Annotated in this window: 76 protein-coding genes and 12 pseudogenes (1 of these 88 only partly in view); 36 read left to right on the top strand and 52 right to left on the bottom strand. The window is 68.9% G+C overall.

All coding sequences use genetic code 11. The features are described from left to right. The first annotated feature begins 668 nt into the window (after nucleotides 1-668). Both OG819_RS50520 and OG819_RS50515 read left to right on the top strand, forming a co-directional pair. Complete coding sequence (locus OG819_RS50520) at nucleotides 669-3,080, top strand: penicillin acylase family protein (RefSeq protein ID WP_266656497.1); 2,412 nt, start codon at nucleotides 669-671, stop codon at nucleotides 3,078-3,080. A 505-nt stretch (nucleotides 3,081-3,585) separates the two neighbouring features. Beyond that, nucleotides 3,586-5,196 carry a protein kinase gene (locus OG819_RS50515; protein WP_266656495.1) on the top strand — a complete coding sequence of 537 codons (1,611 nt, stop codon included), beginning with the start codon at nucleotides 3,586-3,588 and terminating at the stop codon, nucleotides 5,194-5,196. Between the two features lie 45 nt (nucleotides 5,197-5,241). On the opposite strand, the gene OG819_RS50510 is transcribed toward OG819_RS50515, so the two are convergent. Further along, nucleotides 5,242-5,754 (bottom strand): hypothetical protein, encoded by a 513-nt coding sequence (locus OG819_RS50510; RefSeq protein ID WP_266656493.1) that lies wholly within the window; start codon nucleotides 5,752-5,754, stop codon nucleotides 5,242-5,244. 1,565 nt (nucleotides 5,755-7,319) lie between these two features. Between OG819_RS50510 and OG819_RS50505 the strand changes: the two are divergent. Both OG819_RS50505 and OG819_RS58900 read left to right on the top strand, forming a co-directional pair. Next, nucleotides 7,320-7,532, top strand: a pseudogene (locus OG819_RS50505) (carboxypeptidase-like regulatory domain-containing protein); the annotation flags it as partial. Between the two features lie 31 nt (nucleotides 7,533-7,563). Beyond that, nucleotides 7,564-8,096, top strand: a pseudogene (locus OG819_RS58900) (YceI family protein). Nucleotides 8,097-8,223: 127 nt separating this feature from the next. Here the strand turns inward: OG819_RS58900 and chvE are convergent. The 14 genes and pseudogenes from chvE to OG819_RS50425 form a co-directional block, all read right to left on the bottom strand. Beyond that, nucleotides 8,224-9,315: a multiple monosaccharide ABC transporter substrate-binding protein gene (chvE, locus tag OG819_RS50490; RefSeq protein WP_266656489.1), complete on the bottom strand. Its 1,092-nt coding sequence runs from the start codon at nucleotides 9,313-9,315 to the stop codon at nucleotides 8,224-8,226. A gap of 512 nt (nucleotides 9,316-9,827) precedes the next feature. Further along, nucleotides 9,828-11,294 carry a right-handed parallel beta-helix repeat-containing protein gene (locus tag OG819_RS50485; RefSeq protein WP_266656488.1) on the bottom strand — a complete coding sequence of 489 codons (1,467 nt, stop codon included), beginning with the start codon at nucleotides 11,292-11,294 and terminating at the stop codon, nucleotides 9,828-9,830. A gap of 757 nt (nucleotides 11,295-12,051) precedes the next feature. Next, a complete protein-coding gene (locus tag OG819_RS50480) occupies nucleotides 12,052-12,450 on the bottom strand; it encodes a YciI family protein (RefSeq protein ID WP_266656487.1) in 399 nt (132 codons plus the stop codon). A 555-nt stretch (nucleotides 12,451-13,005) separates the two neighbouring features. Next, the gene (locus OG819_RS50475; protein ID WP_266656485.1) at nucleotides 13,006-13,140 is read right to left on the bottom strand and encodes a hypothetical protein; all 135 of its coding nucleotides are present in this window, start codon (nucleotides 13,138-13,140) and stop codon (nucleotides 13,006-13,008) included. Between the two features lie 11 nt (nucleotides 13,141-13,151). Beyond that, nucleotides 13,152-13,298 (bottom strand): annotated as a pseudogene (locus OG819_RS50470) (transposase); the annotation flags it as partial. Between the two features lie 244 nt (nucleotides 13,299-13,542). After that, nucleotides 13,543-13,956: pseudogene (locus OG819_RS50465) on the bottom strand (transposase); the annotation flags it as partial. A gap of 38 nt (nucleotides 13,957-13,994) precedes the next feature. Continuing rightward, nucleotides 13,995-14,810: an IS3 family transposase gene (locus OG819_RS50460; RefSeq protein WP_266656557.1), complete on the bottom strand. Its 816-nt coding sequence runs from the start codon at nucleotides 14,808-14,810 to the stop codon at nucleotides 13,995-13,997. Nucleotides 14,811-14,894: 84 nt separating this feature from the next. Further along, a complete protein-coding gene (locus tag OG819_RS50455; RefSeq protein ID WP_266656483.1) occupies nucleotides 14,895-15,200 on the bottom strand; it encodes a transposase in 306 nt (101 codons plus the stop codon). 286 nt (nucleotides 15,201-15,486) lie between these two features. Continuing rightward, nucleotides 15,487-16,710, bottom strand: coding sequence for a cytochrome P450 (locus OG819_RS50450; protein WP_266656481.1), 1,224 nt, complete (start codon nucleotides 16,708-16,710; stop codon nucleotides 15,487-15,489). Nucleotides 16,711-16,719: 9 nt separating this feature from the next. Continuing rightward, nucleotides 16,720-17,937, bottom strand: a complete 1,218-nt coding sequence (locus OG819_RS50445; protein WP_266656479.1) for a cytochrome P450 — start codon at nucleotides 17,935-17,937, stop codon at nucleotides 16,720-16,722. Next, nucleotides 17,934-18,482: an ATP/GTP-binding protein gene (locus OG819_RS50440; protein ID WP_266656555.1), complete on the bottom strand. Its 549-nt coding sequence runs from the start codon at nucleotides 18,480-18,482 to the stop codon at nucleotides 17,934-17,936. The genes OG819_RS50445 and OG819_RS50440 overlap by 4 nt, the downstream gene beginning before the upstream one ends. 49 nt (nucleotides 18,483-18,531) lie before the next feature. After that, on the bottom strand, nucleotides 18,532-18,885 hold the full coding sequence (locus OG819_RS50435) for a DUF742 domain-containing protein (protein ID WP_266656477.1): 354 nt from the start codon (nucleotides 18,883-18,885) through the stop codon (nucleotides 18,532-18,534). Further along, nucleotides 18,882-19,304: a roadblock/LC7 domain-containing protein gene (locus tag OG819_RS50430; RefSeq protein WP_266656475.1), complete on the bottom strand. Its 423-nt coding sequence runs from the start codon at nucleotides 19,302-19,304 to the stop codon at nucleotides 18,882-18,884. The genes OG819_RS50435 and OG819_RS50430 overlap by 4 nt, the downstream gene beginning before the upstream one ends. A gap of 2 nt (nucleotides 19,305-19,306) precedes the next feature. Further along, a complete protein-coding gene (locus OG819_RS50425) occupies nucleotides 19,307-20,671 on the bottom strand; it encodes an ATP-binding protein (protein ID WP_266656473.1) in 1,365 nt (454 codons plus the stop codon). A 1,011-nt stretch (nucleotides 20,672-21,682) separates the two neighbouring features. Between OG819_RS50425 and OG819_RS50420 the strand changes: the two genes are divergently transcribed. Together OG819_RS50420 and OG819_RS50415 are read left to right on the top strand one after the other, a co-directional pair. Further along, the gene (locus OG819_RS50420; RefSeq protein WP_266656471.1) at nucleotides 21,683-22,087 is read left to right on the top strand and encodes a VOC family protein; all 405 of its coding nucleotides are present in this window, start codon (nucleotides 21,683-21,685) and stop codon (nucleotides 22,085-22,087) included. Between the two features lie 166 nt (nucleotides 22,088-22,253). Continuing rightward, a complete protein-coding gene (locus OG819_RS50415) occupies nucleotides 22,254-22,424 on the top strand; it encodes a hypothetical protein (protein WP_266656469.1) in 171 nt (56 codons plus the stop codon). Nucleotides 22,425-22,515: 91 nt separating this feature from the next. Here the strand turns inward: OG819_RS50415 and OG819_RS50410 are convergent, their stop codons facing one another. From OG819_RS50410 to OG819_RS50400, 3 genes are all read right to left on the bottom strand, one after another. Beyond that, the gene (locus tag OG819_RS50410; RefSeq protein ID WP_266656467.1) at nucleotides 22,516-22,812 is read right to left on the bottom strand and encodes a LysR substrate-binding domain-containing protein; all 297 of its coding nucleotides are present in this window, start codon (nucleotides 22,810-22,812) and stop codon (nucleotides 22,516-22,518) included. 18 nt (nucleotides 22,813-22,830) lie between these two features. Further along, nucleotides 22,831-24,426 carry an ISL3 family transposase gene (locus OG819_RS50405; RefSeq protein ID WP_266656465.1) on the bottom strand — a complete coding sequence of 532 codons (1,596 nt, stop codon included), beginning with the start codon at nucleotides 24,424-24,426 and terminating at the stop codon, nucleotides 22,831-22,833. A 72-nt stretch (nucleotides 24,427-24,498) separates the two neighbouring features. Then, nucleotides 24,499-25,527: an IS110 family transposase gene (locus tag OG819_RS50400; protein ID WP_266656463.1), complete on the bottom strand. Its 1,029-nt coding sequence runs from the start codon at nucleotides 25,525-25,527 to the stop codon at nucleotides 24,499-24,501. A 518-nt stretch (nucleotides 25,528-26,045) separates the two neighbouring features. Here OG819_RS50400 and OG819_RS50395 point away from each other — a divergent pair. From OG819_RS50395 to OG819_RS50375, 5 genes are all read left to right on the top strand, one after another. Further along, entirely contained in the window at nucleotides 26,046-26,342 is a 297-nt protein-coding gene (locus tag OG819_RS50395) for a hypothetical protein (RefSeq protein ID WP_266656461.1), read from the top strand. Beyond that, entirely contained in the window at nucleotides 26,339-26,725 is a 387-nt protein-coding gene (locus OG819_RS50390; protein WP_266656459.1) for a fic family toxin-antitoxin system, toxin component, read from the top strand. The genes OG819_RS50395 and OG819_RS50390 overlap by 4 nt, the downstream gene beginning before the upstream one ends. A gap of 308 nt (nucleotides 26,726-27,033) precedes the next feature. Next, nucleotides 27,034-27,453 (top strand): hypothetical protein, encoded by a 420-nt coding sequence (locus OG819_RS50385; RefSeq protein WP_266656457.1) that lies wholly within the window; start codon nucleotides 27,034-27,036, stop codon nucleotides 27,451-27,453. Then, a complete protein-coding gene (locus OG819_RS50380; protein ID WP_266656455.1) occupies nucleotides 27,450-27,728 on the top strand; it encodes a hypothetical protein in 279 nt (92 codons plus the stop codon). Before OG819_RS50385 ends, OG819_RS50380 begins: the two co-directional genes overlap by 4 nt. 158 nt (nucleotides 27,729-27,886) lie before the next feature. Then, nucleotides 27,887-28,408 carry a transposase gene (locus OG819_RS50375; RefSeq protein WP_266656453.1) on the top strand — a complete coding sequence of 174 codons (522 nt, stop codon included), beginning with the start codon at nucleotides 27,887-27,889 and terminating at the stop codon, nucleotides 28,406-28,408. A 410-nt stretch (nucleotides 28,409-28,818) separates the two neighbouring features. Here the strand turns inward: OG819_RS50375 and OG819_RS50370 are convergent. After that, nucleotides 28,819-29,082 (bottom strand): annotated as a pseudogene (locus tag OG819_RS50370) (transposase family protein); the annotation flags it as partial. A 557-nt stretch (nucleotides 29,083-29,639) separates the two neighbouring features. Between OG819_RS50370 and OG819_RS50365 the strand changes: the two are divergent. Next, nucleotides 29,640-29,957, top strand: a complete 318-nt coding sequence (locus OG819_RS50365; protein ID WP_266656452.1) for a hypothetical protein — start codon at nucleotides 29,640-29,642, stop codon at nucleotides 29,955-29,957. On the opposite strand, the gene OG819_RS50360 is transcribed toward OG819_RS50365, so the two are convergent. Both OG819_RS50360 and OG819_RS50355 read right to left on the bottom strand, forming a co-directional pair. Next, nucleotides 29,944-30,591, bottom strand: coding sequence for a hypothetical protein (locus tag OG819_RS50360; protein ID WP_266656450.1), 648 nt, complete (start codon nucleotides 30,589-30,591; stop codon nucleotides 29,944-29,946). The genes OG819_RS50365 and OG819_RS50360 overlap by 14 nt on opposite strands. Nucleotides 30,592-30,729: 138 nt before the next feature. Continuing rightward, entirely contained in the window at nucleotides 30,730-31,062 is a 333-nt protein-coding gene (locus OG819_RS50355; RefSeq protein WP_266656448.1) for a hypothetical protein, read from the bottom strand. Nucleotides 31,063-33,100: 2,038 nt separating this feature from the next. Here OG819_RS50355 and OG819_RS50350 point away from each other — a divergent pair. Continuing rightward, nucleotides 33,101-35,086: a lonely Cys domain-containing protein gene (locus tag OG819_RS50350; protein WP_266656446.1), complete on the top strand. Its 1,986-nt coding sequence runs from the start codon at nucleotides 33,101-33,103 to the stop codon at nucleotides 35,084-35,086. 92 nt (nucleotides 35,087-35,178) lie between these two features. On the opposite strand, the gene OG819_RS59360 is transcribed toward OG819_RS50350, so the two are convergent. Both OG819_RS59360 and OG819_RS50340 read right to left on the bottom strand, forming a co-directional pair. After that, nucleotides 35,179-36,195, bottom strand: a complete 1,017-nt coding sequence (locus OG819_RS59360) for an IS630 family transposase (protein ID WP_266656444.1) — start codon at nucleotides 36,193-36,195, stop codon at nucleotides 35,179-35,181. A 691-nt stretch (nucleotides 36,196-36,886) separates the two neighbouring features. Then, complete coding sequence (locus tag OG819_RS50340; protein ID WP_266656442.1) at nucleotides 36,887-37,723, bottom strand: MHYT domain-containing protein; 837 nt, start codon at nucleotides 37,721-37,723, stop codon at nucleotides 36,887-36,889. A gap of 790 nt (nucleotides 37,724-38,513) precedes the next feature. Here OG819_RS50340 and OG819_RS58885 point away from each other — a divergent pair. Together OG819_RS58885 and OG819_RS50330 are read left to right on the top strand one after the other, a co-directional pair. Further along, nucleotides 38,514-38,720 (top strand): ATP-binding protein, encoded by a 207-nt coding sequence (locus tag OG819_RS58885; protein ID WP_323139457.1) that lies wholly within the window; start codon nucleotides 38,514-38,516, stop codon nucleotides 38,718-38,720. A 313-nt stretch (nucleotides 38,721-39,033) separates the two neighbouring features. Next, the gene (locus tag OG819_RS50330) at nucleotides 39,034-39,948 is read left to right on the top strand and encodes a YceI family protein (protein ID WP_266656440.1); all 915 of its coding nucleotides are present in this window, start codon (nucleotides 39,034-39,036) and stop codon (nucleotides 39,946-39,948) included. Between the two features lie 58 nt (nucleotides 39,949-40,006). On the opposite strand, the gene OG819_RS50325 is transcribed toward OG819_RS50330, so the two are convergent. From OG819_RS50325 to OG819_RS50315, 3 genes and pseudogenes are all read right to left on the bottom strand, one after another. Continuing rightward, nucleotides 40,007-40,339 carry a SpoIIE family protein phosphatase gene (locus tag OG819_RS50325; RefSeq protein WP_266656438.1) on the bottom strand — a complete coding sequence of 111 codons (333 nt, stop codon included), beginning with the start codon at nucleotides 40,337-40,339 and terminating at the stop codon, nucleotides 40,007-40,009. A 279-nt stretch (nucleotides 40,340-40,618) separates the two neighbouring features. Next, entirely contained in the window at nucleotides 40,619-40,771 is a 153-nt protein-coding gene (locus OG819_RS50320; RefSeq protein ID WP_266656436.1) for a hypothetical protein, read from the bottom strand. A 130-nt stretch (nucleotides 40,772-40,901) separates the two neighbouring features. Further along, nucleotides 40,902-40,997 (bottom strand): annotated as a pseudogene (locus tag OG819_RS50315) (hypothetical protein); the annotation flags it as partial. A gap of 20 nt (nucleotides 40,998-41,017) precedes the next feature. Between OG819_RS50315 and OG819_RS50310 the strand changes: the two are divergent. From OG819_RS50310 to OG819_RS50295, 4 genes and pseudogenes are all read left to right on the top strand, one after another. Next, nucleotides 41,018-41,462: pseudogene (locus tag OG819_RS50310) on the top strand (transposase); the annotation flags it as partial. A 299-nt stretch (nucleotides 41,463-41,761) separates the two neighbouring features. Then, nucleotides 41,762-42,226, top strand: a complete 465-nt coding sequence (locus OG819_RS50305) for a hypothetical protein (RefSeq protein ID WP_266656434.1) — start codon at nucleotides 41,762-41,764, stop codon at nucleotides 42,224-42,226. Between the two features lie 534 nt (nucleotides 42,227-42,760). Beyond that, complete coding sequence (locus OG819_RS50300; protein ID WP_266656432.1) at nucleotides 42,761-44,305, top strand: FMN-binding glutamate synthase family protein; 1,545 nt, start codon at nucleotides 42,761-42,763, stop codon at nucleotides 44,303-44,305. A gap of 131 nt (nucleotides 44,306-44,436) precedes the next feature. Continuing rightward, on the top strand, nucleotides 44,437-45,219 hold the full coding sequence (locus tag OG819_RS50295; protein ID WP_266656430.1) for an alpha/beta fold hydrolase: 783 nt from the start codon (nucleotides 44,437-44,439) through the stop codon (nucleotides 45,217-45,219). A 421-nt stretch (nucleotides 45,220-45,640) separates the two neighbouring features. Here the strand turns inward: OG819_RS50295 and OG819_RS50290 are convergent, their stop codons facing one another. Both OG819_RS50290 and OG819_RS50285 read right to left on the bottom strand, forming a co-directional pair. Further along, nucleotides 45,641-46,501: a 3-hydroxybutyryl-CoA dehydrogenase gene (locus OG819_RS50290; RefSeq protein ID WP_266656428.1), complete on the bottom strand. Its 861-nt coding sequence runs from the start codon at nucleotides 46,499-46,501 to the stop codon at nucleotides 45,641-45,643. A 247-nt stretch (nucleotides 46,502-46,748) separates the two neighbouring features. Further along, nucleotides 46,749-47,714: pseudogene (locus tag OG819_RS50285) on the bottom strand (ISAs1 family transposase); the annotation flags it as partial. Nucleotides 47,715-47,756: 42 nt separating this feature from the next. Between OG819_RS50285 and OG819_RS50280 the strand changes: the two are divergent. The 6 genes and pseudogenes from OG819_RS50280 to OG819_RS50255 all read left to right on the top strand — a co-directional run bounded on the left by OG819_RS50280 (nucleotide 47,757) and on the right by OG819_RS50255 (nucleotide 53,698). Next, complete coding sequence (locus tag OG819_RS50280; protein WP_323139461.1) at nucleotides 47,757-48,230, top strand: nuclear transport factor 2 family protein; 474 nt, start codon at nucleotides 47,757-47,759, stop codon at nucleotides 48,228-48,230. 45 nt (nucleotides 48,231-48,275) lie between these two features. After that, nucleotides 48,276-48,593: pseudogene (locus OG819_RS59355) on the top strand (hypothetical protein); the annotation flags it as partial. Nucleotides 48,594-48,640: 47 nt separating this feature from the next. Next, nucleotides 48,641-48,730, top strand: a pseudogene (locus OG819_RS59350) (hypothetical protein); the annotation flags it as partial. A 354-nt stretch (nucleotides 48,731-49,084) separates the two neighbouring features. Next, nucleotides 49,085-50,372 (top strand): annotated as a pseudogene (locus tag OG819_RS59345) (BNR repeat-containing protein); the annotation flags it as partial. A 414-nt stretch (nucleotides 50,373-50,786) separates the two neighbouring features. Continuing rightward, entirely contained in the window at nucleotides 50,787-52,085 is a 1,299-nt protein-coding gene (locus OG819_RS50260) for an ISAs1 family transposase (protein WP_266650140.1), read from the top strand. Nucleotides 52,086-53,308: 1,223 nt separating this feature from the next. Beyond that, entirely contained in the window at nucleotides 53,309-53,698 is a 390-nt protein-coding gene (locus OG819_RS50255) for a hypothetical protein (RefSeq protein WP_266656422.1), read from the top strand. Between the two features lie 396 nt (nucleotides 53,699-54,094). Here the strand turns inward: OG819_RS50255 and OG819_RS50250 are convergent, their stop codons facing one another. The 3 genes from OG819_RS50250 to OG819_RS50240 form a co-directional block, all read right to left on the bottom strand. Further along, entirely contained in the window at nucleotides 54,095-54,223 is a 129-nt protein-coding gene (locus OG819_RS50250) for a hypothetical protein (RefSeq protein WP_266656420.1), read from the bottom strand. Nucleotides 54,224-54,426: 203 nt separating this feature from the next. Then, nucleotides 54,427-54,960: a hypothetical protein gene (locus tag OG819_RS50245; RefSeq protein WP_266656418.1), complete on the bottom strand. Its 534-nt coding sequence runs from the start codon at nucleotides 54,958-54,960 to the stop codon at nucleotides 54,427-54,429. Then, nucleotides 54,957-55,226: a hypothetical protein gene (locus tag OG819_RS50240; protein ID WP_266656416.1), complete on the bottom strand. Its 270-nt coding sequence runs from the start codon at nucleotides 55,224-55,226 to the stop codon at nucleotides 54,957-54,959. The genes OG819_RS50245 and OG819_RS50240 overlap by 4 nt, the downstream gene beginning before the upstream one ends. A gap of 467 nt (nucleotides 55,227-55,693) precedes the next feature. Between OG819_RS50240 and OG819_RS50235 the strand changes: the two genes are divergently transcribed. After that, nucleotides 55,694-56,755, top strand: coding sequence for an esterase-like activity of phytase family protein (locus tag OG819_RS50235; RefSeq protein ID WP_266656414.1), 1,062 nt, complete (start codon nucleotides 55,694-55,696; stop codon nucleotides 56,753-56,755). A gap of 115 nt (nucleotides 56,756-56,870) precedes the next feature. On the opposite strand, the gene OG819_RS50230 is transcribed toward OG819_RS50235, so the two are convergent. Then, entirely contained in the window at nucleotides 56,871-57,059 is a 189-nt protein-coding gene (locus tag OG819_RS50230) for a hypothetical protein (protein WP_266656412.1), read from the bottom strand. A 194-nt stretch (nucleotides 57,060-57,253) separates the two neighbouring features. Beyond that, nucleotides 57,254-58,468 carry an IS110 family transposase gene (locus tag OG819_RS50225; RefSeq protein ID WP_266656410.1) on the bottom strand — a complete coding sequence of 405 codons (1,215 nt, stop codon included), beginning with the start codon at nucleotides 58,466-58,468 and terminating at the stop codon, nucleotides 57,254-57,256. Between the two features lie 266 nt (nucleotides 58,469-58,734). Here OG819_RS50225 and OG819_RS50220 point away from each other — a divergent pair, with 266 nt between their 5' ends. Next, complete coding sequence (locus OG819_RS50220) at nucleotides 58,735-60,381, top strand: transposase (protein ID WP_266656408.1); 1,647 nt, start codon at nucleotides 58,735-58,737, stop codon at nucleotides 60,379-60,381. On the opposite strand, the gene OG819_RS50215 is transcribed toward OG819_RS50220, so the two are convergent. The 3 genes from OG819_RS50215 to OG819_RS50205 all read right to left on the bottom strand — a co-directional run bounded on the left by OG819_RS50215 (nucleotide 60,364) and on the right by OG819_RS50205 (nucleotide 62,039). After that, complete coding sequence (locus OG819_RS50215) at nucleotides 60,364-60,948, bottom strand: hypothetical protein (RefSeq protein ID WP_266656406.1); 585 nt, start codon at nucleotides 60,946-60,948, stop codon at nucleotides 60,364-60,366. The two genes, OG819_RS50220 and OG819_RS50215, sit on opposite strands and share 18 nt — an antisense overlap. Continuing rightward, entirely contained in the window at nucleotides 60,888-61,541 is a 654-nt protein-coding gene (locus OG819_RS50210) for a transposase (protein ID WP_266656404.1), read from the bottom strand. Before OG819_RS50210 ends, OG819_RS50215 begins: the two co-directional genes overlap by 61 nt. 147 nt (nucleotides 61,542-61,688) lie before the next feature. Then, complete coding sequence (locus OG819_RS50205) at nucleotides 61,689-62,039, bottom strand: SsgA family sporulation/cell division regulator (protein ID WP_266656402.1); 351 nt, start codon at nucleotides 62,037-62,039, stop codon at nucleotides 61,689-61,691. Nucleotides 62,040-63,027: 988 nt separating this feature from the next. Here OG819_RS50205 and OG819_RS50200 point away from each other — a divergent pair. Further along, nucleotides 63,028-63,624 carry a hypothetical protein gene (locus OG819_RS50200; protein WP_266656400.1) on the top strand — a complete coding sequence of 199 codons (597 nt, stop codon included), beginning with the start codon at nucleotides 63,028-63,030 and terminating at the stop codon, nucleotides 63,622-63,624. Between the two features lie 93 nt (nucleotides 63,625-63,717). Here the strand turns inward: OG819_RS50200 and OG819_RS50195 are convergent, their stop codons facing one another. The 5 genes from OG819_RS50195 to OG819_RS50175 all read right to left on the bottom strand — a co-directional run bounded on the left by OG819_RS50195 (nucleotide 63,718) and on the right by OG819_RS50175 (nucleotide 67,755). Then, nucleotides 63,718-64,071 carry an esterase-like activity of phytase family protein gene (locus OG819_RS50195; RefSeq protein WP_266656398.1) on the bottom strand — a complete coding sequence of 118 codons (354 nt, stop codon included), beginning with the start codon at nucleotides 64,069-64,071 and terminating at the stop codon, nucleotides 63,718-63,720. A 78-nt stretch (nucleotides 64,072-64,149) separates the two neighbouring features. Next, nucleotides 64,150-64,701, bottom strand: a complete 552-nt coding sequence (locus OG819_RS50190; RefSeq protein WP_266656397.1) for a DDE-type integrase/transposase/recombinase — start codon at nucleotides 64,699-64,701, stop codon at nucleotides 64,150-64,152. Between the two features lie 15 nt (nucleotides 64,702-64,716). Continuing rightward, nucleotides 64,717-66,504, bottom strand: a complete 1,788-nt coding sequence (locus tag OG819_RS50185; protein ID WP_266651352.1) for a reverse transcriptase/maturase family protein — start codon at nucleotides 66,502-66,504, stop codon at nucleotides 64,717-64,719. A gap of 466 nt (nucleotides 66,505-66,970) precedes the next feature. Next, entirely contained in the window at nucleotides 66,971-67,459 is a 489-nt protein-coding gene (locus OG819_RS50180; protein ID WP_266656396.1) for an IS3 family transposase, read from the bottom strand. Beyond that, nucleotides 67,456-67,755 (bottom strand): transposase, encoded by a 300-nt coding sequence (locus tag OG819_RS50175; protein WP_101406629.1) that lies wholly within the window; start codon nucleotides 67,753-67,755, stop codon nucleotides 67,456-67,458. The genes OG819_RS50180 and OG819_RS50175 overlap by 4 nt, the downstream gene beginning before the upstream one ends. 88 nt (nucleotides 67,756-67,843) lie before the next feature. Here OG819_RS50175 and OG819_RS50170 point away from each other — a divergent pair, with 88 nt between their 5' ends. Then, nucleotides 67,844-68,413 (top strand): hypothetical protein, encoded by a 570-nt coding sequence (locus OG819_RS50170; RefSeq protein ID WP_266656392.1) that lies wholly within the window; start codon nucleotides 67,844-67,846, stop codon nucleotides 68,411-68,413. A 28-nt stretch (nucleotides 68,414-68,441) separates the two neighbouring features. Here the strand turns inward: OG819_RS50170 and OG819_RS50165 are convergent, their stop codons facing one another. The 4 genes from OG819_RS50165 to OG819_RS50150 form a co-directional block, all read right to left on the bottom strand. After that, the gene (locus OG819_RS50165; RefSeq protein WP_266656390.1) at nucleotides 68,442-81,902 is read right to left on the bottom strand and encodes a lonely Cys domain-containing protein; all 13,461 of its coding nucleotides are present in this window, start codon (nucleotides 81,900-81,902) and stop codon (nucleotides 68,442-68,444) included. Nucleotides 81,903-82,719: 817 nt separating this feature from the next. Continuing rightward, entirely contained in the window at nucleotides 82,720-84,789 is a 2,070-nt protein-coding gene (locus OG819_RS50160) for a hypothetical protein (protein ID WP_266656388.1), read from the bottom strand. Nucleotides 84,790-84,886: 97 nt separating this feature from the next. Beyond that, nucleotides 84,887-85,213 (bottom strand): hypothetical protein, encoded by a 327-nt coding sequence (locus OG819_RS50155; protein ID WP_266656386.1) that lies wholly within the window; start codon nucleotides 85,211-85,213, stop codon nucleotides 84,887-84,889. A gap of 648 nt (nucleotides 85,214-85,861) precedes the next feature. Further along, nucleotides 85,862-87,073 carry a hypothetical protein gene (locus tag OG819_RS50150; protein WP_266656384.1) on the bottom strand — a complete coding sequence of 404 codons (1,212 nt, stop codon included), beginning with the start codon at nucleotides 87,071-87,073 and terminating at the stop codon, nucleotides 85,862-85,864. A gap of 395 nt (nucleotides 87,074-87,468) precedes the next feature. Between OG819_RS50150 and OG819_RS50145 the strand changes: the two genes are divergently transcribed. Then, complete coding sequence (locus tag OG819_RS50145; protein ID WP_323139456.1) at nucleotides 87,469-88,602, top strand: IS630 family transposase; 1,134 nt, start codon at nucleotides 87,469-87,471, stop codon at nucleotides 88,600-88,602. Between the two features lie 743 nt (nucleotides 88,603-89,345). Here the strand turns inward: OG819_RS50145 and OG819_RS50140 are convergent. Beyond that, the gene (locus OG819_RS50140) at nucleotides 89,346-89,759 is read right to left on the bottom strand and encodes a hypothetical protein (RefSeq protein ID WP_266656380.1); all 414 of its coding nucleotides are present in this window, start codon (nucleotides 89,757-89,759) and stop codon (nucleotides 89,346-89,348) included. Between the two features lie 920 nt (nucleotides 89,760-90,679). Continuing rightward, nucleotides 90,680-90,904 carry a hypothetical protein gene (locus tag OG819_RS50135; RefSeq protein WP_266656378.1) on the bottom strand — a complete coding sequence of 75 codons (225 nt, stop codon included), beginning with the start codon at nucleotides 90,902-90,904 and terminating at the stop codon, nucleotides 90,680-90,682. Nucleotides 90,905-91,723: 819 nt separating this feature from the next. Here OG819_RS50135 and OG819_RS50130 point away from each other — a divergent pair. After that, entirely contained in the window at nucleotides 91,724-92,140 is a 417-nt protein-coding gene (locus tag OG819_RS50130; RefSeq protein WP_266656376.1) for a hypothetical protein, read from the top strand. Here OG819_RS50130 and OG819_RS50125 read toward each other — a convergent pair. From OG819_RS50125 to OG819_RS50115, 3 genes are all read right to left on the bottom strand, one after another. Continuing rightward, a complete protein-coding gene (locus OG819_RS50125) occupies nucleotides 92,058-92,789 on the bottom strand; it encodes an IS5 family transposase (protein WP_266656374.1) in 732 nt (243 codons plus the stop codon). The genes OG819_RS50130 and OG819_RS50125 overlap by 83 nt on opposite strands. Then, nucleotides 92,750-93,886, bottom strand: a complete 1,137-nt coding sequence (locus OG819_RS50120; protein ID WP_266656372.1) for an IS1380 family transposase — start codon at nucleotides 93,884-93,886, stop codon at nucleotides 92,750-92,752. Before OG819_RS50120 ends, OG819_RS50125 begins: the two co-directional genes overlap by 40 nt. Nucleotides 93,887-94,011: 125 nt before the next feature. Continuing rightward, nucleotides 94,012-94,731 (bottom strand): hypothetical protein, encoded by a 720-nt coding sequence (locus OG819_RS50115; protein WP_266656370.1) that lies wholly within the window; start codon nucleotides 94,729-94,731, stop codon nucleotides 94,012-94,014. A gap of 2,388 nt (nucleotides 94,732-97,119) precedes the next feature. Between OG819_RS50115 and OG819_RS50110 the strand changes: the two genes are divergently transcribed. The 3 genes from OG819_RS50110 (at nucleotide 97,120) to OG819_RS50100 (ending at nucleotide 98,809) form a co-directional block, all read left to right on the top strand. Continuing rightward, nucleotides 97,120-97,422 (top strand): hypothetical protein, encoded by a 303-nt coding sequence (locus tag OG819_RS50110; protein WP_266656565.1) that lies wholly within the window; start codon nucleotides 97,120-97,122, stop codon nucleotides 97,420-97,422. A gap of 337 nt (nucleotides 97,423-97,759) precedes the next feature. Further along, a complete protein-coding gene (locus tag OG819_RS50105) occupies nucleotides 97,760-98,122 on the top strand; it encodes a hypothetical protein (protein ID WP_266656368.1) in 363 nt (120 codons plus the stop codon). A gap of 39 nt (nucleotides 98,123-98,161) precedes the next feature. Further along, nucleotides 98,162-98,809 carry a hypothetical protein gene (locus OG819_RS50100; RefSeq protein WP_266656366.1) on the top strand — a complete coding sequence of 216 codons (648 nt, stop codon included), beginning with the start codon at nucleotides 98,162-98,164 and terminating at the stop codon, nucleotides 98,807-98,809. On the opposite strand, the gene OG819_RS50095 is transcribed toward OG819_RS50100, so the two are convergent. Then, nucleotides 98,796-98,993: a hypothetical protein gene (locus OG819_RS50095; protein WP_266656364.1), complete on the bottom strand. Its 198-nt coding sequence runs from the start codon at nucleotides 98,991-98,993 to the stop codon at nucleotides 98,796-98,798. The genes OG819_RS50100 and OG819_RS50095 overlap by 14 nt on opposite strands. Further along, nucleotides 98,980-99,123 (bottom strand): hypothetical protein, encoded by a 144-nt coding sequence (locus OG819_RS50090; RefSeq protein WP_266656362.1) that lies wholly within the window; start codon nucleotides 99,121-99,123, stop codon nucleotides 98,980-98,982. The genes OG819_RS50095 and OG819_RS50090 overlap by 14 nt, the downstream gene beginning before the upstream one ends. 536 nt (nucleotides 99,124-99,659) lie before the next feature. On the opposite strand from OG819_RS50090, the gene OG819_RS50085 reads away from it, so the two are divergent. Together OG819_RS50085 and OG819_RS50080 are read left to right on the top strand one after the other, a co-directional pair. Then, nucleotides 99,660-100,091: a (2Fe-2S) ferredoxin domain-containing protein gene (locus tag OG819_RS50085; protein ID WP_266656360.1), complete on the top strand. Its 432-nt coding sequence runs from the start codon at nucleotides 99,660-99,662 to the stop codon at nucleotides 100,089-100,091. A gap of 112 nt (nucleotides 100,092-100,203) precedes the next feature. Continuing rightward, nucleotides 100,204-100,782: pseudogene (locus tag OG819_RS50080) on the top strand (NAD-binding protein); its annotated part runs 483 nt beyond the window's last position; the annotation flags it as partial.

The following is a 100,782-nucleotide window of genomic DNA, read 5'->3' as shown; positions in this document are numbered from 1 at the left end:
AGCCGTAGCCGGTCCGGCTCCCCGGGTGCTGCGCGGACGGTACTTCCGCGCACGGTCCGTACCTGCCCAGCAGTACGACGGCTCCCGCCACCACACCGGCGGACCAACTCTCATAGGGCCCGACCGGCCCCAATTCGAGGACCGGATGAACACTTGACAGCCTCATCCCCGGCGCCGGTGAACGGAGGTCGAGAACGGGAGCCGGACGCGAGGGCGCGCGGGACGACTCCCCGGACTGCCGCGTGCGATGCCGGTGACGAGGGTCGGGGCGAGGGCATCCGGGTCGGTCACGCGGGTCTCGTCGGCTGGTGTCGTCCAGCGGTCGGTATGCGCGTTTCAGGTGGCTGACTCAAGGTTCACCCCGCGCGTCGTTCCAGGTGAGCGTGCCTGCGTCGGTCCGGCGCGAGGCAAGCGGCTGTTCCCGGCCCCCGGCATCCGGAGTGCCGCATGCGGAATTCCGTCAGGTCAGCAGGCGCCCCCAGTCCCGCAGCCGCCGACCGCATCACCACCGACAGGGGCCCAGGTGGGTCGGGGGGTTCGTCGGTCCGGGACCGGCGGAGTGGGGCCGCCTCGGCCCGGGCCGGGAAAGCCGAGTCGGGGGCCACGGAGCTGCGGATGACCGTTGCTACGCTCAACTATCCCCGTTCACCATGATGTTGTGAGGCTCGATGCGTATCCGTATCAGACAGCTTGCCGTCGCGGCTGTCACCCTGCTCACCGGTGCGGCCCTCTTACCCTCGGCAGCGGCCGCTGACCAGAACAGGCAGCGGCAGCCGTCCCAGGACGGTCTGTCCGCCGTCATCCGCTACACCGAGTACGGCATTCCGCACATCGTGGCGAAAGACTACGCGAACCTCGGATTCGGCGACGGCTGGGCGCAGGCGGCCGACCAGGTGTGCACCCTTGCCGACGGCTTCGTGACCGTACGCGGCGAGCGTTCCCGCTACTTCGGTCCCGACGCCGCGCCGGACGGCTCACTGTCGTCGGCCACCACGAACCTCTCCAACGACCTGTACTTCAAGGGCGTACGGGAGGCCGGCACGGTGGAGAAGCTGCTCGCCGAGCCCGCGCCTCAAGGACCGGGGCAGCAGGTCAAGGACCTGATGCGCGGCTGGGCGGCCGGCTACAACGCCTGGCTCCACCAGAATCCCGTCAAGGACCCGGCGTGCCGGGACGCCGCGTGGGTCCGCCCCATCACCGCTGTGGACGTGGCCACGCACGACTTCGCGCTGTCCGTCCTGGGCGGTCAGGGCCGGGGCCTGGACGGCATCACGGCCGCGCAGCCGCCGACATCCGCCACCGGCCCTTCGGCGCCCGACCCGCAACGGACCGCTCGGGCGGCGCGTGAGCTCTTCGCGTCCGAGAACGCGGACATGGGCTCGAACGCGGTTGCCTTCAGAGGCGACACGACCGCGAACGGCCGTGGTCTGCTGCTCGGCAACCCGCACTATCCGTGGCAGGGCGGCCGCCGCTTCTGGCAGTCCCAGCAGACCATTCCCGGAGAACTGAACGTCGCCGGCGGCTCACTGCTGGGCTCGGTGACGGTTTCCATCGGTCACAACGAGCACGCGGCGTGGAGCCACACCGTGGCGACGGGCGTCACGCTCAATCTGCACCAGCTGGCACTGGATCCGGCCGATCCGACGGCCTACCTGGTCGACGGCAAGCCGGAGCGGATGACGAGACGCACCGTGACCGTCGCCGTGAAGGACAGCGCACCGGTGACCCGCACCCAGTGGTGGACCCGGTACGGCCCCGTCGTCACCTCGCTGGGCGCGCAGTTGCCCCTCCCCTGGACCTCCACGACGGCGTACGCGCTCAACGACCCGAACGCGGCGAACCTGCGTGCCTCCGCCACCGAGCTCGGCTTCGCCAAGGCGCACGGCACGGACCAGATCCTCGACTCGTTGCGGCGCAACCAGGGGCTGCCCTGGGCGAACACGATCGCCGCCGATGCGGGCGGCCACTCCCTGTTCACGCAGGCGCAGGTACTGCCGCGCATCACCGACGAGCTCGCACAGCGCTGTTCGACACCGCTCGGCAAGGTCACCTATCCCTCGTCCGGGCTCGCGATCCTCGACGGTTCGCGCAGCGCCTGCGAGCTCGGCAGCGACGCCGACGCCGTGCAACCGGGGATCTTCGGGCCGGGGAAGATGCCGGTGATCAAGGACGCGACGTACGTGGAGAACTCCAACGACAGTGCCTGGCTGGCCAACGCCGACCGACCGCTGACCGGTTACGAGCGGGTGTTCGGCACGATCGGCACCCCGCGGTCGATGCGCACGCGCGGTGCGGTCGACGACGTGACGGCGATGGCCGCGAAGGGCGGACTGACCGTTCGGGACCTCCAGCGGCAGCAGTTCGCGAACCGAGTGCCCGCGGGCGACCTGATCGCCGACGACGCTGCACGCGCCTGTGCCGCTCTCCCGGAGGGCACGGCGAAGGGTACGGACGGCAAGGCCGTGGACGTGACCGAAGCCTGTCCTGTGCTCGAACGGTGGGATCACTCCATGCACACGGACAGCCGGGGGGCGCTGCTCTTCGACCGCTTCTGGCGGAAGCTGACGGCGGCCGTGCCGAGCGACCAGCTCTGGAAAGTCCCGTTCTCGGCGGCGGACCCCGTCCACACGCCAAACACGCTCAACACGGACGCGCCGGGCTTCACCACCGCGCTCGCCGACTCGGTGGCGGAACTGAGGGCTGCCGGCATAGCCCTGGACTCGGCACTGGGCGACCACCAGTTCGTCGTACGCTCCGGTCAGCGCATCCCGGTGCCCGGCGGCACGGAGTCGCTCGGCGTGTGGAACAAGATCGACTCGGTGTGGAACCCGGTGGCCGGCGGCTACTCGGAGGTCACGACCGGCTCCAGCTACATCCAGGCCGTGGGCTGGGACGGGAGCAGCTGCCCCGTGGCCCGTACGCTGCTGACGTACTCCCAGTCCTCGAACCCGGATTCGCCCTACTACAGCGACCAGACGCTGCTGTTCTCCGGCGGGAAGTGGGTGACGTCCCGCTTCTGCGAGGACGACATCCGGTCCGCGCCCGGGCTGCGGGTGGTCCGCGTCGGCGAAAACGGCTGACAGCGAGCGGTTGAAGCAGGAACCTTCCACGACAGGCAGGGGCCTCGCTCGGCCGACTCGCGGCGTCTCCCGTCGTCCCGTTGGACGGGCGAGAAGGCTTGGGTGACCACCGTGCCTGCTCGCCCGTCCGCCGCCGCAACCGCGGGCCGGCCCCGGCGAATGCCCGGTGCGGCGACCGATGGGGACGACGGCGGTGCCGAAGCACCGTGGACCGGGTCACACCGGGGCGAAAGCGGCGGACTCGGTGGGGAGAAGTGCCTGAAGGGACCGACGTCATGACGAGCCAGGTGTGGCGACCGCTCGGGGCTTCCCGGCGCGCGGTCCCGGGGCGGGGGCGTCCCGAAGAGGACGGGAAGGCGCACGGGACCTGCCCACAAGCTGTCGGCGGTGACGCCCGCCGATCGGAGCCCGGAGCGACTCCTGCGGCCCGAAGGGACCGTGCCCACCGCTGTATCAGCCGGTGAACGGTTATGCGAAGGAGATGTGTGCGGAGCATGATGTGTCCATGCACCTCCCTCACAAGATCGGTCGCTACCGAGTCGAACGGCTTCTGGGGACCGGCGCCTTCGCTGTCGTCTGGCTGGCTTACGACGACTCGCTCGACGCGCCGGTCGCGGTCAAGGTGATGACGGAGAACTGGTCATACCGCCTGGACATGCGGGAGCGGTTCCTCACCGAGGCGCGCCTGCTGCGTCAGGCTGCCTCGTCCCGGGTGATCCAGGTCTACGACGTCGGTGAACTGGACGACGGCAGACCGTACTTCGTCATGGAGTACGCCGGCCGCGGCACCTTGGCGGACCGGCTGGCCGACGTCGGCGGCCCCTTGCCGACGGCCGAGGCCCTGCGGCTGGCGACGGAAGCGGCACGGGGAACGGCCGCCTTGCACGAGGCCGGTGTCCTGCACCGGGACGTCAAGCCGTCCAACATCCTGGTCGGGCTGGGGCCCGGCGGCCGAGACCGGGTGCTCATGGGCGACCTCGGTCTCGCCAAGAGCCTCGCCCACGCGTCGAGCCTGACCCTGACCGCTGGTTCCGTCGGCTACATGGCTCCTGAGCAGAGCGATCCGGACGGAGCCGGGATGGACGGCCGGTCCGACGTGTACGGGCTGGGCGCGGTGACGTACGAACTCCTCACCGGCAAGGTGCCGGGCCCGGCCGGCAGTATCGTCCCGCTCCACGAACTGCGACCGGATCTTCCCGCCGCTGTGCAAGGCGTCGTGACCCGCGCCTTGGAGGCCGACCGGGAGCTGCGGTTCGCTTCGGCCGCCCAATTCGCCGATGAACTCAGTTCCGTCATTCAAGAGTTGGTGACGACTGGGTCCGTCCCGGATCCATCGCCCGAGGCTGTGCCGGCCCCTCCGACCGAGCCGACGGAAGCTTCGGACGACGTGCCCGCCTGCGACCCGGCCACCGACGCTCCGCAGCCGCTCCCGCAGGCGGCAGCGCCGGCCGGCACCAGAAGGGCCGTCGCTCCGCGGCGGCGCCTCCTGGTCGCCACCGCGGTGGTCGGGGCCGCGGTGGCTCTCCTGGCCGGCGGGCTCTCGATGCAGGACCGACTCGCATTGCACACTTCCACGGCGGCCCATTCGTCAGCACCCCGGGTGCAGACGAGCAAGCCACCTGCCGACGCGACCATGTCGGCCAAGCCGACCCATGAGCCCTCGCACACCCCCTCACCCAGTCACCGCGGCTCCGAACCGCCACGTCGGACCGGGCACTCCACGACACCGGTCTCGGCATCGCGCAGCCCGTCGCCGTCGAGCAGCCCGTCTGCGTCCGCGAGCCCGAAGCCGCTGTACATCCGTCGCGACCAGCAGCTCATGCCCGGACAGTTCTGGCGCAGCGACAGCAGCACCGTGAACATGCAGGCGGACGGCAACCTCGTCATCCGGGACGAGAAGGGCATGGCCCGCTGGTCGTCGGGGACAGCCGACCGCGGCTACCGGGCGATCATGCAGGCCGACGGCAACTTCGTCGTCTATGACCGAGCAGGGCTGAGCGTCTGGGGCAGTGGAACGGCCGGCCACGACAACGCGGTCCTGTGCCTGCGACCCGATGGAGACGTGACCGTCGAGTACAAGGGCGCCGTGCTCTGGTCCGCGGGTACCGGGCACTGACCGCGCGATGCGCTGTGAACGCGTGATGCGCCGTAGCCGGAACGGTCAGGCCCTCGTACCGGAGGCCCACAGGCTCCTTCCCTTGTACCGGACGGTCACGTTGCCGTCGTTTTGCAGGCTGAGAAACGCACCGTCGTGACCGGCCGTGCCGGTGCTCCAGATGCCCCGGCTCGACCGGTCATAGACGACGAAGTTACCGTCGGCCTGCATGATCGCCCGGTAGCCCACGCCATTCGTCCTGGTCGACCAGAGTCCGTGACGGTCGTTGTCGTAGATGACGAAGTTCCCGTCCGTCTGCATCGTCAGGGTGATGCGGTTGGTGTGCCAGGACTGGCCAGGGAAGAGCTGCTCGTCGTGGTGCACGTACAGCGTCGTTCCCTTGGACGTGGCGCTCGTGACCTCGGCGGAGCGAGCGGCCGGGGCATGCGCGCGCCGTCCGGAGGGCGGCTTCGCCGGGGGGGCCATGGCCACGCCGACGCCGGGGGTGAGATCCGAGCGTGACCGGCTCCCGGGCTTCGGCGGGTACGTCGACTTGATGTCACCGTCGAAGATCCGCACGGACGCCGACGGCTGATCCGGCGAGTGGTCCTTGGGCCCGGCCGGTACATATGCCTCGGGCGCGGGGCCCGCTGGCTCTGCGCCGGTCGTGTGCTTCTCCTGAGGAGCGTCGCTCGTGGAGACGGACGTCAGAACGAACGGTGCTCCCAGCAGCAGAGTGCCGAGCAGTACAGCACCGGCAGCCTGGGGGGTGCGCAGGCGGGGGAAGCGTTGCGGCGAGCCGGGCGGCTCGGGGGCTGGACCGGCGGAGACCGCATCCCCGAAATGCCGCCTGAGGAGGCCACCGCTGAGCAGCCCCGTGCCACGGTCAGCTGCACCCGCCTCTGATGCAGCGGGGGCTGATTGAGCCGCAGCGCCCGGCTTGAGTCTCGCCCGCGCCGAAGCGAGGGCGGCGAACGTGCCGATCCACTTGTGTACCGCCTGTTTCTCCTGCTCCGGGGACTTCGTTTCCTCCGGAACAGACTGCTCAGCCGGGCGACCCCGCGTCTCGCCCGGTTGGGCTACGGCCGCAACCGTCTCCGGTAGCGGTTCCGCGGGCGCCGCCTCATCCGGGCCGCGAGCTTCCGTCGGCTTTCCGGGAGCGGACTCCGCGGGTACCGACACCTCCTCAGGCGGCGCCCATGGCAAGGGCTGGTGCCACACCGCGGGAGAGTCAGGCGAACCTTCGTTCTCGGTCGCGGGTTGTGCCTCTGCCATCTCCGAGTCCCTCTCTAGTAGTCGCTGATCGTGCGGCTCGTGCACCGGGCCGGGTCTGCCCATGCCGAGCGGACGGGCGACGCCCGGCACGGCACCTGGCCGCGTAGGACGGCCGATCCTCCACCGTGCGAGGCCACCCACCGGACGCCGCCCGCTGTTTCCGACGCACATGGCCGGCCCGGCCGAGGGGCGAGGACCGTGTGAAACGCCATGCCTCCTGGTGCCGGCAGCCGACACGCCGTACCGGCCGCAGCCCTCGGTGACATCCGGGGAAGCGGGCCTCACATCGTCGGTTGGACGGGCTGTGTACGGACAAAGGGATGTCACTCCTCCTTCCCTCGGCAAGGTCCGGCACCCTCGTTCTCCGACGGTTTCACGGAAGGTCAAGTCGCCACGCAGCACGGGTCTCTCACCGTGGGGGTGGAGCGGCCTGCTGGAGGACCACACAGGGAGGGTCGGCCACGCGTACTGCCAGGGGAGCGGCGCGCAACCGACCTGAGCCCCAACCGTAGGACACCTGGCCGCCGTGCCGCGGCCCTCGGGGCAGGTCCGGGTCCGAAAGGGCGAGCCGTCGGCCCACCTGGGACCTCCGCCGAGGCCGGCACGTTTTTTACGGTCGCCCGTTCAGGCATCTCAACGGGCCCGAAAGGGCCCGCCTTGCGGATGCCTGCCGGTCCGGCGAACCCGAGCCGGTTCAATGGGGCCGCAGCAGGCCCGGCGTTCGAGCACTGTGCGAGGACGTCTCGGCCCGGCAGTGTCGTCCCCCGTCGCTGCCGGGCCGTCGGGGGATCAGTGCGGGGGACCGCGCGGAGAGGTGTCGGCTCTCCCGGGCGGAGCGGCTGCCGACGGGTCGTCGCGAGGAAGGTCGGATGCCCGAGGACGAGGGCCGGGTGGAATGCCAGGTGGTGGATCCGGTGGGGCCGCCGATACCGGCGGCGGTTACCGTTCTCGACCAGGCAGGGCGGCACCTGGTGGAAGGCGGTACCGACGCCTACGGACTGTTCACCGCTGCCGTGCCGCCCGGCGCCTACCAGCTGTCCGTGACCTGCGACGGTTTCCAGCCGCACCATACTTCGGTCCAGGTGTTCCCGGGGCGCGAGTGCGCCGGCCGGGGTGATCGGCTTGGTTGCAGCGCCGCTGCCGCTTGCCCCGGAACCGGGTCGCTGGGACACCGACCCCGACCACACCGCTATTTGGTTCATCGCGCGGCACATCGGCCTTGCCGAGATCCACGGCCGGTTCAACCGATTCTCCGGCAGCCTGTGGATCGCCGAGCGGATACGGGACTCCCAGATCGAGGTACACATCGAGGCGGACAGCATCGACACCGGCGTCCCCAGGAGAGACGACCACCTGCGCTCGTCCGACTTCCTCGACGTGGCCGTCTATCCCTATCTGAACTTCAACTGCGCGGCGTGGCCCGCACCGTGAAGCTGGACACCACCTACCTCGGGCTCGGCACAGGCATGGAAGGCGAGCCGCGCGCGGCCTGCAAGGCTGTCACCGAACTGCACCGCGAGGACTTCACCCTCACCTGGCAGAAGATGCTCGCCCACGGCATCGCAGCCATCGGCACCACCATCCGCATCGAGCTCGACATCCAGGTCGTCCGTCCCCCGCAGGCGGGTCTGCTCGCGCCCAGGTGAGAAAAGGGGCATCCGCCGGCCGCAAGCGCCACGGTTGGCCGGGCTGGAGGTGCGCCGACCGGTGGGGCTACTGAGCGTTCTGTGCATACCGAGCGCGGCCCCCACCCAGGGGCGCCATGGTGTACGGCTACTTGAGCTCGGCGTCGGTGTAGTAGCCGCCCGCGACAAGAGCAACCTCATAGTTGGTCTTGTCGACGCTCGTTGGCTGCAGCAAGTAGGCGGGCACGGTCTTGACGCCGTTGTTGTAGGTGCTGGTGTCGTTGACCTTCACCGGCTGGTCAGTGAGTACGTCGTCGACCATGCTCGCCGCGACCTCCGCGAGCTCGCGGGTGTCCTTGTAGACAGTCTGTGTCTGCTCGCCTGCGAGGATTGACTTCACCGAGGCCAGTTCCGCGTCCTGACCGGTGATGACCGGGAGGGGCTTGCCGGCGGAGCCGTAGTCGTCCGACTTCAGCGCAGACAGGACGCCGATGGAAATGCCGTCGTACGGCGACAGGACCGCGTCGACCTTCCTGCTCCTGTACGACTTGGTGAGGATGTCGTCCATGCGTTTCTGCGCGGTCCCGCCGTCCCAGCGCAGGGTGGTGACCTGGTTGAGCGCGGTCTGCCCGGACGGGACGACTAGCTGTTTGCTGTCCAGATACGGCTGCAGGAGGTGCATCGCGCCGTCGAAGAAGTACTTGGTGTTGTTGTCGTCGCTGGAGCCGGCGAACAGCTCGATGTTGAACGGGCCCTTGCCGTGCTCCAGGCCGAGCTTGTCGATGATGTAGCGGGCCTGGAGCCGGCCGACCTGATCGTTGTCGAAGGAGGCGTAGTAGTCGACGTTCTTGGTGCCGAGGATAAGCCGGTCGTAGGAGATCACCGGTATCTTGGCCGCAGCGGCCTGCTGGAGAACGTTGTTGAGCGACTTGTTGTCGATGGCCGCGATGATCAGCGCATCAACGCCCTGCGCGATCAGGTTCTCGATCTGTGAGACCTGGGTCCGCGGGTCGTCCTCGCCGTAGACCAGTTTGGACTTGTATCCCTTGGCCTGCAGGTCCGTGACGACGTTGTTGCCGTCCGCGATCCAGCGCTCGGAGGCCTTCGTCGGCATGGCAATGCCGATGGTGCCACCCTTGGGGCTGCCCTCGCTGCTGTTCTCGCCGCCGCAGGCGGACAAGGTGAGGGAGACGGAGACAGCTCCGGCAATGGCAGCGAGGGAGGCTCTGCGGTTGTGCATGGTGATCGTCCCTTGTTCTGCTCGTCGTTGAGAGGCGACGGCGTATCAGGTGTTTCCAGGGAAGCGACGGAACGGGCCGGGTAGCCGGCGAGCAGGCCGAGAGTGAGGGGTGGTCATGCCCATGCAGCAATCCCGCTGACGGGCGCCGTACGGGTAGATCCCGGGCGCCCCGGACAGCCGGCAACTTCAGTTAGAGCCATGCGCTGCAGCGGATCCGCTCGGCGACCTCATAGATCCGCACGTAGCCGCTGAGGTCATCGGGGCCTTAGTGCACATCTACGTGCGAGTTAACTACATCTGGATTGCGATGCAGTGATGGTTAGTGAGGTCGCTCGGCAAATTACTGGGGCTGGTACTCACCTCTAGCCGCAGCCAGCCGACTGCCCCTGGTCCGCGCTGCCGCTCAACAGCTGCACCACCCAGACAGCCGCCGACTGCCAGGGCCTACCCGCGGTTCCGGGCAGGGCACCCCCGGACCCGCGGGGTCTTCTCGTGCCGGGTGAAGGGTAGGTTCAAGAGGCGGACGTACGTCGTTTGCGAGCCGTCAGCCACAGTCCGGCGCCCACGCCCAGAAACGCCGCAGCCCCGAGGAACATGACACCAAGATTGCCCGAGGCACCAGTCTCGGCCAGGGGAGACTTGGCCGACTGTGCGGCCAGACCGGACGCGGTGCCGCCGGAGGCCCTGGTTGTCGGTGTCGAGAGTGGGGCGGCACCACCGTTCGTGGTCGGCTCCGCCGCGCGGCTCGCCGGAGTTGCGGAGGACTTGGCAGGAGAAGCCGGTCCTTCCGTCACGCCCAGGAGATAGTGGAGGGTCGCAGGCCGGAACTCCGATTGGAAGTTCCCTGCCCGGGCGTCGAATTGGAACCCGGCGGGCTGAGAGTTGTGCCCTCCGCAACCGTCACCGGCCACACCCACGTGCTGCGCCTGGTCCTTGTTGCCGGTCACGGTCCAGTCCCGCACGCCACTGGCCGCGTAGCCGTACCCGAAGTGCGCTCCGGTCAGGGTGTTGTCCTTCACCGTGCCGCCGTACACGGTGTCGGTGGGGCAGTCCCACACCTGCGAGCCCATGGCGATGCCCACCTTGATGAACGCGCCCTTGGCGTCGATGGTGTTGTCCCGGACCACGGTGCCGGTGTAGTTGCCGTCGGTGGGGTAGTAGTCGACCATGTTGATGCCACCCAGCAGAGTGCGCGTCCGGGCGGTGACGGTGTTGTGCTGGATGGTCGAGCCGGGAGCACCGAAGATGACGATGCCGCCGTCGGTGGCATCGGTGACGGTGTTGTCTTCCACCAGGCTGTGACCGCAGTCAAGTGAGATCCCGTCGGCCCATTTCCGGTCCTTGTCCGAGCCCGAAGGGCCGACGGTGTTGTCTACGATCCGTCCGTTCTGGCATGTCGGCGTCGAGTCGTGAATTTTCCCCCCGGCGAAGTGAATGCCCGACCAGGACCTGGTGTCGTGGACGTACACGCCCTCCACCACCTGGTTGTTGGTGCCACCCATCTCCACCAGCGCTCCGCCCTGGGCCCACCCCAGTCGGTCGCGGTCTCCGTCGACCTCGATATTCCGGACGGCCGCACCCTCCTGGTAGTAGCCCATCACCGCGTTCGTCAGCGACGCGTCGGCCACCCGGAGAACCGCCCGGGACGCGCCGGTGGGACGACCCTGCGTGTAGAGCTGCTGACGCGGGGCGGTGAACCTGACCTCATGGTGCAGCGAGAAGACCGCCCCCGGGCACAGGACCGCCTGGGCGCCCTCTCCGACGAGCGCGGCGTTGATGGCTTCCTCGGTACCGGACGCGATGCATCCAGGGCTCTTCTGCACGGTCGCGGGCGTATTCCCGGGTGCCCCGTAGGCGAGTCCCGGGCCGCCGACGAGCACGGTGGCAGCGGCGACGGTGAGAAAGCGGCGGAAGCTTCCGGACCTGCGGCGAGCGGCCGGGAGGGTGCCTGCGCGATGGACGCTGAGCGAACGAGGCACCCTGGAAACTTTGCCGAAGGAAATGGGATGCATCCCGGCAGCGTAGCCACGTACTCGAGCCCCGGAAGCCTCCACGGGCGCGACAGGAGACTTTCGGGAACGCCATGTGACCCCAAAGACCCTTCACCCCCTCGGCCGGTTCACCGGAGCACCGACCCGCGGCCAGTGCGACGGCCCGTGCCCACGCCGTGCGGGTGGCCGAAGTCGCTGCGGCCGCAGGGCTGCTCGCCGGCCTCTTCCGGCAGCACGCGTCCCGCTCCGGGGCCCGCACGTACGTGCCCCGGTTCGCATCGTCTGGTCCGTCCGCCCGGCTCATCGGGGGCCAAATCAACAGGGTGGCACGGGTGAAGCCGTAGCCGACGGCGACTGCTTGGTGAGGGGCGGTCAGAAAGCAGCGTGTGCTCCAGGGTGGCCCTTCTTGTCAGGGACGACACAGCCAGGCACGGCGAGCTCGCATCCCGTCGGATGCTCGCCTCGCCTGAGCTGGGCCGGACGGGCCGGACTGTCCCCGTCGATGCCGGGCCGAGTGGGAGGGCTGCCGTGTTGGTGACACGCCTGCGGGTCTTCGTGATACGACGGTCCCGCACAGCTTCGAGGGCAAGGGCACAGGAGGACGAGCACCTCGACGGCCGGCACGTCTTCCACCTCGTCGGCTGCCATCTGCACCGGCTTGAGCCCGAATCCCGGACGACTCAGCGTTCGATCTTGCTGAGCCAACCGCAACCCCCGTGACGGGCCAGTGAGGTGGAAACATCCGTCAGGACTTCGCCCCGTCAGGGACGACTACGTGATTGAGCAGCCACGGACGCAGCTCGTATTGCCGGGCGCCGCTCGCGTGCATCGGATCCGCCTCGGCGATGGCGTGCGCCGCGGCGAGTGACTGCGCCGTGAAGATGATCATGCCGTGGCCCGACCACGGGTCAGAGCCGACCTCGGACAGCATCGGGCCGCCGGCGAACATAACACTCTCTTCCTCCAACTTGGCCCAGTAGTCCAGATGCGCCTGGACTGCCTCCATCACCGCTGCCATGCCCACGTCAGCGGGGAAGGTGGACATGACGAACATGGGCATGCACAGCAAGTGATGCCGCTGGCTGAGCGCAACAAGGTCGTCGCTCGTCGGCACCGGCTCGACGGTCGGTTCAACTTCGGTCACGTCGATCTCCTCACGCCTGAACGGATGGCGCTCGAGTAAGCACCCACCTGTTTAGTCAAGCACTCAACTTATGCTTGCGCAAGAATTGATTGACGGATATTTCTGTGCCCGGTCACCGCGCGAACGGTGCGAAGCACGGCGCGTTCACAGGCACCGCAGGAGTGAACCAACAGGTTGGGGCTTACCGGCCGTCGGCCGAGTGCGGGACACCAGCCCGGGATCGGGAAGCCCAAGCGCGCGGTGTCACGCGCCGTATCGCCAACGAACATGGAGAGGGCCTTGCACCGACCGAGCCTCACATCCACGAAGACGCTCGGTCGCCACTGGGTGGCGCCGACGGCGGACCTGGCGTAGGGCGCAGACAGCGAAGCCGAGCCGATAGCGCATGTTCCGGCACTGAGTGCTTCAAGGCGCACCCACAAGTGCCGCGCGCTTCATGCTGGACGATCCGGTGTCGCGGGGCCAGGAGCTACCGCCGACCCGGTGGATATTCCGGAGGCATAGGAGCGGCGCGATGGCTGGCTGAAGTTCCCTCGGGGCCTGGACAGCGGGTGTTTACGCTGCGGGGGTGAGGTCCTGCCTGAGCAAGGTCCTCGTTTCGAGCGGGGTGACGTAGCCGTACTCGGGATGCCTGCGGAGTCGGCTGCGGTTGTACTCGATCTCGATGACCCTGTTGCCCAATTGGTCCATGTGGCGAGTTCGAGGGCCGCGAGCCGGGAGGTTCTGGTCTGGGCGAGCGGGGTGCCGGTCCACCAGGCGTCGAGCCGGATCAAGTTGACTGCAGTGGCTGTCAGGACATGGCCGAGGTGTGTTTTGGCTAGGCCGCGATAGCGGGTGCGGCGCATACCGCCGACGGCGACGGCTTGTCGGGTAGCGGCGGCGCGTTGCCGCGCCGCCGCCCCCTAAGAACCGTGCGGGCGGGTTGGCCCCGCACACGGCTCAAGCAGGCCCTATGGCTCACTGGCAGGCAGAAGTACGGTCCCATTGCCGGTGTCGGCGATGAGCTGTCGTCGGCAGTGGGCGTGCAGGAGTTGGGCGGGTGGTTCGTCCGGCTTGCCCGGCCCGGTGATGACGATCGCCTTGCGGGTGATCCCCTCCGGCGCTGACCAGGCCCTGACCGGCCAGGCGCTCCAGCAGCAGGTCCAGCACCCGCTCCTCCAGGCCGTGGTCCAGCAGCCGTTGCCGGAACCCGGTCAGCACCGTGAAGTCGAAGCCGGGATCGGTGAGCTCCAGTCCCAGCAGGTACTTCACGTCGATCCTGGCCCGCACCGCGTGCGCTGCCTGTCGGTCCGTCAGGTTCTCAACGAATTGCAGCACGCTTACCAGGGCGAGCTGTCCGGGCGAGATGCCAGGCCGGCCGCGGCCTCCGAACGCCTCGCGGAACTCCTCGTTCGAGAAGACTGACCCGAGTTGGTCACGGATCCGCATTGCAAGACACCCCTTCGGGAACGCAGCATGTGCGACCGCACTCGTTCCATCCGGAACACCGACAGAAGCCGATCCCATCGACACAGCCGCCACCCCCTGTCGTAGGGCGACCCCATTCACGCGCCCCTGACCAGCAGGATCCGTCTCGCCGCCTGCCTCCGACCGAGTGATCGACGCAAATTCCCTCGAATTGGGCAACAGGGTCTCTCGATGTAGCGGAAGACGTCGGCCCGGGCAGCCTCGCGGGTCTCCCAGACGGTGGTACCGATCTCCGCTTTGAGGACGGCGAACCAGCTTTCCGCAGCAGCGTTATCGTAACAAGAGCCGACACGTCCCATCGACTGCCTCATGCGCAACTGGCGTATCTCGGCTCGGAATTCGTCACTTGTGTATTCGCTGCCGCGGTCGGTGTGCATGATGCAGTCGCCCTCCAGGCCACCGCGTCCGGCCGCCATCCGCAGGGCAGCGACCGGCAGCTCGGCGCGGTGGTGGCCGGCCATCGCCCAGCCGATCACCTCCCGCGTCGCGAGATCGATGCAGGTCGCCAGATACAACTTCCCTTCCAGAGTGACGAGTTCGGTCATGTCACCAACCAGCCGCATCCCGGGGCGGGGTGCGGTGAAGTCCCGGCCGATCAGGTCGGCGGCGAACACCGCCCGCTTTGCCTGCCGGGTCAGGCCCCGACGCCGACGGCGGGTGATCCCGACGATCCGGTGCTTGCGCATCAGCCGCTCGACCTTCTTCGGGTTCACCGCCCGCCCGGTCCGCCGCAGGGCGGCGTGAATCCGCGGGGCTCCGTAGGCGCCGCGTGATCCGGCGTGGAGCACGCGGATCTCGTCCACGAGGCGCTCCTCCTCGCGCCGTGCGGCCCGCCGCGCCGACGCGGCCGCCCGGTGCGCGTAGTAGGTAGAGCGCGGGCACTCCCAGTGCACGGCACAGCAGCGCCACGCTGTGACCTGCAAGACGGCCGTCCGATGCCTTCTCCGCGTCGATGAAGCGGCACCGCGCGGCGGTGTCTACCTCATCTTGTCCTGCGCGAAGAAGGCGGTCGCTTTTCCCAGGATGTCGACCGTCTTCTCCAGCTCGCGGACCTTGCGCCGCAGTTGGGCGAGTTCTTCCCGCTCGGCGCTGGTCAGAGCCCCGGCAGGCCCCTCGCCCCGATCGGCCTTGGCCTGCTTCACCCAGCCACGCAGACCCTCCGGACTCACCCCCAGGTCCCGGGCGACCTCGGTGACCGTCTTGTCCGACGACAACGCCAGCGCGACGGCATCCCGCTTGAACTCCGCCGTGTACCGCTTGCTCGTATTGCTCTTCTTGCTCACTACCTGTGACTGCTTCCTCCGGGACCTTCCGTCCCAGTATCAGGCTGTCCAGGTCAAAGGGGGAGCGTCACGTCGCGGCTTTCCCATCGGATGCGCGGGCGACGGAAGCCGTGCAGCCAGGCAATCCTGACCGGGCAGCACAGAGGAAGGGGCCGCGCCTGACCGGTGGTTGACGTCCGACGCGGTGGCCTGCAGACGGACGGCGTACCCGGTCAGGCGCAGGGGCCCCGCCCGTGCGGGCGCGAGCGTGGACGTTCGACGGGCCGGCTTGCGCGAGGGCAGGTGCTCAGTGGGTGTGGAGATGCACCGGGAGTCGCTGGTGGCCGTTGCTGATCAGGGAGCCGACGGGCCGAAGTTCACCGGCCGGCTCGGCGAGGCGGATGCCGGGGAAGCGGTCGAAGAGGCTCTGGAGCACGAGGGTGACCTCGAGGCGGGCGAGGGGTGCGCCGAGGCAGAAGTGGACGCCGTGGCCGAAGGCGAGGTGGTCCTTGACCGTGCGGGCCGCGTCGAACGTGTCGGCGTCGCTGTGCCAGTCGGGGTGACGGTTGGCCGCCGCGTAGGAGGTGAGGATCGCCTCACCGCGGGCGATGGTCTGCCCGTCGGGCAGAGGGATGTCCGTGACGGCGTACCGAAGCGGCAGGTGCTTCACGGCGGGTTCGTGGCGCAGCGTCTCCTCGACTACGTCCTCCCAGGTGACCGCCCCCTTGCGGACCAACTCCAGTTGGTCGGGACGGGTCAGCAGGGTGTACACGGCCTGGTCGATCACGTTGACGGTGGTCTCGTACCCGGCGCTGATCATCAGCAGCATTGTGTCGCGCAGCTCGTCGGGCCCGAGGCGGGCGCCGTCGCCCTCGTCGTCCCGCGCGGCGATCAGCAGGGACGTCATGTCGTCGCCCGGGACGCTGCGCTTTGCGGCGATGAGCTCGTCCAGGTGCCCGTACACACGGGCGGTGTTGGTCTGTGCCTCCGCGGGGCTCAGCGTGGTGTCGAAGACACCGTCCACGACGACGCGGAAGTCGCCCCGCTGGCTCTCCGGCACACCCATGAGGTGGCTGATCACCCCGATGGGCAGCGGGTAGGCGAGTTCTTGGCGCAGATCGACCGGCTCCTGCGCGGGGAGCGACGCGAGGCGGTCCACCAGCCGGGTCACCATCTCCTCGACGGTCGGCTTCATGGCGGCGATGCGGCGGGAACTGAAGGCTGGTGCCACCATCTGGCGCAGCCTGCGGTGCTTGGGGCCGTACGCGGTGAACATGTTCTCCACCGCGACCCACAGGGCGAGTGGCCAGGTGCTGACCGCCTGCTCGAAGCCGGGCCAGTGCGCGCGGGCGTCCTTGGAGACGTCGGTGCTGGTGAGCAGCTGTTTGAGCAGAACGGGGTCGGTCACCGACCAGGCTTCCACGCCGAGTACGTCCACCCGGGTGGCCGGGCCGCGGGCGCGCAGGGCACGGTGCTCCGCGTGGTGGTCGGCACCCGTGGGATCGAGGACGAGCGGAGGCTGCTGGGCCATGGCGGCTCCTTAGCGTGCGGGAAATACGACGGGCAGGGCTTCCAGGGCACGGTCGAACGGGCCGGGGCGCCACGTGAGCTCGGTGACGGGGCGGGCGAGGTCCGTCTCGGGCAGCGCGTCGAGGAGATAGGTGACCGCGGTCTCCGCGATGAGGTAGGCATGCGAGCGGGCGGGACAGGTGTGCGGGCCGACGCTCCAGGCGAGGTGGGCGCGGTTGCCCGTGAGGCGGCCCTCGGATACGCCCTCGGTGAGGGCCGGGTCGTTGTTGGCGGCCGCCATGGAGATCACGACCGGCTGGTCGGCGGGCAGGAGCACCCCGTCCACGTCGATCGGATACGGCGGATACGAGACGCAGAAGTTCGCCATGGGCGGGTCGGTGTACAGCACGGTGTCCAGGGCGTCGCGCACCGTGGACAGCCCGGCGTGCAGGTCGGCGGAGAGCTCCTCGTCGGTGAGGATCTTCAGGATGGTGTTGCTGATCAGGTTGGTCAGCGGCCCGATCCCCGCGCCGTAGAGCGTGGTGAGCTGGTGGCCCAGCTCCTCTTCGGTGAGGTGCGCGGGGTGGGCGATAAGCCGGGAGGTGATGTCGTCACCGGGGTGCTGTCGGCGCAGGGCCACGAGGTCGAGGACGGCCTGGTCGAGGATCTGGTTGCCGCGTTCGGCGTCGGTGGTCTCGAGGATCTTCACACTGCCGTCGGCGATGCGTCGGCCGATCTCGTCCGGGCAGCCCAGCAGCGCGCTGAGGACGCGGAAGGCGATGGGGAACGAGTACTGGATGAGCAGATCGGCCTCGCCCGCCGCGCGGAATTCACCGATGGCACTGGAGGCGACCTTCTCGACGAGGGCCCGCAACTCGTGCTGGTCGACCGCGTCGATGGCGGTGGTGTTCGCGGCACGGTAGCGGGCGTGCTCGGCGCCGCCGGAACGCAGCGCGTTGGGACGCCACTCCATCATCGGCCGCACCGGGCATGACGCGGGGATCAGCTTCTCCCAGGCCCGGGGGTCGGCGGGGAAGTGCAGCGGGTCGTTGAGGATGCGGCGGGCCTGGTAGTAGCCGATCACCAGGGTCGCGGGCACACCGGGAGCCAGCTCCACGGGGACGAGCGGGCCGTGGGCGCGGCGCATCTGCCGGTACATGGCGTGCGGGTCGGCGGCGAACTCGGGTGTGTAGAGGGCGATCCGGTTCGGCGGGCTCGTCGGCGTGGACTCAGCGGAAGGCATCGTCATCGGCGGGGCTCCAGGGGGTCGGCTGAGCGGCGCTCGGAGAGATACTCGGTGAGCGTGATCAGGGCATGCAAGGAGGACGTGCGGTTGCGGGCGTCGCAGACAGTCAGGGGAGTGAAGGGTTCGAGGGCGAGGGCCTGGCGCAGCTCGGCCTCGGGGTAACTCGGGGCGTCGGGGAAGGCGTTGATGGCGACGGCATAGGGCACGCCCCCGCTGTCCAGGAGACCGAGTGCGTCGTGGGAGGCGTCGAGGTTGCGGGTGTCGGCCAGGACCAGACAGCCCAGCGCGCCTTCGGCCAGGTCCTCCCACAGGGGCCGGAACCGGGACTGCCCCGGCAGCCCGAAGAGATACAGCGCGATCCTGCCGCCGGCAATGTGGATGCGGCCGAAGTCCATCGCCACGGTGGTCGTGGTCTTGTGCGGAGTGCCGCGCAGATCGTCCACACCGACGCTGGCCTGCGTGATGGGTTCCTCCATCCGCAGCGGCTTCACTTCCGAGACACTGCCGATGAACGTCGTCTTGCCGACGCCGAAGCCCCCCGCGACCACGATCTTGGCCGACCGCGTCACCGTGGCCGGGACGTAGGTGACGGACGGGTCAGACCAGGGAGCGTAGTCCACGGAGTACCTCCTGCAGCAGGTCGAAGTCGGGCTGGTGGCCGGTCGCGGCGACCGGGCTGGACAGGTGGCCGGAGTCCATCAGCGAGGAGACGAGAATGCGCACCGTCGAGGGCGGCAACTCCAGTGCGGCGGCGATGTCGGCGACGGCCAGGCCGCCCCCCGCGCCGCCGAACAGGCGCATCACCCGGCGGGCATCCGGGCCGAGGGCGTCCGTGGGACCGGTCGCGGCGACGACCACGCTCTCCAGGCGCACATCGTCCCGGGCGCGGACCTGCCCGCCCGTGCGGACGTAGGGCCTGACCATGTCGGGGTCACGCCGCGGCCCCGTCATGCCGGCGAGCCGCCTTCCCCGGTGGGCAGGCGATCGGCGGTGGTCATCTCGTGCCCCACCCGGCTGGCCAGCCGCACCATGTGATGGGAGATCAGCCCGACGTCGGCGTCGGGCCCGGTGGTGCACACCGACAGCATGGTGTTCTTCGCGGCGGTGGTCGTCAGGCCGATGCAGCCGACCGACTCGATCAGCAGCTGGCGCATGCCCTCGCCGCCGGTGAACTCATCCCACGCCTTGCCCGCGGCCCGCAGCGCGGCCGTCAGGGCGGCGAACTTCTCCCCGTCGTCCTGGCTGATCGTCTCGGTCCGGGCCCTCAACAGTCCGTCGCTGCTCATCAGTACGGCGTAGCGGACGCCTTCGACGGTGCCGAGTTCCTGGTCGAGCAGCCAGCCCAGGCTGTTGGAGTGTGTGTCTCGCACGGTCAGTGTCCTTCGTCGTGTGCAGCGTCGTGGCCAGCGGAGGTCTGGGAGGGCTCGCCCTGTCGGCCGTGGCGGCTTCCCTCGGCCCAGGCCGCGGCGACAGCCGGACGGCCGGGCTCGGCAGCGGTGGGCTCTGCCGTGCGCCGGGACACCGCGGGAGCCGCGGAGCGCCGGCGCACGGTCAGGCCGCTGGCGGTGGTGGTCGCCGGGGCGGCGGGCAGTTCGGGTTCCACGGCGGCGTCCGAGGGCACGGGAGAGGCGACGGGTTCGGCCGGCGTGGGCTTGGTGAGCAGGTTCTTCGGCAGTACGAGCATGGCTCGCGTGCCCTGATAGATGTTCGGTGCGGTCAGCTCGACGCGGAAGCCGTAGTCCTCCGCCAGCACGGACGCCACGCGCAGCCCGGTCTGGGGGTGGGCGCCCAGGCGGGTGATGTCGTTGCGCTGCTTGCCGGACATCACGTCGCTGGCCCACAGCAGGCGCTCGTCGTCCATGCGCAGTCCGGCGTCGTCGATGATCAGGAAGCAGGCGTGGTGGCCCTGTTCGAGAGAGACGTGGACACTGGCGGAGGGCGGGGAGTAGCGCAGCGCGTTGTCCAGCAGCACGGCCAGGGCGTGTACGACCGCCTCCACCGCGCGGCCCTCGACCGCGACGGATCCCATCTCCGGGTGCTTGATCCGCTCGTATCCCTCGATCCGGCCCATCGCGGCCTGCACGATGTCGGTGAGCGTGGTGGCGGGCCAGCGCCGGGAGAGCTTGTCCCCGGCGAGTACGGCATACCCCGAGGCGGTGAGCAGCATCTGCTGCGCGAGGTGGTCGATCTCCACCAGCGTCGCGTACGCCTCGTCCGAGACATGCCGCCGCACACCGTGGCTGACGGTCCGGCCGAGCATCGCCGCCCGCGCCACCACGTTGTTCGCGAAGCCGCGCACGGCGGCCCGGGCCACGCCCACGGACTCCTGTCGCACCTGCGCGACCCGCCGCTCGACGTCCTGACGGACCTGATCGGCGGCTTGGGCGGCAGCCGTCCGCTCCTGAGTCCGGACCTGTTCCACCGCAGAGGCAACAGCACCAGGCAGGGCGCGTAGCCGCTCGGCGAGCTGAGTGCCGTCGAGATGCGGCGGTACGACGAGTTCGCCCCCCGGACCGCCGCTGCCCGGCCTGCCGCCCACAGCCGCAGGAACCACGGTGGCCGCGACGTACCCCACGCACTGTTCCGCCGCGAGGAGTTGCTGTGTGAGCAGGTCGGCATGCCGACGCAGAAGCTCGGCCTGGCGTTCGGCCCGGTCGCGTTTGCGCCGGAAGTGCCATGCGGAACCGACGCCGGCCAACGTCAGCAACGTGGCGGCGCTCAGTATGAGTTCGGTCATCAGGTCCTCAGATGGGGAAGCCGTCGGTGTGCGGGGTGTGTGTGCGGGGCGGCGCCGGGGCGGGCACAGCCGCGGCTGGGCTGAACGGGTCCGATGCTGCGAAGCGGAGCCGGGCGAAGGCGGCGGATGTGTGCGGCGCAAGCAGCCCGAGGGGAGCAGGCACCGAACCGGCGTCCTTGCTCGGAACGGCCTCCCTCGACAAACACTCGCCGACGTGCCCGATCACGGCGGGCAGCCTCAACAGGCCGGAACGAGTCAGCGTCTTCAGGACCGCCGCTGAGGGGCACAGCGGCGGCCCTCGACGCCTTTGCGCAGCACCGCCCGGGATCGTGCCCGCGTTAAGCGTCCCAGGGCCGAGGACCCATCGATGCGGGCAACGGTGAGGGCGGCCGACATGAATCTCCTGGGAACGGACGAGGGCGTGCATGAGCAGGGGTCGACGACGGGGCGGGCTGAGGGCAGCACGGGATCGTGCCATGACTGCCCCGGAAGTCCTGGGTCCGCTAGTGGCGTTCGGCAAGGGACCATACCGCTAGCGCTCACGCGTTGTGGCAGGTTGGTGACGACGAATTGGGACCACTGGGGGTTTGGGGCGAAAGGTGCCCACTTGGCGACCAACTAGCGTTGGCTGAAAAACGACTCGCTTTCGGGCCGGTGTCCTGGTATCCGCTTGAGAGGTCGAAGCTCCAGAATCGTTTCAAACAGGCGGCTTGCCCAGCCGCGCCGACGGCGAGCGTCGGCGCCCCGCCATCCGCTCCGGCTCAAACTGCACCGGCTTCGTCCGCGGGAGATCCGGCCCACGGTACTGGTGGGCTCGCGTATTCAACTGTCGCCAGTTCTCGGCCTGGGCTGGGGATGGGTGACGCTCCGTGGCCGAAAAGGTCTACCTCCTCGGAAGACGCCTCGACGGCGTCAGCGCTGCTGTTTAGGATCATGCGCACGTATCGCGTGTCGGTCACCGGCTGGGTGAGGCATGGAGGTGCCGTGAGGTGCCTCGCGGAGGCATTCCACATGTCGGTCGAGTTGAATCACACCATCGTCCATGCCCGGGACAACCGGGAGTCGGCCGAGTTCCTGGCGCACATCCTGGGGCTTGAGGCCGGGACCGCGTGGGGCCCGTTCATTCCCGTGGCCACCAGCAACGGGGTCATCCTGGACTTCGCCGCCATCCCGGCGGAGTCGATCGCCATGCAGCACTACGCGTTCCTCGTCTCCGACGAGGAGTTCGACGTGGCCTTCGCGCGTATCCAGCAGGCCGGGATCACGTACTACGCCGATCCGCATCTGAAGCAGCCGGGAGAGTTCAACCACCACCACGGTGGGCGCGGACCGTACTTCACGGATCCGGCCGGGCACGGCGTGGAGATCATCACGCGGCCCTATGCCGGCCATGAGCAGACGCCGACAACTTCGTGAGGCAGTCGCAGGCCGGGGAGTGCCCTGGCCTACCACTTCGTGGCGTGGTTCAACTGCCGTGAGTTTCCTGCGGAGTCCAGCCTGCTGGCGACCGTTTGTGGTCTCCAGCGGCGTATCGGCTCCACGTTCCGCCGGTCTCGTTGAGCAGGCGGGTGGTGGTCTTGTCGTGGTAGCCGAGGGCGTCCGCGACGACGGGAGCGGGCCTCTCAAGGAGTTGTTGCCGGATGGCGGCGCCGCGGGCGGCGGCCACTGGGACGCCGATCTCGTTGAGGAGTGCGGACAGATGGTCCGGGCGGAAGGGCTGGCCCGCCCGGCGGCCAGGGAACAGCCAGGGTGAGAAGCTGTTTCAGAACCGGCGATCTGTGACGTTCTGTAACGCCGGTCTGGATGACTGCTGAGTTGACTGCGCGATATCGGCTTGGTCGCGATCACCTGCCCGTGATCAGGCTGGTCTCTGCGAGGGTGCCGTCGTTGCATACGGCGCGGCAGCTAAGGACGAAGGCATTGACGGTGTCGTCAACCGGTTGGGTGCGGGGCCAGGCGACACCGATCTGGCTGGGACTGACGCCTGTCACGGGGCGGTAAACGACGTCCGGGTGTTGGTAGAAGCGGGCGGTCGCTTCGGGGGTGAGGCTGATGCATTGGCCGTGGGCGATCGTATTGAGCCATTCATCGGGGTGGTGCGCGACCGCGTGTCCGCGTACTCCCTGAAGTGGCTCTGGCAAGATTTTCGTAGCCGGAGATCACCTCGGTGACACGATGGGCCGGTCCGCATCGCGGCGGCGGAAGTGGGCGATCAGGACAACGCGGTGACGGAGAAGGGGGACGCCGGCGCGGCCGGCCATCAGGCGTTTCTGTAGCTTGACGTCGGTGATGCGGCCTTCGTTGACCCCGGAGTTGTAAGGGGTGGCGATTCCCTGAGTGACGGCATCCCGGTCTTCGCGCAAGGCTCTGGCGAGGCCGGCGAGAGGGGTCAGCCCGCTGTTTGCGAGGTCGTCCAGCCAGCCTGCCAGGGGTGCCGCGTCACGGTTGTCGAGCATTACGGCGAACCGACGGACCAGGTCGTGGGTGTGCCGGAGTTCAGGGCACTGGTCGAGGAGCCGGGCCAGGCAGTCGTTGATGTGTGGGCTTCGGCGGTTCGGATGGGTGGTGATCCAGCGGGCGGCCCCGCGCGGGGAGGGCGGCCGCTGCCGTGGCTCGTCCAGAGGCAGGCCCCGGCGCAGGGGTGCGACGGCCATTTTCACGCGCTGGTAGTGGCCGAAGTAGCCCTTGGTCTGGAGTTCCTCGTGCAGGATCTTCGCGCTGTGCTGCCCCTCGTCCCAGCGTTGTTGCAGGTAGTCAAGGTAGGGGTCCAGGGCGGAGGGCTTGCGGGGCGGCCGGCGCATCACTTCCTGCCAGGTTCGGGCTCGGGCGTACTTGCCCACGGTGCGGCGGTCCAGGCCGAGTTCCCTGGCCACCGAGCGGTGGCTCCGGCCGGTGCGGGACAGCGCCTGGACGGCCTCGAACAGCCGTCGGGCATGCCGCCCTGCCCGTGTGTCCGCCGCGGTGTTCTCGCCGCTCTCCTCGACCAGTGCCGGATCGGTCGCACTGACCGGGGGCAGTGCTGCGGGCAGGCAGCTGCGGTGGGCGGAGGCGATGTCCTGGACGCGTCGAGAGAGGCCCTGCCACAGATGGAATCGGTCGCTGACCTGCACGGCATCAGGGGCGCCGACGGTGAGACCGTGGCGGTAGGCGAGGGAGCCGTCACGGCAGGCGACCTCGACACCTGGATGCTCGCGGAGCCACCCGGTGAGTTGCTCCGAGTCGCGTCCCTCCCAGAGGGTGAGCGGAAGCCGGGTGGTGGCATCGACGAGGAGGGTGCCGTAGGTGTCGCCGTAGAGCGCGAAATCGTCCACCCCCAGCACCCGGGGTGTCTCCCATGGCGGAAGCGGCACCCGCATCAGCTGAGACAGGACGGTGCACCGCGAGAGCGTGACGTTCAGGATCCGCAGCATCCGGGCACCGCCACGGCCGGCCAGCACCACACCGACGGCCTCGACCAGGCGCTGCAACTGTGGGGTGCGCCGCTGGTATCTCACGGTCAGCCCCGGAACTTGCTCGGCGAAGGTCTTCTTCGGGCAGGTCGGGTTCTCGCAGTACAGGCGGCGTACCGACAAGCGGATGCGCAGAGACCGGCCTGCGAGTGCGATATCGGCGAGGAGCCGTTCATAGCGGCTATGGCACCAGGTGCTGAGCCGGCCGCATCCCGTGCATCCTGCCGAAACACTGGCTCTCGTGCGGGCGCGGACCGTCACGACAGCATCGGAGACCTGGACCGAGACCACCAGCACATCAGCCAACTGCGGTAACAGACTTGCCAGTTCAACAGAGCACAGCCACAGGCTGCCCGCTGTGCGGACCAGCCCATCGTGTCACCGAGGTGATCTCCGGCTACGAAAATCTTGCCAGAGCCACTTCAGGGAGTACGCGGACAGGTGGTGGTTCTCGCTGATCTGGCCGGAGTCTTTTGGCGCGGGTGCCACCCCGGCGAAGGTCGCCAGTCTGTCAGCGGTGGGGAAGGCATCCAAGCTGCCGCCGGTCGCGGCGAGGAACTCCGCTCCGAGGATCGGCCCGATGCCGGGCATGGAAGCGATCACCTCGGCGAGTTCGTGTTCGCGAAACCGTCCCTCGATGAGCTGGTCGGTCTCGGCGATCTTCTCGTTGAGGGTCATTACCTCCTTCGCCAGGGTGTGGACCATCCTCGCGATGGCCTTCTCCCCGGCAACGGCGGTGTGTTGACGGTCAGCGGCATCCAGTGCTTTGGCCGCGACGGCGTCGGGGGTGCGGACCTTGCGGTTGCGCAGCCACGTCGCAAGGCGTCGCTTGCCCGCCCGGCGGATCGCCACCGGTGTCTGATAGCCCGTGAGCAGAACCAGAGCGCCGGTGGTGCCCATGTCGAAGGCACGTTCCAGGGCCGGGAACATGCCGGTGAGCAGGGACTTCAGCCGGTTCACGGTCCGGGTCCGGTCGGCAACCAGGTCAGAGCGGTGTTCGGTCAGCAGCCGTAGCTCAATGGCGGCTTCGTCGGCGGGTCGGATCGGCTGCAGATCACGGCGCATACGGGCCTGATCCGCGATCACCTTGGCATCCCGGGCATCGGTCTTGCCCACGCCCCGGTAGCTGTCGGTGGCCCGGTTGACCGCGATACCGGGAATGTAGACGAGTTCCTGGCCGTGGTTGAGCAGCAACTCGATCAACAAGGCGGGTTCACCACCCGTCATGTCCATCGCCCAGGTCGCCTGGTCTCCACTGGCGATGTCCAAGACATCACCGATCAGTTCCAGCAGCTCAGGTTCGTCGTTGGGCACCCGTCGAGACAGCAGGGTGTCACCGTCGGTGTCCATGACCAGGCAGTGGTGGTGGCTCTTGCCACAGTCGGTCCCTACCCATATCCGGCTCATCGTGCTCCATCAGGTCGTACTTTCCTTAAGTACCACTGACGACCTCGCCGGCAAGGCTCTACACAGCGACACATTCGCACTTCCCAATCGGCGGCCGAGTCGTCGTGGGGAGGCAGGCGGCCAAGCATCGAAAGCCACGAACGGCAGCCGGCTACAAGCCACACCCACCTCCCTGGGCGTCCCCACCCTACGAACGGGAGGACCAACCCAGACAGAAAGGTAGAGCCGGCTATGACGTGACGCGGCTGGCCTTCCTGCTTGCGGACCTGCCCGTTGAGCTGCTGGGCCGGATGCACAAGCAGCAGAGCTGCATAAACGCCAAGCTTAGAAGGCCAGCACACCCAGCACAGCCTCGCCCACGTACGCATGGTGCTTCGACCACGGCGTGCTCCACACATTACAGAGCGTATGGGCATGCACCCAGGTGTGAGTGAGTTGCCGGTGACCGCTGTCCGCGCGTCGGTTTCGGAGTGCTCTCCCCCGAGACGAGTCATGGTATCGCTGGTACCGTAGATACCATGACGGATCCAAAAGCGATGAGCCTGCGCTTCCCCGACCCTGCGCAGCGAGCCACAATCGCGGCAGCGGCCAAGCAGGCGGGGGTCAGCATGCAGGAGTACATTCTCTCAGCCGCCTATGACCGGGCGACCGCCGTAGAACAGCGGTTCCTGGACGGCTTCAAGGCATCCATGGCCCGTAGCAGCGCGGCTTTCGCGGCCGAACCCAGCAACCTGGATCCCAGCGCCGAGCAGCGTGCGGCCGAGCAGGAAGCGCAGCGAGAAATCGAGCACCAAGAGCGAGGTCACGCCGCGTGACCCAGCCGGAACCGCTCCACCCGCTTGACGTCACCTTCCTGCTGCACGCCGCCGAACTGCTCGACAGCGATCCGCAGGTCGACGACTACGGACCGCTCTACGCCGCTGTCGCCCGCGTCAACGCCAGGGCGATGGAGCGCGACATCTACGGATCCTTGTACCTCAGGGCCGCCGCGCTGCTGCAGACCCTGGCGAAATTGCCGTGTCTGGAACACTCCAACGAGGCCTTCGCCTGGCACGCGACCGAGGCATACTTGATCCTCAACGCGCGCGAACTCGACTACCCCCCCAAGGCGGCCGTCGCGCTCGTGCGCGACGCAGCCTCCGGCGCACTCGGCGTCGCCCGGATCGCCCGTCAGCTGCGCGACTGGACCGTCACCTGACCCGCACCCGCGCCCGGCGCGGGGCCGGTGTGGCGAAGACGGCACCGACCTGACCGGCTGGCCATACGAGCGGCGGCGCGGGGCCTTGGAAGCGCTGTTCGCGGACCACAGCCTGACCGCCCCGCTGGTGCTGCGGCCGCCGACCCGGCCGTAGTACCCGGACGGCACCGACTTCACCAACCCGCGCTGGGGCCATGCCAGTTCCCCGGACCTGCTCACCTGGACCGAGCACGAGGTGGCGCTCTTCCCCGGCCCGCAGGAGACCGCGCCCTACGACGCGACCGCGGGCTGCGCGGTCGAGCACGACGGTGGCGTCTCGATACCTCTACACCGGTGTACTCGGCGACGCCCAACTCCCCCGTCTCGCACGCGCCGCCGACGACGGCCTGTCGGGCTTCGTCAAAGACCCGGCCAACCCCCTTGTCCTTGCTCCGCCCGCCGCCGACATCACCGGATTCAGCGATTACAGCGTGTGGAGGGAGGACGGCCGGTGGCGACAGCTCGTCGCGGGCACCCGCCGCGAGCACGGGGGCTCGGTGTTCGCGCTGTCCTCGCCCGACCCGCGGGCGTGGGACCACAACGGAGTCTTCGTCGACCGGGCCGGCTCGAAGGTACCGGGCGCGGTATGGGAGTGCCCAGGCTACTTCGCCGTGGAGGACACCGGAGCTCTGCTGGTCTCCGTCATCCACGAACGACGACGGCGAGGGGGCCTGCGATCTGGTAGATGACCGGCACCACCTCAGGCATCGGCTTCGAAGTACGCGAAGCCGGCGTAGTGGACGTGGGCGACCGCTTCTACGCTCCGCAGTCGTACTGGACGGCGGACGGCCGACGCATCCAGTTCGGCTGGATCCGCACCCACTACGCCCCCGCCGCCCTCAGCGGACCAGCCGTTCGCTTCATGAGCCTGCCGCGCGAACTCTCGGTGCACCAGGGCCGCCTCCACTGCGAGTCGGCCACCGAACTGACACGACTCCGGCGTGCCGCGACACCCTGCCGGTGACCGACGCGGCCCGCCTCGACACGCCGAAGACCGCCAGAGAGCTGGTACTCGGCGCCCCAGCTGTGGACAGTATGCGGTGCGTCGCCCTGCGTTCCCGGGGCGGAACCGAGATGGCGTGGACCTGGCGGCATTCACCGGACTAAAGAGCACTTATTGAAATGCGGGCCCCTGGCCGGATCGAGAACGCCCAGGTCAGCCTGCACCTGTCCTACGGCTCCAGCCGGGGCCGCACGCTCATTGACCGCGAGCTCTACCTCGGACGCGCCTGGGTCGGCACCACCGCCGACCACGAGCGTCGCTGTGCCGAGCAGGGCATCCCGCCCGAACGGGCCACCACGGTGGCGACCAAGCCGGAGCTGGCCCGGCGCGTGCTGGAGCGCGCCCTGGACGCCGGCGTGCCCTTCACCTACGTCCTTGCCGACGAGGCGTACGGCCAGTGCCGCGCGCTGCGCGCCTGGCTGGAAGAGCGCCGGGTGCGCTGTGTGCTGGCGATCCCCAAGAACGAGGTGCTGCCGCTGCCCGACGACCGTACCCGGCAGGCCCGCGAGCTGTACGCTCTCGTGCCCAAGGGACGTTCGAGCGCCGCTCGTGCGCCAGCGGCGCCAAGGGGCGGCGCGAGTACGACTGGGCCAGCGTCCAACTCGCCCCCACCCTGCAAGCCTTCGAAAGACATCTGCTGATCCGCCGCTCGACCGTGCCCAACAAGAAGGACAAGAAGACCGGCGAGCTCGTCCGCGAGGTCGCCTACTTCCTCTGCCACACCGCCCCGGGCACCACCTTGGCTGAACTGGTCACCGCCGCCGGGCAGCGGTGGATGGTCGAGGAGGCGTTCCAGGCCGCAAAAGGCCAGGTCGGCCTCGACGAGCACGAAGTTCGCAAGTGGTGCTCGTGGTACCGGCACGCCCCGTGTGCATGCTCGCCATGGCCTTCCTCACCGCTATGCGGAGCCGGCACATACCCGCCTAGCCGACACCACTCGCCCCCCGACCATGAACGAGATCCGCCGCCTGTACGACCGGATCGTCCTCGCCTCCGCCCGCACTTGGCCCGCCATGCACGACGTATGCCACTCACGCGTACCCCCCAGGGCGAGCTGGAGCAGGACGAGGGCTATCCGGGTGATGGCGCAGGGGCGGGCTGACCCGGCGCAGGGCCTTGAAGGTGACCTTCAGCAGGGCGTTGGCCCGCTCGGCAACGGGGTGGATTGGATGCCCCGGATCACGGCGTTGAACGCCTGGCCGGACTCGGTGAGTTCACCGCCCTTGGGCTTCTTGGCCGGGTGGCGCAGGCCGTCTGCAGCGTTCTCGTAGCCGAGGTCGGCCAGGGTGGAAATGCCCAGGGTTTCGGCGAGCCGCCCCGCCGTTCCTGCCGGGCCAGCCCAGTTCTCCCAGCCGCAGTCGTTGTCCGGCCCGAACTCCTGGTGGTAAAGGGACTGTAAATCGTCGGCGTAACTCCCGATCATGGAAGATGCATCGATGACCAGTGAGAACGTGTCCGAGTCCGAGGCCGCCGAGACCGCCGAGTCCACAGGCTGCGTCGGCGAAGGCCGTGGACGACCAGTTGATCGACGAGCTGGTGGGCTTGGCAGAGCCTGATTCGTGACACTGCATGTCAGGAATGACGGCGCAGGCCCGTTGGGGCCCTTCCTCGGGGACGGAAAGGCGTCCTGCGCTCGGGATGGCCGGCCCGGGGGCGCACAGCGCGGTTGAGTGGCGGTGTGTGCCGGTAAGCCAGGGCTCAGAGGGTGCAGGGGCAGTGATGCGTACGCCGTGCGAGCGGCGGTGCGCGTGCCCTTGCGAGCTGTATGGCATGAGTCCGTCCGAACGGACCGCCGGGCATGGAGGACAGGCAGGTCCCTGCCTCCGCAGGATGGCGGGGTGTTGGTGTGGGGGGTGGTTGGTGGTGGGTGGGATGGTCAGGAATGACGCTGAGGGGGTGGCCCGGGTGGGGGCGGCTCTGGGTGAGTTGGGTGAGCGGTGGAAGGAGGTCGCGGACCGGCTCGGGGCGCGGACGCGGGAGTTGGGCGACGGGGATGTTTTCGGTGATGGTGAGGAGGGCCGGCAGTTGAGGGAGAGTTTCCTGCCGGCTCAGCAGGGGCTGGTGGAGGCAGTACAGGGTCTGGGTCCGCTGGGGGCGGGTTCGGCGGACGCGGCGCATGGCACGGCGGGTGTGTTCCAGCGGGTGGATGAGACGACCGGGAAGATCGCCGCCGATCTCAGGGACAGCTGAGCGTGGACACCATCGAGTTGCCGGGGGCGTTGGCCTGGCTGGCGCCGGTCGTGATCGGTGACCGGTGGCCGAAGGTCAAGGAGGGGCTCCTGTGGGAGCTGGGGCAGCTGGACCAGGAGGCGGCCCGGCTGCTGGGTGAGATCCTTGAGGCGTTGCGGCGTGTGATTCCCGGTGCGGCTGCCAGTGCGACCGGTCCGGCCGGTGAGGCGATGACGGATCTGCTGGACCGGCTGTCGTCCGTGATACCGGATCTGGTGGAGACGGCGACCGCGTTGGGGGATTCGGCGAAGTCGACCGCGGCGGAGATCCAGTACGGCAAGTTGATGATCATCGCGGTGATGATCTGGCTGGCGGCGGAGCTGGCGGCGTTGCTGCCGTGGTCGTGGGTGCCGGGTGTTTCGGCGTTGATCGAGGCGGTGGAGGCCGCGGCGGCGGTGGTGGCCAGGACGCTGCTGGGCCGGATTTTGCGTTCGGTGGCCGCGCGTGCGTCGTTCTCGCGTGCGTTGCAGGCGGCGGGTGCGGCTTCCGCGAGCCGGATCGCGCAGTTGCTGGAGCGGCTGGGTGTGGACAAGGGTGTGGCGCGTTCGGCGGGTGAGCTGGGCGGCAGGATGGTCAACGGCGCGCTGGCGGGCACGGCTTTCAACGTGGGTCTGGACGTGGGGATCCAGGCCGGTCAGATGGCGGCGGGGACGCGGCGGTCGTGGAACACGCAGAGCACGGCGTTCGGCGCGTTGACGGGTGTGGCCGGTGGCATGCTGGGCGCGGGTCTGATTCATGGGGTGCAGTCCGCGGTGGGCAGGCTGGGGGAGAAGTTCGGGGCGCGCAGGGCTGACGCGGAGGGCCTCAAGGGTGAGGAGCGGGTCATTCGTGTGGCCGGGGTCCGGGCGGAGATGACGAGCTGGGTGACGCCGCCGGCGGTTACGCGGCCGGCGTGGAAGGCGGAGAACTTCACGGAGTGGAAGAGTGCCGCGGGGCTGAGGTCGCTGCCGGCCAGGGCCGCGGTGGGCGGGGCGGCGGGGCTGGGTGCCACGGTCCTGGGCAATGTCGTGTCGGGGTATGACAGCAGTCTGCCGTTCGGGTTCATCTCCGGTGCCGTCGGTGTCATGGCGGAACGGCCCCACATCCACATCCCCCACATCCACATCCCCCACATCGACATCCCCCATGGTGAGGGCGGTGGCGGGTTTACGGAGCTGGACCTCAAGACCGGCGACACGACGAAGGGGATGCCGGGCCCAACCGGACCGGGGGCAACGGTCCCGGCCGGCACGTCACCGTTCGCGCCCTCCGGCACACCCGTAAAGGCCGAAGTCGTCTCCCGCCCGGCCGGGCCGCCGCAGACGCAGGCGGGGCCGGCAACGGCAGGCGGGACGGGTCCGGTCGCCGCTCCGGGAGCCGGGGCAAGCGCCGGGGCCGGGGCCGGGGATGGCACGGCATCCGGACCGCCCCGGTACACAGCTCTTCCGGCTGCGGCTGGGGCGGCCGCGGAGGGTGGTGCCGCGCCCGGTGGACTGCCGGGCTTCCACACAGAACTGCGAGGCGCACACCCCGGCACAGCACCCGCCGCTGCCACCGCCGATCCAGCTCCCACGCGGACCGCGGCGGGCGCAGAGCCCTCCGGCACGGGCGCAGAGCCCTCCGGCACGGGCGCAGAGCCCTCCGGTACGGCCACTGGGACCGAAGGCGCAAGCGACGCGACCGTTATCGCCGCAGGACTCACACCCACACAGACCCACACACCAGCCCACCCGACCCAAACACAGACCAACGCACCATCCCCCGCCACGGAGACAGCAGTCCCCGCAGCAGCCGGGATCCCTTCAGCGGCCAGGAGTTCTCTGGTGCCGAGGGAGCCGTATGCTGCCGCAGTCGCCTCGTCGTCCGGACCAATCGACACGGCGGCCGCGACAGGCACGGCGGGGATGGAGCCGGCGAGCGCTGCCGGTCCGGGGACGGTCGCGGCCGCAGCGGCGCATGCTTCTGCGGCCAGTGCCGTGGACGGCGAGTTGTCCGGTGCGGGCGGGGGGCAAGGTTCCGCTCCGGACTTGCCTGCGGGGACAGTGCGGGCCGCGCAGGCCCATACCGTGAGTTCCCGCCCGTCGGGCGTACCGGGCTTTGCACCGGCCCGGTATTTCACCAGGGACGCGCCTACCGCGGGACCCGTGACCGCGGCGACCCCGGTGCCGGGCGTAAAGACCGATGCTGTTGCCGAACATGCGGTGGATGCCGGAACAGTGCCGTCCCCGGCTGTGGACCGCATCACCGGGAGTCGGGTGGAGGTGCCGGCCGCCGGCACCTCCACCGAGGCCGGCCCGGCGCACACCGCGACGTCCACAGAGTCAGAAAAGAACGAATCCGCAGTCACCCCGCCAGCCGGCGTCGCTGGCGGTGCCGGGACGAACCACCTGCACGCCACGTTCACGGACCGCCGGCGCATCGGCAAGCCCGAGCCCACCCATGCCACCTCCGCTGCCGCGGCCGGCGCCGGAACTGTCCGGAGTGCCGTCACGGCGGTTCCCGGCGGCAGCCGTGCCCAGGAGACTGCCGGTGCGGTCGGGTCTGGACGGCCACCGTCGGACATGGTGACGTCCAGTGATTCCTCCGCGGGCTCCGGCCGGGTACCCGCGCCAGGAGTCGACAGAGCTCAGGTCGCTTTCCGACCACCGGCACGCCACACAGCCGTCACCCGACCCTTCACGGCCGGACCTGACCCCATACCCATGACGGCCCCAACCGCCCCCCGCCCTCAGCACGCCGCCGCCGAGCACACCGCCACAGAAAACCCCACCACACGAGAGGACTCGGCCACGCACACACCAGCTACCAGGGTGCCGCCGGACGCCGCCGCGGAGGGCGCTCTCCTGGAGGCACGCTCCACCGCCCCGGATGCCCATACTTTCCTCCCGGCCGACGGCGTCACCACGGGTACGACGGCAACGGTGGGTGGCGTGGCCAGTAGACATGGTCAGTCTTCTGAGGGCACCGGCGCGGTCGTCCGGGCCGGCCGGGTGCGCGGTGGTCATGCCGTGACGCCGAAGCGCTCGGGGCGCGCCGGGCGCCAGCCGCAGGCCGTCCAACGCCCCCGCACGGGTGGTATCAGGCCCGTCAGGGCGACGCCGGTGCCCTTCGTGCCGCATCCGGGTATGTCTCCCGACGTCCTGGTGGGAGAGCTGTTGCACCAGGACGGCCAGGCATTGGGCATCCACACCCCAGAGGCGATGGTGCGGTATCTGCTCCATCTGACCGATACCAACTACGAGGACCTCGGGGAGGGCGACCTGCGGCGGCTGGTCAATTCGGCCGTGCGGGTCAGGCGGGCCGGGCGGACCTGCACCGCCCAAGAGCTCCGCGCCTTTCATGCCGAGCGGGCGCTGCTCGACCACGACAGCTCGTCCACCGACTACGATGGCAACCCTGGGCGCGACTGGGGCAGCGCCGGCATCCCCCGGCGCCTGTTGACCAGTAACGTGATAACCCCAGCCTTCCGCTATCCGCGGAACCCCGCCGCGGACACGTCGCAGAGAGCGCCATGGCACCAGCCGGGGATGCGGCCGTACAGCGTCCAGGCACTGTACGACCCCGCCAGCAGGACGGTGATGGCGTGGGACCGGGTCAGCAGCCGGTGGCTCGGGCTCAGTCACGAGGAGTTCGCCCGTCTGGTGGCGGCGGACCCCACACTGAGCGGAGCAACCGGGATCGTCCTCGCCGGGAGCCACATGGGCGACGTGGACCTCGATCTGCCGCGCACAGTGGCCCGCCAGACCGGACATGACGTATGGGCCTACACCGAGGAGCTCTCGTTCACCTCTCCTCGGGGTCTGGACATCCTGGTGATGAGGCCCCACGAGAACGAACGGGAAACACGCTCACCGGGTGTGTGGGTGCGTTGCCGTCCCGACAACCTGGATGTGGCCGACGCGAGCCGAACCCCGCAGCCAGGAGCGGTGACATACCGGTCGTATCCGCTCGTGGACCGTTCGGGAAACCCGTATGGTCGAGCTTTTTTCGACGATGAGATGAGGGCCGTGCTGGAAGCCAGTGAGATGCGATTTCTCCCCGAGACAACGCAGTATCGGCTCGGTTATCCAGAGAATTTGACAGCCGACGATGAATGGATAGCGTCGGATCGGACGCGAACCCTGCCGTACCCCTGGCCGGGCGATCTGCCGCCCTCCTACTGGCTTGACCTGCACGGCGAGCAACGGAGTCCCCAGCGGTACTTTTTGCTGCCGGCCAACGACGGAACGAATGTAGAGCTCACCCCTGGTCAGCTGAACGGCGACGTGCTGCGGCACAGGAAGAGTTTCAACCGGCCCAGGCCCGCTGCCGAGCCCGGCCGTCCCGCGCCCCGCAGAACGATGGTTCTTACTGCCTGCCGCTCGGGCGAGTTGCCGGGGGGCGCCGACCCGCTGTGGCACAGCTCCCTCGCCCAGCAACTCGCTGACGCGGTCGGCGACCTGTACGACGCGGTCTACGCACCCAACGGCGATCTGTACACCGTGTGGGCGGAGGATGGTGCGGGGGGGATGGATCAGGACCGAATCCTGATGGTCATGGGCGGTGACAGCGCTCGTCTGGTCGAGTTCCGGCCGTCGCCGACCGCAGCCCGGCTGGCAGAGCTGGCTGCGGGGATCGGGATGCGGTGGCCCGGAGCCGAACCACCCAGCGACCACTGGCGCGAGGACACCCTCATGGGGTTGGTGCGGTTCCTGCGTCACGTCTTCACCGCGGCGGTGGAGGACCGGGCGGATTACCAGTTCCTGCTGGAGGGCGCCTGGGCCCTCGAACGCATGCGGCTCAACGATCCCACGCAGCGTGAACAGCTGCTCAGTTTCCGTGCCCTCGAGGAAGTACGGGAGTCAGCCCGGGCAACCTGGGGCCTGTCGGCCTCCACCGATCGCAACGCCGTCGCCCGGGACTACTGGCACCTGCTTCACGACGCCCGGAACCCCTACCAGCGGGACCTCACACTTCCCGAGTACGTGGCGCTCGTCGGCCTGGTCCCCTCCACCGCCCCTCGCCCCCACCCCCCGCTCCCCACAGACCACATCACTACAGTTCTATCCTCCGGCAGCAGCCAGTCGGTGGCCAAGCGCGCCTTGTCCGCACAGCCTCGTCCGGTGCGCTGATGTGACGTAGCTGGTCCGGCTGTTTATTGATTTTGATCGTGGCCTGCTGTTGCTCAGTTGTACTGAGCTTGACGTTTACTGACTTCGGCTCGTCAAGGTGACGCTGGACCGTCGAGGGTCAGGCCGGTGCCCGCTATGAAACCGTCGAGGGTGCCAGCCCGGTACTGCAGGCGTTTGAGTCGGTTGCGGACGAGCGTTTCCAGTCGGTCGAGGGCGACGACGGCGAGGTTGGCCAGGCTGCGTTTGACGTGTGCCCACACGTCTTCGACGGGGTTGAGGTCGGGCGAGTAGGCGGGCAGCAGGAACATCGTCAGCCATTCACGCTCGGCGATCAACTCACGCATGGCGTGGGAGACGTGCGTGTTGAGCCGGTCCCACACCAGCACGATCGGCGCCTTGACGAGTTGGTGGACACCGTCGATCAGCGCGATGAAGTCGCGCTCGCCCATGCTGCGGCGTTTGCCCTTGCCCGCGGGATGGGTGCGCAGGCGGTGGCACAGCCGGGTCCGGGAACTCGGCCGCATCGCGATCAGCCCGGCCACCGACAGGCGCCCCGAGCGTCGCCCGCTGACTGTCACGACCGGGGTGTGGCCGCGCCGGCCCCAGGTGCGTCCTTTGGGCGGCCGACGGGTGAAGCCTGCCTCGTCCTCGAAGCAGATGTAGCCTCCGCAGGCCGCCCGGGCTCTTTTACCTCCGCCCAGGTCGCCTCCTTCCACGCAGTGACGGCCTGCTCGTCGCGCTCGGCGACCCGCCGCGCGGGGACCTGCGGGCTGAATCCGAGCCGGTGCATCAGCCTCGTCGCCCCGGAGACGCTGTAAGAGACGTGGAACTTCCTGCCGATCAGCGTGGCCACCCTTCGCCGCGGTCCACATCTGGTCCTCCACCCAGCCGTGCACGGCCGGCCCCTGCTCGAGGTACCCGGCAAGTTTCTCCAGGCAGCGCGGGGACAGACGGCACCGCGATCCGCTCGGTCCGCCGGAGACCAGAGCCCGCGCACCGCCGTCCCGCCACAGCTGGTACCACTGGTAGGCCGACTTCAGGCTCACCCGCAGGCGCCGTGCGACCTCTATCGGCTTGATCTTCTGCTCGAACAGCTCGGCCGCCTGCATCCGTACCGACTCCCGGCGCCGTCGTCCCGCAGCAGACAGCCCGCCCCCATCCCCATACCTCACACACCACGGGATATAGCCACCACACCGGACCCATCAGCGACTTCGCGAAAGTTCACCCTGACGAGGGGAAGTCAGTAACGCCACCTACAGACGGGAGACTCTTCAGGGACACAGGGCCTGGGCCGACGTGCGCGAAGCCCGCCTCGACCAGCAGACGCGGTGCGAGATGCCGTGCTCGTTTCCTGAAGTCGCTGATCACCCGACCACTTGAGCCGGTCCGCCACGGCTACTTCACCCACGGGACCATGCAGCTTTTTAGGAAGCACGCTCCATAACCAGTTCCTTGTTGTCCCGCTTGAGCTGGGCGCTATCCCGCTGTAGCCGCTCCGGCTCGTCACTCCCGCCAGCCGGCGCCGTCCCCGTACGGCGGGGGCGGAGACCCAACTCGCCACGGTGGTTTCGTTGATCCCGAGGCCTTCGGCGAACTCGGCGATCGTCTTGCCGGTCTCCGTGACGATCCGGGCAGCCCCCTCACGGAACTCTGGACCGGACTTCGGTCGCCTTTCCGACATGGCTCCCAACTTCCCCTGCAGTTAGGATCTCCACGAGGGGAGAGACATCATCGACCTGCTCGTCGACCGCGCGCCCGGCCCCCTGCGCGCCTTGCGTGAAGCCGACCCCGACCCCATTACTGCCAGCCGTGTGTGCGTGGGGTCTGGGCCACCGGCTGTGTGGTGGCGGTGGCGTCAGCATTTCGCGGCGTGGGCGCTGCTGGATTCCACTCGCCGTCCCCGAGCATGATGTCGGGGTCGAAGAAGACGATCACGGCGGCGATTACGAGGACTGCGAGGGGGCCGACAAGCATGAGCAGGAGAAACGACAGCAGACCGGCGGACGACTGCGGGGTCGAAGTCGCGTGGCTGAGATGAACCGCGACAGCGGCCATGCCGGTGTAGTGCATACCGGTCACGGCCACCCCCATGACGAGGCTCGCCATCAGACTCGACCACACCCCGTGAACGGATACCGCCGCCCACAGGGCGGCGACGGAGGCCACGACGGCGATCAACACGGATAGCACCGCAGTCCGCACGTCATACTGCAGAGTCCCGTCCATATCCATGGCGGCCATCCCGATGTAGTGCATGGCGGCCACGCCCAGACCGGTGACGACGCCCGCCACACCGAGGTTCCCCGGCGACGAGCCCCGATAGCCGACGAGGAAGACTCCGATGGCGACGAACACGATCGCGACACCAAGACTGATCAGCGTCGTCGTCCAGTCGTAGCTGACCAGGGCGCCCTCGACACTGAAACCCATCATGGCGATGAAGTGCATGGTCCATATGCCGCAGCCCATCGACACTGCGCCCAGCATCAGCCAAAGGGCTCTTCGGTGCTGATGCGTGCGCCGCAGCGACCGCGTCGTGCACCGCAGCCCGAGGGCCGCTCCCAGGCAGGCCATCAGATAGGCCGCAATCGGCGTCACGGCCCCGTAGTAGAAGTTGGAAACGGTGGCGGTCATGGGAGCATCCTTTGCTCATGTGTGACGGGCGGGAGGAACCGCGAGCACGGTGTGCCCTACGCAGTGGTGTCACGGACGCTCACGCCTGAGTCCTCGGTGCCGTGCTGGTCTCGGCGCGGAAGCGGCACACGGCCCTCCGGTCAGGAGGGCGCTGGGGCCCCGCGGTGCGTTCTGATCGGGGCGGGGCGGGCCGAGATCGTCGGCTCCGGCCAGTACTGCACGCTCGTAAACGACTCGGCCGGGCTCTGCGCGCCATGGCGCACAGAGCCCGGCCGAGTCGTTTACGATTCAAGCACAACGTGGCCATTCTTCAACCCCATCGGGGCTTTCATCTGTTGGATGGGTTTACCTCTGGTACGGCCACAGATTGGGCGGCCGCCTCAGCGAGGCCGCGACCGCCCTCAAGATGCTGCCGGAGGATCTGGGCGCCGAGGTCGACGGTCCGGGCCCCGGATGGCTCCGAAAGGGCTCGCTGCCCTGCTGAACGAGAAACCCCGGCACGGCGCCTTCCACCGACCACCGGCGGTCTCTCCGTCGGGGGTGCATCGCGGTGTCGCACGAGGGCCTTTCTGGTCGCAGGTGCAGATGTCGCAATCCACACCAGGCCAGAAGGTCCTCACCCATTTCAAGATCCCTCAGCCGAGACCTGCGCGTCACCACCCTCCATGGACAGGACAGACCGGTCGTGCCGGACCGTCGTCGACGGCCTTGCACCCACCCGGCCGGTCTTCGACGAGGCGGCCCTGCTCCTGGTCCGAGCCCGTGGCCTGGACACCGCGCACGTCGCCTCGTGGAATTTCCCAGCGACCCCGCCGTCGTCGCCCGGGCCCGCGAGATGGCCGCCCGCCAACTCGACTCCTGGGGGCTGGCAGAGCTGGCCTTGACTGCCGAACTCGTCGTCAGTGAACTTGTCACCAACGCCATCCGGCACGCGTTGGGCCCGGCTGACTCTGGAACGCACCCTGATCTGCGAGGTCTTCGTGCCAGCAGCACCTGACCGCACCTGCGCCACCCCCGCGCGAGTGACGACGGAGGCCGGGGCCTGTTCCTGATCTCCCAGTTCACCCGGCGCTGGGGCACCCGCCGCATGCCGACGGGAAGATCATCCGGGCCGTACCGTACCTCAGCCACGACGGACCGACAGCCGGCGACTCTCTCACCGCGGGGAACACCTGGCCCATTGACCCGCACGTTCCGCAGGACCTCTGGTACGGACCGTTACCGGTCCGTACCGCGAGCATTCATGGTAGGGAACATGTAAAGCCTGACAGGGTGGCTTGATTTCGGATACGACGACGAAAGGCGCGGGAATGCTCACCACCCTTCTAAGGCGGCGACGAACCAAGGACATCAGGGGCGGCGGAGTGGTCGGGCGTGGGGGCCTCACGCTGCCCGAGGGGGCGGGCCGGGCCGAGTGCCAGGTTGTGGACCCCGTCAGGCTGCCGATGCAGGCTGCGGTCACCGTCCTGGATCAGGCGGGGCATACCGTGACGGAGGGCCGCACCGACGTATACGGGTTGTTCACCGCCGCCCTGCCGCCCGGCGACTATCACCTGTCGGTGGTCTGCGACGGTTTTCAGCCACGTCGTGTCCCTGTTCGGGTGCTTCCGGGTGGGAGAGCCTCGGCCGGGGTGATCGAGATGATCGCCGCCTCGCTCCCACCGGTCCCGGAACCGGGCCGCTGGGACATCGACCCGGACCACACCGCGGTCCGGTTCGTCGCCCGGCACATCGGATTGGCCGAGATCCACGGCCGGTTCAACCGCTTCTCCGGCAGCCTGTGGATAGCCGAGCGGATGCGGGACTCCCAGATCGAGGTCTCCATCGAGGCCGACAGCATCGACACAGGCGTCCAAATGCGCGACAACCACCTGCGCTCGCTGGACTTCCTCGACGTCGCCACCCACCCGTACCTGCTCTTCAGCGGCGGCGACTTCGTACACCGCGGCGGCTCCCACTGGGAGGTGACCGGGGTACTGGAACTGCACGGCATCGCCCGCACCGTGAAGCTGGATACCACCTACCTGGGTCTGGGCATCGGTATGGAGGGCGAGCCCCGGGCGGCCTGCAAGGCTGTCACCGAACTGCACCGCGAGGACTTCACCCTCACCTGGCAGAAGATGCTCGCCCACGGCATCGCCGCCATCGGCACCACCATCCGTATCGAGCTGGACATCCAGGCCGTCCGTCCCGCGCGGGCGGAGCTCCCGCCCGCGGCTGTGTGAGGGATCGGGAGCGGCGGCCGACGGGAAGCGTCACGGCTGCGGCGGCCAGCCAGGTCGGTCACTGTCGGCCCGGACGGGCAGCGATCAGGGCGATGTCGTCCGCAGGGTCGTCCCGGACGATCTCGGCGAGCAGCAGATCCAGGAGGTCTCCGGGGGCTGTGACTGCCGCGGCGGTGAGGCGGCACAGGGAGCCGTCGATGTCCTCGTGGCGGCGTTCGACCAGGCCGTCGGTGTAGAGCAGGAGGGGGTGACCGGGTGCGCAGGATCCTGTGAACGGCCTATACCGACTGCCGCCGGTGCTCAGCGACGGTCCGGGCGGGACGAGCAGGCGGCCGCCCCGGCGGGGCCGAACACAACCGGCGGCACGTGGCCTGCGCTGGCCCAAATCCAAGTGTTCGCGGTAGTCGTGCTCAATGCGCCAGCGGACCTTGGCCGGACGGGCAAGGTCGGCGACCGGGTTGTCGGCCGGCAGGTTGGACAGCCAGTAATCGGTCGGCGCTTCGGCGTCGGCGGGTCATTCGATCAGCAGCCAGCAGGCGGGCAGGATCCCGTCCCACCGACCCTGTTGGGCCGAGGCCGCGGCTTTGATGGGGCGCTCGACGGCTTTGCCGGCCGGGCGCACGCGCACGGCAGCGAAGCGGGAGCGTAACTCCCCTCTCGAGCCGTGTCGTCAGGTCACAGGGGTGAATGCCTCCTGTCCGAGGGCGGCGGCCAGGACTGCCACCGACGGTGCGGTCTGCCGGTAGCGGGGTTGGGGCCAGCAGCCGGTGGCCCCGTTGCGGGCCGGCGCGACGGGCTTCGTCTCGAAAGGGTGGGCGCTCACGTCCGAGCGGACGGCCAGGACGTGGGCAAGTCCGCGCTTGCACAGCGCGTCCGCAGGTGAGCGTTGGTGCCGCGGCGTCGGCCACCACGACCGGCGGCTTCATGCCCCAGCCGGCGAGCGCCGCGAGCATGTCCAGGGCGAGGCGCCACTTCTCGCGGTGCGTGACGTCTGCTGGTATGCGCGTGAGGTCCATGCGAACGGTGTCGGACGCCCACTCTTCGGGCAGGAACAGCCGCCATGCAGCGGGCAGGAAGAGGTGTCGTCGGCAGGAAACGGGGCATCCTCACCGGCACGATCGGACTCGTCCTCGCTGTGACCGTCACCGCCGCGAGCCTGTCCGAGAACGCCGTCGGAATCCAGCTCCTCGACCAGGCCAAGAAAACCTACCTGACCAATCTCCAAGAGCTGGGTCGACACCGGCTTCAAGAACGCCGTTATCGAGCACGGCGCCAGCCTCGGAATCGACGTCGAAGTCGTCAACAGAAACCCCGGAGTTCGCGGCTTCCACGTGGTCAAAAGGCGCTGGGTTGTCGAGCGAAGTATTGGCTGGATCATGCTGCACCGGCGCCTCGCCCGAGACTACGAGACCCTGCGCGCCAGCTCCGAGACCATGATCCACGTCGCCTCGATCGACAACCTCACCAAGCGCATAACGGACGAGACGACACACACCTGGCGAGGAACTTACTAGCAGATAAAGGGCAATCCACCTAGATCAAACGCCCTCTGAGAAGGCATGCTTTGGCGCGCCGCCGTCCGAGCAGCAACGCCGGCTCGGCGGCGCACCGTGGCGCCGAGGTTCCGTGCGGCTGACTGAAAGCCAGCCATGGTTGATCGCTCTCCTTTATTCCGGGTCATTCGGGTGATTTACTTCACGCATCAAGTTTATTGTTCAACTATGTATGGGTGCGTAACTTTGCCAGGGCCAAGACAACGGGGCGTCCGCCGTCAGCAGGCACGGAGCGGCGGACAGTGCGAGGAGGAAAGACTGTGAAGAAGCTCGTGCGGCGTATCGCGACCGTAAGCGTTTCTGCCGCACTCGCCGGAGGCGCTCTCCTCACCGTCGGCGGCTCCGCGACTGCGGCCACTTCGCGGGACAGCGGGCCCACCCCTGCCCAGACCGTCCTGACCGCGGACACGAAGACCGTAGGCCTCCACGGCATACGTCACGACCGTGGCGCCCATGCTCACGGTCAGCGGCTCCATGACCGCGGTGACCAGGACTACGGCAGCCTGTATGACGACGGCCACGGTCACACTGGCACGTACCGAATAGCGAGTGGGCCCTTTGTCCCTTGGGTGGAAGACCAACTGCTGCACTTCGACCCCTGGATCGAGAATCAGTTGGCGATGTTCGTCCACTCCGGCGAACTCGGTCATCGGCACTTTGTGAACGACTGGCGCCGCAGCATCCAGACATACTCGGACCGCTCAGGGGAGGGCACCCGCCGCTGAGTGCTCGCCCGGAGCACACTCAGGTGCGTCGCCCCTGCGTCGGCAACCGGCGGCTTGTGCCCAGGGCGGATCACGGGCCCGCGTCGCCGTCCTGCGCTCGTGGTGAGCCCACTTGGCCCCAAAGCCCCGCAGCCCCTGCGGAATACGCGGACCCGGCGCCTGCGAGTGAGCCTGACCGAAACGTCATTTCGCATTGGGTGCAGATCTTTTGAGGGTCTGGCCCACCTGCGGTTTTGTACGGATCGAGTTCATCGTCCCACGAAGCCCATCGCGGCCGACCTGCCCGTCTGTCTCTCACAGCACCCGTTGATCCGCGTCGGCGCCGTACGGCCGGGCGTAACTGACACGGCGTAGCCCTGCTGGATCACGAACCCGCAGGTCACGCTCGTGCCAGACACCCTCAAAAGATCTGCACCCTTTCGCATTCTTCGGCGGATGCTGATGCCCGCTTGGCCGTGCCCGCCGCCCAACGCCCAACACGACACAACGACTCCACCGCACGGCGATGGAGTCGTGCATCGAGGAGGAATGTTCATGCACACCCGGAGGATCGGCGCGGCCGCCGCAACAGCAGTGGCGCTGCTGGCTGCCCACGACCTCATTCAGAAGAGGCACGCACTGCTCCGGAACTTCCCGGTGATCGGGCACGCCCGGTACCTGTTGGAGACGATCGGGCCGGAGCTGCGGCAGTACATCGTGACCTCCAACGAGGAGGAGCGCCCGTTCAGCCGTGACCAGCGCGCCTGGCTCTATGCGTCGGCGAAGGAGGAGAACAACTACTTCGGGTTCGGAACCGAAGTCGACGTCGAGCACGTGCAGGGGCACGCCTACCTGAAGCAGCACACGTTCGCCGGTCCTCTGCCCGACGCGCACGACCCGCAGGCGCCACTGCCCTCGGCCAAGGTGCTGGGCGGGCCACGCGGGCGGGCCAAGGCGTTCCGGCCGGCAAGTGTGGTGAACATCTCGGCGATGAGCTTCGGATCGCTCTCCGGCGCGGCCATCACGGCGCTCAACAAGGGGGCGGCGCTGGCGGGCACGATGCACAACACGGGCGAGGGCGGTCTCTCGCCGTACCATCGCAACGGCGGCGACCTCGTCCTTCAGATCGGGACGGCGTACTTCGGCTGCCGCAACGAGGACGGGAGCTTCAACCTCGACAAGCTCAAGGAGGTGGTCTCCGGTGCCCCGGTCAGGGCGATAGAGATCAAGCTCTCCCAGGGCGCCAAGCCGGGGCTGGGCGGGCTGCTGCCGGGTGCAAAGGTGACCCCGGAGATCGCCGGTATCCGCGGCATCCCGGTCGGCAAGGACTGTGCGTCCCCGTCGCGGCACAGCGCGTTCAGCGACGTCGACTCGATGCTCGACTTCGTCGAGCTGATCGCCACCGAGACCGGTCTGCCGGTCGGGGTCAAGAGCGCGGTGGGGGAGATGGGTTTCTGGCGGGAACTGGCCACGCTGATGGCGCGGGGTGACCGTGGTGTCGACTTCGTGACCGTCGACGGCGGCGAGGGCGGCACCGGGGCGGCGCCGCGGATCTTCGCCGACTCGGTTTCGCTGCCGTTCCGGATGGGCTTCTCCCGGGTCTACGGCACCTTCGCCGAGCTGGGGCTGACCGACGAGCTGACCTTCATCGGCTCCGGCAAGCTCGGCCTGCCCGAGAACGCAGCGGTCGCCTTCGCTCTGGGTGCCGACATGATCAACGTGGCCCGTGAGGCGATGCTGTCCATCGGCTGCATCCAGTCGCTGAAATGCCACACCGACACGTGTCCCACCGGCATCGCCACCCAGAACCCGTGGCTGGCCCGCGGCCTCGACCCGACCTCGAAGGCCACCCGGGCCGCTGTCTACCTGCGCACCCTGCGCCAGGAGCTGATCAAAGTTTCGGCGGCCGTCGGCGTCGCCCACCCGGCACTCATCACAGCCAACGACATCGAGATCATGAATGGCGACTACGAGGCCCGCGCCCTGGCCGGCGTCTATGGCTACAAGGACGGCTGGGGCGAGCTCGGCCCACACCTCGCCGATGAGATCACGGCACTGCTCACCACCAAGCCTTCCGCAGTCCACAAGCCGGCCGTCTGACGCGCCGACAGCGACGAGCACCGCGCGCAAGGTTCCCCTGCGTGGAGCACGAGCGTGGCACTAGCCGGTGTCGCCCTCACCCGCCCGCCTGCCCTCACCCCACGACCAGTCCATGCCGAGGCGATCACAACATGACTGAAAAAGTGAGATTCAAGAGCGTCGTCGGCCCCGAACTGGCCGGGTCGATCGACCTGCCAGAAGGCGAGATCCGGGGCTGGGGAGTCTTCGTCCACGGATTCACACTCGGCAAGGACTCGCCAGCCGCCTCGCGTGTCAGCAAGCAGCTGGCACGCGAGGGGATCGGGATGCTGCGCTACGACAACCTCGGGATCCAAGACTCCGACGGCGACTGGGGGGACGGTTCCTTCACCATCAAGGTCCAGGACACCGTCCGTGCAGCAACTTTGATGGCAGAGCGAGGAACTCCAGCAGACCTGCTGGTGGGACACTCGTGGGGAGGCGCCGCCGCCATCGCCGCAGCGGCCGAGGTAACCGGCGTCCGCGCGGTCGCCACGATCGGGGCACCTGCCGACCCCAGCCACGTCGAGAGACAGTACGACGCGGTCACGGAACGCGTTCTCAGTGAAGGATCGCACGAGTGGTTCGTCGGCGGGAGGACCCTGGTCCTCAAGCGTGCCTTCGTCGACGACGTCCACCAAGCTCGCCTACGTGACCGGATACGCGAGTTGCACCTGCCGCTACTCGTCATGCATTCGCCTACCGACAACACCGTCGACATCGCCAACGCCGGGGAGATCTTCCGCGAGGCACGACACCCGCGAAGTTTCGTGTCGCTCGAAGGAGCAGACCATTTCCTGACCGCACGAGGACAAGCGCAGCGAGCCGCTCACATCATCAGCGCCTGGGCCGACCAGTACATCCACAGCTCACGTCCCGGCGGAAATAACAAGTGAGGTGGGCTACGGATTCCCAATGGAGTTGCCAACTGGTGTCGGTGACAGGCTGTGAGCGTGTAAGCCGGGGGCGGTGGTGCGGTGATCTCGAAGGTTCGACCGTCGCGCACCAGGGCCCACAGGAATTGGGACAACAGCCCGGGTCCCTCCGCTGACATGCGGCGGAGGCCATTGATGTCCTGATCGCGACCCCTCGGACGCCCCCTGAAAACGGCTGGGCGGTTTCGCGGGAGATCTCCCAGCACTTGAACGTCATACTGCGCGCCATAGCGGAGGAAGTCGTCAGCTGGGCACTGGGCCGGCGGCCGCTGACTTGGCAGGTCTCGGAGAAGCTGGATACGGCGGTGCGGAGGCGGGAGTGAAACAGATGCGCCCGGCACCGAGTCGGGTGCCGGGCACGTCGGAGCGTCGCAGCTTGTAATCAGCCGTAGGTGTAGAAGCCGGACCCCGCCTTCCGGCCCAGCCGGCCCGCCTCGACCATGCGCTGCAGCAGCGGGGGAGCGGCGTAGAGCGGCTCCTTGTACTCGGCGTACATCGAGTTGGCGATGGAGACGATGGTGTCCAGGCCGATCAGGTCGGACAGCTTCAGCGGGCCCATCGGGTGGGCGCAGCCCATCTCCATGCCGTTGTCGATGTCCTCGCGGCTCGCGATGCCCGACTCGAACATGCGGATCGCGGACAGCAGATAGGGCACCAGCAGCGCGTTGACGACGAAGCCGGAGCGGTCCTGGGCGCGGATGGCGTGCTTGCCGAGGAGCTTCTCGGCGAAGAGCTGGGCGCGGCCGAGCGTGGCCTCAGAGGTGGTGAGCGCCGGGATCAGCTCGACGAGCTGCTGCACGGGGGCCGGGTTGAAGAAGTGGATGCCGACGACGTGGTCGGGACGCGAGGTGGCGACCGCCAGCTTCACCAGCGGGATGGAGGAGGTGTTGGAGGCGAGGATCGCGTCCGGTCGGGTCACCACCTGGTCGAGCACCTGGAAGATACCGGTCTTCACCTGCTCGTTCTCGACGACGGCCTCGATCACGATGTCCCGGTCGGCGAACTCGCCGAGGTCGGTGGTGAAGCTCAGGCGCTCCAGTGCGGCGTCCCGCTCCTCCTCACTGATCTTGCCGCGCTCGGCCGCCTTGGCCAGGGAGTTGAGCAGCCGGGTGCGACCGATCTCCAGGGCCTTTCCGGTGGTCTCGGCGACCCTGACCTCAAGACCGGAGCGGGCGCACACCTCGGCGATGCCCGCCCCCATCTGGCCGCAGCCCACCACTCCGACCCGCTCGATGTCGGTCACATCGTCTCCTTCGCTGATCAACGGCTGAATCAGGTGCTCCGCGTTCCGCGCCTGCTCCGATCGTGCACATTACTCCCGAAAATCGATAATCGATCGTCCGGGTGGGGGCATTGTTCCGCCTGGAGGTCGATCGGCTGCCCGGCGGGGACCCGCTGCCGGTGTGAACGTGGTCTTCGAAGACCGTGATGAGCGGCCGTTGAGCCCCCGCCAGCACAGGGCCCCGGGGTTGCCTTGGATGTCTGGTTGATCAGGTGATGCCGTAGAGGCAGAGGACGCGGTGCGTTCGGTGTGGGCTCGGCGTCCGGCGTCGGTGTTGTCGTATCCGGCGAGCTTGAGCGCACCGCGGACCAGGTCGCGGACGGTGGCGGGCACGGCGGGTGTATTGCGGGTCCTGACCTGGGACTTGTCCTCTCCGAAGACGACGTTGCGTACCCAGTGGACGGTGTTCTCCACGGTCCAGTGCCCGCGGGCGCAGGCGGCGACATCGGCCGCGGTGGCCTGTTCGGCGGGCGGGTCGGTGATGGCGTAGACGGTCTCGCTGGACCATTTCTTCGCCCCGTACAGGCGGCGTCGGCGCTGGATGCGCAGGACCTGGCGGGCGTGCGGGAAGAGCAGGCCGTCGACGGTGGCGACCTGCGCCGGGCGCTGCTCGTGGCGGCCGTGGCCGCGTGCGTCGTCACGGTGGATCACGGGGATCTCTTTCCAGGGCAGCCGGTGGAGTCGGCGGGCCTGACCGTGCTGGTTGTTCTTGATCGTGAGGAGGTAGTGGGCGCCGCGTTCGTGCAGGTGGGCGGCGTGGGAGCGCTGTGCGTGGAGGGCGTCGGCGGTGATGACCGCCCCGGAAATGTCGGCGTCGTCGATCTGGTCGAGCAGGGGTGCGAACTCGGGTATTCCATTTGTTGTCGCGCCGATCTCACGCGAGGCCAGGGCGATGCCGTCGCCGTGGCGGACCGCGGACAGTACGAAGAGCTGACGGCCGTCGGGACGCCGTGCCGCGCAGGCACTTTCCGTCCACCACGATCGCCCGGCGCCTTGAGCGCACGGGATCGGCCCGGGCGGCAGCCTGGTGGGCCCGGCGCTGTTCGCGTTCGGGGCCGCCGTCGGGCATCAGCGGCGCGGGAGTTGCGGGCTCGTCGGAGAGGAAGGACCTCAGGTAGGCGAATCCGGCCGCGCTGACTTCGGCCGGATCGAGGCGTCCCAGCACGCTGCGCAGGGGCGGCGCCCTGAAGATCGCCCGTCTCGCTTGGAGGAAAGCATTCCCACATCCACCCGCATGCCCGCCGATCCGACGTCGAGCTACCGAGCTATCGAGAACCTGATCGCACGTTACGCCGAGCTCGTGGACGACGGCGATTTCGCCGGGCTCGGCGTCCTTCTCGCTGACGCCACCTTCATCGGTAGTGGCGAGCCAGTCAGGGGTTGCCACGCGATCGAGAAAATGTTCCAGGACACTCTGATCGTTTACGCCGACGGCACGCCGCGAACCCAGCATGTCACGACCAATGTCGCCATCGAGGTCAACGAACAAGCGAGCACGGCGGTCTCGCGTTCGTACGTCACCGTGTTGCAGGCGCTGCCCGGCCTTCCGCTGCAGCCGATCGGGGGCGGTCGGTACCACGACCGCTTCGAGCGCCGTAATGGGCAGTGGTGCTTCGTAGAGCGACGGGCCGGCATCACCCACGTCGGCGATGTAAGTCACCATCTGCGCCAGGCTGCCGCACAGTGGTAAACCTCACCCGGGACCCGGCTCGCTTCAGACTACGCCGACACCCCGATCCGGCCCGGCCGGGCCGTTGAGGTCACTTGTGACAAGCAGGCTGCCTTCGTGACGACTGTCCCACGCTATCCCAGCCACTTCCACATCGCCCGGTACTTCGACAGCCTTGTGGACCACTTCGGGCTGAGGGGGTCGATCTCCTTCCGCACGGAGGTGGTCCGCGTGGATCCCGTTCCCGGCGGACGGTGGGCCGTCACGACACGCCACTGCGACTCGGGCGAGGCGACGGACCGGACCTACGCGGCCGTCCTGGTCGCCAACGGTCACCCCTGGAAGCCCCGCTGGCCGAGCTCGTCCCTGCCGGGAGCGCAGGAGTTCAAAGGCGCAGACACACTCGCACCACTACCGGACCCCCCAAACCCTTGGCCGACCGGCGCGTTCTCATCCTCGGCATCGGAGACTCGGCCTGCGACATCGCGGTGGAGACCTCGCGGGTGTCCCGGCGCACGTTTCTCGCCACGCGCCGCGGCGCGCACATCCTGCCCAAGTACCTCTTCGGCGTGCCAACCGACCATCTCACCGGCTCCTGGCTGGCCGAGGCGCCGCTGTCCGTGCAGGAACGCGGCCTCCAGCTCCTGCTGCGGCTCAGCCGGGGCCGGCTGAAGGACTACGGGCTGCCGACGCCCAGGCATCGTGTGCTGGGAGCCCACCCACCCCACCATCTCCGACGACCTGCTGTCCCGCCTCGGCCACGGCGACATCGCCGTGAAGCCCGACCCCGTGAGCTCGGACGGGGACCGGGTGACCTTCGCGGACGGGAGCGCGGAGGAGATCGACGCGATCGTCTACCGCACGGGCTACGACATCTCGACGACCGGGCGCTGTACTTCGTGTCGTACGACGGTCTGGTCAACAACCACGCGTTCCAGAAGAACGCCCTGCTCACACACCACGGTTTCCAGTACGCCGCCGACCGCGACGCAGTGGTCAGCCGCCGCGCCCCCGGGGCAAGTACCTGGCAGACCGCCGGCGTCGGTCACAGGCTCCGCTACGACGACTCCCACAACGTGATCTGCATGGGCGTCTCCGGCACCGAGGGCTGACTGCACCTCAACATGGACTCCCACAGCGACGGCTTCACCTACGTGAAGTCCGCGGCCGGCCTCCTCGACAGACCGGTCGCACGGAGTTGGAACACCAGCGGTTTCGGTGCCGCGCGGTCCACACTCGACGGACTCGTGCTCACCGCACAGTTCACCTACCCGCAGTTCATCCGCACCCCCGAGGGCGGGCTACAGCTCAGCTACCGCGCGGGGACCTCCGGGAACGGCCGCAACGCGCTGCCGAGTACGACGGTTTGTCCTGGACCGCGCTCGGTGAGTGGACCAGCTCCACCGGCACGTACACCACCGAGCACGGCTCCAGCACCGCCCGCAACATGTACCTGCACGGGTTCGACTACGACCTCGACGGCCGCCTGCACTCCCTCTTCACCTGGCGCGAGCAGAACACCGCCGTGATGCGCGACAGCGGCGGCATCACCAACCACGACACCGGCTACGTCTACTCGACCGACCGCGATCGCACCTGACACAACGACGCCGGCACCCTCGTCGGCACCACCGGCAGCCCCGACAGGGTCACGGTCACCGACAGCGGACTCGTCATCGACCCACTCGGTCCCGACCACTGCCTCATGAACTCGGAGAGCCAGGCAACCGACTCGGCGGGGCATCCGCACGCGATCATCAGCTACGTCCCGGGCCGCTTCGGACCTGCACGACCGACTACGCCACCGACCGGACGAACAACGGCCGCGCCTTCCACCTCTACAGGAGCACGGACGGCATCTGGACCAAGACCGAAATTCCGATCCGCCTCGGTTCCAGCCAGCGCACCAAACCTGTCCTGGACACCTACGACAACGCCTACGCGATCCCTCCCTTCGGCCGGATCGCCGCCGCCTCGAAGTCCTCCGGGTACAGCGACTGGAGGATCCTGGTCGACGACAGTGACCTCAACGCATTCGGAGAAGTCGTGATCGGCGAAACCCGCGTCCCCCAGGACAACATGCTCTCGGTCATGTACCAGGAGAAGTCCAACGGCAGGACACCTTCCCCGCTCCACGTCATCGACTACCAGCTGCCTACGTGACCCCATCCGCACATCGGTCAGAAGCCGGAGCAAACCCCGGATCAAATCGCGTCCCCTTCGTCCCCGGGGAGGCAACTTCTCGACCTGCGGATCCATTTCGGCCGCACAGCGCCCTCACCGCGTGACAACAATTCGACAACGGGGTCATGAACATACTCCACAACCGGCAGCGCAGGCAGTCCGAGCTGGTCATGATCAGCTCGGTGTAGTGCGAAGTCCGCACCTGACCAGTAGCGAGAAATCCATGTGACCCTGCTCCACCCGACTCGGGACAGTCCACGGCCCCGGCGTAGTTGATCTTTGATGGGTTTTGGGTCGTTTGCCCAGGGGGAGGGGTGCGAGTTGCCAGACGAGCGCGGCCTCTGATGATCTTTCAGGTTCCTACGCCAGAAGATCGTCTCAGGAGCCGCGCTCGTGTCCGCATCCTCCCTGATCAGCCCTGTCCTTGGCCAGCTCACCGATCTCGCGCTGTGGGAGGCCGAGCTCGCCGCCGACCCTGTGGCAGTGGAATCCGCGCTGGTCAGCAGGTTGCGGCAGGTCCCTGACCGGCGTGCGGAGCGTGGGCGGCGGCATCCCCTGGTGGTGATCCTGGTGCTGGCCGCGTGCGCGACGCTGGTGGTCGGTGGTGACTCCATGACCGCGATCTGGCAGTGGTCCGCCCGCGCCCCGCAGGTCAAACTGGCCCGCCTCGGCGCCCGGTACGACCCGCTGGCCGGCCAGTACCTTGTGCCCAGCGAGCGCACCTTCCGCCGCGTGCTCGCCGACCTGGATGCCGACGTGCTGGACGCGGCGACCTGCGCATACGTCACCGACGTCGCGACCGGAAAGGCACCGACGCCCGAGGTCCCGGACACCCCGGGGCCCATCGAGCGCGAACAGCGCCGCGCCGCCCAGCGGGCCGTGGAACACCCGGCGCCGGCCGGGCTGCTGCCCGCTGCGGCTCTCGACGGCAAGGCCCTGACCGGCGCCCGCACCGAATCGGGGCGGGTCTTCCTGGTCGGGGCGGTCGACCACGCCAGCGGCGCGGTCCTCGGCCAGAGGCAGGTTCCGGACAAGCGCGGCGAGGGCGAGGCGGCCCGCATGCTGCTGGCCCAACTCGCCTTGTCCGGCCGGGTGTTCACCCTGGACGCCCTGCACACCACGAAGAAGACCGCCCACCTGATCACGGACCGGCTCGACGCCCACTACGTCCTGATCCTGAAGGGGAACCAGCCGCTGGCCCGCGCCGCCGCCCAGGCGCTGCTGGCCGGTACCGACGCCGAGTGGACCGAGACCACCGAGGCCGAGGACGACCGTGGGCACGGGCGCACCGAGCGTCGCACGATCCGCACCGCCCAAGCCGACGACGCCCTCTTCCCCGGCGCGGGACAGGTCTTCCGCCTGCGCCGTGACACCGGCGGCCTCGACGGAACCTGGACCGGGAAGGAGATCGTCTTCGGCGTCACCAGCCTGCCCGCCCACCTCGCAGGCCCCGCTCACCTCAACCACTACGAGAGGGTCCACTGGTCCATAGAAAACAAGATCCACTGGGTGCGGGACGTCACCTTCCATGAGGACAACTCCCAGGTCAGGACCGGCACCGCACCCCGAGCACTGGCCAGCTTCCGCAACCTGGGCATCAGCACGCTCCGCCTGGCCGGACGAGCCAACATCGCCCACGCCCGCCGCGATCTCCTCAACCACAACGACGCCTTCGCCGTCTACGGCATCTGATCAACTACCACGAAGCCGGACACAACCGAACAACGCCGGGGCCGTGGGGACAGTCCGGATCCTCCGGTAGCCTCGGAACCATTCCGTGGAATCCCAGGTGTTCGAAGTGCGTTGCCCGACGAGCATGAGGCGTCGGAGGCGATGTGGCGTATACGACCTGGGAGTCGATGACGCGGTTCACCGTCGCGACCTCCGGCCTGATCGGCATCGCGAGACACCGGTCCACCAATCCGGACAGAAGTAGCATTCCCGATATTTCATTGACTCAAATCCCTTTACGCAGGACCTCCAGGGCCATCGGCAATCGCCACGAAGAAAACCAAAAGCGGACTTTGAGGACTAGAGAATAAGAGACTGAAATGACAGAATCGGATATAAAGCACCTTGCATCAAGGAGGCCCCCCGCAAAGGAGCAGCCCACGCCGCCGCCTGGGTCAGCAGTGGGCCCGGCATCGTCGGAACCGGCAGCGCCTCCGGCCCCCGGTACGGCCGCGGGCCTGCCCAGTGGACTCGAAGCGGGACACCGTTTCAAGTACCTGTTCTCCGGCTCGCACCCCGCCCCTGTACGAGATCCAAAACAGGAGCGCACGGCTGCCACCCCAGCGGGGACGCCACCTCAAGGGCTTGCATCCCCTCCTGTCAACAGACTCCTGAGCGACCTCAGGCTCCGAAGCAGCACCCACACCCCGAACTCCGGCTTTACCCAAGTCCAAGACCCGACCACAAGCCCGGTGCCTGAGCATGCCGAGACAGAGAGCCAACTGCCCGTTCGCGTGACCAAGCGCGAAAACAAGCAGGTCCGGGATCTCGTTGTCGCATCCGAATCCCAGCCGGTACTCGATCCCGATTCCCCCCTCAGCAACTTGCGGCGCCCCACCCGCCTACGCCCCGTGCGGACCGTCTGCGCCGTGCTGGCAGGGGGCGTGCTATCCGGTGCCCTCTTCGTACTGATAGGCGGCAGTGCGTCGCCTTCTTCCAAAGACGAACGGTCCAATGGAGCAGCTCCAGCGCCCGAGAGTACGACCTCGAACATGGGAGCAGAGCTCCCGGTGAGCTCTGACAGCAACCAACCGGCGCCGACGGTCGCGCCTTCCCTCAGCCCTGGCCATCTGCCCCCGGAGGGGCTGTCCCCGGCGTCGCTGGGACCTGCCGCGCGCACGCATGAGACAAGCGGCCCCTCGCACCATCCGGCTTCGGCACCGGCGGCGACCAGCACGGCGCCCGTGAGTGCTCCGTCCCCCGAACCCACCGTCCGAAGCAGCAACAGCGCGACTCCCGAGGGGACCACGCTGTACGTGTACCGCGACGAGCAGCTCATGCCCGGCCAGTCCTGGAAGACCAACCGCAGCACGATGATCATGCAGGCCGACGGGAACCTCGTGCTCCGGGACGAGAACGGCCGCGCACTGTGGCATTCCGGGACCGTCGGCACCGGCTACCGGGCGATCATGCAGGCGGACGGCAACCTCGTCGTCTACAACAAAGACAACTGGGGCGTCTGGAGTACCGGCACCGCGCGCCACGACGGCGCGGTCCTCTGCCTGCAGGGCGATGGAAATGTAGCTGTTGTCTACCAGGGCCAAATCATCTGGTCCACGGGAACTCAGCGCTGAGGGGGCGTTTTCTCTCGTTTCTCGTCCCGTAGTTTGCGCTTTTTCTTGAGATACGGGACCGCGGCCAGGAACTGGTGGCTTCGTCGGTGATGCGGCGGGCGATCAGGTCCGCAACGGCAAGGCGGATCATGGCCGGATCAGTGCGGCCCGCCGGATGGGGGTGAGGATGTCCGGGATCACCACGGTCGTCGCGCGGGACTGCCGGCCCACGCGGGCCCGGGCCCCGGCCTATTTCGGTCACTCTGCCCCGGCCCTGCGGGGCTTTGAACCAGATTCAGGGCCAATGCGTTCCCGGCCGGCGAAATGGGCTGCTCGCCTGCGTAGGTGTCCATTAAGGTTGTCGAAGTCTTTGATTACGAACAGGGTGCGCGTTCGCGCGGCGTCCTCCCTTACCGCCTAGGCCCGCTGCCGGCGCGCCTGGTCGCCGGCCTCGGCGGAGCCACGTTCCTGGCCGTCATCTCCCTCCTCGCCGCCGATACCGACTCCGGCCTGCGGACAGACCTCCAACACACTCAACGCCTCCACACGGGGACGACTCCTGGCCGGCCTGGACGGCAATGCCCTGGCCGTCGACGGGACGACAGTGCGCGGATCCCGCACCGACGGCACCGCCGCCCACCTGCGCGCCGTCATCGACACCGCGGGCGGCCACCACCGTCCAGCAGTCAAGGAGAACCAGCAGTGCAGCAAGCGCCTGCCCGGGTGCGTGTCTCCCCACCCAGGTCTGATCACGGTTGCCCGTTTCTCGCCCGCACCTCTCCTCCCGTGGTGTCCACCGCCTGCTGCGATGTCCACTGCAACCGCAGCACTATGTGCGCGCGCTGAACGAGAAAGGCCGCCATAGGCAGTTCGACGAAGACGGCGAGGGCGGCGGACGCCCAAACGGCCGACGTACCGAACTCGAGCGAGACATCGAACCACGCATCGCACACCAGCAGGACGGCGGCCGCCAGCGCGGGCATCACCACGGCCCGGTGTCGCCGCATCCCGAGGACGGCCGTCGTTCCCAGGACTGTGAGCAGCAGAATGTCGAAGCCGACCCAGGTCGTGCGCCAGGCGTGGACGCGGTAGTCGGATGGCAGTGTCAGCCCCAGTACCACGGTCCAGGGGACCAGGCCCAGTGCGGACACCGCGAGCAGCTCGACGGTGTGCCGTCTGCGCCGCTCATTCGGGTCGTCGCCTTCGACGCGCCCCGCGCGCACCGGCGTCGGAGCGACTGCGGAGGCGGCGGCTGGCGCCAGGTTTTCGGCTGTCCGGTTCATCGGCGTGTCGATTCCTCGATGACGCTGCGTGAAGAGGCTGGGTACCAGGCCGTGATGCGCCCGGTGGTGAACCAGCCGAGACCGGCCGCGAGCACGCCGACGAGGGCACTGGGAAGGTGCCGGCTCACCAGCATCACTACGGCGGCCATGTCCAGGCCGGCTGCGAGGAGGACGAAGGCGGCACGCTGCCACGCCTCGCGCGGCGCGGTGGCCGCGACCGGATGGTCGGGCCGGCTGCGGAGGAGTCCCGGAGTGAGGCGGCTCATCGCAGCGCCCTCTTCTGACCCGGTTGGCCGTTGCCCATGTCAGCCTCCCAAGAGCCCACTGATGTCAGCGACAACTGGAGACGGTCTTCGGATATTTCCGTGGGAACCCCTCAGGAGAAGGCATACAGGAGTGACATGGGGCACACGCGAGGCCGAGCCACTCGGTTCGTCACGTTACTGCCGAAGAAGGGGCGCCGTCGGCCCGCTCGCAACCGCGGCCAGGGATGCCCCTTCTGATGCCGGCCGCCCCTCGTCTTGCTGCTGCCCGGCACGTGGCCTGTTCGGTCCCCAATTCGGGCCCTTGGTGTCGCACAGACTTCACAAGTCCGTAACGCAATGGGTGACGCGCGTAGATCAGGGTTCCTGAAATGAATAGCGACTGATCAGGCAAGGCGCTCAAGTCATCGTGCCTGATATCAAACTGATGTCGCGTCAGACACATCACACATGCATCGAAAGGACCAGCCGTGTACCTGCGCCACGCCGTACCGCTGTTCACCGCGGCAGTCTCGCTCGCCCTCGCGTCCGTCCCGGCCGGCGGCCTGGACGCGAATGCCGCCGGCCGCGAGCATCACGCCCCGGCCCACGCGTGTTCCCCCTACGTCGCCATCGACGGCTTCTCGGACGAGCTCGACAAAACCACCCTGAACGGCATCCCTGTCGCCGAGCTGTCCGGGCTCACCCACGACACCAACGGACGTGTCCTGGCGGTCGCCGACAACTCCTACCTGTTCACCCTCGATCAGCACGACAACAAGCCTCTGGACGTGCAGCCACTGGCCTATCCCGACGGCGCCGACATCGACTCCGAAGCGGTGGCCGTGAACCCCGATGGCACCCGGCTGATCAGCGACGAGACGACGCCCGGCGTTCTCACCTTCACACGCTCGGGCCGGTTCGTCGGCAGCCTGCCCGTACCCGATGCCCTCAAGGTGGCACCGGCAGGACGGGCGACGCACAACCTGACCTTCGAAGGGCTGACGCTCCTGGCGGGGAACCGTACCCTGATCGCCTCCATGGAGGGTGCGCTCGCCGGCGACGCTCCGGATATCCGCCGTTTCCAGAGCTGGCAGCGCATCGGCAACTCCAACAGGTTCCGTACAGGACCGCAGTTCGCCTTCCGGACCGACCCAGGACTCGACATCTCCGACATCACCTCCACCGGAGACGGCCGCCTGCTGGTCCTTGAGCGCACCTACACCGCCGGGGTCGGCAACACGGTGCACCTCGTGCTGGCGGATCTCACGCACGCCGGCGACGTCACCAGCACGGCCGCCGTGGAGGACGGGCAGCCAGGGGTGCGGCAGGTCACCAGCAGGCTTCTGGCCGACATCGGCGCCTGTCCCTCACTCGGTGCGACGACCAAGCAGGCCCAGCCCAACCCCCTCCTGGACAACATCGAAGGCGTCACGGTCAACGGGCGCGGCAAGGACGGAAAGCTGAACCTGCTGATGGTGAGTGACGACAACCAGAGGCCGAGCCAGATCACCCGGCTGTACTCGCTGACAGCACGGCTTCCGCGCTCCTGAGCAGCCGTCCCCGCGTTTCCCTGCCGTGCCGTGGACAGCGGCGGCCTCCTCCGTGAGTTGGTCGGCCGACCTCAGCGGGGTCGAGGTGCTCGCGGAAGAAGCTAGCGGTGGTTTGTTAGCCGGGGCAGTAGAGATCAAGAGGCCTGCCGCTGCCGACGGTGTTGATCAGTTCCTGGAGTGCTGTGGGCGGGGGCTTCGTCGACCATGCACGCCAGTAGCGTTGCAGCGTGGACCAGGGCGTCAGCCAGCCACGGACGGCCCGGAGCGCCTGGGGCCAGCAGGCCGCCTGGGGCTGCTGGGACATCGGTTCTCCCCCTCTTTAACGGTCCTGGAAGTGCGTCAGGACCGGGTAGCTGGTCGGCTGGAACGGGCGGGGGTTGGGAACTGCTGCGGGTTGAGTGGCAAAAGTGTGCATGAGGGTGCATGAGTGAGTCCTCGGTCGTGGTGTGTGTGGGGGCGCTTGGGCGGCGGCGGTCGTGTTGATGCTCCTATCGTCAGTCAAGCGGCGGTGAGCCACTGACGGTAGGCATCGGCGAAGGCGTCGTCGCGACGCAGGCCGCGTTCGATGTTGGAGATGACGGCGGGCCACACGCCGAAGTGGTTGGCGGCGGCGGTGAGAGTGATGTTTTTCGTCTGCCGGGTCGGACGGAGGTCCGCAATCTCGGGGACTTGGACCGGGGTGGTCAAGAGCCGGAAGACCTCGCGGGCTATCGCGCGTTTGAGCAGCCGGATGATCTCCTTCTTCGTGCGCCCGGCGCTGGTCTGTCGGACGACGAACTCGCGGGTGCGCCGGCATCGGGCCATCCGAACGAGCGCGATGCGGTAGAGAGCGGCGTTGGCCGCTCGGTCGCCGCCCCGGGAGAGGCGGTGCCGGTTGGTCTTCCCGCTCGAGGCGGGGACGGGGGCCGCGCCGCATAGGGCAGCGAAGGAAGCCTCCGTGCGAAGACGGGCCGGGTTCGCGCCAGCGGTAATCAGCAGCTGGCCGGCGGTGTCCGGCCCCACCCCGTAGGCGGCACGCAGCCCGGGGTTGAGGATGGTGACCAACTGGTCGAGCTCCACGGTCAGGGTCGTGTGTTCCTCGGTCAGGTTCTGGACGCGCTTGGCCAGCGTGCGCAGGGCTGTCAGGAGCGGCGCGTGCGCGGGGTCAGTGGCCGGTCGGAGTCGGGCGAGGGTGGAAACGCGCTTGTCACCGGACACGGCGGTGTACTTGGCGCGGATGGCGTCGGGGGCGGTGACCAGGAGGTGTGTGATCTGGTTGAGCGTCGCGGTGCGGGCCTTGATCGCCGGGCGGGCGGCGGTCTGCAGGGCACGTATCCCGGCGATGGTCCCGTCCTTCGGAGCGCTGGTCGCGCGTCCGGAGACGACGGCGCGGGCCGCGGCATAGGCGTCGATCGGGTCGGACTTGCCGATCCTGCGGCGTTCGGCCTTGTCGGGCCGGCTGACCTCGACGACGGCCAGGCCGGCCTGCTGTGCGGCGTGTGTGAAGCCGGAGCCGTAGGAGGACGTCCCCTCCACACCGACGGCGGCGACGCTGCCGTGGGCTCGCAGGAAGGCGATCGCGGCGTCGTATCCGGCAGCGGTGGTAGGAAATTGGGCGTCGGCGAGGTGCCCGCCCCGGTCGGTGACCACGGCGACGTGGATGGTGTCGGCGTGCGAGTCCACCCCGCCCACCACGACCTGGTCCCTCGTGTCCGCCGCCTCTGTGCCTGCCATGCTGGAGATGCCTTCCTTGCCGAAGGTAGCTCCGGCCGGAAAGGGCAGACAGGACAGTCAGGGGGCCTCTGGCCAGGCTATGAGGTCATGCTCCGCCCGGCCGGAGCCCTGGGAACCGGGGCCCGGCGGTCGGACAGATCAACGTAAGGACAGTCCAGCAGGACGTCAGTCAGTGATTGGGTCACGGCCACCGGAGATCCGCGTATCACTATGACTGTCAGTGGTGGCCGGTAGGTTCGGGGTGTTGATCAGGGAGGGGGTGAGCGGTGCAGCGGAACACGAAACGGCAACTGCGTGTAATCGACGCGTCGTTCGTCGCCCTCGGCCCGTCCGGTGTGGCGATACGCGACCGGCTCAAGCACCTCACCCCAGATGACGAGAAGGTGCTGCGGCTGGTCGGTGAACACCTCGGGCGCTTGGCATCGCTGGATCTCAAGGACCGCTGTGCTGACGGTCTGGACCACTCCACGGATACCTGGGCGGCGCGTAAGCAGGGCCTGACTGCCGAGTCCTCGTCCCGCTGGGCCGGGTCGATCACGAAGGCCACCCATGATCAGTGGGCGTTGTCGCGGCGTTGCCAGCTCGCGCATATCCAAGGGCTTGAGGCCGGTGTGCGTACGCTGATGCACCGCTTGTCCCTCCCGCTCGGGGAGAAGGGCACCAAGAAGGCAGCAGGCGGATACCGCTCCAAGAGCGAGTGGTTCCAAAAGACGCGTCGCCTGCACGTGCCGGAACACCGTCTCGATGCGGCCCGTGCCGAGCGTGAGGCCGGTGTCGTGCACGTCGTGCGTGGTGGCCGCAAGCTCCTGGGCAACCGGCACAACCTTCAGGCCGCGCAGCTCACCGAGACCGAGTGGCGTCAGCGTTGGGAGGCGGAGCGCTGGTTCCTCGCCGCTGACGGGGAGTCGGGCAAGCGTTTCGGGAACGAGACGATCCGCGTCACCCCCGACGGCGAAGTGTCGATCAAGCTGCCCGCGCCGCTCGCCGGTCTGGCGAACGCCCGGCATGGCCGGTACGTCCTCGCCTCCCGTGTCGGGTTCGCGCACCGGGCCGCCGAGTGGGCCGACCGGATCGACGCCAACCGGGCTGTCGCCTATCGCATCCACCTGGACGTGGTACGCGAGCGCTGGTACCTCACCGCGTCGTGGCAGCGTCCCGTCATCCAGACAATCCCGTTGGAGGCGGCCCGCGCCAGGGGCATGGTCGGCGTCGACACCAACATCGACCACTTCGCCGCCTACCGCCTCGACGTCCACGGCAACCCGGCCGGCGACCCGATGCGCTTCCCCTATGACCTCACCGGGTCGGCCGATCACCGGGACGCACAGGTCCGGCACGCCATCACCCAGGTCCTGCACTGGGCCAAGCGCTGCGGCGTCGCCGCCATCGCGATCGAAGACCTCGACTTCACCGCCGAGAAGACCCGCGAGAAACACGGACGACGCAAGCGGTTCCGACAGCTCATCTCCGGCATCCCCACCGCCAAGCTCAAAGCCCGGCTGATCTCCATGGCCGCCGAGCAGGGCTTGTCCATCGTGGCCGTTGACCCGGCCTACACCACCCAGTGGGGAGGCCAGCACTGGCAAAAGCCGCTGGCCACCCCGCGACGCAAGATGACCCGTCACGATGCCGCCGGTATCGCGATCGGCAGACGCGCCCTCGGGCACCCGATCCGGCGACGGACGGCACCGCCCCCACATCACCAGAGCGATGGTGTGGGGCATCGGACCGTCCAGGCCGAACCGGGCACCCGGGGGCGTAAGGAAACCCGCCCACCCGTCACGGAACGTGCACACGATGCACGCGCCCGAGCGGGAAACACCGGAACGCGGGAGACCAGTCGGACATCCAAAACCGTTCGGGATGTCCGCAGTGACCAGGCATGGGTTCAAAGCTCACTCCTGATCACTTAATTGGAACGGTGGGGCGAACCAGGTGTTCCACCAGAAGCTGAACGCGCAGTTCACGAGGGTCTGGTGGCGCCGGATGGCAGCATTGGAGCGGACCTGGAAGTCGGCCCAGCCGAGTTCGTCCTTGACCTGTTTGTAGCTCTGTTCGACCCAGTGCCGCGGCCCGTAGATCCGCACGGTCTCGGCCAGCGTGGCGGGCGGGTAGGGCGATTCGGCGACGCGTGGGGAGCCCGGGCGGGGCAGATCGGTGGCCAGGTACCAGGTCGCCTTCGCCGGCAGGGTTGCTGGGTCGGCGGTGGCCACTACCAGGCGGACGTTCCCGTCCGGGCCCCACCAGCCCAGCCGGGCCTCGGCGGCCCACCACGTGACTGTGTGCCCGTCCCGGAAGGTGCGCTCGATGCGCGTCCAGCCCCCGGGATGTTCCGCATCCTGCCAGGTCAGGAGGCGGGCGGCGTCGACGGGGGCGTGGGGGCCGTAGGCCCAGGTGCCGTGCCGGGGTTTCAGGGCCATCACGAACGGCAGGCCGGCGCGGAAGCTGTCCTGGTCGCCGTATGCGCAGTCGGCGGCCACCGCGCGGAAGGCCAGCCGGCCGCCTTGGCCCGGGCGGCCAGGTCGGCCGCGATCAGTAATTTGGTGCGGAAGCCGGGGTCGTTCTTGCCGCGGGGGAAGTGACGGGCCGGGGTATAGGGGCAGGCATGCACCGGGTAGTGGACGCGCTCGTCCGCCCAGCAGGTGGTCACGGTGACCACACCACGGTCGGTCTTCCCGACCGAGCCGAGATACTGCTTGCCCACATGCGCGGGCGCCGTCCCGTCCTTGCGGTCACCGGAGTCGTCGATGACCAGCACCCCGCCCGGGTGCGGGGCGGTGGCCGGGTCGGCGAGCAGCAGTTCCAGGCGGCGGGCGCTGACTGTTTCCTGGTCCCAGGTCGGCTCGGACAGGAAGAACTGCGGCCGCTGCACCGCTGCGTGCTGGGAACCGGCCACCGGTTCGGCGCCGGCCAGGCAGGTCAGCGTCTTGTTCCGATCGCGGGGCAGCAGCAGCCCGGCCAGGTACTCACGAAACCCACGTCGCTGGGCCAGCGTCCCGAAGAGATCATCGAAGCGAGCGGCGTACGCTTCCAGTGGACCGGGCGCAGGCGGACACGGCAGTCGCTTCGTCATCTCGGGCTCCCCAGGCCGTAGTTGACGCCTTCACCTCACGGCCTACTCCCGCACGGACCCGCCGTCAACAAACCACCGCTAGGCCAGGACGCGGCTCGAGGCTCTTGGCCCCGTGGATCCGGCAGACTGGCGACTTCGGTCGGATCCTCACCCAGTCCCGTACAGCAGCCGGGCGAGTTCTGGTTCAAGGTCAAGGCCGTCGGCCTCACGGCCGGGGGGTACCAGCTGATAGGTGCGCTCCAGCCACCGCGTCACCACCGGGAGCGCGGCTTCGAGCTGGGCGCTCCCGTGCGGCGAGGACAGAGCGAGATGCAGCATCGCGCCTCGTCCGGCGCCGGTCGGCCAGAGCCGCACATCGCCCCGGCCGCTGGGCCGCAGCAGACCGCGTGCCAGCAGGTCGCGGGAGAAGACCCAGAGGATCGGGTCGCCGAGTGCGACATGGAAGGCGATGTGCACAGCGAACGGGTCACGCGAGGTGTACAGCAGAGAGGCAGGCACCGGGACACTTTCGCCCGATGCAAGGATGAGCTCCATTCGGAGCCCTTGGTCTACACAGGTGGTCATGGCTCGAATTACTCCTAAAACTCGGGCTGACGGGTACCTGGCCGCGCCGTCGCAGCAGTGCACCCGCTGGGCCCCGACTGTCAGCCGAAGGTGCGGTGGTCGACCCCGTGCGCTGGCGGCTACGACAACCCGAACGCCGCGGTCCCAGCGGAGGACGCGGTGGTCGTCGTAGCGGTACTGCCGACCGTGCTGTCGCTCCCAGCTGTGGCGACCGTCCCAACGCCTTTTTCCGCTGTCGCCACTGCAGTCACCGCGGTCGCCGTCACTGCAGTGGCGCTCACCGAGGTGGTCACCGCGTTGGGTGACGCTCGAGGACAGGGAGCATCGTGAGACGGTCGAGGGCCGGGTTCGGCGTCGCTGAGGCGAATCCGCCCACTGACAGCGGGGCGCTGGCCGCGCTGGTAAGTGGTGGCCCCGATGGCGGCGCGCCGTCCAAGATGATTCATGATCGTTGTCCTTAGTCTGCCCCGCAACCCTTGACTGAGAGGGCCACAGGGTGCTCCTCGGGTGGCGGCACAGGACCGGAGACTACGCCGATTTGTTGAATGTTGGACGTTCTTCGGAGTGGCATACCTCACGAGCAAGGTTCAGCGATTCAGGAAGAATCTTCGGAGGCCGCGCGGAGCGCGGCTCCCACCATAGAGCGGAGGCCTCGCAAGGCTTTCCCTAGTGCCACCGCCCGGCTGTGTGTATCGTCGGCCGCCTTCTCCGTTGCCCCGCTATCGCCTGCCCCGGGTGCGTCGAGGTCAGCGTCGGCTCGTCGACGTCCTCGGTGAGGGCCAGCGAGGGGCCTCCGAGCCATCGCCGGAGCACACCACGATGAAACCGGCCGACTCGGCGTGCCCGGTCAGCCAATTGGTGCCGCGCCCGGAGCGGTCGCGGAAACGGGAACACAGGGGCCAGTCAGCCTCGTTGTCCTTACGTGAGCACGACACCACCTATTCTCGCCGCGGAACTGGCGCAGGCGTGGACCGACATACAGCGCCACCACCCCGAGCTGCCCGACCTTGTTGCACCGGAGTCCCTGATCGCAGAGTCGTCGTCCGCGTGCGGTCACGAACTCACCTTCCAGCGACTGCTGCACGAGGCAGCCCACGGCATCGCGGCCGCCCGCCACGTACGCGACACCTCCCGCGCCGGCCGCTATCACAACCGCAGATTCCTCGCGATCGCCGAGGAACTGGGCCTGGACCACCCCCAGCAACCCCACCCGAGCAGCGGCTTCTCCTCGGCCACGCTCACCCCCGCCACAGAGCGGCGCTACCGCCCGACCATCGAGCGCCTCCAGTACGTGCTGAAAACCCACCTCGCGGCGATGACAGCGGACACCTCCCGGATCTTCCGGGGACCGGCCGCCCGGCACCACCCCTCGCCGGCCGGCGCCCGCGTCAAAGCCATCTGCGACTGCGGCCGCAACGTTCGCATCGTCGCCTCAGTTCTGGCCCGGGCCCCGATCGTCTGCGGCGGCTGCGGAAAACTGTTCCGCGTACAGGAACCGCTGGAGGAGACGGCGAGCTGACCGTATGGCCACCGCGGCAGCTGCCTCCCTACCAGCACGGCTCAAGAGCTGACTACCGCCAGCTCCACACGGGACACGAAGGACGAGCCGGTGCTAGCCCGCCCCGCCTGGCAGCAGCGTCAGTCCCTCAAAGGTCAGGTTGTGTGTGGCCCGCCCGGCCGACGCCACCTTGAGGGCGTCAGGCACCGGCAGGCAGTCCAGGACGTGACCGGAGCGGGTGAAGCGCAAGATGGACGGCTGGGTCTCGTCGGTGATCAGCCGAGTGCCGTCCCGGTCCACGACTACGGCCTCGGAATCCACCTTTTGGCCGGCCGCCCCGGTCAGCGGCAGGACCGAGACCGGCTCCTTCGTCCGGGAGCCGAGGCTGAACAGGTACGAATCATCGGCCACAGCGAGCAGCTGCCCGTTGGCGTCGCGGGTCAGGCCCGACAGCTCAGCGACGGGCACGCCGGCGAACGTGGTCTTGTCCAGCTTGTCGGAGAACCCGTCGATTGAAGCTTCCCCGTGATCTCGGACACGTAATGGCTAGGCCGCGAGGGTGTGTTGATGCCGCTGCCTGGTCTCAGCCGGGGTGAGGTAGCCGAAGACCTTGTGCTTGCGCAGGCGGCGGCGGTTGTAGAAGGTCTCGATGAAGTTGAAGACCTCGGCGCGGGCGGTGGCCCGGTCGGGCCAGATCCGGGTGCCGATTTCCTCCTTGAGCAGGGCCCAGAAACTCTCCGCGGCGGCATTGTCGAAACATGATCCTGTGCGCCCGCAGCTCTGCCGAAGCCCCAACTCCCGCATTCGGGCGCCCAATTGGGTCGATGTGTACTCGCTGCCGCGATCGCTGTGGATCACACAGCCCGGCTCCAGCCCACCCCGGCCATGGGCCATGTCCAGGGCGTCCACGACGAGTTCGGCGCGGTGGTGATCGGCCATGGCATAGCCGACGACCTCGCGGGTGGCCAGGTCCAGCCAGCAGGCGAGGTAGAGCCTGCCCTCCGCGGTGGGGTGAAGTAGGCCGCCGACGAGGTGCCCGTGGCACGGGTCCTTTTCCGACGGCCCCTTCCCGAACGGAACGTGCCCGTTTCCGGGCATTCCGCTCTCCAGCGGTCACGTCCGCAGTGGCTGAGAAACGCGCCCGGCATGGACCGAGACATGGCAAGTCCGGCAGAGCACAAGCGTCTTGCGCCTCCTCCGGGCCATGAGCTGGATCCAGGCGGGCTTGTCCCGACGTCCGGGCTGTTTGAGGTCTGCGAGGTGGCGGATGTGGTGGACCTCCAGATCCGTGCGGGTCTCGCAGAGCTCGCAGTACTCGGCCAGGAGCCGTTTGATCAGCTCGTTGTAGGCGGGTGCTGTCACCGGCCGGACGTCGGCGAGCGTGGCGGTGCGCTCTCGTTTGAGTGGGATCCCGCCGAAGCGGGCGACCAGCGGCTTCTTCCCCTCCTTGCGTTCGACCGTGACCTGTAGACAGCGGCGTGGGCCGTGCGGTGTCTCGACGGTTGCCCGGAATTTCCGAGACATCTTCCGGACCGTGCTGCGGTATTTGCAGGCCAAGGTCTTCAGCAATGAGGTCTCCATGATCCAGTGGAGCTTGCTCAGACGGTGCACGTTCTGGGCGAGGAGGTAGTACTGGATGAGACCCCGGTACTCGGCCTGGTACTTCGCGACGATGGAGAAGTCCTCGTCGTGAAGCAGTACTCCACGCGGAGCCGGTTTTCCCTTCTTCTTGTAGAGCGCGGACTTGGTGCGGATCACCTGCTCGGGCACGAAGAGCCCGGGTGTGCCGTTGATCGACCGACGTCCATCGGTGATCTTTGTGTCGGCATGCAGAGCCCGGATCTCATAGCCCAGGAAGCGCGCCGCCTGGCTGGTGGCGTGCGTGATCAGCGTCTTGGACTCGGATAATTCCAGCCTGAGTTGCTCACGCAGGAAGGCCCTGATCTTCGACGTGATGTCCTGGGCTTCGCGCTTGGAACCGGCGAACCCCAGCAGGAAGTCGTCGGCGTAACGGACATAGCGCAACCGCCGATAGCTCGGATCGTTCGGGTCGCCGTAGGGCAGGGAACGCTGCTGGTGTCGCAACACCCGCACCGCCTCCCGGTCCTGGTGGCGTCGTGCCTTCGCGATCGCGTGCTGAACGGTTAGATATGCCGGATTCGGCCGACGACGGTCCCCGAGGTTGTATTCCGGCAGCAGGGACTGTTCAACGAACCGGTCCAGTCGGTCCAGGTAGATATTGGACAGGATCGGGGAAGCCACCCCGCCCTGCGGTGAACCGCTGAGCGTGGCGTTCCACTTCCAGTCCTCCAGATACCCGGCCTTGAGCATGCGGCTGATCAGCCGCAGGAACCGGCCATCGTGGATTTTCTCTCCCAGAACCTTGAGCATCACCTCGTGGTCCAGGCTGCCGAAGCAGTCGGAGATGTCGCCCTCGATGAACCAGTGCACTCCCCGCCAGGTCCGTGCCACTTCCGTCAGCGCGGTGTGGCAGCCCCGTTGGGGGCGGAAACCGTGGGAGCGATCGGAGAACTGGACGTCGTAGTACGCCTCCAGGAGGAGACGGACCGCCTCGGCGACCAGCTTGTCCGACCAGGTCGGCAATCCGAGCGGGCGTTTCTTCGTTGATCCCTTCTTCTCGATGTAGACCCGCCGGGCCGGAGACCATCGGTAGCGTTCGGCGCGTAAGGCGTCGATGATGCTGTCGATCTTCTCCAGCGACATGTCGTCTGCGGTTTCCGCGCTGACCCCGGGTGTCATCGCACCCTTGTTGGCGTAGATGCGCCCATAGGCCAGCAGATACAACTGAGGGTTGAACAGCTGCCGATAGAGCCTTTCCACCGGCAGTCCTCGCTCCCCTCGCTTGCGGATGACGTCCAGCACCGTTCCGGCGTTTTGCATTACGCATACCTCCCTTCACTGGACGTCTGGACTACCTGTGCCCCTTCGCCCTGCGGCCGGCTTTCCCGGCCCCCTTGGTGGGACGTGACCCCCACGACTACTACGAGCACTCCGTCGCCATAGGGCTCGCGCCCCGTAGGCGATCCCGCGGTACGTCTTCGTCGTACGTATCGAGCGCGACACAGGCCGCCCACTCATCCCCTTGGCCGCCCTCGCTGGGCGGTGCCACCGTCATGGAGGTTGCCCCGGACTATCTGCCATTCCGAAACATGACGAGGCGTCGGTTTCAAGCGTCATTCCGACGGGCGATCACTTACGCCGCTGGAGATTGGACTTCAAGCAATCAAGCCTTGGCCATATCGCGCAGGTCTTGCGACACCCCGCCCTGGACACCTCCGGACGGTCACCGCTTCCCCGGCATGCTCTGGTCCCCTTCGCGCTTTCGCGTCCGGGTAAGCCGGGCGACCTAAGAACGTTCCTCCAAGTTCCTCCCTACTGCATAGGGGATACGACAAAGCGCCTCACGGCGCACCAGATAGGTGATGTCGCCGACCAGCTTGGTGCCGGGACGCTCGGCGTGGAAATCGCGGCCGATCAGGTCCGGGGCCGGCGTCGCCTTCTTGTCCGGCCGGGTCAGCGAGCGGTGCTTGCGCCGGGTGACGCCTCGGATGTCGCGCTCGCGCATCACGCGGGCGATGCGCTTGCGGTTCACCTGCCGCCCCAGGCGCCGCAGCTCGGCGTGGATGCGCGGAACGCCGTAGGTGCGGCGGGAAGCGAGGTGCAGCACCGTGATCTCGTGCGCGAGCGCGTCGTCGGCGGACTGCCGGGCACGACGGGCGGCCTCGCCCTCGCGCCAGGCGTAGTAGGAGGAGCGGGCCACATGCAGCACCCGGCACAGCAGAACGATCGGGTAGTTCGCCTTCTCCGCATGGATGAACCGGTACAACTCGCTCACCGGTCGTTCTCCTTCACGAAGAAGGCGGTCGCTTTTTTCAGGATCTCGATCGTCTGCTGCTGTTCGCGGTTCTCCTTGCGCAGCCGCTTGAGCTCCTCGCGCTCGGCACTGGTCAACTCGCCGGGAGTGCCCTCGCCCCGGTCCGTCTTGGCCTTGCGGTACCAGCCGCGCAAGGATTCGGAGCTGATGCCGAGCTCCCTCGCGACCGCAGTGACCGTCTTGCCCGAGGAGTCGACGAGCGCGATCGCGTCCCGCTTGAACTCCTCGGTGTACCGCTTCGTGTACTTGCTTCCCACCTGGTGCTACTTCCTCTGGAACCTCAGGTCCCAGTCTCCAGGTGTCCACGATCAAGGGGAAGGTTCACATGTCACCTGTCCCCGAGTGGTGGACAGGTCCCCCCAACGGATCCGTGTCCCCCGGCAGGCTGGCGGCGTCGCCCAGCCCCTGGGGCAAGCGGACATCGACCAGGCGGTCGCCAGCGCGACCACTCCGGACATCAAGCTGATCACTGCCCTGGCCGCCGTCCACGCGGCACGGCCGAAGATGATCCGAACGATGCAGTTGGACGACGTGGATCTCGGCAACGGGCGAATCACCGTCGCCGGTCACGTCCGCCCGCTCGACGACCTCACCCGCCAGGCTGTCCTGGACTGGCTCGACCACCGCCGAACCCGCTGGCCGAACACCGCCAACCCACACCTGCTGATCACCCAGAAGAAGGCCGTCGAACTCGGGCCGGCGGGCAAGCTCTGGACCACCCGGGCCACCCGCAACCTATCCGCGCCCCTGGAGCGACTCCGCGTCGACCGCCAACTCGAAGAAGCCCTGATCCACGGACCCGACCCACTCCACCTGTCCCTCGTCTTCGGCATCGACGAGAAGACCGCCATCCGCTACGCGGACTCAGCACGGGCCCTCCTGGAGCAGGCCGCCGAGACCCGACCCTTGTCTTGACGCGAACCCACGGGTCGATCCCCCAGAATCAAGGCAGTGGACCCTCGGGTTCGCGCAACGGCCGTGTCTCCGGACGCGGAGGTACCGGGAAGGTGCGCGGGGGCCGGCCGGTGGATCCGAGGCCGGACTCCACGGTGAGGGCGGGCAGCGGCTGAACGGCAGGGAGGCTTGCGCGCCCTCCCTGACCCGGGGGAAGCGCCGCCGCGCGCCGGGTGAGCAGGTACTCATCTCGCAGTGTCTGGATACTGCTCAGGGCGGTGTCAGCCCTACCGGCGCGGCGGGCGTCGAGCATCGCGTTCCAAACCGTCTCACGCTCTGCCGCGGTCACCTCGTTGTCAGCGTCCAGTTTCAGTACCTCGCGTACGACATCCGCGCCGCCGGCAGGGACGAGCTTGGACAGGCGGCTGACGTTGAGGGCGATCCAGGCGGCATCCTCGCGGCTACTCGTCCCTGGCGCGGCCCTTCCGGGCGTCGTACGTGGTGCCGGTTCCCCGTTGAACTGGGCGTCGACGATGCGGGAAACGGCCCGGGTTCCGTTCGAGGGCCGCGCGAGCGGGGGCTCCGGGTAGTCGGCCCTGATGTAGTTCTCGGCCATCACCCGGATCATCTCGCGTCGGAACTCCGGGGTGATGACGGCGGTGGGGGCCAGGCCGTAGGCGGTACCGATCATCTCGTCGACGCCCCCCAGGTCCAAGATCAACTCGCCGGTCAGGGGGCGGAGTACAGGGGTGACCTCGATTGCTCTGAGAGTGCCGACAAAGGTGTCCGCGTCGTCTTCGGGGATTATCCGGCGCCCGAGGCGGACCAGACCCAGGGCGTGGGAGCGCCGCTCGGAGGGGACGGGTCCGGGGTCCTGGTGGATGCCGACGGAACGTGCGATGTAGTCGAGTTCATCGGGCGTGGGGTCGGGGCGAGTGCGGGTGAAATCGCCCACCAGCCCGTTGCTGTCCGTTTTGGCCATGTGGAAGGGGAACTCGGGGTCCTCATCGCTCCCCATGAGGGTGGTCGAAGCCCAGACGTCACCCTTGAAAGCGTTGGCCAGCCCAAGTGCGAGGTTCTCCTCCCCGCTGGGATGGGCCGGGTCGTCGTCCACGGCGGCCCGGCAGGTTTCGAGGAGGATGGAACAACCCTCCGGGAGGGCGCGGAAGGCCGGTTCTTCGCTCAGTCGAGCGAACAGCTCATCGGCGAAAACGCGCGTGCCGTCGCTCAAGCGGGCGAATGTGCGTTGCCCGTGGATGCGGACGATCTCGAATCTCGCCGCGTGAAAACTATCAGGCAACTCCAGGGAGTCCCCCTCCGTCTTTCTCCACTGGGTACGGCCGTCCGGCCCCGGCACCTGTGCGAGGTAGAGGATGCCCTTGACACTGTGCGGAGCGGATGGCGGAGTGTGCAACCGGTCCTCGGCGAAGGAGAATCCGGCGTGGCGGCCCTGGCTGTCGAGTAGTTCCCAGACCGGAATACGGGCCGGGCCGCGGAACGCGGTGGAGGCCGGTGCGCCTCTGTCAGACATCAAGAGGATGGCGTTGGTCTGTGCGGACCGGGTTCGGTCCTGTGGCGTGCGGGGGGTCAGGCCAAGCTCGTGGAGTGCTTGCACGGCAAGGGTGATTGACCTCTCCGCTGTTTGTGTCGCGCGGTTTCGGGCGTTGGTGTCGTTGATGTTCTGGGCGTGCTGGAGTGCGGTGATGCCGTCGCGGTATCGGGTGAGGGCGGTGACGAGGTCTTGTGCGGTGGTGTCCTGGGGGGTCGTGCGCGCGTGGCCGGGTGTCCGCGTGGGGGCGGGTTCGGGTGGTGGGGGTGTGGTGGCGAGCCGCTTGGAGGCCGTCATGGCGGGGTCGTTGCTCACGACCCCGATGTCCAGGGGGCCCTTGACGGGGTGGCCGCCGGCTCCCTCCCACCGGTAGCTGTTCCCGTTTCGGTGGGTGCTGATGGCGTAGGCGAGGAGGTCGACGAGTCCGTCGTCGGCCAGGACGTAGGTGAAGGAGACGCCGTTGCTGCCGCTGTCCAGGTGTGCGTGAAGGGCGATGTGCGCCTGGACTGCGGCGCGCCCCTCGCGGGGGGCTGTCCGGCCGGCGGCGAGGTCGGCCAGGGTGTCGGACTGTGCCTGGGTGAAGACGTCGCGGCGTAGCCGATCGGCGTGGACGATCCGTCCGCTGTGTTCCCATGTCCTGGGGTCGTTGACACGGAACGCGGTCAGTCGCCGCACGCGTTCGCGCTGTGTGTGCTGAGCCTGTGCGTCTCGTTCGGCCACCGCCTGTGACCAGGCGGGGTAGGTGGAGTCCCGTACCAGCTTGCGTGCGGCGCCCTCCAGGATCACGCCGAGACTGTCGAGGTAGTCCTGGAAGTCCTTGTCGAACTTGTCCAGGCCGGCCTCTGAGGAGTCGAAGCGGTAGGACGTGAGCCGGCCGGGGTCCTGGGTGAGTTCCTCGACCAGTGCCGGGGCCGAGACCACCAGCGGCAGCAGCTGCGGGTGGCGGGCGAGTCCTTGCATCACCGCGGCGCCCTGGCCGCCCTCGATGAGCTCCATGACCTCAGGGGCACGCTCCAAAGCCTCGGCCAGCGGCGAACGCCGCGCCGTCCCTGCCAGGGCCGGCTCACTCACCGTCCGAGGGGTTGCTTCCGTGGCTGTGTTCCTCGTCGCGGCGACGGTCGCGGTGGCGGTGGCGGTTTTCCCCGGTTGCGCGGGGCGCCGGGTCCGGGCGCCTGCGGGACCGCGGGCGGCGGTGGCGGCCGGGCGTGGGGGCTGCGGGGTGGCCGGCCCGGCGGCTTGCGCGTCCGTCGCGCGCAGCAGTCGTTGACCGGACGGGTCGTCCACCGCTGCCAGCAGCGTCTCTCTGTCTTTGGCTGCCAGGGCCTGGAGCGCTGGGACGAAGCCTGGGTCCCGCAGTGCCCGCCGGTACCAGTCCGGCGTGGTGAGGAAGCGTCCCGCGAGTTCTTGGGAGCTGTTGAGGACATGGCAGAGTCCGGAGTCGGCCAGCAGCCCGGCCAGGCTCGCCGCGTCCATGCCCGCCGGGCTCAAATCGTCACCGTAGGCTGCCAGGACCTTGACCAGCTCGGGATGTCGGCGCAGCCCGTGCAGCGTTCGGGGGGTCAACGCCTGGGCGAGTACCGGGTTGTGAACCACCGCGTGCCACAACATGACATCACCCGGCTGTGTGGGGGTGAGCAGAGCACGGTTGCGCATGAGCGCGGGCAGCGCGTGCGGGCTGTGGCGCAGATCCTTACCGAGCTGCGGGTCCTGGATCATCGCCTCGGCCAGCCCTTGAACCGATCCCAGAGCCACGCGCAGGCCGTGCGGGCCGGCCAGCCCCCCGGGATCGGCGTTCGCCAGGTCAAGGGCGATCTCCGGCTGCTGGCGCACCAGCTCGCGCACCTGCGGGTCACGACGCAGAACTCCCGCCAGCGCCGGATCCTTGTGTAGAGCCGCGACCAGGTCCGGGACCCGCGCCGCCGTCACCGCCGGCTCCGACGTCTTCCCCGAGAACAAAGTCGCCACCTGCCCCGGATAAGCAACGAGTTTGTCCAGTAGCACATCGTTGGTGAGGATATTCACGTAGTGCTCGGGATCCTCGGAGAAATCGCCGTGCGTGGCCAGGTGGTCCGCCAGGCCCGGGACACGCTTCAGGGCCGCTGTCAACCGCCCAGGATCCCTGGCCAGCGCCTGCGCCAGTGTCGGGCTGCCCGCCACCGCAGCCAGCAGCACGTCCGAAGCAGCCCCGGGCGGCAGGGCGGCCAACGTGACAGCCAGATCACGATGGCTGTGGAGAATTTCGATCACCGGACTCTCGTCCAACGCCGCCTTGGAAAGAACCTTGCTCCCCTGGACGAGGCCAAACAGCGTGGTGCTTTGAATCACGCTGCCACACACCGAAGAGGGCAACTCGGCGCGCATGAATACCAATCCCCAGTACGGATTGTCGAGATAGACCTGCATCTCCGAGGGATCCGCAAGGTAAGGGGTGAGAGAGCCGCTCATGAGTAGCGTGTAGAAGCCGTCGTTGGAACGCAGCGCCCTCAGCATCGTCTCGCTTTGACCGAGAAGCGAGAGGAGGCTGCTGGAGGTCTCGGTGAGACTCTTCTCCAGCAGTGGTCTCGCCCGCAGCGTCGGACCCAGTTCGCTGCTCCGCAGCAACAGGGCAGCGACCCCACTGCTCTTCCGCGCGACACGCAACAGCATCTCGTCCTGCCACACATCCCGCACCGCGTTGAGCAGGCGGTCGGTTTCCGGTCCACTGACGCGCTCCCGAACCAACGCCTCCGCATCCGCCAGTGACGCGGTGTCAAACACCCCGGCCAACGCGCGGTCCGTCTCATTGAAGGGCACACCCTCCGGTGACAGCACCGCGGCGCCCGTCGCCTTCACCGCGGCTTCCAGCGCGGTGACGTAACCTTTCCCCCGCCTCTTCCTCTCTACCAGTTTCGCCAATTCTTCCCTGAATGAATCTCGCTCCAGGGCATCGGTGAAGCCGGGGCGGGCAATCGCCTCCGCGAACACCGCGGGTTTCGACAACAGCAGGTCGCGTGCCGCCGCATGCTCGGGACTCCCCAATGCGGACAAGAGCTCCCGGTTCCCGAAGAGCATCTCCCAATGCGCCGAAGTCATCAGAATCTCCGGCAGGTCGGCCAGCGCCCGCAGCATGCTCTTACTTTCATCACTGCCGAGGCTCCCGAACACCTTCTCCGAAAACGCCGAGGCAGCCGAATCGTTGCGCCTGAGCAACCGCAACAAAGCGGCCTCGTCAGCCATCAGCAGGCCATAGACGTCGGCGTTCATGGATTTGACATTTTCGGACACTGAGTTAAATGCCAGAAATCCAGCGGGCAGACGGTCGTCGTCGCCGATCTGCTCCACCATCAAGTTCAGTCGGCTCAGCTTGGCGCGGAGTGCGGGGCTCGCCCACGCGGCGAACACCGCCGACGGGCTCCTATAAATAAGATCACCCAACATCGGTAGCCTACGGAGGAACCTGGATAGCTCGCCCGTAAGGTGGGCCTCAGAGCTTCCTGCCTCCAGCGAGAGACAGGGCGCAAGCCAAGGATGCGTGACCGCGGCCCGCAGGAGCCCCGGTGCAAGCAGTATCGATCCCTCCCGGATGTCAGGGTGCAGGTGGGTTTCCCGGAGTAGTTGCCGGTACTCGTGCGGCGCGGACAGCAGATTGGGAGTCAGGCGCAGGACCCGTTTCATCTCGGGGTCGGCATCCGCGGCAGCGGCCCACTCCGGTTGGGCCAGGATGATTTCCAGCGCCGGGTCCGCGACGGGCACACCCCGGGAGACCGCGGCGGACCGGTCGCCGGGCGAGGCCTGCCGCAACGCCAGCAGCAACTCGGCGTCATTCTTCAACCGATCGAAGTGCCGGGGATCACGGGACAGGAACTCGGCCACACCAGGGTTTTCTGTCGCCGCCTCGAACAACTCACGTGAACGCGCGATACGTTCGGCGAACCCAGGATTCTCCCAGATGACTTGCCCCAGCATCGGACTGCGGGCCAGGCCGTCCACCACCCAGGTGTCGGCCAGGGCCGCCTTCAGCAACGCCGGTACGCGGAACAACGCGAGCGCCAGGTTTCCATGACGCCGAAGCGACTCCCGCAGCGGCTTGTTTTCCAGCACGTCCCGGTAGAGGCCGGCCGTCAACCCCTCGACCTCCACGGTCTCCAGAATCGCGAGTGTCAGCGGGATCTCGTAACTGAGCTCCTCCATCAGCAGGGGGTCGCTCCTGTCGACCAGCGCCTGCAGAAAAGCGGAAGATTTCGAAGCGGACTCGGCCAGAAGTGTGCTGTGCAGCACATGCTTGAGCAAGTCCGCACGCCCGCCAAAGGCGTACGTCAACTCGGGGTAGCGCAGAACCAATGCGGCCCAAGTCCAATCCTTGAACAGGTCGTCTCGTGCCGTGGCGTCCATTTTCACCAACGGATCCAGATACTCCGGATGGTCGATGATTTCCCGCGCCCCTCGCTCGCTGATGTTCTCCATCTGTTCGAGGAAGGAGTCGGAGGCGGCAAGGGCCGTGACGAGCTGGGGCCGCCCCCGCAAGGCTCCGACGACTTTGGTGTGTGCCAGCGCCTTGAGTACATGTACATGCTCAGGGCGCAGCATCCAGGCAAGGGACTCCCGGTCCTCCTGCTTGTTCATCCATTGACGATCGGCGTGCAGCAACGACGCGACCTGCCTGACGGGCCATCCCTCGTACCAGCCGGACAGCAGGACGGCGTCCTGGAGCCGCTGGGCCAGCCCCATCCGGGCGACGTTACCGGCGCCCGGCGTGAACTCCCCGGCCACGCGCGCCAGTTCCGCCTTCACCTGGGGGCCGGGTTGCGCGAAGACCTCGGTCGGCGCGGCGATCCGCCCGACGCCCTGCTGTGCCGTCGAGGCCCCCCCCGCACCCTCACCCGCACCGGAGGCCGCCTTGCGCCGCTTGCCGCCACCCCGGGACTCCGAGAGCTTCGGGAATCCCCGCTCCTTCGCGATCTCAAGCGCCCTGTCCGTACCCTCGGTGCGGAGGACGTCAGCGACCCCACTCTCGGGGAGGAGGGCGTCAGCGACCTCGACCAGCGCGGCACGGTACGCGCGGCGCAGTTCCTCCTGTGCGGGCTCACGCCCGGCCACCAATGGCGCCCCCATCAGACCGCCGGCCTCTGCCAGCAGCGCGTCCCGGTGCTCGCCGCTCAGCCGCCCGATCCGTTCCACCGCCTCCGCCACCCGCGGATCGTCGGTGGGCACCCCCTCATGCCACAGCGGTGCGGGGTGGCCGTCCCCACGCTGGGGCGTGGCTGTCCGCAAGGTCCCGTTCTCGTCGGAGCTGAGCCCGCCGTGCGATGCCTCCGGACCGGACCGGCTCGGCCCGGCCACCGGGCCCGCTTCCAGAACGGGACGCCCCCGCCCCGCGGTGACATCCCCGCTGTTCACTGAGGTGTGGGGCCGGTCATGGACGTGTCCGGCGGGCTGCACGGCGAATACCGCGGGCCGCGACACCCCTTCCCGTGGCTGTCCGGTGGGCATGACGGTGCGCCATGGGGGCGGGTCGCCTTCCCGAGTTGGCCATTGCTGGATTTTCGCGGTGCCGTAGCTTCCCTCACGGGTGACGTTGGTGCCGCCATCGGAGTAATGGACGGGTATGTCGAAAAGGTTCGCGATCTCGGTGGCCGCGTCGTGTGTGTCTGTCGCGTCGTACTGCTCGTATTCGGAGGCTTTGACTACGGGTATGAGCAGTATGGCGAGCGCCGCTTCGGGGACACGCAGAGCGTGCACGCGCGAAGTCAGTGAGCCCTGGTAGGTGATGACGAAGGCGCCGTCGTCCACGGTGACGGGCAGCGGCTTGATCTCAGCGGGTGCCCTGAGGCGTCCGGGGCGCAGCGGGTCGGCGGGCCACTGCTCGACATGAGTCACGTTGCGCAGGGCCAGGTGTGGATCGGCGAGCCGTTGCCAGTCGCCTTGAGGGAAGAACGCGGCCCCGAAGACCCGGCCGCCCTCGACCGGTGGGTAGTCCAAGGTCCACGGGTGGTCTCCCGCAGCCACGGAGGGAGGGATGTCCCCCTGCGGAAGCCCGCCCCGCCAGAGGACTTGGGGGCCCCGGTCGGCTACCTCCTGCCTGCGCGGCTGGAACGAAAGCGGGTGGGAAGGCCCGGGAGCGGCGAATGCCAGGGGGGCGGGAGAGCCCTGGCGCGCGATCGGCCCCCGGAAGTCAGGGTGTGGGGTGGTCGTCGTGCCGGCCTGTGGGGCGCCCGAGGCGGGCACCGGGGTGTCCGCGTCGTTCGTCCCGGCCGGATCGGTGGGTCTGGTCAGATGCCAGTGGGTGGTCGTCCTGGTGGCCCGTGGGTCGGTCAGGGTGAGCACCGGGGCGCCCGCCGCGTTCGTCCCGGACAGGTCCACGGGGAACGGGCCCCACCACACGCTCCGGCCGAGCCGCTGGGCGACAGAGGTCGCGAGGGCGGGCGTGGGCTTGCCGGGGCCGTCGAGTGCCAGGAGCACGGGCGTCTCCAGCGTCAGACGGCCCAGCGCGGGGTCGGCTGCCAGGAGTTCGGCGAACTCGGTGGCCGGCACCCGGTACGCCTTACCGCCGAAGACCACGTCGACGTGGTCGTCGAACTGGGGGTTCACGGACGCCCGCACGAGATAGGGGACGAGCTGGTCCCTGCCCGCAGCGTCCTTTCCGGCCCAGGGCGCGTCAACGGTCCCGCCCGGCGTGCGGAATGTGCCCAGATCGGGCTGGACATCAGCGGCGCCGTCCCAGGCCCGGCCGTGGCCCGTGGCGGACCCCATGGTCGTGCGCCGATCGGACAGGTCGAATGCGCCGAGGTCCTCAAGGTCGTACGCGGCGGCCACGTCCGCTTCATCCATGTCCCGGCCCAGCGCGAACCCCCGGGTCAGGAGTGTCAGCGCGTCGTCCCGCAGCTCGTCGTTCACATGGTCGGCGGGTTCCTGGTGCAGCACCTTCGTGATGTACGCGTTCGCGTCCGGGCCGTGGGTGGGCAATGTCTCCAGGGCCTTGACCCGCGCCCAGAACATCCGTGCCCGCCCGGTGGTGTCCAACCCGCCGGAAGCGGAGGGCCTCAACACGGTGGCGGCCACTTGTACCGCCGCTGTGTCCTGGAGCCACCGGGCTGCCGAGCGCAGCACCGGCAGGTCCACGAATTGGCTCACCGACCGGGCGGATCCTGACTGCCACGCGTCTGTCGCGGCGGCCAGCACCCACCGGCTGACCTGGGCGTCTGACCCGGCAGGAGCCTGCGGGTGCGCGGCGATCACCCGTTGCAGCAAGTCCAGTGAGAACGGGCCGGTGGGGCTGAGATCCGCGTCACCGTGCCACATGTTGTCGACCGCCGCGGCTCCACTCATCAGGGTCGCGTAGTCAGCCGCGTCCTCGATGTCGTGCCCGAAATGCAGCCGCAGGGCACGTACCAGGCGCAGTGTCCGGGCGCGGCGCCGCGCCGGCGACGGCTCGCCCTCGAACCAGGCCCGCTCCGCGAGCCGGTCCAGCTCCGCCTCATCGGGCTCCGGACGGCTGGTCTCCCACCACCAACGACGACCCCGCTCGTCGGTAAACAGCACCCGGTGGTCCCGGGAGCGCGTCGTCCCCTGCATACCGTAAGAAGCTCGCACCCTACGGCGGGTGATGTTTGCGAGGGCCCTAGCAAAGGACAACGCGTCGTCCGCGAGCGAATCCGCGGCGAACCGCGTGAAAGTGGACTGGTCGGTCGACTCCTGCGCGTCCTCGTCCTCGTCTGCCCCCCCGAAGCAGACTGACAAGTCGATAAAGTGGTCGCTGGGCCGGCTCGACAGACTCTTGCGCCTCCGCAGCCACTGCCCCGCCTCCCGCCGGTCGGCCAGCTTGGTCCCGCCGTCCTCCAGCGGCAGCAACAGTTTGCCTGGCATTCCGTGACCTACCAGGTGATAGGCCTTGTCCGTCGGTCCCAGGTCCGGCAAAGGCAAGATGGCGGAGTACGTGCGGGTGACCGGGTTGTAGTGGGCGAAATGGGTCATCCGGTCGAGACGGCTGTACGTGTCCTCGCGTTGCCCGGCGAGTTCGCCGGGGTGGAACAAGCTGCGGCCGATCTGGCGTCCGGTCAGCGTGCTGATGATGGGCTGGCTCAGCACCTCGCGGTGCCAGCCCGGTGCGCTGTCGTCGGCGTCCGGTGCCAGGCCGGGCGCAACCTCGATCCAGGAGCCGTGGGGCTGCCCGTCCTGTCGGACCACGGCGATGGTGGTGTCAGCGCCAGGATCGGGATGACGCTGCACCCGACCACTGTGCGCCCACACGATGCGGCCGGTGGCGTCGGCGAGCTTCCTGGGCAGCTCCAGGTACCGGTCCCCGGCGAACGGGACAGCCAGCACGATCCTTGCCTGGGCCGGCCGGCCCCGCAGCGCCGGATCGCGCGCGACCAGCTCGACGAACTCGTCGACGCCCAGTCTCACCATCGTCCCGTCGGGCATGCGCGCCGTCACCGTGTCATGCCGCCCCTCGGCCAACACCACATACGGAGTCACACCCAGCGGCCACGGCGCCAGCTCGGGGTCACCCGCCGAACTGAAACCGCCCCTCTGGTCGTGGGTGAGGTCAGCGACGGAGGTGGACCTCAGCTCGGTGACGGCGGGCCCGGTCCAGTTCAGACCCGGCATCCGAGATCCACTCACCGTGAAGTGCTGGGAACGGTCCTCCTGCGCGAGGATTCCCTCCTCCTCCAGGTGGAACACGCCAAGCGTGACCAGACCGCTCGCCCGCCCCACCGCGGCCGCCCGCTCCACCAACTCGTAAAGTTCCCCGCGGGTCTCCTCGTCGACGCGCACATGCGGGCTCAAGTGCAGGACCCGCCGGGCGACCGCGTCCACGTCGAACCTGCCACCGCCCAACTCCCCATCCCCGCCGCGCAGCACATCGAGGATCTCCACCGCCGCCGCATGCCCCGGCGACGTGACCGCGATCGTCGCCTGCGGACTCGGGTCCGCGGGGCTCCCCACCTTGGACGAACCCGCGCTCGCCCCCCGGGCGGGCACCCACGCCCGACCGTTCTTTTGAGCGATCGAGAAGTCTTTTGAAGTCAGCCGCTGCGGCCCCGCCGGCACGTTCGGCTGCAGACTGCCCAGCGCGAGGTCCAGCCCGTCGACGAACAGCTCGTGTACGGCTCGTGCCCTGCGGAAACCCCTCTTCTCGACGGACCGCACCCGCTCCCGCCCGCTGTCGGCCCCGTACCCGGTGATCTCGATGTCCGGCAACGGCGCACCCGCGCGCCGGTTACGCAGACCCGCCTCCGCCACATCCCAAGCCAGCCCTTGGATGTCGTTCTGACGGTCCTCCGAGAGACCCGTCTCTCCCTCGTCGAACCTGACCAGACTCAACCGGGGCAGCGCGGCGGGCGGCCCGGCCACCAGCGCCGCGGACACAGGCTCCCCACCGCCCGCATCCCGAACCGGTACCTCCAGACCCGGCATGCCCGCCCCGACCCCCGACAGCCCCAGCACCAGCTCCGAGCCGTCCGCACGCTCCCGCCCCGAAAAAGAGTGCTCCGGTCCACTCCTCAGCATCCTGGGCGGGTCGAAACCGCCATCCGCCGGAACACGAATATTCGCGGCAGAAGAAGGACGGGACCCGTTCTGCGTCGGAGAGCCGGCGAGGCCCACGCGGCTTCCCGGCTGGACCGAGGCGATGACATCGTCGGCCACCGTGACCGCTGCGGGATCCGGCCGGCGGGCAGGGTCTGGTTCGCCCGCGGTTCGGTCGGTGTCCCGGTGCGGGACGGCGGCCAGGGGGGCAGCGTTGTGGGGGGGCTCGGGTGCGTCGGGGTGTGCGGGCGTGCCCGCGTCGGGGTCGCGGCGGAAACGGTTCGCGTTGGTCTCTTCGTGGAGGAGCCATTTCCCGGTGTCCAGGCCGTTTGGTCCGAGGTGGCCGGCGAAGAGCCGGTTGTAGGTCTCGAACCAGTCCTTGCGGGTGGTGGCCGCGATCCGGTCGTAGTTCTCGTCGTCGATGTGGCGGCCGTCCGCCGCCTCCCGCGTGCCCTGCGCCCACCGGCCGATGCCGTGGGTGGCGTCGAACTCGAAGGCCAGGTGGTGTCCGAGGCCTTCGGTCAGACGCTTCCGGCCGGCCCGCCAGCCGGCCACGGCCACCGCGTCGATACGGCCGGACGCCTGGCCGGCGGCGAAGTGCCGGTCGAACAGCTCGGCGACACGGTCGGCGTGCGTGTCGACGAACCGGTCCACCGCGTCACCCACCGCCCGCGGGTCACCGGCCGCCGCGGCGACGGCCTCCGCCCGGGCCTTGTCCGTCTCCGAACGGCGGACCGCTGCCAGCGCGACGCGCCGCCCGACGTCCTCGGGCCGCAGATGACGGGCGATGATCCGGTCCGCCGCGCCGGACTCACGCCCGGCCGGGCCAGCCGCCGCCCACTGGTCCAGAGCCTGGTGCAGTGTCTCCCCCAGGCTCCGGGCGGCATCCCGCCGCACCTCCACACCGGCCGCGTGGTCCCCCAGCGGGAACAGGTCACGGAACTCCCGGCCCAGACCGTTCAGCGCCCTCCGCCAGTCTCCGGACTCCGCCGCTTCCCTGACCGCGTCGACCACCTGGTGAGCGGCGTCCTCCTTACGGCTCTGCAGCTCCAGCCGGCCCGGCAGTTCCCGCTCCCGGGCCGCCCGCACCTCCTGCCAGCGCCGCTCCGCGCCGGCTCGGCCCCGCCCGCCGTCCGAGCCCACAACACCAAGGCCACCAAGGCCACCAGGGCCACCGAGACCACCGAGACCACCGGGGCCACCGGGGCCACCGGGGTCACCGAAGATCTTCTGCCGGTCGGTGTCGGCCTCGTCCAGCCACTCCCGCCGCAGCCGCTCCCGGCCTCCGGCGGACAGCTCCCAGCCCGGCCCGCCCGACGATGACGCCGGGTCCGGCAGCCGAGCCCAGCCCCGCGGCCCGTACGTGAGGCGGTCCGCGACCACCTCGAAGTGATCCGCCGCCGCCTGCCGGGCCCGCTCATCCGCAGCGGCCCGCTCGAAGACCTCCCGCACCCGCGGCAGCCGGGAACCCAGCCCGCGCACCGCCCGCTCCACCGCCCGGCGCACCCCCGGCACGGCCGCGGGACTCTCCCCCGCCGCACGCCCGCCGCCTCCGAGCAGGCGGTCCACCGCCCGGGTGATCTCCCCGGCCAGCAGCCGCGGCCCGGCACTCATCGCCGCGGAGGTGAGCAACGGCTCCACCTCACGGCGCACCATCCGCTCGAACGCACGCTCAGCCGCCTCGAAAACCCGGTCAGCGGGCGGTTTCTCCCCACCGGACCACGCACCCCCGCCGCCGCCCTCCAGCCTCTCCCGGCCCGCACCGCCGACGGCACCGGCACCGGAAGTGGAAGTGGAAGTGGAACCGGGAGTGGAACCGACACCGACACCGGCACCGAAGAAAGCGGGACCGGGAGTGGGACCCGGCCCGGGGCCGCCGTCCAGCCAGGCCCGCTCGTCGGGGCCGGCGGAGTCCCGCCACCGCGCGAACTCCTCACGCAGGACCCGGCCGGCCTCGGTGACGGTGTGGGCACTCACCCACAGCTCATCGAGGTAACGGTGCAGACCCCCCTCGGTGTCGAGCCGGTCCAGGCCGCTGCCGTCGTCCAGGTCCCGCCCCACCTGCCGCGTCGCCGTCTCGTAAACCCGGCCGAGGGTCTCGTGGGACATGCCCGCCGCCGACAGGGACGGCGCCGGGCCCCCGCCGATCCGGTGCTCCAGCCCACCACTACCGGCCGCCGGCCCCGACAACGGCTCCCACCCGGTGGCGAAACGCTCATTGGCCCACTGCCCGAAGCGCTCCTCGAAACGCCGCAGACGCCCCGCGCCCCGCTCCGCCTCGACCATCTCGGCCCCGCGCTCGCCCGCCATGCGCGCCTGCGCGGACTGCCACGGCCCGGCGTTCCCCGCAGCGTCCGGCGCCCCCTCGTGGACCGGTGAGAAGAACGCCTCCGCCCCCCGCGGCACCGCGAAAAGGGGTTCCAGATCCTGGTGCAGCTTCCGCAGGAACTCCACGGCCTCAGCCCGCGCCCGGTCCCCGGCCGCTTCACCGCCGCCTGCAGCTGCTCACCGGCGCGTGCGGCAGCGCCGGCTGCGGCGCGTGCCGCGGCGGCGGCATCCAGCACCCGCCGGCCGATCCACTCCTGCCGCTGGTCCGCCGTCAGCCGCACCAACGGCACACCATCAGGCGTTCCCCCCTCCCGTGCCCGGACCAGACGATCCACCAGCTCATACACAGACGGGCCGCGGACCCCGGCAGGGACGGTACGGGACCCAGCCGCACCCCATGACCGGCGATCCTCCGGAACAGCACCACCACCGGACCCGTCCCCGGCCCGCCCGGCACCGTCTACGGACCCGTCCCCGGCCCGCCCGGCACCGTCTACGGACCCTTCCCCAGACCGCCCGGCACCACTACCGGAGCCGTCCCCGGCCCGCCCGGCACCACCACCGGACCCGTCCCCGGCCCGCCCAGCACCGTCTACGGACCCGTCCCCGGCCCGCCCGGCACCGTCTACGGACCCTTCCCCAGACCGCCCGGCACCGTCTACGGACCCGTCCCCGGCCCGCCCGGCACCACCACCGGAGCCGTCCCCGGCCGGGGTCCGCCCGACGGACACCTCCGGACTCCGGGCCGGGCCAGGACTCGCGTCGGCCGCCCGCTCCGGCCCCACGACGGCCTGCCCGCCCACATCGGCACCCTCACCCGGCCCGCTGCGAACCGTGCCACCGGACGAGGACACCCCGCCGGCCCGGTCCGACCCGCCGACCCGGTCCGACCCGCCGGCCGGTGCAGACGCGGCAGCACCCTCCCGCCCGGGAACACCACCCGTCACCGACGGCCCGTCCGAGCCACGCCCGGCAGCAAGGACACCAGAAGAAACAGAGGCACCAGAGGCACCGGAGGAAACAGGGGCACCGGCAGCCGACGGCTGTGGCCGGCCCTCCACGGTCCCGCCCGCCCCGGCCGCCACGGTGGACACCCCGCCGGCACTCTTCGGATCAGCGCCGGAAACACCCCCGACGCCGGCCCCCGCGACGCCGGCCCCCGCGGCACGGACCACGCCGGACACCGCCGCCCCGCCCGCACCCCCGCCCTCGGTCCCAATGACCGCACCAGAGGACCCCACACCCGCCGCGGTCCGCACCGCAGCCGGAACAACACCAGCAGCACCGGCGCCCGAGACACCGGCAGGGGTACCGGCACCGGCAGAGACACCGGCAGGGGTACTACCGGCACCAGGCGCGGTACCAGGAGCGACAGCGGCGGGCTCCGTCCCGGGATGTTCGCTGCGCAGCACGGTGTGGAAACCGGGCAGTCCACCGGGCACGGCCGCGCCACCCGCCGTGACCGGCCCGGTCGCGGACGTCCCGGCTCGCGGCGGTCCCGATTCGGCCCGAGCCTGCCCGGACGCCGTGACATCCCCGGCCCCAGCCCCGGCCCCAGCCCCGGTCCCGGGAGCGGCGACCGGACCCGTCCCGCCCGCCGCCACCGGCCCCGCCTGCGCCTGCGGCGGCCGGCCTGGCCGGCCAGGCCGGAGGGGACATCGGCATTCACGGGTACACCGGACGACGCGAACCGTGACGCGCCGGACGAAACCCCCGACCCCGTTCCAGCCGACCCCGTCGTTCCCGTTCCAGCCGACCCCGCCCCCGTTCCCGGGACCGTCAACCCGGCTCCCGGCGCCTCCGGTTTCTCCTTCGTGTCGCCGGTCTTGAGGTCCAGCTCCGAGAACCCGCCACCGCCCTCACCATGGGGGATGTCGATGTGGGGAACGTGGATGTGGGGGCGTTCGGCCATGACACCGACCGCTCCCGAGATGAAACCCAGTCCCAGACCACCGTTGTAACCCGAGGCCGCGTTACCGATGACCGTGGCACCCAGCCCCGCCGCCCCGCCCACCGCGGCCCTGGCGGGCAGCGACCTCAGCCCCGCGGCACTCTTCCACTCCGTGAAGTTCTCCGTCTTCCACGCCGGCCGCGTAACCGCCGGCGGCGTCACCCAGCTCGTCATCTCCGCCCGGACCTCGGCCACACGGATGACCCGCTCCGGGCCCTTGAGGCCCTCCGCGTCAGCCCTGCGCGCCCCGGACTTCTCCCCCAGCCTGCCCACCGCGGACTGCACCCCATGGATCAGACCCGCGCCCAGCACGCCACCGGCCACACCCGTCAACGCGCCGAACGCCGTGGCCTGCGTGTTCCACGACTGCCGCACCCCCGCCGCCATCTGACCCGCCTGGATCCCCACGTCCAGACCCACGTTGAAAGCCGTGCCCGCCAGCGCGCCGTTGACCATCCTGCCGCCCAGCTCACCCGCCGAGCGCGCCACACCCTTGTCCACACCCAGCCGCTCCAGCAACTGCGCGATCCGGCTCGCGGAAGCCGCACCCGCCGCCTGCAACGCACGCGAGAACGACGCACGCGCGGCCACCGAACGCAAAATCCGGCCCAGCAGCGTCCTGGCCACCACCGCCGCCGCGGCCTCCACCGCCTCGATCAACGCCGCAACACCCGGCACCCACGACCACGGCAGCAACGCCGCCAGCTCCGCCGCCAGCCAGATCATCACCCCGATGATCATCAGCTTGCCGTACTGGATCTCCGCCGCGGTCGACTTCGCCGAATCCCCCAGCGCGTTCGCCGTCTCCACCAGATCCGGTATCACGGCCGACAGCCGGTCCAGCAGATCCGTCATCGCGTCACCGGCCGGACCGGTCGCACTGGCAGCCGCACCAGGAATCACACGCCGCAACGCCTCAAGGATCTCAGCCAGCAGCCGGGCCGCCTCCTGGTCCAGCTGCCCCAGCTCCCACAGGAGCCCCTCCTTGACCTTCGGCCACTCACTACCCACCACGATCTTCGCCAGCCCGGCCAACGCCCCCGGCACCTCGATGGTGTCCACGCTCAGCTCTCCCTGAGATCAGCGGCGATCTTCCCGGTCGTCTCATCCACCCGCTGGAACACGGCCAGCGCACCAGGCACCTCGATGGTGTCCACGCTCAGCTGTCCCTGAGATCGGCGGCGATCTTCCCGGTCGTCTCATCCACCTGCTGGAACACACCCGCCGTGCCGTGCGCCGCGTCCGCCGAACCCGCCCCCAGCGGACCCAGACCCTGTATTGCCTCCACCAGCCCCTGCTGAGCCGGCAGGAAACTCTCCCTCAACTGCCGGCCCTCCTCACCATCACCGAAAACATCCCCGTCGCCCAGCTCCCGCGTCCGCGCCCCGAGCCGGTCCGCGACCTCCTTCCACCGCTCACCCAGCTCACCCAGAGCCGCCCCCACCCGGGCCACCCCCTCAGCGTCATTCCTGACCGTCTCGCCCATCACCAACCACCCTTTCCGTCAACGCCCCGGCCACCCCACGAGCCACAGCGAAGCGGACCAGCGACGACACAGCGTTCGCCCCCACACCCCGGAGCACATCCCCAACCCAACCGCTCCGGCCGCCACCAGCCCACCATCCCGGACACAGCCTGCCCTTCCGCCCCCCCAGGAAATACCCCAACAGGCCCGCGGTCAGGCAGGGGCGTCACGAATTTACGGGTTACTTCAAGTAATTGGGTTCATTGATGCGACATGGGACGTTTTGATGAGCTGCTCAGTCCGTGGCGGGCGAAGTTGGGGCCGAAGGCCATAGCCGCCGAGCGCGGGCGTCGCATCGAAACAGCCGGCTCCCGCCTACGGCTAATGCGCCGCCCCTGTCCTGCGCACCCGACTGTCTCTCGCAGCGGAGCCCGACGCCGCCCCGGAACCCCCGCGCTCTGGGCGCCGGGTCATGAAGGCCATGATGACCGGAACCACCCAGTGGTTCCCGGTGTCCTTGCGGGTGTGAGGGTTCGGCTCCCTTCACTCCCACCACTACGCGCCTGGAATCTGCGAGTACTGCGGAGTGCTCTGCGGGGCAGTGGCAGCGGTCCTCGCATCGATGGGCACGCGCCTGCGCTCGGAGAAGATCGGGATCGCGGGGAGGGCTCAACCATTCGTCGGCGCCGCTGAGTTCGGCTCCCTTGACGCCCCTGCTCCGTCCGCCGTAGGTCGCGCTGTTGTGCCCGGAAAAGGAGGCTGAAAGAACGCGCTCAGCATGCCCGTGCGTACGACCTCGAAGCTCTCGTCCCGTCGCCAGTCGGTGAGGGCGCGACTCAGTTGCCGCACAGCTCGGCGACAGGCGTCCGGGGCGGCCGTGGCAACCTCGCTCGGGCCGAGTTCCCGGAGAAGGACGGCGTTGCGCGCCCCGGCTTCCACGGCCAGCGGCGCGAAGCGAACCCCGGGAGTGAACATCACCACATCTGGGTCACCGGCCTCCAGGAGCGCCGTGCGGCGCCCGCCGGACGAGAGGATGACGAGATCCGTGTTGCCCGACCGTCCCGACCATCCGGTCATGGTGCAGGCGAACCAGTTTGACGCCGTGACCGTGCCGCCTGTCCTGTACCGGGCCAGGTCGCTTTGGTCGAGCTCGGTACGCAGGGTCACAGGCCCGGCGTAGGCGGGAAGTCTGTGCAGCCCCGACGCCAGCAGTCGGCCGAGTTCCTGAGTCGCGGTGCGGCCGGCGCCGGCCTCGGAAAGAAGGATGGGAAGGTCCCCGTCCCGCAGAAGGTACAGACGCAGCACTGCCAGTTCCACGACCGGGTCCCCGGATGACTGATCGCCACGCAGGGCCGGGTGCCGGCGCACCAGCTCCGCGGCGAAGGCGACGCAGGAGTCGTATTGTTCGCCCCATACGGCCCTGAAGTGTTCGGAGACGGTGAGGGGAGCGGCTCGCGCGGTTTTTGGCCGGGATGGCTCGTGCCGCTCGGAGCCGACCCGTGCCATGGCGGTACCCGTTCGGTCAGCCGCGTCTCGGACGGTGGGTCGGATGTCACCGAACGGTTCAGGCTCGTTTCGGCGTGCCGCCGAGTGGATACCGGTCACCTGGAGAGGGACCGTGTTGTCGGCGGCCACTTGGCGCGCGATGTCCTGGGCAAGTTCCCGCAACGCTGAGGCGGTCTGGGGGTCCCCGCTGTCGTACAGGACCATCTCGTTCGCCTCGTCCATCGGCAGGGAATGCGGCTCGGCGTCCACGGGCTCGACGGCGTTGCGTACCCACAGACCACAGCGCAGCACCTCCACCACAGCGTCGGGCCCGTGCTGGTAGACGCCGGGACGGATCAGGGTCAGGGTGTCGACCGGCCACCGGTGATTCGTCACTACCGGGGAAGTGGGTCCGCCATCCTGCGACGGCGGGAAATGGGCAACCTCCCGGGTCATCAGTGTCCGGCCCAACGTGCCGTCGGGGCGCACTACGACGACGGGTTCCTCGGTGGGGATGTGTGCCGTGGAACTGACGGGCAGCCCGGTGTACGACCGCACTGTCGCTCCCACCGCGGCGGCCAACGCCTCCCCAAAGGCGGTTCCGGCCGGCAGAACGACCGGGCCGAAACAGGTGAACCAGGTATGGGGCCGCAGGTGTTCTGGCAGCCCTGTCCAGAACCGGGCGATGTCCGCAAGGGGAACGGCTAGTGCCGCATCAGGCAACGTTCGCCCTGTCGTGACGCGCCGTCCGGGTGCTGTACCGGGCAGCGTGTGGCTGTCAGGGTGTGTCGGTGGCAGAACGAGTACGCGTGCGTGAAATCGATGACGACGAGGGCCGGCGGTTGTTGCGGATCATCCGCAGGGGCACCGGGTCGGTGGTGACCTGGCGGCGGGCCCAGATGGTGCTGCTGTCCGCACAGGGCATGCCGGTGGCGAAGATCGCCGAGGTGTCGTTCACCAGCGACGACCGGGTCCGCGATGTGATCCACAACTTCAACACCGACGGCTTCGACTCGCTCTACCCGAAATACAAGGGCGGCCGGCCGAAGACGTTCACAGTCCCCGAGCGCCGCGAGATCAAGAAGATCGCCAAGTCCAAACCCACCGAGCACGACCTGCCCTTTTCCACCTGGAGTCTGACCAAGCTGGCCGATTTCCTGGTCGCCGAGGGGGTGGTCGACGACATCAGCCACGAGGGCCTGCGCATCCTGCTCCGCGAGGAAGGCGTCTCTTTTCAACGCCTGAAGACCTGGAAGACCTCCCGCGACCCGGACTACGCCATGAAGAAGGCCCGCGTCGAACACCTCTACGCGATCGCCGACGGCGAGGTCATACCTGAGGAGGGCGAGCCCGAAGTCATCTTCTGCATGGACGAGTTCGGGCCGCTCAACCTGATGCCCCACCCAGGCCGGCAATGGGCCGAACGCGGAGGCAAGCACAAGGACCCCGACCGCGAACCCCGCCGCAGGCGGCGGGCGACCTACAACCGCTACGGCGGAGTGCGGCACCTGTTCGCCGCACTCGACCTGGCCAAGGACAAGCTCTACGGACACATCAAGCCGGTCAAGAAGCGCACCCAGTTCCTGGAGTTCTGCCGCTACCTCCGCAGCCTCTACCCGCCCAAGGTCCGCATCGCGATCGTCTGCGACAACTTCTCCCCGCACCTGACCACGAAGAGATGCCAGCGGGTCGGCACCTGGGCGACGGCGAACAACGTCGAGATCGCCTACACCCCGACCAACAGCTCCTGGCTCAACCGTATCGAGGCCCAGTTCACCGCCCTGCGCTACTTCACCCTCGACGGCACCGACCACGCCGACCACAAGCAACAGGGCAGCATGATCCGCCGCTACATCATCTGGCGAAACCGCCACGCCAACGACAAGCGCCTACGCACCGTCGTTGACAGGGCGAACGTTGCCTGATGCGGCACTAGCGAGCCGGGAGCGCCGACGACCACGGTGAGTGCCTCCGGTCTGCTTCGCAGACGCGTCATCAGAAACGAGCGGTGCGTGCGGAGGGAGTCCGATGCCACGCTCGGACGCAGCCAAAGGCCGGCTGCGAGGGGTTCGGCGTGCGTCCACTCCGATATGTGGGCAGGCAAGTCGCCGAGATCGCTTTCCCAGACGGGGTGAGGAAAACGCCATCCCATCCATTCGGTGTCACCGGTCGGAGCGTAGCGGGTCCATCCCGAGCCTCTGTCCGGACTGACGAACAGGGCACCCTCAGCGGTAGGCCATGGACGACCGTCCGCAGTCACCACGTCCCGTCCTGTCCGGACGGCCAGCCACTGCGCGGCCCGCGCGCTGCCACCGACAGGCGTCCGGCCGAACAGCAGCCGCAGCCCGGTCTGCCCGGGCGGCAGAGCGCGTGCGACGGCGTCCAAGACGTCCGGGGAACCTTCCTCAGGAATGTCGATCACCACCACGGTGAACTCGGCGTCCCGAGCCAGGCCGGCGGCGTACATCCAAGACCGGTGATCGAGCGCGCCGACAGGATGAACGAGCCAGGCTTCACCGGCGCGCCGGGGCCACCATGCGGGGCGTCCTCGGCGATTTCCGGGCGCTTGGCGGCGGTGCTGTCACCGATGCGTCGGTCGCTTCTCGTGTTCCGTGGGCATGCTTCGGTGGAGCCGCAAACGCGGTGCGCTCCGCCCCCGAGCGCTGGCTCAATGGCCGGTGCCCGTCTGCCAGAGCACGGTGTTTCCGAGCCGGATCTGCACGTTGCCGTCGTAGGTGATCGCTAGGACCGCTCCCGGATTCCCGCTGGTGTACGACGACCAATGGACTTTGTGCTGCGCGTCATAGATCGCGAGGAGGCCGTCGTTCTGGAACACCGTTTGGAGATCGGAGCCGGAGGTATGCGTCGCCCAGCGTGTCACCTGTCGCTCATCGGTGACGACAAGGTCGCCGGAGGAGGTCATGGTCAAAGTGGCCTTGCCGTACTCGATGGACTGGCCTGGTTGGATGACCGCAGTGGCTTGGATGACGTAAGGGTCTGCCGTGGAGGCCGGTGCTGAGCTGGACGTCGGCGTCTTTGCAGGGTGCGTCTGCGCGGTGGCGGGCGGGGCGTGCGTCACCACGGGTGTGGAGGCCGGGGTACTTTTCACGCTGGGCTGTGCGGAGGCGCTCGCGCTGTGAGACTGCGAGGGGTGGGCGCCGGTGTGGGATGGGTTGGCTGAGGGCGAAACGTCCGCACCGGGCGGCGTCCCAGTCGCCTGGTAGGGCTGGACGCTTCGCGCCGCCACCGCTTTGCCCGGCTCGCCATGGTCCGCCCGGCTGGATACCAAAGTGGCGGCTACGACGATTCCCGCGCACGCGGCGGTCGTCAGGGCGGCTGCTCGTACGCGGCCGCGTTTGCGGGACGTCTTCTCGGCTGAGGCGTCGCCGCCGTCCGGTCCGAGGAGCACGGAGTCGCTTTCTGGCTCCAGAGCCCGGAGGGGGAGTTGGAGCATGGTGGAGCCGTCGGCGAAGGATGTGTCGGGGGACACCGGGCCGTGTGGCTCAGTGGGCCGGTCGGCTGAGGTCGTGCTCTGATCGGCCGACGGGTGCCGCGCGGAAGAAGAGGCGCCCGTCCCCCCGACCTCGTCGACCCAGGGCAGCGCCTCTCCCCACAGAGTCGGCTCGCCGACGGTGTGCTGATTCGTCAGGGAACTTTCCGCGCCAACTGCCGGCTGGTGTACCTCGTCCGGCCCCGGTGCCTGGTTGACACTCATGTATCTCACTTCATCATCGCGGTCCGCTGCCCAACCTGTCAGCGGATGTGCATAGCAGCCTGAAACGCACATGTACCTGAAACGCTTCGTTCCAACGTTCTTACGACCGCTCTGCGCGGAGACCGAAGCAGAACAGCGGGGCGAAGTTCGGTGGATGAGAGACGACAAAACGTGCGAGCGAGGCGCACGCTAACACAGGAGGTGAGCGCATGAAATACTCGAAAGTGCGCGGAACCTGCCCAGCAGTACCCCCGAGCTCTGCGACCTCAACCAGACTCTGAACGTGATTAGGGCGGGACCGTGATGCTCGGCACCGGCTGCCCGACCCGCGTCCCTGACAACGGCGTCGCGGCGATGCAGAACGTCGACGTAGACGGGGTTCGGTCACTGACTTCGGCGTATTGGGGTCCGTCCGGTCTGTCGAGAGTAAGCCCCGCCCCGGCGAGGAATCCGCCGGGGATGCCATACCGGTACTGCAGCGCCTTCAGCCGCTTGCGGAGCAGAGTCTCCAACTCGTTCAGGGTACGGCAGCCAGGTTGGCCAGGCTCTGCTTGATGTGCGGCCACAGGCCCTCCACCGTGTTGAGGTCGGGCGCATACCCGGGCAGCGGGACCACTGTCAGTCAGTCCCGTCGGCAACGAGCGCCTTCATGGTCTGGGAGATGTGCGTGCTCAGCCGGTCCCACACCACGATCAGTGAGGTCTTCAGAGGTCGTTCTCTTTCCGAACCCCATGTGCGGATGTCGCTGGTCAGATATGGGATTACATCTGTCACGGAAGTCTCGACCCGTTGCCGGTCGAGATGCTGCGGGGGTGGCGGATGCCGTGACCTGTCGGTGGACTACCAGGCGTTGATGGCCACTGCCCTGGACCCGGGAGCCGATGGGCTGGGCGCCCGGCGGGCAGCGGTGGTGCTGGGCTGGGACAACCCCAAGGGATCAACCTCATCACCGTCGGCGTCCCTCACGCCGGACACGGCAGCGCCACCTCCCGGGTCCGGGGCCGAGACCACCACGCCTTTGACGACCAGCGCCGAAAGCCCAGCAAACACCGTTCCCATGTAAGTGCGTTGTGGCAAAGGGAGTCCCTGTTCGATGAGCAGGGGCTTCTTCGTGTGCGGGGCATGATCGCGACGGGGTAGGGGAGGCAGCGGACGGCGTGTTGTGGATCGAGGAGGGTGCGATGCCGTCGGTGCTGGGGTTGATGGAACGGCGTGAGGCGCGGGCGAGGCAGGATCTCGAGTCCTGGACGGAGGTCCTGGAGCAGGCTCAGGCGGAGGTGGATGCCGCGCGGGAGTGAGTCGAGCGGGCCCGGGTGGGGCGTGAGGAGCTCGTGTCGGTGCTGGCGGAGGAGAGCACGGTGAATATGCCGGTTTCCGTGCCTTCGGGTGGTGAGACGGCTGCCGCCGTGGGATCGAGCGGCCCCGGCGCGGGGCATGGCGAGCGGCCGCCGGTGTGGCGGTCGGGCATGGGTGAGGAGGTGCTCAGCGGCCTGTACCGGGAGGTGTTCGCCGCGGTGGTGGCTGCGTCGGGGCCGGTGAACGGGGTGGAGCTGACGCGGGCGGTGGGCCGGGAAGCGGAGATCAAGAACGAGGTGGAGAAGATCCGTCACCGTGCCTACGTGCTGGAGAAGCGGGGCTGGCTGGTGCGGGCGAAGGACGGACGGTTCATGCCCGCGCCCGCAGCAGTCGGCCGGGGCGCTTCTCCGGCCAGTGCGGAGCGTCCCCGGCCAGGCGCCGGGACAGCCTGATCACGGCGGCCCACCACACCATCTGGGCGTGGTGGTCGGGGCGGCGTTCGTGGTCGCGGTTGAGGCGGCGTGAGCGGGAGAGCCAGCTCAGCGTGCGCTCCACCACCCACCTGCGGGCCAGTACGACAAATCCGCGTCGCCCGTCAGAGCGGCGCACGACCTCGACGCGCACTCCGTGGCATGCGAACGCCTTCGCCAGCGCCGGACCCTGGTAGGCGCTGTCGACCCACACCAGCTTCAGCAGCCGGCCGGGCTGGTCCATGAACGTCTCCAGCAGCGCGGGGGCGGCCTTGGAGTCGTGCACGTCGGCCGTGGTCACGGTGACCTCGAGCAGCAGACCGTCGGTGTCGGTCAGGACGTGACGCTTGCGCCCGTCACGTGCCTTGCCGCCGTCGTATCCGCGACTGTCCTCGCCGACGGTCTCGGAGGCGTCCACCGACTGACTGTCGATGACTCCCGCACTGGGCTCGGCGTTGCGGCCTGAGCGTTCCCTCGCCGTGCGGCGCAGGCGTTCGTGCAGTTCCCGCACGTAGTCGCAGGCCCGCCAGCGGCGGAAGAAGTCGTAGACCGCCCGCCAGTACGGGAAGTCGACCGGCATGGCCATCCACTTCACGCCGTTGTCGACCAGGTAACGCACAGCGTCGAGCATCTCACGGTGGCAGTACGCCTCCGGACGCCCGCCCTGTCTGAGCAGCCAGGCCGGCACCGGCACGGGCTGTCGGTGAAGAGGGCGTGGTGGCGCCAGACGCCGAACAGTTCGGCCTGCCCCTCGGGCACGCTCTTGGGGTTCAGCCGCTTCACGCGGCGCACGATCAGCCGGACGGTGGTGTGGTATGCCTTCTTCTTGCTGGTGAAGGCAGTGAAGGGGACTTCGGCGATCTCGGCGTCGGAGATCCAGCGTTCCTCCCGGTCGTCCCAGACGGCGGCGGTGTACTTGATCGGCGCCCAGGCGTCCTCGGCGATGTGTGCGATGGCCTCGCGGATCTTCTTCCTGACCGCGACCGCGAGCGAGAACCGTGCGCCGGCCTTGCGGCAGACCTCGACGACCTTGTGGGAGAAGTACGCGGAGTCGGCGCGGACGATGATCTGGGCGGTGATGCCCATCGCCCGCACGGTGGCCAGCGCCTCGCGCAGCAGACTGGCCGCACCCTTGCCGGAGTTGGCAGAGCCCTTGCGCAGCCTCGTTGCCACGATCACCGGCGCGCAGGTGCCCGTCTTGACGGTGACGATCTGGAAGTGCAGGCCGCGCTGTCTGGTGTAGCCGAACGAGGCGCCCTGCTTGGCTGGTCCGTAGACCTGCTTGACCTTGGAGTCGATGTCCACGAACACCACCTCGTCTCCGGTGGGGACCAGGCCGGTGTGCGTGGCGAGGTTGCAGGTGAACGCCCGTGCGGCTGACTGCAGTTGGCGTACGTGTCCCCAGGTGAAGGCGCGCAGGAACGTGCCGAGCGTGGAGGGCGCACGCACCCCGCCGAACAGGCGGGACAGGCCACCGTGGCGAAGAACGTCCAGGTCCTCGATGCTGTCCGCCCCGGCGATCATGCCACCCACGATCGACAGGGCCTTCGCGTCGGCTGCCGTACCGGCACCGTTGGCCGCGCCGGTGAGCTTCACCTTCTCGGCCACCAGCCGGGGCAGCCCGCACCGCTCGGCCAGCCGGATCATCGGGACCAGCCCGGCATGCGCGATCAGGTCCGGGTCGTCGAAGGCGGCGAACAGGGCCGCCGGGCTGTGGGAGACTTTCACTTACGAGGTGCCTTGCTTCGTGGGACTGATGAGGGTGTAGGAACTCCCATCATCCCAGGTCAGCGGGCACCTCTTCTTATTTCGTCGTCCACAGACCGACTATCGCGCGGTGGATCCAGGCTGAGTTAGTAGGAGAAGCCATGGGAAGTGCGAATTTTAACATCTTCACCAACCAATTCTTTCGCGAGAAAAAAAGCGCCGCTCGCGTCCCAGAGATAGTACATGCGAGCCCGGTAAATGTACAGCGCCGATTCGGCAACAAGTGGCTCAGAAGTGCGCAATTCGGCGAAAGTGAAGGGGTATCCTCGATTGCCCCCGAATTCGGTACTTGGGATATAGGGCGACTCTGGCTGGAGAATCTCTTTGTATGTTTCGTTCCCCTGGTAGGCTCTGTTTATGTTCTCCCGAGAGACTTCGATTATCCAATCAGGAACAGGCCAGCTGGAAATGTCTCTCGTCAGTGGCGGCAGCGAATTCATGGTAACGAAACCGGAGTAACTCGATTTCCATTGCGATGCAAAGCGTTCCCTTCTTTGGGATGCCAAAGTTGAGTCTGTTTCTGTCTGAGCGACCCTCAGGTCGTCTGGGAGAACTCCAGTATAGTCACGCGTGTACCATTTCGTGTCCGGCAGCGGACTGTCGGTACGGTCGCCCTCTACATCGCCCGGCATTTCCCCCGCATCCGGTCTGGGTGTCCCCGCCGCACGGGCATCCTGCCCGTGCGGCGCACGGGCAGGATGCCCGCTCAGCGGGACCTGCCGTCGGCTTATTTGCGTCAGGCTGCCGACAGCTCCGGACACGCCGCGTTGAGCTTGGGCGGCTCGCACGCCGTAGACAAAAGTCATCGCGGTCGTCGCCGAGGGGCTAGCACCTTCCTGGGAGCTGTGGGTCTGCCGGAACCCTGCGGCGAAGAAAGGACGACGCCAGCCTCTCGCCGGCAATCTGCTTGAGCCCGCCGACTCGCTCTCCCGCTGTACTGACACTTCATTGGAACCACGACCCACTGCCCGACCCGCGTCACGCATATCCAGCGATGAACGACGCCCGCTTTCGCCGACGCTGCTACTCTGCCGCTCTTCACCGTCGTCCGATGGCCTGAACGGCGAGGAAAAGAAGTTCCCAAGACGCCTGCCCACCCCGCCGCGCAGACGTGGCGTATGGAATTCGTCGGGCCCGAAAGGCCCGCCCGGCGCGGGTGAGGGCGCACGCCAGTTCGACGATCCACTCTGCGCGGGGGAGGGCGCACGCAGGCCCGAGGACCCGCCCGGCGCGGGGGCGGGCGCATGTCGGTTCGGGGGTTGGGTGTCGGGTGCGGCGGGCGGGTACCAGGCCCGTGGGCCCGTCCCACTGCCGCTCGTGCCGCTGTCCCGTCCCGGGCGGGGCGCGGGGCTCTGTCTCCGGGTGTACACGGCATGGTGCTGGCCGGCCGGCACGCCGGCGGCGTACACCGACTGTCCCGCCGCGGACGAAGGACGCCGCACGCCCGCACCCGCCGCCGCACGGGCATCCTGCCCGTGCGGCGCACGGGCAGGATGCCCGCTCAGCGGGAGATACCGGCCCTCTTCCCCGGTCCCGTTCCACCCGCCGCCCGGGCCGCCGCCCGCGGGCACCCCCGGGCGGGCGGGCCCGGCGGACAGCGGGTTCGGCGCGGGAGAGGGCGCACTCCTGCCGGCCCCCCCTGCCGCCGGGAGCCCTTGGGGACCAGCAGCGGCCCGGCTGCCGGAAGGCCGTCCGCCCAGGCTGGGATGCTGGACCTGGGCGGCAGAGCCCGGGCGCTGCGGGGCCGGGGGGAAGGAACCGGCGGGGCGCGACGGGCCGGCGTCACCGTAGTAGTTGCTCGTGCGGCGGTCCGTTCCGCCCGGCAGGAACCCCGTCTCACGCGCCGTTCCGTAGGTCGAGGCAAGCTCCCGGGACCGGAGCATTGCCGCCTGCTCACCCTTGGTCGCGTAGACATCGGCGACGAGTTTGATCATATGATCCAGCAGGTCACGCCGGCGGGCAGCCGCCGACTCCGGCGCATCCCCCATCGACAGCAGACCATCGTGATCCATGTTCACCTGTCGCGCGGCCCAGACCAGCTTTTCATCGGACAGTTTCCCTCGTGCGTCGATTGCGGCCAGGATGGACTTGTCCGCATCGGTCAAGCCGCTGGGCCCGGCCGGGGACGCGGCCCGCCCTGCGCCGGCCGGCGGCGGCGACCTGAAGTCCCCTACGGCGGGAACCGGGCCACCGGACGGATCGCCCCCCGCACGCCCGGGCCGCGAACGCTGTGCCCAGCCCTGGGCCGCAGTGCCGTGCGAGGAAGGGTCATCACCGGATCGGGCACCGCTTCCGCCGGGCGGACGCGTCAGCGGATCCCGTCCGGCGCTCTCCCCGGCTCCCGGCTGCTCGGCGTCCGGCGCGCGGTAGGGACGAGCGGTGTGCCCGCCGGTGCGGGCCCCCGCACCCGCGTGTGGTGCGCTTGGACGTGTGCCGCCGGACGCCGCGGCGCCGTCGGTCCGGGCCGGTGTGCCGGGGTCTTCCCGTCCGGGGCCGCCACGCGTTGCCGGGGACCGGTCCGGGACATGCCCGGCGGCAGGAACCCCGGAGGTGACGGAGGTGACGGCCGTCGGTGACAGCGGCCGGCCCGCCGCGGCCCCGCCGGCCGAGGCCGTCCTGGTGGTCTCGCCGGCTCGTCGCGAGCCCGGGCCGGAGGCGCTCTTGCCGCCGACGGCGTCGGTATGCGCAGCGCGGTCCGGGCCAGGTGTTCCCGGCCCTCGTGTGCTGCCGTCCCCGGCGTCGGTGGCCGCGGTGGCGAGCCCCGCCGCCCGGCCGCCGGCACCCACCGCCCCGGCCGGGACCACGCCGTCGCCGTGCGCGGGACCAGGTCCGGGCGGGGGCCCTGCGGCACCCCTCGTGCCGCCCTCGCCCACCGACCCGGCACCCAGGGGTGAGTCACAGCCGGGGACAGGCGCTGTCCCGCCGTGTGCCGTCATCCCACTGCCGGGCCCCCCCGGTACCGCCGCCGCGACGACCGCGTCCGGCTGGGGCCGGCCGGTGCCCCGGAAGAGATCCGGCCTTCCGGCTACCGCGGGCACCGCCGACGCCGCGGTGTGCTCCGCGTGGGCTGCCGGCCCGCGTCCGCCCACGCCTTCGGTCTCCCTGACCCCACCGGAGGGCATCGCGTGTGCCTCGGTCCGCGCGGGGGTCGAAACGGCGGGCTCCGCCCCGGGAGCGGCGGGCTCCGTCCCGGGATGACCGCTGCGCAGCTCAGTGTGGAAACCGGGCAGTCCACCGGGCACGGCCGCGCCACCCACCACGACCGGCCCGGTCGCGGACGTCCCGGCTCGCGGCGGTCCCGATTCGGCCCGAGCCTGCCCGGACGCCGTGACATCCCCGGCCCCAGCCCCGGCCCCAGCCCCGGTCCCGGGAGCGGCGACCGGACCCGTCCCGCCCGCCGCCACCGGCCCCGCCTGCGCCTGCGGCGGCCCGGCCTGGCCGGCCAGGCCGGAGGGGACATCGGCATTCACGGGTACACCGGACGACGCGAACCGTGACGCGCCGGACGAAACCCCCGACCCCGTTCCAGCCTGGCCCGTTCCCGTCGACCCCGTTCCCGTCGACCCCGCCGCTCCCGTTCCAGCCGACCCCGTCGTTCCCGTTCCGGTCGGCCCCGCCCCCGTTCCCGGGACCGTCGTCCCGGCTCCCGGCGCCTCCGGTTTCTCCTTCGTGTCGCCGGTCTTGAGGTCCAGCTCCGAGAACCCGCCACCGCCCTCACCATGGGGGATGTCGATGTGGGGAACGTGGATGTGGGGGCGTTCGGCCATGACACCGACCGCTCCCGAGATGAAACCCAGTCCCAGACCACCGTTGTAACCCGAGGCCGCGTTACCGATGACCGTGGCACCCAGCCCCGCCGCCCCGCCCACCGCGGCCCTGGCGGGCAGCGACCTCAGCCCCGCGGCACTCTTCCACTCCGTGAAGTTCTCCGTCTTCCACGCCGGCCGCGTCACCGCCGGCGGCGTCACCCAGCTCGTCATCTCCGCCCGGACCTCGGCCACACGAATGACCCGCTCCGGGCCCTTGAGGCCCTCCGCGTCAGCCCTGCGCGCCCCGGACTTCTCCCCCAGCCTGCCCACCGCGGACTGCACCCCATGGATCAGACCCGCGCCCAGCACGCCACCGGCCACACCCGTCAACGCGCCGAACGCCGTGGCCTGCGTGTTCCACGACTGCCGCACCCCCGCCGCCATCTGACCCGCCTGGATCCCCACGTCCAGACCCACGTTGAAAGCCGTGCCCGCCAGCGCGCCGTTGACCATCCTGCCGCCCAGCTCACCCGCCGACCGCGCCACACCCTTGTCCACACCCAGCCGCTCCAGCAACTGCGCGATCCGGCTCGCGGAAGCCGCACCCGCCGCCTGCAACGCACGCGAGAACGACGCACGCGCGGCCACCGAACGCAAAATCCGGCCCAGCAGCGTCCTGGCCACCACCGCCGCCGCGGCCTCCACCGCCTCGATCAACGCCGAAACACCCGGCACCCACGACCACGGCAGCAACGCCGCCAGCTCCGCCGCCAGCCAGATCATCACCCCGATGATCATCAACTTGCCGTACTGGATCTCCGCCGCGGTCGACTTCGCCGAATCCCCCAGCGCGTTCGCCGTCTCCACCAGATCCGGTATCACGGCCGACAGCCGGTCCAGCAGATCCGTCATCGCGTCACCGGCCGGACCGGTCGCACTGGCAGCCGCACCGGGAATCACACGCCGCAACGCCTCAAGGATCTCACCCAGCAGCCGGGCCGCCTCCTGGTCCAGCTGCCCCAGCTCCCACAGGAGCCCCTCCTTGACCTTCGGCCACTCACTACCCACCACGATCTTCGCCAGCCAGGCCAACGCCCCCGGCACCTCGATGGTGTCCACGCTCAGCCGTCACTGAGATCGGCGGCGATCTTTCCGGTCGTCTCATCCACCTGCTGGAACACACCCGCCGTGCCGTGCGCCGCGTCCGCCGAACCCGCACCCAGCGGCCCCAGACCCTGTATTGCCTCCACCAGCCCCTGCTGAGCCGGCAGGAAACTCTCCCTCAACTGCCGGCCCTCCTCACCATCACCGATGAACATCCCCCGAGCCCAGCTCCCGCGTCCGCGCCTGGAGCCGGTCCGCGAGCTCCTTCCACCGCTCACCCAGCTCACCCAGGGCCGACCCCACCCGGGCCATCGCCTCGGCGTCATTCCTGACCGTCTCGCTCATCACCGACCACCCCTCGCCTAGGCAGAACACACCCCGCGACCCAAGCATCCGAACCGCCGTCGCACTGCCGTCCCGGGCGCAGCCTGCCCTTCTGGCCGCGAGGAAGTGCCCCAACGGGCCCGTGGTCAGGCGGCGGCGCCACGAATTCACGGGCTACTTCGGTGGTGCGCGGTCGGCGCTGGCAGGTTGTCTCCTGGCCATCGACGAAGCCCGACCGTCGGTTAGGTCCCGGACGAATCTCCGGGCCGCCCCCAGACAGGCCGGGGATGCAACCATTCCCTTCAGAGCTGGAACCCCCGGAAGCCGACCGCGCGTGAGAGACCATAACCGCGGGCACTGACAACGGACCTGCCGGTGATCGACGGTATGGGTGCGCGTTCCCGAATCGAGAGTGCCGGCCGGCCGCTCACGGACGTAACACCTGGCCGGGCCGGCCTTCGCCGTTGCGCCGCCGTCCATCTCGAACCAATCGCGACGGGGATCGTCAACTATCGTCTGCGGCTGTAGACGTACGTTCGACAAGGAGAGCCGACCCGTTGAACCGAGCCTCGGCCGGCAGGTCTCGTACGGTGGCGATCGGTGCCGCCGCGTCGCGGCCCTGCACACTGGTCGTCTGCCGTGGGTGTTGCTGCGGCGATCCGCGGAAGTATCCCGACGACGATCACGTCTGGCAGCTGGAGCGGTTGCGGGCCGGGGCCGAGGCGTCCGGGGGACGCTTCGTGGTGCGGACCGTGGACTGTCTCGGACCCTGCGACCAGGCCAATGTCGTGGTCGTGCAGCCTTCGGGGGACGCGCGGCGCCGGGGTGCGCGGGCGATCTGGATCGGGTTCGCGATGGGGGACGACTGCACCGAGGAGCTGGTGAGTTGGGCGTCCGCCGGAGGGCCGGGGGTCGCCGAACCTCCGGTCGCGCTGGAGTTGCAGTTCGTCCGGCCGCCGCGCGAGGCACGGGCCCGTACGCGTCGCTGAGGCGACGTCGGTCTGCCGGCCGCCCTCTGGAACCACACCTCCCCGTGCGGCACTCTTCTCCCTCGTGGGGACCCTTCCGTATCAAAGCCCGTCGACCGACACGACCGCGCACATGGTGGTGGCCGGTGACGACGCCCTGGCGCACCGGCTGGCCGCCGAACTGCGGGGTGTGTACGGCGAACGGGTGACCCTCGTCGTGCCGCCCACCCAGCGCAGTGTGCGGCCGCCGGTGGTCGGGCGGGCGCGGGCCTCGACTCTGTTCGACCGGATGTCCGCGGCGGTGAACCGGGCCGCGGGCAACGGGGAGGGTCCGCCCAACCGGACGGCCGAACCCGCCGGTTCCGAGCGGGTGTTGGAGGCCACCGAACTCACCGAGTCCGTACTCGCCGAGGCGGGTGTGGAACGGGCCGCCGCCCTCGCACTCGTCCATGACGACGACGAGACCAACATCCGGGCCGCGCTCACCGCGCGCCGCCTCAATCCGCGGCTGCGGCTCGTCATACGGCTCTACAACCGGCGCCTCGGGCAGCACATCGAGGAACTCCTCGATCAGGCCTCGGCGTTGGCCATGACCGTGGCCGATGGTGAGGGAGACGGTGGCGGCGGGAGCGGGGGGATCGGGTTCGATGCCTCCACCACCGTGTTGTCCGATGCCGACACCGCCGCGCCCGCGCTCGCCGCGACCGCCGTC

The sequence above is a fragment of the Streptomyces sp. NBC_01549 genome (assembly GCF_026339955.1).
Taxonomy (GTDB): Bacteria; Actinomycetota; Actinomycetes; order Streptomycetales; family Streptomycetaceae; genus Streptomyces.
This window is presented reverse-complemented; position numbering and strand designations above follow the sequence as displayed.

Bases quoted from the DNA above. Each gene is read 5' to 3' on its own strand.
- OG819_RS50245 (WP_266656418.1), bottom strand. From the start codon at position 54,960: ATGAACCGGACAGCCGAAAACCTGGCGCCAGCCGCCGCCTCCGCAGTC.
- OG819_RS50365 (WP_266656452.1), top strand. From the start codon at position 29,640: ATGGTCAGGAATGACGCTGAGGGGGTGGCCCGGGTGGGGGCGGCTCTG.
- OG819_RS50090 (WP_266656362.1), bottom strand. From the start codon at position 99,123: ATGAGCGAGACGGTCAGGAATGACGCCGAGGCGATGGCCCGGGTGGGG.
- OG819_RS50115 (WP_266656370.1), bottom strand. From the start codon at position 94,731: ATGACTTTTGTCTACGGCGTGCGAGCCGCCCAAGCTCAACGCGGCGTG.
- OG819_RS50330 (WP_266656440.1), top strand. From the start codon at position 39,034: ATGCTCACCACCCTTCTAAGGCGGCGACGAACCAAGGACATCAGGGGC.
- OG819_RS50225 (WP_266656410.1), bottom strand. From the start codon at position 58,468: ATGGCAGGCACAGAGGCGGCGGACACGAGGGACCAGGTCGTGGTGGGC.
- OG819_RS50425 (WP_266656473.1), bottom strand. From the start codon at position 20,671: ATGACCGAACTCATACTGAGCGCCGCCACGTTGCTGACGTTGGCCGGC.
- OG819_RS59360 (WP_266656444.1), bottom strand. From the start codon at position 36,195: ATGCAGGCGGCCGAGCTGTTCGAGCAGAAGATCAAGCCGATAGAGGTC.
- OG819_RS50445 (WP_266656479.1), bottom strand. From the start codon at position 17,937: ATGACGATGCCTTCCGCTGAGTCCACGCCGACGAGCCCGCCGAACCGG.
- OG819_RS50125 (WP_266656374.1), bottom strand. From the start codon at position 92,789: ATGCTCGACGCTGTGCGTTACCTGGTCGACAACGGCGTGAAGTGGATG.
- OG819_RS50395 (WP_266656461.1), top strand. From the start codon at position 26,046: ATGACGGATCCAAAAGCGATGAGCCTGCGCTTCCCCGACCCTGCGCAG.
- OG819_RS50450 (WP_266656481.1), bottom strand. From the start codon at position 16,710: ATGGCCCAGCAGCCTCCGCTCGTCCTCGATCCCACGGGTGCCGACCAC.
- chvE (WP_266656489.1), bottom strand. From the start codon at position 9,315: ATGCACAACCGCAGAGCCTCCCTCGCTGCCATTGCCGGAGCTGTCTCC.
- OG819_RS50350 (WP_266656446.1), top strand. From the start codon at position 33,101: ATGTCTCCCGACGTCCTGGTGGGAGAGCTGTTGCACCAGGACGGCCAG.
- OG819_RS50520 (WP_266656497.1), top strand. From the start codon at position 669: ATGCGTATCCGTATCAGACAGCTTGCCGTCGCGGCTGTCACCCTGCTC.
- OG819_RS50375 (WP_266656453.1), top strand. From the start codon at position 27,887: ATGCGGGCCCCTGGCCGGATCGAGAACGCCCAGGTCAGCCTGCACCTG.
- OG819_RS50380 (WP_266656455.1), top strand. From the start codon at position 27,450: ATGACCGGCACCACCTCAGGCATCGGCTTCGAAGTACGCGAAGCCGGC.
- OG819_RS50110 (WP_266656565.1), top strand. From the start codon at position 97,120: ATGACCGCTGCGCAGCTCAGTGTGGAAACCGGGCAGTCCACCGGGCAC.
- OG819_RS50095 (WP_266656364.1), bottom strand. From the start codon at position 98,993: ATGTTCATCGGTGATGGTGAGGAGGGCCGGCAGTTGAGGGAGAGTTTC.
- OG819_RS50300 (WP_266656432.1), top strand. From the start codon at position 42,761: ATGCACACCCGGAGGATCGGCGCGGCCGCCGCAACAGCAGTGGCGCTG.
- OG819_RS50475 (WP_266656485.1), bottom strand. From the start codon at position 13,140: ATGGACCAATTGGGCAACAGGGTCATCGAGATCGAGTACAACCGCAGC.
- OG819_RS50515 (WP_266656495.1), top strand. From the start codon at position 3,586: ATGCACCTCCCTCACAAGATCGGTCGCTACCGAGTCGAACGGCTTCTG.
- OG819_RS50355 (WP_266656448.1), bottom strand. From the start codon at position 31,062: ATGACACCGACGGCACCGGAGATGAACCCGAACGGCAGACTGCTGTCA.
- OG819_RS50230 (WP_266656412.1), bottom strand. From the start codon at position 57,059: ATGTCCCAGCAGCCCCAGGCGGCCTGCTGGCCCCAGGCGCTCCGGGCC.
- OG819_RS50420 (WP_266656471.1), top strand. From the start codon at position 21,683: ATGTCGGTCGAGTTGAATCACACCATCGTCCATGCCCGGGACAACCGG.
- OG819_RS50155 (WP_266656386.1), bottom strand. From the start codon at position 85,213: ATGGGCGAGACGGTCAGGAATGACGCTGAGGGGGTGGCCCGGGTGGGG.
- OG819_RS50210 (WP_266656404.1), bottom strand. From the start codon at position 61,541: ATGACGAAGCGACTGCCGTGTCCGCCTGCGCCCGGTCCACTGGAAGCG.
- OG819_RS50400 (WP_266656463.1), bottom strand. From the start codon at position 25,527: ATGAGCCGGATATGGGTAGGGACCGACTGTGGCAAGAGCCACCACCAC.
- OG819_RS50185 (WP_266651352.1), bottom strand. From the start codon at position 66,504: ATGCAAAACGCCGGAACGGTGCTGGACGTCATCCGCAAGCGAGGGGAG.
- OG819_RS50435 (WP_266656477.1), bottom strand. From the start codon at position 18,885: ATGACGGGGCCGCGGCGTGACCCCGACATGGTCAGGCCCTACGTCCGC.
- OG819_RS50340 (WP_266656442.1), bottom strand. From the start codon at position 37,723: ATGACCGCCACCGTTTCCAACTTCTACTACGGGGCCGTGACGCCGATT.
- OG819_RS50190 (WP_266656397.1), bottom strand. From the start codon at position 64,701: ATGCCCGGAAACGGGCACGTTCCGTTCGGGAAGGGGCCGTCGGAAAAG.
- OG819_RS50105 (WP_266656368.1), top strand. From the start codon at position 97,760: ATGACCGTGGCACCCAGCCCCGCCGCCCCGCCCACCGCGGCCCTGGCG.
- OG819_RS50295 (WP_266656430.1), top strand. From the start codon at position 44,437: ATGACTGAAAAAGTGAGATTCAAGAGCGTCGTCGGCCCCGAACTGGCC.
- OG819_RS50240 (WP_266656416.1), bottom strand. From the start codon at position 55,226: ATGAGCCGCCTCACTCCGGGACTCCTCCGCAGCCGGCCCGACCATCCG.